109 protein-coding genes and 1 pseudogene (2 of these 110 running past the window's edge) are annotated in these 115343 nt (G+C 54.8%); 52 read left to right on the forward strand and 58 right to left on the reverse strand.

The genetic code is table 11. The annotated features are described in order from the left end of the window. Positions 1–560: the 5' portion of an NADP-dependent oxidoreductase gene (locus tag Q5705_02195; GenBank protein WLI77398.1), read on the reverse strand. The gene continues 478 nt to the left of window position 1, outside the view; the window shows 560 of its 1038 coding nt (coding positions 1–560); the start codon lies at positions 558–560; its stop codon lies off the left edge, out of view. Between the two features lie 68 nt (positions 561–628). Continuing rightward, positions 629–1204, reverse strand: a complete 576-nt coding sequence (locus Q5705_02200) for a helix-turn-helix transcriptional regulator (protein ID WLI77399.1) — start codon at positions 1202–1204, stop codon at positions 629–631. Between the two features lie 37 nt (positions 1205–1241). Here Q5705_02200 and Q5705_02205 point away from each other — a divergent pair, with 37 nt between their 5' ends. Together Q5705_02205 and Q5705_02210 are read left to right on the forward strand one after the other, a co-directional pair. Next, positions 1242–1760 carry an N-acetyltransferase family protein gene (locus tag Q5705_02205; GenBank protein ID WLI77400.1) on the forward strand — a complete coding sequence of 173 codons (519 nt, stop codon included), beginning with the start codon at positions 1242–1244 and terminating at the stop codon, positions 1758–1760. Next, positions 1757–2206, forward strand: coding sequence for a DMT family transporter (locus Q5705_02210; protein ID WLI77401.1), 450 nt, complete (start codon positions 1757–1759; stop codon positions 2204–2206). Before Q5705_02205 ends, Q5705_02210 begins: the two co-directional genes overlap by 4 nt. A gap of 34 nt (positions 2207–2240) precedes the next feature. Here Q5705_02210 and Q5705_02215 read toward each other — a convergent pair whose 3' ends face one another. Further along, complete coding sequence (locus Q5705_02215; protein WLI77402.1) at positions 2241–2474, reverse strand: YdcY family protein; 234 nt, start codon at positions 2472–2474, stop codon at positions 2241–2243. A gap of 10 nt (positions 2475–2484) precedes the next feature. Further along, complete coding sequence (locus tag Q5705_02220; GenBank protein WLI77403.1) at positions 2485–4083, reverse strand: ABC transporter substrate-binding protein; 1599 nt, start codon at positions 4081–4083, stop codon at positions 2485–2487. A 279-nt stretch (positions 4084–4362) separates the two neighbouring features. Between Q5705_02220 and Q5705_02225 the strand changes: the two genes are divergently transcribed. From Q5705_02225 to Q5705_02235, 3 genes are read left to right on the forward strand one after another with little or no spacing between them, the layout of a single operon-like run. Further along, positions 4363–5742: an SrfA family protein gene (locus Q5705_02225; protein ID WLI77404.1), complete on the forward strand. Its 1380-nt coding sequence runs from the start codon at positions 4363–4365 to the stop codon at positions 5740–5742. Positions 5743–5745: 3 nt separating this feature from the next. Further along, positions 5746–8727 carry a virulence factor SrfB gene (locus Q5705_02230; GenBank protein WLI77405.1) on the forward strand — a complete coding sequence of 994 codons (2982 nt, stop codon included), beginning with the start codon at positions 5746–5748 and terminating at the stop codon, positions 8725–8727. Next, a complete protein-coding gene (locus tag Q5705_02235; protein WLI77406.1) occupies positions 8724–10898 on the forward strand; it encodes a virulence factor SrfC family protein in 2175 nt (724 codons plus the stop codon). The genes Q5705_02230 and Q5705_02235 overlap by 4 nt, the downstream gene beginning before the upstream one ends. A gap of 269 nt (positions 10899–11167) precedes the next feature. Here the strand turns inward: Q5705_02235 and Q5705_02240 are convergent, their stop codons facing one another. The 3 genes from Q5705_02240 to Q5705_02250 all read right to left on the reverse strand — a co-directional run bounded on the left by Q5705_02240 (position 11168) and on the right by Q5705_02250 (position 12910). Further along, the gene (locus Q5705_02240) at positions 11168–11860 is read right to left on the reverse strand and encodes a hypothetical protein (protein WLI77407.1); all 693 of its coding nucleotides are present in this window, start codon (positions 11858–11860) and stop codon (positions 11168–11170) included. Between the two features lie 50 nt (positions 11861–11910). Beyond that, positions 11911–12672 carry an alpha/beta hydrolase gene (locus tag Q5705_02245; protein ID WLI77408.1) on the reverse strand — a complete coding sequence of 254 codons (762 nt, stop codon included), beginning with the start codon at positions 12670–12672 and terminating at the stop codon, positions 11911–11913. A gap of 64 nt (positions 12673–12736) precedes the next feature. Beyond that, positions 12737–12910 (reverse strand): GhoT/OrtT family toxin, encoded by a 174-nt coding sequence (locus Q5705_02250; GenBank protein WLI77409.1) that lies wholly within the window; start codon positions 12908–12910, stop codon positions 12737–12739. Positions 12911–13019: 109 nt separating this feature from the next. Here Q5705_02250 and Q5705_02255 point away from each other — a divergent pair. Next, a pseudogene (locus Q5705_02255) lies at positions 13020–13154 on the forward strand (aromatic alcohol reductase). Here the strand turns inward: Q5705_02255 and Q5705_02260 are convergent. Together Q5705_02260 and Q5705_02265 are read right to left on the reverse strand one after the other, a co-directional pair. Next, positions 13137–13310 carry a GhoT/OrtT family toxin gene (locus Q5705_02260; GenBank protein ID WLI77410.1) on the reverse strand — a complete coding sequence of 58 codons (174 nt, stop codon included), beginning with the start codon at positions 13308–13310 and terminating at the stop codon, positions 13137–13139. The pseudogene Q5705_02255 and the gene Q5705_02260 overlap by 18 nt on opposite strands. 228 nt (positions 13311–13538) lie before the next feature. After that, the gene (locus Q5705_02265; protein WLI78948.1) at positions 13539–13826 is read right to left on the reverse strand and encodes a hypothetical protein; all 288 of its coding nucleotides are present in this window, start codon (positions 13824–13826) and stop codon (positions 13539–13541) included. A 233-nt stretch (positions 13827–14059) separates the two neighbouring features. Here Q5705_02265 and Q5705_02270 point away from each other — a divergent pair, with 233 nt between their 5' ends. Next, positions 14060–14497, forward strand: coding sequence for a hypothetical protein (locus tag Q5705_02270; GenBank protein ID WLI77411.1), 438 nt, complete (start codon positions 14060–14062; stop codon positions 14495–14497). A gap of 32 nt (positions 14498–14529) precedes the next feature. On the opposite strand, the gene Q5705_02275 is transcribed toward Q5705_02270, so the two are convergent. The 7 genes from Q5705_02275 to Q5705_02305 all read right to left on the reverse strand — a co-directional run bounded on the left by Q5705_02275 (position 14530) and on the right by Q5705_02305 (position 21896). Beyond that, on the reverse strand, positions 14530–14751 hold the full coding sequence (locus tag Q5705_02275) for a hypothetical protein (GenBank protein WLI77412.1): 222 nt from the start codon (positions 14749–14751) through the stop codon (positions 14530–14532). A 264-nt stretch (positions 14752–15015) separates the two neighbouring features. After that, positions 15016–16440: an aminobutyraldehyde dehydrogenase gene (gene patD / locus Q5705_02280; protein ID WLI77413.1), complete on the reverse strand. Its 1425-nt coding sequence runs from the start codon at positions 16438–16440 to the stop codon at positions 15016–15018. Positions 16441–16463: 23 nt separating this feature from the next. Beyond that, positions 16464–17252: an ABC transporter permease gene (locus tag Q5705_02285; GenBank protein ID WLI77414.1), complete on the reverse strand. Its 789-nt coding sequence runs from the start codon at positions 17250–17252 to the stop codon at positions 16464–16466. Then, positions 17242–18141: an ABC transporter permease gene (locus Q5705_02290; protein WLI77415.1), complete on the reverse strand. Its 900-nt coding sequence runs from the start codon at positions 18139–18141 to the stop codon at positions 17242–17244. Before Q5705_02290 ends, Q5705_02285 begins: the two co-directional genes overlap by 11 nt. A 1-nt stretch (position 18142) precedes the next feature. After that, positions 18143–19156, reverse strand: a complete 1014-nt coding sequence (locus Q5705_02295) for an ABC transporter ATP-binding protein (GenBank protein WLI77416.1) — start codon at positions 19154–19156, stop codon at positions 18143–18145. Positions 19157–19173: 17 nt separating this feature from the next. Continuing rightward, a complete protein-coding gene (gene ydcS, locus Q5705_02300) occupies positions 19174–20316 on the reverse strand; it encodes a putative ABC transporter substrate-binding protein YdcS (protein WLI77417.1) in 1143 nt (380 codons plus the stop codon). 161 nt (positions 20317–20477) lie between these two features. After that, positions 20478–21896: a PLP-dependent aminotransferase family protein gene (locus tag Q5705_02305; GenBank protein ID WLI77418.1), complete on the reverse strand. Its 1419-nt coding sequence runs from the start codon at positions 21894–21896 to the stop codon at positions 20478–20480. Between the two features lie 248 nt (positions 21897–22144). On the opposite strand from Q5705_02305, the gene Q5705_02310 reads away from it, so the two are divergent. The 4 genes from Q5705_02310 to Q5705_02325 all read left to right on the forward strand — a co-directional run bounded on the left by Q5705_02310 (position 22145) and on the right by Q5705_02325 (position 25063). Then, the gene (locus Q5705_02310; protein ID WLI77419.1) at positions 22145–23548 is read left to right on the forward strand and encodes a cytochrome ubiquinol oxidase subunit I; all 1404 of its coding nucleotides are present in this window, start codon (positions 22145–22147) and stop codon (positions 23546–23548) included. After that, complete coding sequence (cydB, locus tag Q5705_02315) at positions 23548–24558, forward strand: cytochrome d ubiquinol oxidase subunit II (protein ID WLI77420.1); 1011 nt, start codon at positions 23548–23550, stop codon at positions 24556–24558. Before Q5705_02310 ends, cydB begins: the two co-directional genes overlap by 1 nt. After that, entirely contained in the window at positions 24558–24686 is a 129-nt protein-coding gene (locus tag Q5705_02320) for a DUF2474 domain-containing protein (protein WLI77421.1), read from the forward strand. Before cydB ends, Q5705_02320 begins: the two co-directional genes overlap by 1 nt. Positions 24687–24853: 167 nt before the next feature. Then, the gene (locus tag Q5705_02325; protein WLI77422.1) at positions 24854–25063 is read left to right on the forward strand and encodes a hypothetical protein; all 210 of its coding nucleotides are present in this window, start codon (positions 24854–24856) and stop codon (positions 25061–25063) included. 32 nt (positions 25064–25095) lie between these two features. On the opposite strand, the gene Q5705_02330 is transcribed toward Q5705_02325, so the two are convergent. Continuing rightward, entirely contained in the window at positions 25096–27054 is a 1959-nt protein-coding gene (locus Q5705_02330) for a U32 family peptidase (protein WLI78949.1), read from the reverse strand. 44 nt (positions 27055–27098) lie between these two features. Beyond that, on the reverse strand, positions 27099–27662 hold the full coding sequence (locus tag Q5705_02335; GenBank protein ID WLI77423.1) for an XRE family transcriptional regulator: 564 nt from the start codon (positions 27660–27662) through the stop codon (positions 27099–27101). 152 nt (positions 27663–27814) lie between these two features. Between Q5705_02335 and Q5705_02340 the strand changes: the two genes are divergently transcribed. Beyond that, entirely contained in the window at positions 27815–28990 is a 1176-nt protein-coding gene (locus tag Q5705_02340; protein WLI77424.1) for a benzoate/H(+) symporter BenE family transporter, read from the forward strand. A 157-nt stretch (positions 28991–29147) separates the two neighbouring features. Continuing rightward, a complete protein-coding gene (locus Q5705_02345) occupies positions 29148–30629 on the forward strand; it encodes a PhoPQ-activated protein PqaA family protein (GenBank protein ID WLI77425.1) in 1482 nt (493 codons plus the stop codon). A gap of 8 nt (positions 30630–30637) precedes the next feature. Here Q5705_02345 and Q5705_02350 read toward each other — a convergent pair whose 3' ends face one another. Further along, positions 30638–31513, reverse strand: a complete 876-nt coding sequence (locus Q5705_02350) for an AraC family transcriptional regulator (GenBank protein ID WLI77426.1) — start codon at positions 31511–31513, stop codon at positions 30638–30640. A 173-nt stretch (positions 31514–31686) separates the two neighbouring features. Here Q5705_02350 and Q5705_02355 point away from each other — a divergent pair, with 173 nt between their 5' ends. Further along, positions 31687–32601, forward strand: coding sequence for a DMT family transporter (locus tag Q5705_02355; GenBank protein WLI77427.1), 915 nt, complete (start codon positions 31687–31689; stop codon positions 32599–32601). A gap of 34 nt (positions 32602–32635) precedes the next feature. Here Q5705_02355 and Q5705_02360 read toward each other — a convergent pair whose 3' ends face one another. Further along, positions 32636–34231, reverse strand: a complete 1596-nt coding sequence (locus tag Q5705_02360) for an ABC transporter substrate-binding protein (GenBank protein ID WLI77428.1) — start codon at positions 34229–34231, stop codon at positions 32636–32638. 106 nt (positions 34232–34337) lie between these two features. On the opposite strand from Q5705_02360, the gene pepT reads away from it, so the two are divergent. Beyond that, a complete protein-coding gene (gene pepT / locus Q5705_02365) occupies positions 34338–35567 on the forward strand; it encodes a peptidase T (GenBank protein ID WLI77429.1) in 1230 nt (409 codons plus the stop codon). Positions 35568–35602: 35 nt separating this feature from the next. Here pepT and tehB read toward each other — a convergent pair whose 3' ends face one another. Next, positions 35603–36199, reverse strand: a complete 597-nt coding sequence (gene tehB / locus Q5705_02370; protein WLI77430.1) for a tellurite resistance methyltransferase TehB — start codon at positions 36197–36199, stop codon at positions 35603–35605. 111 nt (positions 36200–36310) lie between these two features. On the opposite strand from tehB, the gene ydcK reads away from it, so the two are divergent. From ydcK to Q5705_02400, 6 genes are all read left to right on the forward strand, one after another. Beyond that, positions 36311–37291: a YdcK family protein gene (gene ydcK / locus Q5705_02375; GenBank protein WLI77431.1), complete on the forward strand. Its 981-nt coding sequence runs from the start codon at positions 36311–36313 to the stop codon at positions 37289–37291. A gap of 91 nt (positions 37292–37382) precedes the next feature. After that, complete coding sequence (locus Q5705_02380; GenBank protein ID WLI77432.1) at positions 37383–38429, forward strand: catalase family peroxidase; 1047 nt, start codon at positions 37383–37385, stop codon at positions 38427–38429. Next, positions 38426–38965: a cytochrome b/b6 domain-containing protein gene (locus Q5705_02385; protein WLI77433.1), complete on the forward strand. Its 540-nt coding sequence runs from the start codon at positions 38426–38428 to the stop codon at positions 38963–38965. The genes Q5705_02380 and Q5705_02385 overlap by 4 nt, the downstream gene beginning before the upstream one ends. Then, complete coding sequence (locus Q5705_02390) at positions 38962–39462, forward strand: sigma-70 family RNA polymerase sigma factor (GenBank protein WLI77434.1); 501 nt, start codon at positions 38962–38964, stop codon at positions 39460–39462. Before Q5705_02385 ends, Q5705_02390 begins: the two co-directional genes overlap by 4 nt. Continuing rightward, entirely contained in the window at positions 39459–40205 is a 747-nt protein-coding gene (locus tag Q5705_02395; protein WLI77435.1) for an anti-sigma factor, read from the forward strand. The genes Q5705_02390 and Q5705_02395 overlap by 4 nt, the downstream gene beginning before the upstream one ends. A 129-nt stretch (positions 40206–40334) precedes the next feature. Then, positions 40335–40961 carry a LysR substrate-binding domain-containing protein gene (locus Q5705_02400; GenBank protein WLI77436.1) on the forward strand — a complete coding sequence of 209 codons (627 nt, stop codon included), beginning with the start codon at positions 40335–40337 and terminating at the stop codon, positions 40959–40961. Positions 40962–40965: 4 nt separating this feature from the next. On the opposite strand, the gene rimL is transcribed toward Q5705_02400, so the two are convergent. From rimL to Q5705_02420, 4 genes are all read right to left on the reverse strand, one after another. Further along, the gene (rimL, locus tag Q5705_02405; protein ID WLI77437.1) at positions 40966–41526 is read right to left on the reverse strand and encodes a 50S ribosomal protein L7/L12-serine acetyltransferase; all 561 of its coding nucleotides are present in this window, start codon (positions 41524–41526) and stop codon (positions 40966–40968) included. A 46-nt stretch (positions 41527–41572) separates the two neighbouring features. After that, entirely contained in the window at positions 41573–43228 is a 1656-nt protein-coding gene (locus Q5705_02410; protein WLI77438.1) for a glucan biosynthesis protein, read from the reverse strand. Positions 43229–43499: 271 nt separating this feature from the next. Next, positions 43500–44279, reverse strand: coding sequence for a transporter substrate-binding domain-containing protein (locus Q5705_02415; protein WLI77439.1), 780 nt, complete (start codon positions 44277–44279; stop codon positions 43500–43502). Positions 44280–44291: 12 nt separating this feature from the next. Next, positions 44292–45461 (reverse strand): pyridoxal phosphate-dependent aminotransferase, encoded by a 1170-nt coding sequence (locus Q5705_02420; protein ID WLI77440.1) that lies wholly within the window; start codon positions 45459–45461, stop codon positions 44292–44294. A 112-nt stretch (positions 45462–45573) separates the two neighbouring features. Between Q5705_02420 and Q5705_02425 the strand changes: the two genes are divergently transcribed. Then, positions 45574–46425, forward strand: coding sequence for a LysR substrate-binding domain-containing protein (locus Q5705_02425; protein WLI77441.1), 852 nt, complete (start codon positions 45574–45576; stop codon positions 46423–46425). 65 nt (positions 46426–46490) lie between these two features. Here Q5705_02425 and Q5705_02430 read toward each other — a convergent pair whose 3' ends face one another. Continuing rightward, the gene (locus Q5705_02430; protein WLI77442.1) at positions 46491–47834 is read right to left on the reverse strand and encodes a VOC family protein; all 1344 of its coding nucleotides are present in this window, start codon (positions 47832–47834) and stop codon (positions 46491–46493) included. A gap of 302 nt (positions 47835–48136) precedes the next feature. Here Q5705_02430 and Q5705_02435 point away from each other — a divergent pair, with 302 nt between their 5' ends. After that, on the forward strand, positions 48137–49060 hold the full coding sequence (locus tag Q5705_02435; protein ID WLI77443.1) for a LysR substrate-binding domain-containing protein: 924 nt from the start codon (positions 48137–48139) through the stop codon (positions 49058–49060). A 42-nt stretch (positions 49061–49102) separates the two neighbouring features. Here Q5705_02435 and Q5705_02440 read toward each other — a convergent pair whose 3' ends face one another. From Q5705_02440 to Q5705_02450, 3 genes are all read right to left on the reverse strand, one after another. Continuing rightward, a complete protein-coding gene (locus Q5705_02440; GenBank protein ID WLI77444.1) occupies positions 49103–50797 on the reverse strand; it encodes a methyl-accepting chemotaxis protein in 1695 nt (564 codons plus the stop codon). A 154-nt stretch (positions 50798–50951) separates the two neighbouring features. Next, the gene (locus Q5705_02445; GenBank protein WLI77445.1) at positions 50952–52070 is read right to left on the reverse strand and encodes an S-(hydroxymethyl)glutathione dehydrogenase/class III alcohol dehydrogenase; all 1119 of its coding nucleotides are present in this window, start codon (positions 52068–52070) and stop codon (positions 50952–50954) included. Positions 52071–52102: 32 nt separating this feature from the next. Beyond that, positions 52103–52378, reverse strand: a complete 276-nt coding sequence (locus Q5705_02450; protein WLI77446.1) for a metal/formaldehyde-sensitive transcriptional repressor — start codon at positions 52376–52378, stop codon at positions 52103–52105. Positions 52379–52764: 386 nt separating this feature from the next. Between Q5705_02450 and Q5705_02455 the strand changes: the two genes are divergently transcribed. Beyond that, complete coding sequence (locus Q5705_02455; GenBank protein WLI77447.1) at positions 52765–53109, forward strand: anti-adapter protein iraM; 345 nt, start codon at positions 52765–52767, stop codon at positions 53107–53109. Between the two features lie 85 nt (positions 53110–53194). On the opposite strand, the gene Q5705_02460 is transcribed toward Q5705_02455, so the two are convergent. After that, positions 53195–54520 carry an MFS transporter gene (locus Q5705_02460; protein WLI77448.1) on the reverse strand — a complete coding sequence of 442 codons (1326 nt, stop codon included), beginning with the start codon at positions 54518–54520 and terminating at the stop codon, positions 53195–53197. A gap of 170 nt (positions 54521–54690) precedes the next feature. Continuing rightward, positions 54691–55221 carry a cytochrome b561 gene (gene cybB, locus Q5705_02465; protein WLI77449.1) on the reverse strand — a complete coding sequence of 177 codons (531 nt, stop codon included), beginning with the start codon at positions 55219–55221 and terminating at the stop codon, positions 54691–54693. Positions 55222–55411: 190 nt separating this feature from the next. On the opposite strand from cybB, the gene gap reads away from it, so the two are divergent. Both gap and Q5705_02475 read left to right on the forward strand, forming a co-directional pair. After that, positions 55412–56413 carry a type I glyceraldehyde-3-phosphate dehydrogenase gene (gap, locus tag Q5705_02470; protein ID WLI77450.1) on the forward strand — a complete coding sequence of 334 codons (1002 nt, stop codon included), beginning with the start codon at positions 55412–55414 and terminating at the stop codon, positions 56411–56413. A gap of 48 nt (positions 56414–56461) precedes the next feature. Beyond that, positions 56462–57388, forward strand: a complete 927-nt coding sequence (locus Q5705_02475) for an alpha/beta hydrolase (protein ID WLI77451.1) — start codon at positions 56462–56464, stop codon at positions 57386–57388. Positions 57389–57421: 33 nt separating this feature from the next. Here Q5705_02475 and aldA read toward each other — a convergent pair whose 3' ends face one another. Both aldA and Q5705_02485 read right to left on the reverse strand, forming a co-directional pair. After that, on the reverse strand, positions 57422–58861 hold the full coding sequence (gene aldA, locus Q5705_02480) for an aldehyde dehydrogenase (protein WLI77452.1): 1440 nt from the start codon (positions 58859–58861) through the stop codon (positions 57422–57424). A gap of 201 nt (positions 58862–59062) precedes the next feature. Then, positions 59063–59863 (reverse strand): YdcF family protein, encoded by an 801-nt coding sequence (locus Q5705_02485; protein WLI77453.1) that lies wholly within the window; start codon positions 59861–59863, stop codon positions 59063–59065. Positions 59864–60779: 916 nt separating this feature from the next. Between Q5705_02485 and Q5705_02490 the strand changes: the two genes are divergently transcribed. From Q5705_02490 to Q5705_02505, 4 genes are read left to right on the forward strand one after another with little or no spacing between them, the layout of a single operon-like run. Next, a complete protein-coding gene (locus tag Q5705_02490) occupies positions 60780–62432 on the forward strand; it encodes an MFS transporter (GenBank protein WLI77454.1) in 1653 nt (550 codons plus the stop codon). A gap of 19 nt (positions 62433–62451) precedes the next feature. After that, positions 62452–63537 (forward strand): HlyD family secretion protein, encoded by a 1086-nt coding sequence (locus tag Q5705_02495; GenBank protein ID WLI77455.1) that lies wholly within the window; start codon positions 62452–62454, stop codon positions 63535–63537. Then, positions 63534–64910 (forward strand): efflux transporter outer membrane subunit, encoded by a 1377-nt coding sequence (locus Q5705_02500; GenBank protein ID WLI77456.1) that lies wholly within the window; start codon positions 63534–63536, stop codon positions 64908–64910. Before Q5705_02495 ends, Q5705_02500 begins: the two co-directional genes overlap by 4 nt. Positions 64911–64935: 25 nt before the next feature. Further along, a complete protein-coding gene (locus Q5705_02505) occupies positions 64936–65598 on the forward strand; it encodes an O-methyltransferase (GenBank protein ID WLI77457.1) in 663 nt (220 codons plus the stop codon). Between the two features lie 53 nt (positions 65599–65651). On the opposite strand, the gene hrpA is transcribed toward Q5705_02505, so the two are convergent. Beyond that, the gene (gene hrpA / locus Q5705_02510) at positions 65652–69554 is read right to left on the reverse strand and encodes an ATP-dependent RNA helicase HrpA (protein ID WLI77458.1); all 3903 of its coding nucleotides are present in this window, start codon (positions 69552–69554) and stop codon (positions 65652–65654) included. A gap of 202 nt (positions 69555–69756) precedes the next feature. On the opposite strand from hrpA, the gene azoR reads away from it, so the two are divergent. Further along, the gene (gene azoR, locus Q5705_02515) at positions 69757–70362 is read left to right on the forward strand and encodes an FMN-dependent NADH-azoreductase (protein WLI77459.1); all 606 of its coding nucleotides are present in this window, start codon (positions 69757–69759) and stop codon (positions 70360–70362) included. A gap of 32 nt (positions 70363–70394) precedes the next feature. On the opposite strand, the gene Q5705_02520 is transcribed toward azoR, so the two are convergent. The 3 genes from Q5705_02520 to Q5705_02530 are packed head-to-tail and all read right to left on the reverse strand — an operon-like array spanning position 70395 to position 73559. Beyond that, positions 70395–70724 carry a YdbL family protein gene (locus tag Q5705_02520; protein ID WLI77460.1) on the reverse strand — a complete coding sequence of 110 codons (330 nt, stop codon included), beginning with the start codon at positions 70722–70724 and terminating at the stop codon, positions 70395–70397. Between the two features lie 7 nt (positions 70725–70731). Next, positions 70732–70923: a YnbE family lipoprotein gene (locus Q5705_02525; protein WLI77461.1), complete on the reverse strand. Its 192-nt coding sequence runs from the start codon at positions 70921–70923 to the stop codon at positions 70732–70734. Continuing rightward, positions 70920–73559 (reverse strand): YdbH family protein, encoded by a 2640-nt coding sequence (locus Q5705_02530; GenBank protein ID WLI77462.1) that lies wholly within the window; start codon positions 73557–73559, stop codon positions 70920–70922. The genes Q5705_02525 and Q5705_02530 overlap by 4 nt, the downstream gene beginning before the upstream one ends. A 248-nt stretch (positions 73560–73807) precedes the next feature. Here Q5705_02530 and Q5705_02535 point away from each other — a divergent pair, with 248 nt between their 5' ends. Beyond that, a complete protein-coding gene (locus tag Q5705_02535; GenBank protein ID WLI77463.1) occupies positions 73808–74797 on the forward strand; it encodes a 2-hydroxyacid dehydrogenase in 990 nt (329 codons plus the stop codon). Positions 74798–74908: 111 nt separating this feature from the next. After that, positions 74909–75331: a heat shock protein HslJ gene (hslJ, locus tag Q5705_02540; GenBank protein ID WLI77464.1), complete on the forward strand. Its 423-nt coding sequence runs from the start codon at positions 74909–74911 to the stop codon at positions 75329–75331. On the opposite strand, the gene Q5705_02545 is transcribed toward hslJ, so the two are convergent. After that, positions 75325–75591 carry a DUF333 domain-containing protein gene (locus Q5705_02545; GenBank protein ID WLI77465.1) on the reverse strand — a complete coding sequence of 89 codons (267 nt, stop codon included), beginning with the start codon at positions 75589–75591 and terminating at the stop codon, positions 75325–75327. The genes hslJ and Q5705_02545 overlap by 7 nt on opposite strands. A 277-nt stretch (positions 75592–75868) precedes the next feature. Between Q5705_02545 and nifJ the strand changes: the two genes are divergently transcribed. The 3 genes from nifJ to ttcA all read left to right on the forward strand — a co-directional run bounded on the left by nifJ (position 75869) and on the right by ttcA (position 80784). Next, positions 75869–79393, forward strand: coding sequence for a pyruvate:ferredoxin (flavodoxin) oxidoreductase (gene nifJ / locus Q5705_02550; GenBank protein WLI77466.1), 3525 nt, complete (start codon positions 75869–75871; stop codon positions 79391–79393). 117 nt (positions 79394–79510) lie between these two features. After that, on the forward strand, positions 79511–79723 hold the full coding sequence (locus tag Q5705_02555) for a KTSC domain-containing protein (protein WLI77467.1): 213 nt from the start codon (positions 79511–79513) through the stop codon (positions 79721–79723). 125 nt (positions 79724–79848) lie between these two features. Next, positions 79849–80784 carry a tRNA 2-thiocytidine(32) synthetase TtcA gene (gene ttcA, locus Q5705_02560; GenBank protein WLI77468.1) on the forward strand — a complete coding sequence of 312 codons (936 nt, stop codon included), beginning with the start codon at positions 79849–79851 and terminating at the stop codon, positions 80782–80784. Between the two features lie 38 nt (positions 80785–80822). On the opposite strand, the gene dbpA is transcribed toward ttcA, so the two are convergent. The 6 genes from dbpA to Q5705_02590 form a co-directional block, all read right to left on the reverse strand. Further along, positions 80823–82196 (reverse strand): ATP-dependent RNA helicase DbpA, encoded by a 1374-nt coding sequence (gene dbpA, locus Q5705_02565; protein WLI77469.1) that lies wholly within the window; start codon positions 82194–82196, stop codon positions 80823–80825. A 62-nt stretch (positions 82197–82258) separates the two neighbouring features. Then, positions 82259–82414, reverse strand: coding sequence for a hypothetical protein (locus Q5705_02570; protein WLI77470.1), 156 nt, complete (start codon positions 82412–82414; stop codon positions 82259–82261). A gap of 277 nt (positions 82415–82691) precedes the next feature. Beyond that, on the reverse strand, positions 82692–83675 hold the full coding sequence (gene zntB / locus Q5705_02575; protein ID WLI77471.1) for a zinc transporter ZntB: 984 nt from the start codon (positions 83673–83675) through the stop codon (positions 82692–82694). A gap of 147 nt (positions 83676–83822) precedes the next feature. After that, positions 83823–84998, reverse strand: coding sequence for a methyl-accepting chemotaxis protein (locus Q5705_02580; GenBank protein WLI77472.1), 1176 nt, complete (start codon positions 84996–84998; stop codon positions 83823–83825). A 446-nt stretch (positions 84999–85444) separates the two neighbouring features. Further along, positions 85445–85633: a YdiH family protein gene (locus tag Q5705_02585; protein WLI77473.1), complete on the reverse strand. Its 189-nt coding sequence runs from the start codon at positions 85631–85633 to the stop codon at positions 85445–85447. Between the two features lie 214 nt (positions 85634–85847). Then, complete coding sequence (locus Q5705_02590) at positions 85848–87464, reverse strand: peptide ABC transporter substrate-binding protein (GenBank protein WLI77474.1); 1617 nt, start codon at positions 87462–87464, stop codon at positions 85848–85850. 156 nt (positions 87465–87620) lie between these two features. Here Q5705_02590 and mpaA point away from each other — a divergent pair, with 156 nt between their 5' ends. After that, a complete protein-coding gene (gene mpaA, locus Q5705_02595; GenBank protein ID WLI77475.1) occupies positions 87621–88334 on the forward strand; it encodes a murein tripeptide amidase MpaA in 714 nt (237 codons plus the stop codon). Here mpaA and ycjG read toward each other — a convergent pair. After that, complete coding sequence (ycjG, locus tag Q5705_02600; GenBank protein WLI77476.1) at positions 88325–89290, reverse strand: L-Ala-D/L-Glu epimerase; 966 nt, start codon at positions 89288–89290, stop codon at positions 88325–88327. The two genes, mpaA and ycjG, sit on opposite strands and share 10 nt — an antisense overlap. Before the next feature lie 115 nt (positions 89291–89405). Between ycjG and tpx the strand changes: the two genes are divergently transcribed. After that, positions 89406–89912 (forward strand): thiol peroxidase, encoded by a 507-nt coding sequence (gene tpx / locus Q5705_02605; GenBank protein ID WLI77477.1) that lies wholly within the window; start codon positions 89406–89408, stop codon positions 89910–89912. Positions 89913–89955: 43 nt separating this feature from the next. Here tpx and tyrR read toward each other — a convergent pair whose 3' ends face one another. The 7 genes from tyrR to pspA all read right to left on the reverse strand — a co-directional run bounded on the left by tyrR (position 89956) and on the right by pspA (position 95728). Next, positions 89956–91497 (reverse strand): transcriptional regulator TyrR, encoded by a 1542-nt coding sequence (gene tyrR / locus Q5705_02610; GenBank protein WLI77478.1) that lies wholly within the window; start codon positions 91495–91497, stop codon positions 89956–89958. A gap of 146 nt (positions 91498–91643) precedes the next feature. Next, positions 91644–92705 carry a YcjF family protein gene (locus Q5705_02615; GenBank protein WLI77479.1) on the reverse strand — a complete coding sequence of 354 codons (1062 nt, stop codon included), beginning with the start codon at positions 92703–92705 and terminating at the stop codon, positions 91644–91646. Next, positions 92702–94099, reverse strand: a complete 1398-nt coding sequence (locus tag Q5705_02620; GenBank protein WLI78950.1) for a YcjX family protein — start codon at positions 94097–94099, stop codon at positions 92702–92704. Before Q5705_02620 ends, Q5705_02615 begins: the two co-directional genes overlap by 4 nt. Positions 94100–94169: 70 nt before the next feature. Continuing rightward, positions 94170–94412: a phage shock protein PspD gene (gene pspD / locus Q5705_02625; GenBank protein WLI77480.1), complete on the reverse strand. Its 243-nt coding sequence runs from the start codon at positions 94410–94412 to the stop codon at positions 94170–94172. Between the two features lie 10 nt (positions 94413–94422). Continuing rightward, complete coding sequence (gene pspC / locus Q5705_02630; GenBank protein WLI77481.1) at positions 94423–94782, reverse strand: envelope stress response membrane protein PspC; 360 nt, start codon at positions 94780–94782, stop codon at positions 94423–94425. Beyond that, on the reverse strand, positions 94782–95006 hold the full coding sequence (gene pspB, locus Q5705_02635) for an envelope stress response membrane protein PspB (protein WLI77482.1): 225 nt from the start codon (positions 95004–95006) through the stop codon (positions 94782–94784). The genes pspC and pspB overlap by 1 nt, the downstream gene beginning before the upstream one ends. A gap of 53 nt (positions 95007–95059) precedes the next feature. Then, positions 95060–95728 (reverse strand): phage shock protein PspA, encoded by a 669-nt coding sequence (pspA, locus tag Q5705_02640; GenBank protein WLI77483.1) that lies wholly within the window; start codon positions 95726–95728, stop codon positions 95060–95062. Between the two features lie 167 nt (positions 95729–95895). Between pspA and pspF the strand changes: the two genes are divergently transcribed. The 13 genes from pspF (at position 95896) to osmB (ending at position 110483) form a co-directional block, all read left to right on the forward strand. Then, entirely contained in the window at positions 95896–96876 is a 981-nt protein-coding gene (gene pspF, locus Q5705_02645) for a phage shock protein operon transcriptional activator (GenBank protein ID WLI77484.1), read from the forward strand. A 98-nt stretch (positions 96877–96974) separates the two neighbouring features. Beyond that, positions 96975–98600 (forward strand): ABC transporter substrate-binding protein SapA, encoded by a 1626-nt coding sequence (gene sapA, locus Q5705_02650; protein ID WLI77485.1) that lies wholly within the window; start codon positions 96975–96977, stop codon positions 98598–98600. Further along, a complete protein-coding gene (gene sapB, locus Q5705_02655; protein WLI77486.1) occupies positions 98597–99562 on the forward strand; it encodes a putrescine export ABC transporter permease SapB in 966 nt (321 codons plus the stop codon). The genes sapA and sapB overlap by 4 nt, the downstream gene beginning before the upstream one ends. Next, the gene (gene sapC, locus Q5705_02660; protein WLI77487.1) at positions 99549–100439 is read left to right on the forward strand and encodes a putrescine export ABC transporter permease SapC; all 891 of its coding nucleotides are present in this window, start codon (positions 99549–99551) and stop codon (positions 100437–100439) included. Before sapB ends, sapC begins: the two co-directional genes overlap by 14 nt. Continuing rightward, positions 100439–101431 (forward strand): putrescine export ABC transporter ATP-binding protein SapD, encoded by a 993-nt coding sequence (gene sapD, locus Q5705_02665; GenBank protein ID WLI77488.1) that lies wholly within the window; start codon positions 100439–100441, stop codon positions 101429–101431. The genes sapC and sapD overlap by 1 nt, the downstream gene beginning before the upstream one ends. A gap of 1 nt (position 101432) precedes the next feature. After that, positions 101433–102239 (forward strand): peptide ABC transporter ATP-binding protein SapF, encoded by an 807-nt coding sequence (sapF, locus tag Q5705_02670; protein ID WLI77489.1) that lies wholly within the window; start codon positions 101433–101435, stop codon positions 102237–102239. Between the two features lie 122 nt (positions 102240–102361). Then, positions 102362–103150 carry an enoyl-ACP reductase FabI gene (gene fabI, locus Q5705_02675; GenBank protein WLI77490.1) on the forward strand — a complete coding sequence of 263 codons (789 nt, stop codon included), beginning with the start codon at positions 102362–102364 and terminating at the stop codon, positions 103148–103150. A 176-nt stretch (positions 103151–103326) separates the two neighbouring features. Further along, positions 103327–104487: a CMD domain-containing protein gene (locus Q5705_02680; GenBank protein ID WLI77491.1), complete on the forward strand. Its 1161-nt coding sequence runs from the start codon at positions 103327–103329 to the stop codon at positions 104485–104487. Positions 104488–104621: 134 nt separating this feature from the next. Next, a complete protein-coding gene (locus Q5705_02685) occupies positions 104622–106556 on the forward strand; it encodes an exoribonuclease II (protein ID WLI77492.1) in 1935 nt (644 codons plus the stop codon). A gap of 303 nt (positions 106557–106859) precedes the next feature. Further along, positions 106860–108851: a cyclic di-GMP phosphodiesterase gene (pdeR, locus tag Q5705_02690; GenBank protein ID WLI77493.1), complete on the forward strand. Its 1992-nt coding sequence runs from the start codon at positions 106860–106862 to the stop codon at positions 108849–108851. Between the two features lie 127 nt (positions 108852–108978). Beyond that, positions 108979–109161 (forward strand): hypothetical protein, encoded by a 183-nt coding sequence (locus tag Q5705_02695; protein WLI77494.1) that lies wholly within the window; start codon positions 108979–108981, stop codon positions 109159–109161. An 88-nt stretch (positions 109162–109249) separates the two neighbouring features. Beyond that, the gene (locus Q5705_02700; protein WLI77495.1) at positions 109250–110008 is read left to right on the forward strand and encodes a DNA-binding transcriptional regulator YciT; all 759 of its coding nucleotides are present in this window, start codon (positions 109250–109252) and stop codon (positions 110006–110008) included. A 256-nt stretch (positions 110009–110264) separates the two neighbouring features. Beyond that, entirely contained in the window at positions 110265–110483 is a 219-nt protein-coding gene (osmB, locus tag Q5705_02705; GenBank protein ID WLI78951.1) for an osmotically-inducible lipoprotein OsmB, read from the forward strand. 111 nt (positions 110484–110594) lie between these two features. Here the strand turns inward: osmB and yciH are convergent, their stop codons facing one another. From yciH to pgpB, 5 genes are all read right to left on the reverse strand, one after another. Beyond that, the gene (yciH, locus tag Q5705_02710) at positions 110595–110921 is read right to left on the reverse strand and encodes a stress response translation initiation inhibitor YciH (protein ID WLI77496.1); all 327 of its coding nucleotides are present in this window, start codon (positions 110919–110921) and stop codon (positions 110595–110597) included. Continuing rightward, complete coding sequence (gene pyrF / locus Q5705_02715; protein WLI77497.1) at positions 110921–111658, reverse strand: orotidine-5'-phosphate decarboxylase; 738 nt, start codon at positions 111656–111658, stop codon at positions 110921–110923. Before pyrF ends, yciH begins: the two co-directional genes overlap by 1 nt. Positions 111659–111847: 189 nt before the next feature. After that, positions 111848–113017, reverse strand: coding sequence for a lipopolysaccharide assembly protein LapB (lapB, locus tag Q5705_02720; protein WLI77498.1), 1170 nt, complete (start codon positions 113015–113017; stop codon positions 111848–111850). Between the two features lie 6 nt (positions 113018–113023). Next, entirely contained in the window at positions 113024–113332 is a 309-nt protein-coding gene (locus Q5705_02725; protein WLI77499.1) for a LapA family protein, read from the reverse strand. Positions 113333–113473: 141 nt separating this feature from the next. After that, positions 113474–114238 (reverse strand): phosphatidylglycerophosphatase B, encoded by a 765-nt coding sequence (gene pgpB, locus Q5705_02730; protein WLI77500.1) that lies wholly within the window; start codon positions 114236–114238, stop codon positions 113474–113476. Positions 114239–114434: 196 nt separating this feature from the next. Between pgpB and ribA the strand changes: the two genes are divergently transcribed. Continuing rightward, positions 114435–115022, forward strand: coding sequence for a GTP cyclohydrolase II (ribA, locus tag Q5705_02735; GenBank protein ID WLI77501.1), 588 nt, complete (start codon positions 114435–114437; stop codon positions 115020–115022). Positions 115023–115073: 51 nt separating this feature from the next. Here the strand turns inward: ribA and acnA are convergent, their stop codons facing one another. Further along, on the reverse strand, positions 115074–115343 hold the 3' end of the coding sequence (gene acnA, locus Q5705_02740) for an aconitate hydratase AcnA (GenBank protein ID WLI77502.1). It continues 2406 nt past the right edge of the window; the window shows 270 of its 2676 coding nt (coding positions 2407–2676); its start codon lies beyond the right edge, outside the window; the stop codon is at positions 115074–115076.

Consider the following 115343-nt stretch of genomic DNA (forward strand, 5'->3'; position numbering starts at 1 on the left):
CACTTCTCGCTGCCACCCGCAACGCCTATTACCCGGCAACCCTTGATTTTGCCAATCTGCCCGACCGTTGCACCGACCGGTCCGGTCGCAGCGGCCACGACCAATGTCTCGCCCTCTTTCGGCTGGCCGATATCCAGCAAACCCATATAGGCGGTAAAACCGGGCATACCGAGAACACCCAGCGCCCAGGAAGGATGCGGGATATTTTTATCGAGCTTCACCAGCCCATCGCCGCCGGAGATGTCGTAATCCTGCCAGCCGTTGCTGCTCAGCACCCAATCCCCTTCGGCAAAATCGGGATGCTGCGATTTCACCACCCGGCTTACCGTACCGCCGCACATCACTTCGCCAATTTTTACCGGCGGCGAATAAGATGGCGCATCGCTCATGCGCCCGCGCATATAGGGGTCAAGCGAAAGGTAAACCGTGCGCAGCAGCACTTGCCCTTCGCCGGGGGATGCGATCTCATCTTCTTCCAGACGGAAATTGTCAACAACCGGCGCGCCATGCGGCCGGGAAGCCAGCACCCAGCGGCGGTTACGGTGAGAATGTTGGTTCATTATGCTCTCCTGTGCATTGTTGGACTGACTATTGATAGTAGTCGCTGAACGCCAGGCGCGCGTTGAGATCAGGGCGTCGAATGATTGAGCCTCACCACCAGGTAGCGGCAAGGTTGGCGGCTTTCATTGATAAAGCGGCAATCGTTCGGCGGCCCCAGTTCAAGGCAATCCCCGGCGTGCATATTGTGGCGGGTATCCCCTTCGACAAAGACCAGTTCCCCTTCCTGAAGCCAGATTAACTGGCGCGCCAGCGCGTAAGAAGAAGCCGGCATGGGAATATCGCTGCCCGGCGGTAAGTCGATTTGCACCAGATCAATCGGCAAGTCGCTGCGCGGTGAAACGTGGCGGCGTAAATAGTGGCTTTGCGGATCGCGCCACACGGGCTGATCGGCGTAACGCAGCAATTTGCCTTCCTGCATTTCTGCCCGCGCGATAAGCGTCGACATACTGATGCCAAATGCGCCGGAAAGCCGCGCCAGCAGCGTTGCCGTCGGGCTGCTCTCTGCACGCTCGATTTTGTGGATCATCGCACGCGACACCCCGGCGCGCTCCGCCAGATCGCTGAGCGACCAGCCGCGGGATTCCCGTTCGACACGAATTCGTGCACTGATCCGTTGATTTATATTGTCTGAGATAGTATTCATTACGTAATACTATAGTGTACAAATTTGGGGTTCAACCATGAATATTCGTTACGCCGGGAAAGTGGACTGCGCGGCAATTGCCGCTATCTATAACCACGCGGTCGTGAATACGGCGGCTATCTGGAATGATCAAACGGTGGATGTTGATAACCGTATCGCGTGGTTTGAGGCGCGCGCCCTGCTCGGCTACCCGGTGATAGTGAGCGAAGAAAATGGTGTTGTCACCGGCTATGCCTCATTTGGTGACTGGCGCGCGTTTGACGGTTTTCGCCATACTGTCGAACATTCGGTTTATGTTCACCCGGAACATCAGGGTAAAGGTCTCGGCCTGGCGCTGATGGAACGCTTAATCGACGAAGCAAAGCGCATTGGTAAACATGTGATGGTGGCGGGGATTGAAGCGCAAAACCACGGCTCTATCCATCTGCACCATAAACTCGGTTTCACCATTACCGGGCAAATGCCGCAGGTCGGCACCAAATTTGGCCGCTGGCTGGATCTCACCTTTATGCAGTTGCAGCTTGATAACCGCACCGATCCGGACGCCATTGAATGAACCAGTCACTGACCCTCGCCTTTCTTATTGCCGCCGGTATTGGCCTGGTGGTGCAAAACACATTAATGGTGCGCATCACGCAATCTGCTTCGACGATACTGATTGCCATGCTGCTTAATTCGCTGGTCGGCATTGTGCTGTTTGTGACGATTTTGCTGATAAAGAACGGCACGGCAGGTTTTCATGAATTATTCAGCACGGTGAAATGGTGGACGCTGATCCCCGGTTTGCTGGGCTCTTTTTTCGTCTTCGCCAGCATTAGTGGTTATCAATATGTCGGCGCGGCAACCACGATTGCGGTGCTGGTGGCAAGCCAGCTTATTGGTGGGCTGGCAATGGATGTGGTGAGAAGTAACGGCGTCGCGCTGCGGGCGTTGATTGGCCCGGTGTGCGGCGCGGTGTTACTGGTGATTGGTGCCTGGCTGGTCGCCAGACGGCAGTTATGAGGCGTAAAAAAACGGGCCTTGCGGCCCGTCAGGTTCAGAGGATCGTGCCACCTTTGGTGAGTTGATCGCGTCGCGCTTCCATGTCTTCTTTATACTGCCGACCATGGTGCGCAATGGCGTTTCGCAGGCGCTGTTGCTGGGCATAACGCTCTTCGCGGCTAAGCTGCGCGTCGTCGCTGAGCGCAATCAGCAATTCGTTCATCCCGGCAATCACGCCCTGCCCGATTGTTTCATCGACGCGGGCGATAACCTCATCCAGATGTGACATATTCCCTCCGTTAATTCAGCTTCACTTTTGAAAAATCACTGCCCATCAGGCTAACGGTATAACCGCTGACGTTGCTGCGCGTCGCGTAGAAGGTTTTCCCGTTTGCCAGTGCAATCCACGGAGCCTGTTGGTAGAAGATCTCCTGCGCCTGGCCGTAAAGTTTGGCGCGCTCTGTCGGATCGCTAACCCGTTTTGCTTTTTGCACCAGCGCATCATAACCCTTATCGCACCAGCGGGCAGCGTTGGCGCCGCTTTTCACGCTATTACAGCCCAGCAGCGTATCGGCGAAGTTGTCCGGGTCGCCGTTATCGGACATCCAGCCAAACAGCGCGGTATCGTGTTCGCCTTTGCGCATCCCGGCGAGGTATTCACCCCACTCGTAAGAGACAATTTTCGCTTTGACGCCCACTTTCGCCCAGTCGCTCTGGATCATCTCGGCAATGCGCCTGGAGTTCGGGTTATACGGGCGCTGTACCGGCATTGACCACAGCGTCGCTTCAAAGCCCTTATCCAGCCCGGCCTGTTTCAGCAGCGCTTTGGCTTTTTGCGGATCGTAGCCGTAATCCTTCAGATCTTTATTAAAGCCGAGCATATTCGGCGGCAGCGGCGATTTTGCCACCGTGCCGGAGCCAAGGAATACGGCGTTGACGATAGCTTGTTTGTCGGTTGCATAGTTCAGCGCCTGGCGCACCAGCACGTTATCAAACGGTTTTTTCCCGGTATTAAACGCCAGATAGCCGACGTTCAGCGCATCTATCGTGTGCAGGGTTAACTCTTTGTTCTTTTTGATCTGATCAAACTGCACCGGCGCCGGAGCGGGAACAATCTGGCACTCGTTGGTTTGCAGTTTCGCCAGACGGGTCTGCACATCCGGGGTGATGGAGAAGATCAGGTGTTTGGTCGGCACCGGGCCATCCCAGTAATTGGGGTTGGCGAGATAGCGGATCTGCGCGTCGGTTTTGTACTGTTGCAAGGCATACGGGCCGGTACCGATTGGCCAGTTATCGACGTTTTCCGGGGTGCCTTTTTTCAGCATTGCATCGGCATATTCCGCCGACAGAATCGAGGCGAAATCCATCCCCCAGTCGGCAAGAAATGCGGCGTTCGGCTCATTCAGCACAAACTGAACGTGGTTATCATCGACTTTTTTCACCGCTTTTATCAGCTTATCGAGGCCGACATCGGTGAAATATTCGTAGTTTCCTTGCGAAACGTTATGGTACGGATGTTTCGCATCCATCTGCCGCATCACGGAGAAGATAACGTCATCGGCGTTAAAATCACGCGTCGGCTTGAAGTACTTATTGCTGTTAAATTTCACGCCCTGGCGCAGCGTAAAGGTCCAGGTTTTGCCATCGTCAGAGACTTTCCACTCTGTCGCCAGCGACGGAATGGGCGTGTTTTTCACCGGATCAAAGGTCACCAGGCGGTTATACAGCACCTGCGAGCTGGCGACAAAAGTCGGCCCGGAGCTGGCAATTTGCGGGTTAAAAGATTCCGGAGACGCTTCGGAGCAGTAGATAATTGTATCGTTGGATGCCGCCCAGGCAGCACTTGCCGGTAACAGTGTGCTCAGCGCGAGGGCGAGCAGCGTTTTCCCTGTAGACATTTGCAGGAGCCTTCTTTTTTATATGGAGCATTAATCTCAGCACAGCAGAAGCAAACTGGCAAATAACGATTGACTATCAAGTTATTCTAAAGCGGTTGTTTTTGCTGAAATATCCACCATGCTTAAAAAGAAAATTTTTCTTAGGTAAATTTTCTGCCGTCAAGCCAGTTCGACGCTATCAATGCGTCGAGAATTCAAAGGTTTTGCGCTTTCCTCCGCCTTTTGCTGGTGCCGGGAACGCGTATAGTAGACGCGTGAAGAAGTCTATGGGATGAAAACGTGGCAAAAACACTCTTGCGTAGCGGCGATCTGGATGATTTCCAGGCCGTTGGCGGCGGCGGTCAGGCCGTATTCGATTCGGCATTGCAAATTCGTGAAGCACTGCGTCTGCGTAAACAGCAGGCGTTAGTCGATTGCCTGGCAATACCGCAGGTCAATGATGAAGGCGATCGCGTCGACTGGTATTCGCCTATCGATGGCCGGTCCGTCTCCTGGAAAGCGGCAGATCCCGACGAGCGCGCCCGGGCGCTGCGTTACCTTGAAAGCACGCTGGACAGCGCGGCCGCGCTGAGCCGTAAATGCCTGCAATCGCCGAAAACAGCGCAGCAACTGTTTGGCTCCTTGCTGGAAAAAGCGCTGCAATTCCCCGGTGAAAACCATGTTTTCCTCGTTGATGGCAAACCGGTCATCACCTTCTGGGGCTTCGTGAATCTTAACGAAAGCGCCCGGGAAAATGTGCTCGAATGCCTGCACGAACCGGAACCTGAAATCCCGGAAATTATTATCGAGCCGGAACCGGAGCCTGAGCCAGAGCCCGAAGAAGAACCGGCGGCAGAGGTAACGTTCAGCCAGGCGGATGCGCCACTATTTACCCCACCGCCCCAGGCAAAACCGCAGCCGGTGAATGTTGCCCCGGTCTATCAGGCCGTACAGGATGCCGAGCCAGAACCCGCGCCAACCCCGGAACCGACCTTTGCACCCGTGCCGAAAAAACGCCGCCGCACCGTGCTGTGGCTGTTGCCGGTTGCGGCGGCGGTCGCCGCTGCGATTGCCGTGCCGCTGGCGCTCAAACAGCAACAACAAACCTCTGCTCCCGCGCCGGTCGCCGCGCCGCCAAAACCGGTCGCTATCGCCCCGCAACCGATTAAGGCAGAACCTATTCCGCAGCTTGCGGCCAACTTACCGCTGCATCAGGCGGCAGTCGTTCCGCCAGTTGTGGAAGTGCCGGAAGAGAAACCGGTAGAGAATGAGCCGGTTATTATCATCCCGATCCCCAAAGGGGCGATGGTGATGGATGCCGGACAGGTGAAAATGGGCTCCACCAAATTCCTCAATGGCAGCTGGCGTGTGGCGATGGAAGTGAAAGATCCGGTCACCGGTAAAGCGCCGAGCGTGCGTTATCAGATCCAGAACAATAAAGGCAGCGCACGGATTGTGATGGGCAAAAACGTCACCTGCCGCGTCGATCTCTTCTCCGGCCTGCATGATACCGGCGAGCTGCTGATTAAGAGCCGTGGCAACGCGCGTTGCAGCGACGGTTCACACTACCCAATGCCGGACATCGCCTGTAAAGCAGGCACCAATGACGTGGCGGAATGCAGCGCGCGTTTTGACGCTAAGACCACCGTTCCGGTGACGTTCAGAAAGACAGGTGATTGATTTATGTTGGTTAATCTTTGCGACTACAAACAAAGCGTCACGCTGATTGCCAATAGCGGCGTGCAGTTTCTTGATTTTGGCCTGACGCCGCAGGATTCGGCCAACAGCGGCCGTTTTGTGCGTAAAACCGCCAATGGCCCGCTCCTGCGGCTCGACTTTGACCTGGTGAACGAGCGCTACACCCTGCCCAACCGCGAAGGCGGACAGCCGGAAGTGGTGAAACCGGAAAGCACGCATTCGCTGCAATACTCCTTGTCGATTTTAGACGGCGTCTGGTTGCCTGTTCCCTTTCTGCGCTTTAACCCGCCGCGCACCTTTGTGGAAGGGCCGGATAACTGGGCGCGGGTGCAAATCCGCAAACTGCCCGAGCCGGACAGCGCCGGAAACACACACCGTGTTGCACTGGCGCTCGACAGCCAAATCAACGATAACTCCCCGGCAGCCCTTGCGCCGCTGGAGAACGATATTCTTAACGGCACCCGTTTTTCGCTGGCCTGGCGCGATGACGAAGTGGCGGATTTTCTCGATCAAACCTGGGTTGACGGCTGGCTGCGCGAAGCGTTTTTGCACTACATCACGCAACATGAAAGCCGCAGCGAGCGCGACATCAACCAGTCGCTGCGTGGGTTTGAGTATCAGGCGCACTGGCTGAACCTGATGTCGCTGCTTGGTATGCAGTTGCAGATACCGGAAGTGAAAATTGTCACTCATACGCTGAGCACTCCGGCGATCCCCGTTGATCTGATTCTGGATGTCGGTAATACGCACACCTGCGGCGTGATCATTGAAGATCACGGCGATGCGAACGATGGTCTGCGCCAGACCGCAGAGTTGCAGGTGCGCTCGCTCAGCGAACCGCAATTCCTCAATGAGCCGCTGTTTACCAGCCGCCTTGAGTTTTCAGAAGCGCGTTTCGGCAAGCAGCATTTTTCCGTCGAGAGCGGGCGTGAAGATGCGTTTGTCTGGCCGTCTATCGTGCGTGTGGGCGATGAAGCCCGCAAACTGGCGATGCAGCGCGTCGGCACCGAAGGCAACAGCGGGATTTCCAGCCCGCGCCGTTATTTGTGGGATGAAACGCCGGTATTGCAGGACTGGCGCTTTAGCCAGATGAACAACAAAACCCAGCGTGAACCGCTGGCGACCGCTTTCCCGCTGATGAACCTGATGAACGACGAAGGTCAGCCGCTCTACAGCCTGCCGCTCGACGAACGTTTGCCGGTTTTCTCACCGCAGTACAGCCGCAGCACACTGATGACGCATATGCTGTGCGAATTGTTATCGCAGGCGCTCGGGCAGATCAACAGCGTCGCCACGCGCCTGCGTTTAGGCTTCCCGGCGTCGCCGCGTCAGTTACGCACTATTATTTTGACCCTGCCATCGGCGATGCCGAAACAGGAGCGCGAGATTTTCCGCCGCCGCATGTTTGAAGCTATCGCGCTGGTGTGGAAAGCGATGGGCTGGCATCCGCAGGATGAAGATTTTGCCAACCGCAAACAGCAGGAAAAAAGCGTGGTGCCGGTTCCGCACATTCAGATGGAGTGGGACGAAGCAAGCTGCGGCCAGTTAGTGTGGCTGTATAACGAAGCGATCTCCCGCTTTGCCGGGCAGACCGAAACCTTCTTCGCCTCCCTCGCCCGCCCGGATCGCCCGGAAGCGCCCGATGCGGTGCCAGGCCGCTCCCTGCGCGTCGCGTCAATTGATATCGGCGGTGGCACGACCGATATGGCGATCACCCATTATCAGTTAGATGATGGTACTGGCAGCAATGTCAAAATAACGCCGCAACTGCTGTTCCGCGAAGGCTTTAAAGTGGCGGGTGACGACGTTCTGTTAGACGTGATTCAGCGCTGCGTGCTGCCGGCGCTGCAAACGCAGATGCAAAAAGCGGGCATTACCGATGCCGCGGCGATCATGGCAACGCTGTTTGGCGATTCCGGTCGCATTGATACCCAGGCGGTGCTGCGCCAGCAAACCACCCTGCAACTGTTTATGCCCGTCGGCCATGCGATTCTGGCGGCCTGGGAAGAGAGCGACATTAACGATCCGTTAGCCGGGCTGTATGCCACGTTCGGTGAGTTGCTCAAGCAGCAACCGACGCGCAATGTGATGAACTACCTGAAACAGGCGATCGATCATGCACTGCCCGCCGGTTCGGCGGAGTTCGATGTGCTGGCGGTGCCGCTGCAAATCAATTTTCGCGAATTACAGGACGCGATGCTGGCCGGGCAATTTACCCTCACCGCCCCGCTGCACGCGGTGTGCGAAGCCATCAGCCACTACTGCTGCGACGTGCTGTTAATTACCGGACGACCCGGTTGTTTGCCAGGCGTGCAGGCGTTAATTCGCCACCTGCAACCGGTGCCGGTTAACCGTATGGTCTGGCTGGATAAATACCGCGTTCATGAGTGGTATCCGTTTAGCCAGCAGGGCAAAATTGGCAACCCGAAATCGACCGCCGCCGTCGGCGCGATGCTGTGCAGCCTGGCGCTGGATCTGCGTCTGCCACGCTTTAATTTCAAAGCGGCAGATATTGGCGCTTACTCCACCGTGCGCTATCTCGGTGTGCTGGATAATGTGGTTAATACGCTGCGCGATGAGAACATCTGGTATCACGATATCGATCTTGATAATCCCGGCGCGAAGCTGGATGCGCGGTTACACTTCCCCCTGCGCGGGAATGTGACGCTCGGTTTTCGCCAACTGGCGAATGCCCGCTGGCCTGCGACGCCGCTCTATACGCTGAGCATCAACTCGCAGGAGCTGGCCAAAACCATCGCCGGGGACGGCGTGTTGAATGTGCGTCTGCAATTTAGCGGCGGCAATAAACATCTCGGGCCGGAGTCCTTCAGCCTGAGTGAAGCCTGGTTACAGGATGGCACGCCGGTCGCCGCCGATGCGTTAACCTTTAAACTGAATACGCTGGCCGACCGCCGTCATAGCGGGAGCCATTACTGGATCGACAGCGGGAGTGTGTACCTGAAATGAGTGCAAGCGTAAAAACCACCCAGGCACTGACGGCATGGATTAACGAAAACCGCCAACAATCGCCGCTGCTGGATGATGATGCCGACGCGCTGCTGGCGCGCCTGACGACTGCCGCTGCACAAGAACAGGCACTGGCTGACGCGTTTGACGCGCCCTGCACCGTTGGGTTGTATGGTCATTCGCAAGCGGCAAAAGCCCACTTGCTCGCCGCGCTGTGCGGCAGCGGTAACGGGCGGCTGCATGTGCGCCCGGGCGATAAAACGCTGGATTACTTTACCCATATCAACCCCGGCCACGCGCTGACCAGCATGGCGTTGCGTTTCAGCCAGCATGTTTCGCCGATGGACGACGGTTTCCCGCTCTGCCTGCGCATTATCAGCGAAGCGGAACTGGTGCAAATTTTCATCGCTCATGCGCATCAGCAGCCGGATTTGCGTGGCGTTGATAAAGCGGTGATTGAAGATCGCGTCGCCAAATGGCGCGCGCTGCGCCAGCCCAATGCGGTGCCGGGCATTACGGCGCAGGAGATTGGAGCTATCGCCCGCTTCTGGCGCTCTGTTGTGCCCTCGTCGCAACAACAGATGGATGATGCGTTGTGGTATCAGTTTGCCAGCCTGCTACCGTCGCTGGATCTCAGCGCCCGCGCCAGCGCGTGGTCGCTGTTGTGGGGTGAACAACAGGAGCTGACACAACAGTGGTTGGCGCTGGCGCATACGTTGCACCAGACCGGTAACGCCGCTGAACTTGCTGCGCCGCTCAGTATCCTGGTGGATACCTTTGCGCTGCCGACGGACGGTTTTTTAACCCCAGCGGCTGGCGAAGAGGAACTGATTCAGGATGAAGTGGTGGTGCATCCCTGGTCGAATGAGCAGTTGCAGAATGCGGTCAGCATTCCGCTCGCGACCCTTGCCCTGATCACCCGAGAACTGGTGCTGCCGCTGGAAAACAGCCTGTTATCGGCGGTCGATTTTCTCGATATCCCCGTACCTGGCTCACAGGATGGTCAGCCGCTGTGGCGCAGCAAATGCCACTGGCTGCTGGAAAACTATCGCCAGCGTTTACAACCTGATGTGCTGATGATTTGCAACGCCACGCTGACGCGTACGGAAACGGCGGCAACGGCGCGGGCGTTACTGAATTGGGTTAAAGAGACGCAATCCGGCCAGGAAACCGCGCTGCCGGGCCTGGTCTGGGCCATTACGCCGCAGGATGCGCGCTTTACGCTGGCGCAAAACCTGGATGAAACCGTGCAGCACCTGATCGGCAAACCGGGTCAACGCTGGGGTACGTTACAGGCGCTGGATGCCAGCAGTCTGCAACGTTTGCTGGAGTGGCTGGCACAAGCGACGACGCCGGGTCTGCGTCAGCAACGTTTGCAGGCGTTGAGCGAACGCCATCAACACGCCCTGCGCGATTTGCTGCAAGCCTGGGTTGTTACGGCGGAACAGGATGCCGCAGCGCAGCGCACCCGTGCGGAATCTGTGGTGCGTGAGTTGCAGGGGCACGCATCACGGCACGGCGAGCTGCTGGAAGGGTTAATGCCGGATATGCAGCAGTTCGACAATCTCTGGAAGGTGCAACAGCCGCGGGAAGAGAAAGTCAGCGGCCTGTTTAATGAAGCGATCGATCTGTTTGCTGAGTCAGCCGAAAGCGCGGAACCGCAGACGGTGGCGAAAGATGTCGGACAGCAGGCGCATGCGCTGTGGGTTAATCATGTTCGCCAGTGGAGCCGCAACGACGATAACGCCGCGCGTTTAGGCCTTAGCCCAACCGCCCTGCGCCAGATGGCGGAGATCGTGATTGTCAGCAGTTATCGTCTGAACCTGCCCGAGCAGTTGCAGACGATTATGCAGCGCGATACCGCCTGCGCTGCCCAGTTACATGCGGCGATCGGTAATTTTGTCGCCTGGCTTGGTTTTGCCGGCGTGCCACCAGAAAGCCGCCCGGCAAGCCGCGTGCAGAAAAACAGCACCATTTTTGCCACCGACGCAGTTGATACGGGCACAACCCGCCTCACCCGTTTGAACGAGCAGCCAGTGCATGCCGCAACCCGCTATGTCTACGACTGGCTGGTGGCGCTGTATCACCGGGCGATCGAAAACATTGGCTACCGCCACCCGCTGGATGTCAGCCCCGCCGCGCGTGAAAAACTGAAGGCGCTGTTGCCGTAAGAAATGCATCAATAAAGCCTGATTTTTAATCAGGCTTTATATTTGCGACAACACGCTGGCTTCGCTTCCACGTTGGCTCGCTTTCGAAAACTATCCCAGCCACGCTGAAATACCAATGATGACGAGCGTAAATATTGCCGTCGTGCCCCATGCATATGTTGGCCAGAACGTACCGGCCAGAGCGCCAAACCCCACGACCAACAGCACGCATACGATAACGCTGATGAAATAGTGAAGCTGCCAGCGTACCCACCTCTTTAAAAAATCTTTCATCGAATTATTCGCATGATAGCTTCTGTAATTTCGGCATCCGACGAAGGTAACCGATTGAGCGTTGAATTTCTGCTGATGATTGGCTCGATAAGAAAATAGAGCATTTCCAGTGTCTCAGCGTAAAGCGTGTAATAGTAAATGCCATTTTGTTGTTTGAGTCGGCCAGCCGCATCAGCTGCATCCTGTATATAGCTGTACAAACCTGTCATTATAACGGCCCTCGTGCTATATCGTAACAACGCACGCTCTATAGATACGCTCAGGCTAAAGGAGTAACAGACTGCCGCAACGATCGCGCCTCCTAAGGTCTGGTTTGTCACTGACCCGGAAGCAAAAGTAGCCCCATGTTTGAATAATTCTCTATTGATCCGCTGGATACGTTCAGGAGTAAGATTCTTTAACAATAGATCTACGTAAATCCGCACCATCTGCTCAATGACATTCGACTTACCGATCAGTTTGACTATAGCTCTCATAAATCGAACATCTTCGGCCTTCTGTTTTTCGCATACATCTTGATAGTTTGTCGTAAAACAACTTACGTAAAACGCAAGCCTCGCGGCACCAGCTTGAATATTTTTCGCCTGTTCCAGCATTTCATCTCTGACCCCGGTTAACGCATTGTCTAACGTAAGTGCGAGAAACCGATCAGCATGCATTTTGTCCAGGATAATAATGTTCGAATACATTTGGCCTTCCTTTGCCAGTCATAAACTACAAGACTTAATCGATGAAGTAATTATTCATGCTGTGCAATAAACGCCCCAATCGCCTGCGCCAGTGCCGCAGGCTGTTCCAGCGACATTGAGTGCCCGGCTTGCGCAATCACGTTTAGAACGATGCCCTGCTGCGCGACAGATTCGGCGTCCATATCCGGTAGTGACAGTTCGCCAAAAATGAGTGATTTAGGTCGCGGGAGATTGACAAACAGCGTCATCCAGGTGGGATCTATTCCGTCAACAAGGCTTTTCGCTCCCCGCCATACTGCCCAGGGCGCATTGCTTTGTAAGCTTCCGGCCCATGCGGTTTCTTCCTGCGCCAGCATCGCGGCGTAACCACAGGTCACAAAGTCCGCTTCATCCATACTGGTAACCTGGCGGCTGTACTGGCCGCCGCCCGGGAAAAAATTCGGTTCAGAAACGATTAACCCCTTGATGCGCGGCACAATAAGCGAAGCGACTTCTATGGCGATACTGCCGCCCATGCTGTGGCCGTACAGCCAGAATGCATCCAGCCCCAGATGATCGAGAAGCTCAACCACCACCTTTGCCTGATCGGACGTGCGATAGGAGAAACTCGCGGGTCGTTCGCTAAAACCGCTGCCGGGCAAGTCAATCAAAATAGCGCGTCTGCCGCCAAAAGCCGGATCGGTGACTACGCGTGGGTATTCAAACGATGAGGCGCAGCCCAGGCCATGAATAAAAACAACCGGGTCGCCTTTACCCGGTAAAGAATGCCAGCGAACGTGGCCCTGCGCGTGATGTGAATACAAACTGTCCATCTGACCTCCCTTTACGAAATGCTGTTATTATATACAGTATTTTGGGGAGGGTTTGCGAGCAAGGTCAAAACAGTGAAAACAATAACGCCACCGGAAAGCTGATGGGCCATGTTGCGCCGACCAGAACGGCGCTAAGCAGGCGAATTTTGCGGTTGTCTTTGGCGAGAAAATACGTAACGACAGCGGAGATCAGCGCCATTACAGCATAGAAAATGAGGAGTTTGGTGTAGAGATCCATGGTATGCCCCTGTCCTTAGGTAAACATTCATTCACTATGCTGCCTCATTTTTCAACGCGTTATCGTTTGCGCCGTCACGCTTTGGGTAATAACGAAAACCGTTTATGGCCTCGGCGCGAAATATCGCCTCGCCTTTGCCCGCCCTGACGGTGTGGCATGGAATAAAGCAGACACGTTTAATGCCCGACAGGGAATCGAAACCACCACCGCCAGGCAATGGCTTACGTCAAAAAATAGAAAATAGCAGCGCGACGGGAAAGCTCATCGGCCAGGTTGAGCCGACTAAAAAGGCGCTCAGCAGGCGGATGCGTTTGCGATCGTGTGACAAGAACCAGGTGATAAACGCGCAGATAAGCGCCATGACAACGTAGAAAACCAACATTTTTTGGTATAACGACATAACAAGCATTAACCCAGAAGCAACAAAACGTGCGCAATATGCTCTTATTGTTGACATTTATCAAGTTTATTTAATTTCTGAAGGGATCTTGCGAAGCTGGAATTTGATTTAACACGCTGATAGTGGGTAAAAAACGCCGGGTGGCGGCTTTGCCTTACCCGGCCTACAAGGGTTGAGGATCCCGTAGGCCTGATAAGCAAAGCGCCATCAGGCGTTTGGCGGTCTATGTTAGTGCTGACGTTCACGCCACGCTTTAATCATCTCTTTGCTGACCTCATCGGCATAACAGATGGGTGAATACCCTCCCGCTCGGCTCCAGGCGCTGCGCTTACCGCATGAACTGCCATTTCGAGCCTGGTTAAACGGACATGCGCATGTGCCAGGGTACTGAGCAATAGATTCGGAAATAATCTCCTGTTTCACTTGTGCATCAGACAGCGCCTTTGTTTTTGCCATCCCTTCTGTCGCCATCAACATGCTGGCAGCGGCAATAACTCCCCACAACATTCCGTACATTTTCATTTTGTTATCCTGCGTAGGTATGAGTTTCCACATTATTATTGATGCAGTGAATGAGTGTTGATTAAAAGCAAATCAGCACACCAATATCATTTTTATCGTGAGATTTAACTTAAGCCTGCTTATTAATATCGAAACCGCTTAACTCTACCCCGCTATATTTGGCGACGCGGGCGCTTCTCTGTTATTGTTTTTCGCCAGATAGACATAAGATAAAACAAGGTAAGGTTATGCAGAAATATGACGATCTGTGGCAGGCCATTGAAATGCGGGTGCGTGAAAACAACGACATAACGCATATCGATATGACCACAGATACCGCGCGGGGCCAGGCTGCCAGGCAGCGCATCGCGCAGATCTTTATTCTGGAAGTACTGCTTGCACGCCATCGGGAAAAATATGCCAGCAGCTTTGTGCCTCTCGCCGGGGAAGAAGCACTCTATCATTTGATATTTAAACGTACCGGCTGGAAGCCCTTTGAGGTTAAGCAACTCTCTTTTATCGATACCCTGTTTGTACTGGCGGAATTATTCCGTGATGAGAACTTACCGGCGGAAGTGCGTGCCGTGCTGCGCTCGCAAGGGGTAAAAGATGAGTTCCTGCCAACTTATGATTTTTCAGAGAAAGACTGGGCGCCACGTGAAAACGAGATCTTTTTGAAGCGGTGAATTAAATAAGGGCCCTTGCGAGCCCTTATTTTTTACTGCGCCAGCGGAGCGCTAAGCTCGCCAGCCAGGTTATTCTCCATGCGGGCAAAAAAGAACTCTTCGCCTTCGCACCAGTAAGACTCAATCGGCATGCTCCTGCTCGCCGCCCCGCCTTCAACCCCTGCCAGCGCCCATGTTACCGACGTTTCGCCGTCATCCACCGTCAAAAATGCTGACGCGCGCCCGGGTATTAGCACGACCACGATTTTACTCATTAGCCTTTTTTCCCCTGCCTGATTTTTTAAAAAGCCAGATATTATCGGCGGCCGCCATGAATGCTCTATGACAGCATTCAGTGGAAAGAGGCCAACCGGTAAAACTCTGTTTGCGGTATTTTTAAAATATTATTTTCGCCATGCCGCTAATGGCTGTTGATGATTAAATCAGTTTTAGGTCAGGAACAATAGTCCCCTTATTCACGATAAGATTTACCGCATGCTTTATGGGGTTTTGTCCGCCATCCGTGGCGCGTATTTGCCTTAATGTTTGATCATCACATGGCGTACCACGGTGTAATCTTCCAGCCCGTATAACGACATATCTTTGCCGTAGCCAGAAAGTTTCTGCCCGCCGTGGGGCATTTCGCTGACCAGCATGAAATGGGTATTCACCCAGGTGCAGCCATACTGCAAACGCGCGCTCATGCGGTGCGCCCGCCCGACATCCTGCGTCCAGACCGATGAGGCCAGGCCATATTGCGAATCATTGGCCCAGCCGAGCACCTGCTGCTCATCGTCAAATACCGTGACGCTCACCACCGGGCCAAAGACTTCGCGCTGCACAATCGCGTCTTCCTGCTTTGCACCAGCCAGCAATGTGGGCTGATAGTAATAACCTGCGCCGTTATGTTTCACACCGCCGGTCACCACCTTGATATGACCGAGGGCTTTCGCCTCATCCACCGCTTTTGCCACCCGCGCCAGATGCGCGGCGGAACTGAGCGGGCCAAGCTCGGTTGACTCAACATCCGGCGCACCCATCTTCAGGCTTGCCACGGCGGCACCGAGTTTTTCGACCAATGCGTCATAAATCCCCTTTTGCGCGTAAATGCGACACGCCGCGGTACAATCCTGCCCGGCATTATAAAAACCGAATGTGCGTACCCCTTCCACCACCGCATCGAGATCGGCATCGTCAAAAACAATTACTGGCGCTTTACCGCCCAGTTCCATATGGGTGCGTTTAATTGACGATGCGGTATGGCCGATGATGTGCTCTCCGGTGGCAATCGATCCGGTGAGCGACACCATGCGCACCTTTTCATGCCCGGTTAACGGGTCGCCGACGGTCTGCCCGCGGCCAAACAGCACATTCAGCACGCCTGCCGGGAAAATACCTTTCGCCAGCTCCGCCAGTTTTAATGCGGTGAGCGGCGTGATTTCTGAGGGTTTGATCACCACACAGTTGCCCGCCGCCAGCGCCGGGGCGAGTTTCCACGCTGCCATCATCAGCGGGTAGTTCCACGGCGCAATGGAGGCAACCACGCCGAGCGGATCGCGGCGGATCATTGAAGTATGTCCTTCGAGATACTCGCCAGCCGCCAGCCCGTTCAGGCAGCGCGCGGCGCCGGCGAAGAAGCGAAACACATCCACCACCGCCGGGATTTCATCATTCAGTACGCAGTGCAGCGGTTTGCCACAGTTGAGCGACTCCAGCCGCGCAAAGGTGTCGGCGTTATCCTCAATCACCTGCGCCAGTTGCAGCAGGCATTCGGCGCGTGCTTTCGGTGTGGTTTGCCCCCACGCGTGAAAGGCGCGATCGGCGGCGTTGACGGCAGCATCCACCTGCGCGGCAGAGGCTTCGGCTATCTCCAGCAACACATCACCGGTGGCCGGGTTATAAACGGCCTGTTTCTCGCCCTCGCCGTTAACCAGTTCTCCATTGATAAACAGTTGATGTTGCATAGTTCTGTCCTTTTCCAGGTTAATTATCTGTCGGTATCACGGGTCAGCCACCAGGCACCCAGAATCGGCATGGTCGTTACCAGCATCACCAGCAGCGCGACCACGTTGGTCACCGGCACATCGCGCGGGCGACCAAGCTGGTTTAATAACCACAGCGGCAACGTGCGCTCATGACCTGCGGTAAAGGTGGTGACAATAATTTCATCAAACGAAAGCGCAAACGCCAGCATGCCGCCCGCCAGTAGCGCCGAACCGAGATTCGGCAGCACCACATAACGGAAGGTTTGCCAGCCATCGGCGCCCAAATCCATCGACGCTTCCACCAGGCTCCATGAGGTGCGGCGAAACCGGGCAATCACATTGTTGAACACCACCACCACGCAGAACGTGGCATGTCCAACGACAATGGTGAAAAAACCGGGTTCCAGGTTGACGGTTTTGAACGCGGTCAACAGCGCAAGGCCGGTAATAATGCCCGGAAGCGCAATCGGCAATAACAGCAACAGCGAAATAGCGTTCTTGCCGAAAAACTCACTGCGCCATAACGCCATTGCAGCAAGCGTGCCAAGGATCAGGGCGATAACCGTTGCCAGAGCGGCAATTTGCAGTGACAGTGTCACGGCATCAAGGATGTCGCCTCGCGCCGCCGCCACGCTAAACCAGCGCAGCGTAAAGCCCTGCGGCGGGAAACTGAACGCGGCGTCTTCGGTGTTGAAGGCATAAATAGCGATGATCAAAAGCGGAAAGTGCAGAAAGATAACCCCGCCCCAGGCGGCGATTTTGAGTAATAACGGTGCGCGCTCAGAGTGCATCGAACGCTCCCAGGCGTTTCACAAACGCCAGATAAAGGGCAATCAACACCATCGGCACAAGGGTAAACGCGGCGGCCATCGGTATATTGCCAATCGCCCCCTGCTGCGAATAGACCATGTTGCCAATAAAATAGCCCGGCGGGCCAACCAGTTGCGGGACGATAAAGTCCCCCAGCGTCAGCGAGAAGGTGAAAATCGACCCCGCCGCCACACCCGGTATCGCCAGCGGCAACACCACATAACGGAATGTCTGGCGTGGATACGCGCCTAAATCCGCCGAAGCCTGTAACAGCGATGGCGGCAAACGCTCCAGTGCGGCCTGAACCGGCAGGATCATAAACGGCAGCCAGATATAGACGAACACCAGAAAACGCCCCAGCCCGGAAGTGGACAAGGTACTTCCGCCGACCACAGGTAAGGTCAGAAAAGCGGACAACAGCGGCTCCAGCCCCAGATGCGTTAAAAACCACTGGGCGACGCCATCGCGCGCCAGCAACAGGGTCCAGGCATAGGCTTTGACGATATAGCTCGCCCACATTGGCAGCATCACCGCGATATAAAAGAAAGCCTTCCATTTACCCACCGCATAGCGCGCCATATACCACGCCATCGGAAAAGCCAGAATGGCACTCGCCACCGTCACCGCAATCGCCATTGTCAGGGTGCGAAGAATGATGTCGTAATTCGCCGGGTTGAACAGTGCATACAGGTTTGCCAGCGTCAGATCGGGCGTCACCGACATGGTGAAATCATCGAAGGTGTAGAAACCCTGCCACAACAGCGTCAGCAGCGAACCCAGGTAGACAATGCCGAACCACATCAGCGGGCCGAGTAACAAAAGCAGCAGCCCGAACAGTGGCTTACGCCAGAAGAAACCGCTCAGGCTCATTTCACCCTGCTCCTTGTAACGGCACCATCGCGTCCCGCGACCAGGACACCCGCACCGGCTGGCCTGGCGCGAGGGTTTCTGGCAATAGCGCATCGGAGAGATTCGCCTGGCTGACGAGTAATTTCTCCCCCTGTTCCAGCGCCAGTTCGAAACGCGTCGCCGCGCCCTGGTATTGCACCGCCTGCACCACGGCATTCACTTCAATTTCCCCCGGTGCGTTAAGGCGAATATGTTCCGGGCGCAACGAGTAGATGCCGTTCATGCCGCAGAGTTTGCTCGCCAGTTCGGCGTCAAACACATTGGACGTGCCGACAAAGCCCGCGACAAACGGCGTTCGCGGGCGCAGATAGAGTTCGCGCGGGGTATCTATCTGCTCAATTTTGCCGTTGTTGAACACCGCCACGCGATCGGACATCGACAGCGCTTCGCCCTGATCGTGGGTAACAAAAATAAAGGTGATGCCGAGATCCTGTTGCAGCTTTTTCAGCTCCAGTTGCATCTGCTCGCGCAGTTTCAAATCCAGCGCGCCGAGCGGTTCGTCAAGCAATAACACCCGTGGCGCATTAACCAGCGCGCGGGCAATCGCCACCCGCTGGCGCTGGCCGCCGGAAAGTTGCGAAGGTTTGCGGGTATGGACAAAACCGAGCGCTACTTTCTCCAGCGCTTCGCGAGCGCGGGCGTGGCGCTGTTTTTTATCGACGCCTTTCACCATCAACCCGTAGGCGACGTTATCGAGGATCGACATATGCGGGAACAGCGCATAATCCTGAAAGACGGTATTCACGTCGCGCTGCCAGGGCGGCAGTTCGCTCGCCTCGCGGCCAAAAATGCGGATCGCCCCGCCGCTCAGTTGCTCAAACCCGGCGATAAGGCGCAGGCAGGTGGTTTTGCCGGAGCCGGACGGCCCCAGCATGGAGAAAAATTCCCCGTCGTTAACGGCGATGGTTACACCGTCAACCGCGCGGATGTCACCATAATTTCTTGAAACATCCAGAAACTCAACGGCATAGGTCATGCTTCGCTCCCGGCAGATTAACGGCCGCCCATAATGGCGATGTAATCCTGCGTCCAGCGGCTGTAAGGTACATATTTGCCCCCTTCAGCAACCGGCGTTTTCCAGAAAGCTATCTTGTCAAAGAAGCTGTAGCCGTTGGTTTCACAGCCTTTGTCACCCAAAAGCGGGCTGGCTTTACACCCTTGCGGCACCACCGGTAATGAACCAAACCAGGCGGCGACATCGCCCTGCACTTTCGGCGTCAGCGACCAGTTCATCCACTTGTAGGCGCAGTTCGGGTGTTTGGCCTGCGCGTGCAGCATGGTGGTATCGGCCCAGCCAGTGACCCCTTCTTTCGGGAACACGGTAGCGATCGGCTGGTTTTCGCCTTTCAACGCATTCGCCTGGTACGGCCAGGCGCTGGACGCGACCACGCCTTCGTTTTTGAAGTCGCTCATCTGCACCGTGGTGTCATGCCAGTAACGGTGAATCAACTGATGCTGATCGCGCAGGGTTTTCAGCACGGCCTGATACTGCGCTTCGGTAAGCTGATAAGGATCGTTAATGCCGAGCTGCGGCTGCGTGGCTTTTAAATACAACGCCGCATCGGCGATATAGATGGGCCCGTCATACGCCTGGACGCGGCCTTTATTGCTTTTGCCATCCGGCAGGTTTTGTTGCACAAACACCACGGCCCAGCTATCCGGCGGGGTCGGAAACGTCTTGGTATTGTACATCAGCAGGTTCGGCCCCCACTGGTACGGCGTGCCGTAGACTTTGCCGTCGACGTTAAACCATGCGCCTTTCACCAGTTTTTCATCGAGGGTGTTCCAGTTCGGGATAAGCGCGGTGTTAATCGGCTGCACGCGCTTGCCCATAATCAGGCGCAGGGAGGCATCACCGGAGGCGGTCACCAGGTCGTAGCCGCCTTTTGCCATCAGGCTCACCATCTCATCAGAGGTGGCGGCGGTTTTCACGTTCACCGCGCAGCCAGTCTCTTTTTCAAACGGGGTGACCCAGTCGTACTGTTTATCGGTCTGGCCGCGTTCGATATACCCCGGCCAGGCGATAATATCCAGCCGCCCTTCTCCTTTTCCCACGTCGGTTGGCTCGGCGGCGTGCGCGGTCATTATTGTCAGACTCAGCGCGCACAGGCTGCTGCGGGCAAATTGCTTGCTCATTATTTTTACTCCTTTCGGAATGAAGAATGTGCGGCAGCCATGCCGTAGAAATGTCTCCTATTTTTAAAATAGACGTAGCGGAAAGGCAAAGGGTTAGCTCAGCGCGTTATCTGTGTTGTTATTCACATTTCATATGAATAACAACAAACGAAGCGCGGAAATTAATGACCGGAGGATTGCATCATCTGGCGAATTAGCTCGCCGAGGCGGATCACGGCACGCTCCTCTTTTTCACCCCACGCCCACGCGCAGTTAAAGCGGAAAAAGGACCGCCAGTTATCGGAGGTGGAAAACATTTTGCCCGGCGCGATGCTGATATGGTGCGCCAGCGCAAGCTGGCTCAGCTCGCCGGCATCCAGCCCATTGGGTAATTCCAGCCATAAAAAATAGCCGCTTTCGTTACGGTAAATTTTCACCTCCGGTGGCAGATGGCGTAACAGCGCCTGCCAGGCCAGGTGTTTACGCTCGGCAAGCTGGCGGCGCAGGCGGCGCAAATGGGCGTCGTAATGGTGGGTGGAGAGATAATCGACCAGCGCCAGTTGCAAGGGTGAACTGGTCGATAAGGTGCTCATCAGTTGTAACTGCTGAATGCGCCGCGCATGGCGACCGGCGGCAACCCAGCCGACGCGAAACCCGGCGACCAGGCATTTGGAAAATGACGAACAGTGCAGCGTCATATCCTGTTTATCCCAGGCTTTGGCCGGCAGCGGCTGTTCGCGCCCGTAATACAACTCGCTGTAAACATCATCTTCAATCAGCGTGACATTATGCGCCGCCAGCAGTTCAACCAGCCGGGCTTTCTTTTCTGGGCTTAAGGTGAAGCCGAGCGGGTTCTGGCTGTTGGTCATCAGCCAGCAGGCTTTCACCGGATAGTCCGCCAGTACCTGCGCCAGCGCATCGAGATCGACACCCTCTTTCACATCCGTTGGCACCGACAGCGCTTTCAGTTTTAACCGTTCGAGTGCCTGTAACGCGCCGTAGAAACAGGGGCTTTCAATAATCACCCAGTCGCCCGGTTCAGTCACCGCCTGCAAACTCAGATTCAACGCTTCCAGTGCGCCTGCGGTAATGACGATTTCATCGGGTGAAATATTCATGCCCTGGCGGGCGTAGCGCCGGGCAATGGTGTGGCGTAACTGGTTGTTGCCCGGCGGCAGGTTTTCAATCACGCTCATCGCCGCCGCGCTTTTGCTTACTTTCGCCAGCGACCGGTTAAGCTGCGGCATCGGAAACAGCTTCGGGTCAGGAAAGGCCGAACCAAACGGCAGCACCGAGGCGTCACAACTTGCCTGCAATACATCGAAAATATAGGTATTGATATCGACGGCTTCATCGCGCATGACCTGCGCCGCCGGAGCGCGGGGTAAACCGGGCGTGGGCGTAACAAAATAGCCCGATTGCGGCCGGGCAATCACTCGCCCCTGGCTTTCCAGCAACTGATAAGCGTGGCCGACAGTCATAAAACTCAGCCCGCTGCTGGCAACCTGTTCGCGCAGCGAGGGCAGCTTTTCACCCGGCCGCCAGACGCCAAGCTCAATTTGTTCACTGATTTGCTGCGCCAGGCGCTGGTATTTTTTCATGGTTTTCACGTCACAGAAACACCGCGCTATCATGGCACGCCACACCGCCAGTGGCTATATCAGTTTGTGTTATCCCGGCGGTAACGCCGCACTGTTATAGAAAATTTTTCCCGCTTCGTCTGGACTATCTCAGAACCTGCCATAACCTTGTAAAGAACTGTTATGCGTAGATTGCCGTTAATTGTCTCTGCAAATTAGCGCGTGCGCTCATTAACATTAACGCCACAACATTGATTCTGAGGATGTGCATGTTTGGTCTAGATGCGTTTTACCTGGCGAGGATCCAGTTCGCCTTCACGGTCTCTTTTCACATAATCTTCCCCGCGATCACCATCGGGCTCGCCAGCTATCTTGCGGTCCTGGAAGGTCTGTGGCTGAAAACCCGCAACCCGGACTGGCGCACACTGTATCACTTCTGGTCGAAGATCTTTGCCGTTAACTTCGGCATGGGCGTGGTCTCCGGTCTGGTGATGGCGTACCAGTTTGGCACCAACTGGAGCGGCTTTTCCCAGTTCGCGGGCAGCATTACCGGGCCACTGCTCACCTATGAGGTACTGACGGCCTTCTTCCTGGAAGCGGGTTTTCTCGGCGTGATGCTGTTTGGCTGGAATAAAGTTGGCCCTGGGCTGCACTTTCTCTCAACCTGCATGGTGGCGCTGGGCACGATTATGTCCACCTTCTGGATCCTGGCGTCAAACAGCTGGATGCATACGCCGCAGGGCTTCGCTATCGAAAATGGTCAAGTGGTGCCGGTGGACTGGTTCGCGGTGATTTTCAACCCGTCATTCCCCTACCGCCTGATGCATATGTCGATTGCGGCCTTCCTCAGTAGCGCCCTGTTTGTCGGCGCGTCTGCGGCCTGGCATCTGCTGCGCGGCAACGACACACCGGCTATCCGCAAAATGTTCTCCATGGCGATGTGGATGGCGCTGGTTGTGGCGCCGATTCAGGCGATGGTCGGCGATATGCACGGGTTGAATACGCTCGAGCATCAGCCAGCAAAAATTGCCGCTATTGAAGGCCACTGGGAGAACCCGCCGGGTGAAGCGACGCCGCTGCTGCTGTTTGGCCTGCCGGATATGGAAGAAGAACGCACGCGTTACGCCGTGGAAATCCCGGCGCTGGGTAGCCTTATTCTGACGCACAGTCTGGATAAACAGGTTCCGGCATTAAAAGATTTTCCGAAAGAGGATCGTCCTTACTCGCCGATTGTGTTCTGGTCGTTTCGCATTATGGTCGGGCTTGGCGTGTTGATGATTGGTCTTGGCGTCGCCGCGCTGTGGCTGCGTTTCAGAAACCGGCTTTATCAATCGCGACCCTTTTTGCATTTTGCGCTCTGGATGGGGCCTGCGGGGTTAATCGCCATCCTTGCCGGTTGGGTGACCACGGAAGTGGGCCGCCAGCCCTGGGTAGTGTACGGGTTGTTGCGCACGGTTGATGCGGTTTCCGCCCACGGCGATCTGCAAATGAGCCTCAGTTTGCTGGCCTTCTTCGTGGTCTACTGTTCGGTCTTCGGCGTGGGTTACAGCTATATGGTGCGCTTGATCACCAAAGGTCCACAGGTGAGCGACGAACATGCGACCCAGGGCACCCCGGCACGTCCGCTTTCTGCGGCAGGTGAACGTCTCCCGGCTGATGAGGATGATAAATAATGGGCATCGATCTTCCGTTAATTTGGTTTGTCATTATCGTTTTCGCCACGCTGATGTATATCGTGATGGACGGTTTTGACCTTGGCATCGGCATTCTGTTTCCGGTGACCCGTGATGGTCACGATCGCGATGTGATGGTCAACACCGTTGCACCGGTATGGGATGGCAACGAAACCTGGCTGGTGCTGGGCGGCGCGGGTCTGTTTGGCGCGTTTCCGCTGGCGTATGCGGTGATTATTGATGCGCTGACGATCCCGCTGACGTTGATGCTGATTGGCCTGATTTTTCGCGGCGTGGCGTTTGAGTTCCGCTTTAAAGCGACCGAGGCGCACCGTCCGTTCTGGGATAAAGCGTTTTTGTCGGGTTCCCTGCTGGCGACCTTTACTCAGGGTGTGGTGGTTGGCGCGTTTATCAACGGTTTCCAGGTCACCGGGCGTACTTTTAGCGGCGGCGCGCTCGACTGGCTCACCCCGTTTAACCTGTTCTGCGGCGTCGGTCTGGTGATCGCCTATGCCCTGCTTGGCGCAAGCTGGCTGGTGATGAAAAGCGGTGAACCGTTGCAGGGCAAAATGCGTGGTGCGGCGAAGAAGTTGCTGCTGGCGATGCTGGTTGTGATCGGCATTATCAGCCTGTGGACACCGCTGACTCACGGCGCGATTGCTGAACGCTGGTTCAGTATGCCGAACCTGTTGTTCTTCTCCCCGGTGCCGCTGCTGGTCATTGCGCTCAGCATCTGGCTGTGGCGCTGTCTGGGCAATGAAGACTCACACCGACGTCCGTTCGTCCTGACTCTGGGGCTGATTTTCCTCGGTTTTAGCGGGCTAGGCATCAGTATCTGGCCGCATATTATTCCGCCGGATATCACTTTCTGGCAGGCCGCTGCGCCGCCGCAAAGCCAGGGCTTTATGCTGGTTGGCGCGCTGCTGATTATCCCGATCATCCTGGTCTACACCTTCTGGAGCTATTACGTGTTCCGCGGCAAGGTGCAGCACGGCGAGGGGTATCATTGATGAAACAACCCCTCTGGAAACGGCTGATGTGGCTGGTGGTTATCTGGGGCGGCAGCGTACTGGCGCTGGCCGCCGTCAGTATGGTATTCCGGTTGTTGATGTCAGCCGCCGGGTTTAAATCTCATTAACGTTGCAAGTCCGGTGCGCGTAACGCCACCGGGCCTGACAGTTTATTTGTGCATCACAACACTGCCGCAGACCTCCAGGAATAATCCCGAAGGCGCGATGCTCCATACTGTCTCCATTTTTTTAGCGTCAAATCGACCTCACGCAACAACGCGAGGAACGATGTGATATGAAAAAGATTGCACTGATGTCTGCCATTCTGGCAGTGAGCTTCTCTTCCATGGTATTTGCTGATGATCATCCGCCAGTGCCGCCAGAAAAATACGCAACCCAGCACCACCACAAAGATAAAAAGCCGCCGCGCGACGTCCCGCCGCCGAAGCACAAACACCATAAGCACGACGATAAAAAACCGCCGCTGCCGGAAGAACACCGTTAACGAAAAGGGGTGGTATTTAGCCACCCCTTTTACTATTTGTTTTTCGGCAGAGTTTTCAGCAGATCATCGGGGCTGATGGAGGCAACTACGCTGCCCGGCAGCGGCATTTTCAGTATATGATTCTTAATCTTACCCACCACATGCATTTCGCACGGGCGGCAATCAAAACGCAGCGTCAACACTTCATCGCCGTGTACCAGTTGCATCGGCGTGGCGCGCCAGCTTTTAATATTGCCTTTCGCCTGTTTCGGGCAGAGGTTAAACGCAAATCGCAGGCAGTGTTTGGTGATCATCACTGGCACATCGCCCTTCTCTTCGTGCGCTTCAAAGGCTGCGTCAATCAACTGCACGCCGTAGCGGTGATAAAATTCACGCGCTTTATGGTTATAAACATTGGCGAGGAATGACAAATGCGTTTCCGGGTAAACCGGTGCGGGCGTCGCTACCGGTTTACGGCTGCCGCGCTGATAATTTGCCAGCCGCGCCTCTTCCAGCATCTCGACGGCTTCACGACGCAGTTGGTTCAGCAGGCTGTTTGGCACAAATAACGCGCCCGGCAGAGTGATGTCAACGTTTTGCGCGTAATAGCGCGTCTGCCCCAGCTTCGCCAGACCCTCTTTCAGGTTTTCCAGCGCTTTTTCGGCGTTGTTGGCGTTGTCAAATTGCCCTTCCAGCGTATGGGTGACGCTGACGCTATCTTCGCTGGTCAGCGTCAGGATCAGTTGTTCCTGCCAGCCGCCCAGCTCAATATCAACGCCAATGCGCCGCTCGCTGGAGGTTTTCAGCAGCGCCTGCTGCCAGTTGTGGTCAAGGTTGCGGTTCAGCGCATGGTGCGGGCGCAGGGTTTTCAGGGCATCGGGCATTTCATTCGGAAAGACGCGATAACGGTTTTCGCCGGTTTTTTCCGCCACGTTAACGCGAAAACCGACCACCTCGCGCTTCACCAGCACGTTCAGGCCATCGCCGTTCGCCAGCGGTTCGGTCGCTTCGACATCCAGGTGGTCTTTGCCCACTTTCAGCACTTCACCCACCGGCAGACCGATAAATTTCGGTGAATCGAACGCACCGATATCGATTTTACGCGCATTAACAAAGTAGTCGGTGCTGCCGCGATGGAAGGTTTTATCCGTCGACGGGATAAAGAAGTGTTCGGTACGCCCCGCTGAGGCGCGTGTCAGTTCCGGGCGATCTTCAATGATGGCGTCCAGCATCTGGCGATAATGGGCGGTGATGTTCTTCACATAGCTCATATCTTTGTAGCGCCCTTCGATTTTGAAGGAGCGCACACCGGCGTCGATCAGCGCTGCCAGGTTGGCGGTCTGATCATTGTCTTTCATCGACAGCAGGTGTTTTTCATATGCCACTACGCGGCCCTGATCGTCTTTTAAGGTGTACGGCAAACGGCACGCCTGCGAGCAGTCACCGCGGTTGGCGCTGCGCCCGGTTTGCGCATGAGAGATATTGCACTGCCCGGAATAAGCCACGCACAGCGCGCCATGAATAAAGAACTCAATGGTGGCGTCGGTGGCGCTATGAATGGCGCGGATCTGGTCGAGATTCAGCTCGCGCGCCAGCACAATCTGGCTGAAACCGACCTCGGAAAGGAATTTGGCTTTTTCCACCGTGCGGATATCGCACTGGGTACTGGCGTGTAGTTCAATCGGCGGAATATCCAGCTCCAGCACGCCCATATCCTGCACAATCAGCGCATCGACGCCGGCCTGGTATAAATCGCCAATCAGTTTTTGCGCGGGTTCCAGCTCATCATCATGAAGAATCGTGTTGAGGGTGATAAACACTTTCGCGCCATAGCGATGGGCAAACGGCACCAGCTCGGCGATATCGCGCAGGCTGTTGCCCGCGTTGTGACGAGCGCCAAAACCAGGCCCGCCGATATAGATTGCATCGGCGCCGTGAAGGATAGCCTCACGGGCAATGGCGGCATCGCGGGCCGGGCTTAACAGTTCAAGATGATGGGGGTACAGGCGCATACAATCGTCGTTATCCATGATGTGCAAAATGGCGGCTATTGTAGTCACAAGCGGGACGTTTCACCACCTGCGGCTTTCTCTTTTGGGTAATGGATAAGCGAGTGAAAATGCGCCGTCTGCGCAGAGCTGTTGCGATAAGCGTGGGCTTCATCACCGGCAAATCGCACACCGTTTCCCGCCGTTAGCTGCTTCCATTGCCCGCCGATGCACATATCCAGCACGCCGTTTATCACAATTACATGCTCAATCACCCCTTTTTCATGGGGCGTGGACTCGCTCAGTGCGCCGGGTGCGAGGGTAATCGAGAAGAGATCGAAGTGCAGTTTTTCATCCCACGGGAAAATCGGCGTGATCACCATCGCCTGCCGATCGGGATCGTAGGGATGCGGAGTTTCGCTCTCCGGCGGGGCAATAAAGGTAGAGAACGGAACGTTCAGTCCGGTGGCGATTTTCCACAGTGTCGCTACCGTCGGGCTGGATTCATTGCGCTCTATCTGCCCGAGCATCGCTTTTGATACGCTCGTTTCCTCCGCCAGCCGCGACAGGCTCCAGCCCCGCTCCTGACGCAGGAGTTTTAATGTTTTTGCCAGATAATCTGCGATGTTCATACCGCCTCCGGGAAATAAAAACGGATGGAGTATACCGCAGCGTTTCTATTCTGGAGAGTAAAACTCGTGAGATTATCCTTAAGGAATCAGGCTTGTACGTTATAGCGCTCAGTGGTAACTTTTTCGGATGTTATAACGCACAAGGATAACCCATGCGCCCTGTTTTTCCCGCCCTGCCTGTGACCAGCGTGCTGGCCGGGTTTGTCGCCGTGCTGGTTGGTTACGCCAGTTCTGCCGCCATTATCTGGCAAGCCGCGTCTGCGGCGGGTGCCAGCGCCGCGCAAATTGGCGGCTGGATGACGGCGCTCGGTTTCGCTATGGGCGTCAGTACGCTGGCACTCAGTTTGTGGTATCGCATGCCGGTGCTTACGGCCTGGTCCACGCCAGGCGCTGCGCTGCTGGCGACCAGTTTGCAGGGCATATCGCTTAATGAAGCGGTCGGTATTTTTATCTTCGCCAATGGATTGATTGTGCTTTGCGGCGTGACGGGTTTATTTGCCAGACTGATGAAAATCATTCCCCATACGCTGGCGGCGGCGATGTTGGCCGGGGTTTTATTGCGCTTCGGCTTGCAGGCTTTTAGCCATCTCGAAAGTGATTTTGCACTGTGCGGCAGCATGGTGCTGGCCTGGCTACTCGCAAAAGTGTTTGCGCCACGCTATGCGATTATTGCCACGCTGATTGTCGGCGCGGTGGTGGCTTATCTCAACGGCGAGGTTGTGACGAGGGAGATGAGTTTTGCGCTGGCTGCACCGGTCTATACTGCCCCTGTTTTTCACTGGCCCTCGCTTATCAGCATCGGTATTCCCTTTTTTCTGGTCACCATGGCGTCGCAGAACGCGCCCGGTTTCGCCACTATGCAGGCAGCCGGTTACCACGTTGCCGTTTCGCCCCTGATGATTTTTACCGGTGCGCTGGCTCTGCTGCTGTCGCCATTTGGCGTGTACTCCATCTGTATTGCCGCGATCACGGCAGCGATTTGCCAGAGCCCGGATGCCCATCCTGACGCCAGTAAACGCTGGTTAGCCACAGCTGCCGCCGGGTTTTTTTATCTGCTGGCGGGCGTGTTTGGCGGCTCAATCACCGCGCTACTGGCTGCCCTGCCGCTGAGCTGGATCCAGACACTGGCCGGGCTGGCGCTACTCGGTACTATCAGCGGCAGCTTGCACCAGGCGTTGGTGAAAGAGACGGATCGCGACGCGGCAATTGTCACTTTTCTGGTGACCGCCAGCGGCATAACGCTGCTTGGCATCGGCTCGGCCTTCTGGGGGCTGGTGATGGGCGGTATCTGCTATGGTGCGTTAAGTGTTATGCATCGCGCGCAATGATTAACAAAATAAATGAGTGACTTCCCTTTCTCATCTGCTCATAATTCGCACAGAAAAATTTAGCTTTGTGAAGTAACGCTCCCGATAACATGTCTTTTCCAGAAACAGACTTGTAATGAATTCGTTTTTATTAATGTGATTCAAAAGGAGTTTACCTGTGAAAATTAAAGCTTATTCCCTTGCCATGCTCTCTATCCCGTCGGCCTGTATGGCGTTGTCGCCGGAAGAAAAGAGCCATCGTCCTGATCTGTCGCATGTGATTTCTGATTACCGAAAGTCCCTTGCTTCGATGCCTCTCGATTACTCTTTGCTGGAGAAAAAACAGCTTCCCGGCGTGATGTTACAGCGATACACCCTCAATTCGCAGACGTGGTCGCCGCAGGGTGTTGTCACGCCGGAACGCTGGCAGAATCAGGTGGATATCTATATTCCTGATTCAGCGCGGCAAAAATATGCCCTTGTCGCCATTAATAACGGCAGCAATGACAATGGTTCCGGCAGCCCTCTGGCACCCACCAGTTTCAAAGAAGAAGCATTAACACGGATAGCGACAGCCACCCGAACGGTGGTGATTTCTGTCAGTAATGTGCCTAATCAGGTTCTTCATTATCAGGGCGTCACCACCCCGCTGGCCGAAGATGACAGTGTGGCGTATACCTGGAAACTGTTTATCGGTGACATTAAACGTTACCAGGATGCGCCTCTTCAGGTGCCCATGTCCGCGTCGGTATCGCAGGCGTTCCGGCTGGCGAAGAGAGAACTGGCGCAACAGAAGATTTCGAAATTTATTGTCACCGGCGCGTCGAAGCGCGGCTGGACCGCGTGGCTGACAGCCATCGCCGACCCGGATGTGGAAGCCATTGTTCCCTTCGTGATGGATCTGCTCAATACCCGAAAAGCGCTTGAACACATGTACCGGACTTATGGTCAAAACTGGCCGATCGCTTTTTTCCCCTACTATAAACAGAACATAGATCAGCAGATTGCCACGGATAAAGTCGCCAGCCTGATGAGATTGCTGGACCCGCTGGCGTACTTGCATAGCGATCTGAGCAATCGTTTGCGGATGGAGAAATACATTATTAACGCCAGCGGAGATGATTTTTATGTCCCTGATAACAGCCGTTTTTACTATGGCCGGTTACCGGGCGAGAAGTCCCTGCGGGTGGTGGCAAACTCAACGCATAACAGCGTATTGTCCGTGTCGGAGCAGTCGCTGATCACCTTCGTTAACCGTTTCCAGATGCGAAAAAAACTTCCCGAAATTACCGAAAATGTTGAGGGGAGAAACGGTGGCAAAAAAATGCTGTCAGTGCGTTTTTCCGAAAAGCCGACAACGCTTTTACAGTGGACAGCCACCAACCCTGTCGCCAGGGATTTTCGCTTTGCCTGTAACGTGAAATATACCTCAGCCCCTGTCCGCCCTGCCTCTGGCAATAAAGCGCTCAACATTCCGCTGTCGACACCGGAAAGTGGATGGCAGGCAACCTACGTTGAGGCGACATTTAGCGATGGGTACGTGGCGACAACGCAGGTCTATATCACACCGGACGAAAAGTACCCTGAAACAGCGCCACCCGCATTAGGTGACGCTTGCCAGACGCTGCCCGGACGAGGGCTGAACTCAGTGGCGCAGTGACCGGCATGCTAAACGTGGCGCGTCGCGCGTAATTGCGATGGCGCCACCCCTTTCGCGGCTTTAAAACGGTTGCTGAAATGGCTGGCAGAGTTGAAACCGCAGGCCAGCGCAATGGTGGTCAGCGGTTCATCGCTGTTGAGTAGCAGATCTTTGGCGCGCGCCATGCGGCGCTGCATCACAAATTGATGGGGAGCCACGCCCATCGACTGGCGAAACATACGCGCAAAATGGTATTCGCTGAGCGATACCTGCGCGGCCAGATCCACAAGCAGCAGCGCCTCGCCGAGGTGGGCATCGATATACTCCAGCACATTGCGCAGTGCGACGGGCGCTAACCCGCCGGTGACGGTCGGCAGTTGCCACTGCACATTGCTGTAGTGCTGAACCAGGTGCGTCAGTAACAGCGTTGAGGCGGTACTCAGCGTCAGTTGGTTGGCATTTTGCTGCCAGTCGCAGCCGAGCAAAAACTGGCGGTAGAGCGCGGTGATGCTCGCATCCTGTGAAAAGGTTTTTTCATCGAGCGTGAACATTGCCGGGCTGCGATCCCACACTTTTTCGCCAACATCGCGCAGGTGTTCATCGGTGCAGTAAAGGTGCACAAACGACAGCGTATCGCGGATGTCCCACATCGATTCGCTCTCTTTTGGCATCAGGCAGAAGCGATCCGGCCCGCCGCCGTTTTTCCAGCCATATGCTGTTTTGTGGTAGCTCTCATAGCCGTCGGCAATATAAAGACTGAGGGTATGGTGGTTGCAATATTGCGTGATGTTATCGCGTTTGTTTGACCACGCGGCCAACTGGATGCCGGAATTGAGCGCCACCGAATTGTGCAAGACGGCGTTATGTTTGCGCAGGTTTTCAAAGGCGTCGTAGGTGTCAGGCATTCGCAGTAATTATCATTTATCAATCAGAACCCCAGTCTATGAATAGCTGACATGGGATACCAGCGTTGTGTAAAGAAAAGCGCAAGAATATGCAACTCCCGCGCAACCCGGTGCAAGCCAGACGCATCGCGCGTGGCGACAATAGCCGTTCGTTAAAGAGATCGGGAATCAATATGAACGCGTTATTGTATGGTCTGGTGGTGGTTATCTGGGGCACCACCTGGATTGCGATTTATTTACAGCAAGGCCCGGTACCGGCTCCGGTATCTATTTTCTGGCGTTTCGCCCTCGCCACCGCCGCCATGATGCTGATGCTGCTGGCACGGCGCAAATTGCGCAATTTGCCGCTCCGCGATCATCTGTTTTGCCTGCTACAGGGCGCGTGCGTTTTCGGCTTCAACTTCTGGTGCTTTTACACCGCCGCGGCGTGGATAAATACCGGGCTGGAGTCGGTAATTTTTTCAATGGCCGTGCTGTTTAATGCCGTTAATAGTTTCCTGTTTTTTGGACAAAAGCCCCCTGCGCGCTTTTTTGTCGCCGCACTGCTGGGGTTATCGGGCATTGTGACGCTGTTCTGGCAAGACCTGGTGAACAGCGGCTGGAGCAACACACTGTTACTCGGCATTGGCCTGTCGGCGCTGGGTACGCTGGGCTTCTCGTTTGGCAATATGATTAGCCTGCGTCACCAGCGTAAAGGCCTGGAAACCATTACTACCAATAGCTGGGCGATGCTCTACGGGACGTTGATTATGGGCGCGATTGGGCTAATGCGCGGTGATGATTTTACGCCGCAGTGGACGGCAAGTTACCTCGGCGCACTGGGTTATCTGGCATTTTTTGGCTCGGTGATTGGCTTTGGCGCGTACTTTACGTTGGTTGGTCGCATTGGCCCGAGCAAAGCGGCTTACAGCACCCTGCTGTTTCCGCTGGTTGCGCTGAGTATCTCGACCTTTTATGAAGGGTACGTCTGGCATCTGAACGGGATTGCCGGGTTGTTGCTGATCCTGACCGGCAATCTGGTGATGTTTACCCGCCCGGAAAACTGGCTGGGCGGGCGTCTGGCGCGGCGGAACATGGGTGCCTGTTGAAATATCGCCGCCTGGGTTGCCAGGCGGAATAGTTTTATTTTTTCAGATCGACTTGCCAGAAAATATGCTTACCAAACGGATCGACTTCATAGCCCTGCACGTCTTTGCGTACCGGCTCGAAAATTGTCGAGTGGGCAATCATCACCGCGGGCATTTGATCATGCATCATCTGCTGCGCCTCTTTGTATAACGCGACGCGTTTGTCATGATCGGTGATGGCTTTCGCCTCGGCAATCAGCTTATCGAACGGCTGATAACACCATTTCGCCGAGTTAGAACCACCATTGGCAGAGGTGCAGGTAAACAGCGGGCCGAAGAAGTTATCCGGGTCGCCGGTGGCGGTGGTCCAGCCCATCAGCGCTGCCTGGTGCTCGCCGCTTTTCACCCTTTTCAGGTATTCGCCCCATTCATAGGTCACGATTTTGGCCTGCACGCCCACTTTCGCCCAGTCCGCCTGGATCATCTCCGCCATCCGTTTGGCGTTCGGGTTATACGGACGCTGAACCGGCATCGCCCACAGATCAATCGTGGTGCCTGCGGGTAATCCGGCTTCTTTCAGCAGCGCTTTGGCTTTTTGCGGATCGTAGTCGTAATCTTTCAGCTCGCTGTCAGCACTCCACACGCCCGGCGGCAGCAGGTTTTTCGCCGCCGTGCCGGTGCCCTGGAAAACCGCTTTGATAATTGCCGGTTTGTTGATCGCCATCGCCAGCGCCTGGCGCACTTTGACATTATCCAGCGGCGCTTTTTGCGTATTAAACGCAAGGAAGCCCGTGTTCAACCCGGCTTTACTCATCAGGGTAATGTCTTTGTTCTCTTTCAGGCGCGGCAGATCCGCCGGGTTGGGGAATGGCATCACCTGGCACTCATTTTTCTCCAGCTTCGCCAGACGCACCGAGGCATCCGGGGTGATGCTGAACACCAGCCGGTCGATTTTCGCTTTGCCCTGCCAGTACTGATCAAAGGCGGTGAACAGAATGCGCGAATCTTTTTGGTATTGCGCCAGGCGGAACGGCCCGGTGCCAATCGGATCGCTATCGACGCGCTGCGGCGTCCCGGCTTTCAGCATCGCATCGGCATATTCCGCCGACAGAATCGAGGCGAAATACCAGCCCAAATCGGCAACGAACGGCGCTTCCGGGTGCGCCAGCGTAAAGCGCACCGTGTTGTCATCAATTTTATCAATGGCGGTGATCAGCGTGCCGAATTCGAGGCTTTCAAAGTTGGAGTACGTACCGTTGGAGACATTGTGGTACGGGTTTTTGGCATCTTTTTGCCGCATAAAGGAGAAGATCACGTCATCGGCGTTGAAATTCCGCGTCGGCGTGAAGTATTTGTTGCTCTGGAACTTCACGTTTTTACGTAAATGGAAGGTGTAGACTTTGCCGTCTTCGCTCACGTCCCAACTTTCGGCAAGACTCGGTTGCAGATCGGTGGTGCCAACTTTGAAATCCACCAGTCGGTTATAAACCGGTACGGCGCTGGCATCCACGCTGGTACCGGAGGTGTAAAGTTGCGGGTTGAAGTTTTCCGGCGAGCCTTCTGAGCAATAGACCAGCGTTTTCGCCGCCACAGAAGAACTGACTATCATCGTGGTCAACGCCAAAGCAAGTGTTGTCGGTTTGCTAATCATAGATTTTCCTGTTGTTTTATTTTTAATGCTTGTCGTTTGCCCTCTCATAAATAACATTAAAGTGATTTTGCAAACACCTGATAATTCAAATAAAGAAGGAATGACTATGTCGTCGTCGCTCGCCAGTCAATTAACGCATCGGTTTTTTCGCTACCTTGCTATCACCAGCCAAAGTGATGCCAGCGCCACTACGTTGCCCACCACCGTCGGGCAGTTTGATATGGCGCGGGAACTGGCCAACGAACTGAAATCCCTCGGCCTTGATGAAATTGTGATTGATGATCACGCCACCGTGACAGCGGTAAAAAAAGGGACTGTTGCCGGTGCGCCGCGCATCGGTTTTATCACCCATATCGACACCGTTGATGTCGGTTTATCGCCGCATATTCATCCGCAGATTTTGCGTTTTGAGGGTGAAGATCTCTGCCTGAACGCGAAAGAAGATATCTGGCTGCGCGTTCAGGAGCACCCGGAAATTCTCGCCTACCCGAACGAAGAGATTATTTTTAGCGACGGCACCAGCGTGCTCGGCGCGGATAACAAAGCCGCCGTTACGGTGGTGATGACGCTGCTGGAAAACCTGACGGCGCAACATCGTCATGGCGATATCGTGGTGGCGTTTGTGCCGGATGAAGAAGTCGGCTTGCGTGGCGCGAAAGCGCTGGATTTAACCCGCTTTGACGTTGATTTTGCCTGGACCATTGACTGCTGCGAACTGGGGGAAATTGTTTATGAGAACTTCAACGCCGCCAGCGCGCAGATCCGCTTTACCGGCGTGACTGCGCACCCAATGTCGGCGAAAGGCGTGCTGGTGAATCCGCTGTTAATGGCGATGGATTACATCAGCCATTTTGACCGCCAGCAGACACCGGAACACACGGAAGGCCGCGAAGGGTATGTCTGGTTTAACGGCATTGAGGCGGTTCAGGGCCATGCCAACCTGAGCGTCAGCATTCGCGATTTTGATAATGAAAGCTTTGCCCGCCGTAAATTGCAGATTGGCGAGGTGGCGGCGAAAATTGCCGCGCAATACCCAACCGCGAAAGTGGAGTACAGCGTCAACGATATTTACAGCAATATCAGTAATGCGATTGGTGAAGACCGGCGGGCGATCGATTTGATGTTTGAGGCAATGGAGACACTCGGCATTACGCCAAGACCGACGCCAATGCGCGGCGGAACTGATGGTGCGGCACTCTCGGCAAAGGGGCTGTTAACGCCGAATTTCTTTACTGGCGCACATAACTTCCACTCTCGCTTTGAGTTTTTACCCCTGCGGGCGTTTGAAGCCTCTTATAACGTGGCGCTGCAACTCTGTTTGCTGGCCGCACGCTAAAACAACAGCCCGGCGACGGGCTGTCCTTCTCTGCATCAGGCGATTTTCCGCGCAAGCATGGTAGCAAAACGCAGTTTGATGCGGTTGCCGTTGGCGTCGGTGCGGTGTAACTCACCTACTTCCTCGTTGTATTTCAGCAGTTCCCAGCCTGCGTAGTAGTTGCGTAACTCCCCTTCCTTAAAGGCAAACGGGAAACCAACCGTACACGGGAAATCGGCGGTGTCCATCGCGGCAATAATCAGGTTATAACCGCCCGGTTTGGTGCAGCGCTGCATATTGGCAATCAACCCTGGAATGGTTTTCGCCTCAAGGAACATCATCACGACGGTGGAAAGAATAAAGTCATAGTCGCCATCAAAGCTGAGGGTGTTCAAATCCACCGCATCGATATGCAGATTTTCCAGCCCTTCTGCGGCGCGAATGTTTTGCAGGTTGCTGAGACTGTTAGGGTTTTTATCCCACGCGGTGACATCAAAACCTTTATTCGCCAGATATAAACTGTTGCGGCCATTACCGCAGCCCAGATCCAGTACTTTCCCCGGCTGGAGGTAATTCATTGCGTTCAGCACTTCCGAGTGCGTCGGCGTCATGCCATATTTTTCCGTAAAGTAGTTTTCATCACGTGTAGTCATTGTTTACAGCCTTTAATTTGCATTTTGAATGCATTTTAAGAATTTCGTCAGCAGATAGCCAGCGCTGTAAAATTTGCTACGGTTAACTCAGGCAAACGGGAGAAATAGAGCATGGCTAAGTACCGGCTCAGTGATGAGCAACGCGTGTTCAGTTATCAACTGGACGGTGAGAAAAAAAGCGTCGCGCTGCGCCAGATTATTGCGCTGCGTGATTTCCATGATGTCACCGCTGGCAGCGCAGGCGGCTGGGTCGATGACGAAAACGTGCTGAGCCAGCAAGGAAGCTGCTGGATTTATGATGAAAACAGCATGGTATTTCAGGGAAGCCGGGTGCGGGACAATGCGCGGATCACCCAGCAGTGTGTGATTTGCCACGCGGTTGAAATCCGCGATAACGCCTGGGTTGACGGCTGCGAATTGAGTCATGGCGCGATTTTAAGTGACAACGTCACCGTGCAATCTTCCACCGTGCGCGGTGTTTGTCATTTACGCGGCGATGCGCGCATTCTCAGCGGTTGCGACATTATTGCCGCGCGCGGGTTAACGCAGGAAGACGAACAGATTTTACAGATTTACGACCGCGCCACCGTTAGCCACTCGCGCGTGGTGCATCAGGCGCAACTCTATGGCGATGCCATCGTCAATTACGCCTTTATTGAACATCGCGCCGAAGTGTTTGATTTCGCCCTGCTCGAAGGCAATGAACTGAATGATGTCTGGGTCTGCGACTGCGCCAAAGTTTACGGCCACGCCCGCATTGTGGCCGGGACGCAGGAAGATGAAATCCCGACTATTCGCTACAGTTCGCAAGTGGCAGAAAATGCGCTGGTCGAAGGCAACTGCATTCTTAAACACCATGTGCTGGTTGGTGGCAATGCACACTTACGCGGCGGGCCGCTACAACTCGATGAGAAAGTGGTGATTCAGGGCAATGCCCGCATTCACGGCAATGTGCTGATCGAGCATCAGATTGAAATCACCGATGATGCCGTGGTCGACGCACAGGATGGCGACAGTATTTTGTTGCGCGGGCCAAAAGTGGTGAACGAGGCACAGTGGATCACCCGCACGCCGCTGATCGGTTCCCTCTGACCACCCACATTTAAAATTTTTTTCACATCGCCGGGAATAAACCCCCGGCCTCTTCGTCTTATCTGTTCATTGTGAGCAGGATGAGCGAAATATGAAAAACACGCCCTTTACAACCGGCCAACTTGTTGCGCGTCTTGCGCTGATTGGTGCTGTGCCTCTTCTTTTTATTATGCTGTTTCTGTGGGGAGGCGGCTGGCTGGCGCCGCAGCGGTTGACCGCCGATAAACTGATTACCGTATTGCAGCAGTCCGGCGGCGAGCACCCCGGTTATCGCCGTAACCATGCTAAAGGTCTTTGCGTAACGGGGGATTTTATCTCCAGTGGCAAGGCCCATGAGATTTCCCGCGCCGCCCTCTTCGCGCCAGGTAAAACGCCGGTCATCGGGCGTTTTGCCATTGCGGGCGGGAACCCGTCGGCACCGGATTATGCCGTTCCCGTGCGTAGCCTGGCGCTCTCTTTTCAACTGGCGGATGGCGAACAGTGGCGCACCGGGATGAATGCTATGCCCTTTTTCCCCGTCGATAGTGTAGAAGGCTTTTATGAATTACAGGTCGCGACACTCCCGGATCCGGCTACCGGCAAACCGAACCCGGACAAATTCAAAGCCTTTATCCTGAAGCACCCGGAAGCCACCGCGTTTCTCGCCTGGGCCAAAGCGTATGTGCCGTCTAATAGCTGGGCCAGCGACCGCTTCAATAGCCTGAATGCGTTCCGCTTTATTGATAAATCGGGCAAGGAACAACTGGTGCGCTGGAGCATGGTGCCGCAGACCGATTATCAACCCATCGGCGCGCAGCAAAAGAACGATAAAGACTTCCTGCAAAACGACCTGCAACAGCGCCTGTCGCAGGGGCCGCTGAAGTGGGATCTGGTGATAACCGTTGCCCGTGCGCAGGATGACAGGCGCGATGCGTCCAAAGCCTGGCCCGCCGACCGACAAACGATTAACGCCGGGACGCTGGTGCTCAATCGCGCCATCGAACAGGAACAAGGGCCATGCAATGACATCAATTACGACCCGCTGATCCTGCCAGACGGCATTGCCGCTTCGGACGATCCGTTGCTGAATGCCCGCTCAGCGGCCTACGCAAAATCCTACAACCTTCGCACCCGTGAACAGGCAGGAGCTCATTTATGAAACAGGTTGCTTATTTCCACCCGCTGCTGCGCGCTGTTCACTGGCTGATGGCCGCCGCGATTATCGCCATGCTGTTTATTGGCGTGGTGATGGTTTCCACGGTGTCGTCGCTGCATAACCTGCTGGTGACGGTACATAAACCGCTGGGGATGATGATCCTCGTGCTGGTTCTGGTGCGTCTGTGGTTACGCTTTTATACCGCCACCCCGCCGCTGCCCGCCTCGTTACCGGCCTGGCAACGCGCCATGGCGCATCTTTCGCACTGGGCGCTGTACGCCATGATGCTGGCTCAGCCGCTGATTGGCTGGGCGATGCTGTCGGCGGCGGGTTATCCGGTTATTCTCGGCAGCTCATTTGTGCTGCCACCCATTGCTCCAGTGAATAATGACTGGTATGCCATACTGCGTCCGTTGCATTCTGTGGTGGCGCTGGCGCTGTTCATCACCGTGATGGCGCATCTGGCCGCCGCGCTACTGCATGCGTTAGTGCTGCGCGATGGGGTCTTTGAAAGCATGTCGGGAAGCCGCAGACGATGACTGATGGTGAAATTCGCCAGGTGATGCCACACCTGCAACGCTTTGCCCTGTGGCTGACGCGCAATCCGCATTCGGCGGAGGATCTGGTGCAAAGTTGTTTAACAAAAGCCTTAACCCGCCGACGGCAAAATGAAGGGGAACAGAGTCTGCGAGCCTGGCTGTTCACCATCCTTTATCGCCAGTTTGTTGATGGTGAACGGCGGCGCAAACGCTACCTGAAAGTGCTCTCTTTTTTTACCGGCGAGGAAGCCGCCGGGTTTGCCACCGAATCGCTGGCGATAGCCGATGATACGCTGGCGCTGTTTGCCACGCTGCCCACGGATTACCGCGCCGTATTGTTGCTGGTGAGCGTGGAGGGGCTGAGTTATAAAGAGGTCGCCGATACGCTGGCTATTCCGCCCGGCACGGTGATGTCGCGCCTTTCCAGAGCGCGCAAAATGTTGCATGAAAAATTAGAAGGACAGGTAACGCCGTTACCGCTGAGGAGACTGAAATGACTTTGCCACCTGATGAACACGAACTGCATGCCTGGATGGATGGCGAAACCGATGACGCGACCTCAAAACGTATTGAACACTATCTGGCGGAAAACCCGGACGTCGCCGCACAGATTGCAGGCTGGCGGCAGGACGCGCAGCTTTTGCGCCAGGCGATGAACCAACAAAGCGTGACGCTGGAGATGCCGGAACCCCATTATTTGCGCCGCCAGGTGCGCCAACAGCGGCAGTGGAAACTGGCGACGGCTTTCGCGCTGGTGCTGGCTTTAGGCGTCGGCGGTTTTACCGGCTGGCAACTGAAAGAGTCAGAAATGTTGATGACTCACGCGCCGATGGAAGACGCGGTGCAGGCCTACAAACTGTTTGATAATGCCGCCTTAACGCCAATGGATGTGGTGGCGACGCCGCAAACGGAATTAACCCATTGGGTGGCGCGTTATTTTATTAATGGCAACCAGCCGCCAAACCTTGATCAATACGGATTTACCCTGCTTGGCGCACGGCTGATTGCTACCGCGCAAGGCCCGGCGGCGCTGATTATGTATCAGGATCCGCGCGGTACGCGGGTGGGCTGGTATATCCGCCCGTTAAGCCCGGTAAAATTACCGCACGGTGAACGCAAGGCAGAAGATGTGATGGCGCAGTACTGGAGCGACGATCACTATAACTACGCGCTGGTCACACCGCTTAATTCCGCGGCGGTCAACGGGTTGCGTAAAGCGGTGTTCCAGGCGACCAGTTAACCTTTCGCAGGCCGCGCGCTAACCACTGGCGCGGCGCAATTCGCCTTCTCATCATCCATTCTTTGGGCTGACATTCCCTGCGTGTCTACATGCAGTCGTCAGCCTGTCTGAATAATCCAGAGGTGAAACATGACTTACACAAACAATACGGTGCGTATTCATGCTTTTCGTCTGGCGGCGCGGCTGTTTCTTGATAACGCCATTCCGGCTTTTCTTGCCGCGTTTCCCGATGTGCAGATTGAACTCACTACCCACGATGAAACGGTTGATCTGGTCAGCGAGGGCTATGACCTGTCGCTGCGTCCGGGCGATATGCTGGATCCGGGGTTAGATGCGCTTCCTCTGGGTGACCGGCTGCATCACATTGTGGTCGCCGCCCCCGCTTACCTTGCCCGGCATGGCACACCGCAACATCCTGATGATCTATGCCATCATAACTGCATTGGCTGGCGCCGACCGGGAACCGTTGCGCCCGTGCCGTGGCTATTTCAGGAGGGTGAGCAAACAATGACTGTTCCGGTAGCGGGCAATCTGGTGGTGGACGATCGTGAGCGGCAGTATCAGGCGGCGATGGCGGGAACCGGCATTGCGCAGCTCACCGCCGAAAGCGTTATCGAGCCGCTGTTTTCCGGCGAGCTGGTAGCGGTTTTGACGCCATGGGAGAGGAAATCAGAGGGTTATTATCTCTGCTGGACGGCGGATAAAGCGATGTCCCCGGCCATGCGCGCATTGATTGACGCACTCTGCGAGGACTAAGGCATTAGTGGTTATCAACAATCTTTCCCCAGATATTCTGGTCATCGTAGTTGCCGTTAAGAAATTCCGCCTGTTTCAGACAGCCTTCCAGCGTGAATCCGTTACGCGCCGCAACCTGATTGCTCGCCAGGTTGGCAACGCGGCATTTGATAACAAAGCGGCGGATATCGCCCCGGCGGGCGTAAAAATCCACCATCGCCTGCACGCTTTGCGACAAAATCCCCTGCCCCTGAGCTTCTTCATCAAGCCAGTAGCCGATATAGGCGGTCTTATTGGTCGGTTCGATAGCGTTAAATGACAGCACACCGACCAGCACGTCATTGCGCGTAATCATAAACATCTTCGCGTAGCCGCGCTGGTGCAGCAGCCGGTTGCTCTGTGCGGTTTTGCGGGTGTCTTCAACGGTGCTGACATGCTGCGGCCAGTCGAGCGATTGCTGCAACCAGTCGCGGTTTTTGACGATCAGTTGATGGAGATCGTGTACAAAATGCTCATCAACCATATGCAGCGCAATGTGTTCATTAACGTTGATAAGCGCATCCGGGATGTAGGGTTCCGGTGACATTCGCCCTCCTGAAAAAGCATCGCCCCCAATGGGGGCGAAATTGACATTAGCGCATTACGCGGTCATCGACATAATTCCGTTTACCCGGCGCTGGCGGGAAGTACTGATAGAGCCAGGTTTCGCTGATGGCGTCGCCCTGGCAGCGCAGGAACATGCGCATTTCAACCGGATCGGTGGAATCGTTGGTCGGATACCAGTCGAACAAAATGCGATAGCCGTCGAAAGGTTCAACGTAGAGGATCTCCACCTGTTTAGCTTCACCGTTCGACAGGGTGATAACCGGCTCGATCCCTTTCGGCGCGGCGTCTTTCAAATCACCGCCGACAAAATCAATGGCGAAACGACGCGCCCATTTTTCGGGGTAGTGTTCGCCCGGCGCCCAGCCTTCCGGGAAGCCGCCCATACCGGTGCGAGTGGCGGCAACGCGGGCCAGCGGTGAACGCACCGGCGGCTGTGCACTCCAGTACAAACGGTACTCGAAAGCAAATTCATCCCCGGCTTTGACCGGTTTTTCCGGTTGCCAGAAGCAGACGACGTTATCCAGCGTTTCGCCGGTGGTCGGGATCTCCATCAGGCTGACTGCGCCTTTGCCCCACTTGTTACGCGGCTCCACCCACAGGCTCGGACGTTTGTTGTACCAGCCCATCACATCCTGATAGTGGCTAAAATCGCGATCCAGTTGCAGCAGGCCGAAGCCTTTCGGGTTCTCATCCTGGAAGGCATTGAATTGCAGCTTTTGCGGGTTATTCAACGGGCGGCAGATCCACTCGCCGTTCCCACGCCACATTGCCAGGCGATCGGAGTCGTGAATCTGCGGGTGAATGGTGTCGCAGACGCGGCGCTCGTTATTGCCGCAGCTAAACATACTGGTCATCGGCGCGATGCCGAGTTGCTTAATGTCTTTACGCGCAAAGAGGCGGTTATCCACCTCCATAATCACCTGATTCTCTTCGCAGTGGATCACGAACTTGTAGGCTCCGGTGAGGCTGGCGCTGTCGAGTAGCGCGTAAACGGTGAAGGTGGTATCGGACGGTTTTGCGGTTTCAAACCAGAAGGCGGTAAAGTCCGGGAACTCTTCCGGCGTATCGGTGAAGGTATCAATCGCCACGCCGCGTGCGGAAAGGCCGTACTGGAAGGTGTCGTCGACCGCACGGAAGTAACTTGCCCCCAGAAACGAGACGACATCGCGACGCGCCAGTTCCGGAGCTTTGAACGCGCGGAAACCGGCGAAACCGAGATCCGTTTGCCCTTCCAGTTGTCTGGTATCAACGCCCGCGTCATGGTAGTTAAACAGTTCCGGGCGGAAGTGGATTTCACGTGCCTGATGCGTATCCTGGTCCAGCGAAAACATGCGCACGCGACGGCGAAAGCCCATGCCCACATGGAAGAACTGCACATCAAGTTGGCGGCCTTCGATGTTATTCCACAGCGAGTGCTGCGCGTCGTACTGGATACTGTTATAAGCCTGCGGCGTGAGAGTGGCCAGCGTGTTGGGCAGCGCTTTCGGCGCACCGCTCCATGGCTGTTCCGACAGATCGTGCGCCATGGATTGCAGCACAGAGAAGTCAAAACGGCGGCTCTGGCCATCCGCAATATCGGTCTGCGCCGCAGAGGCCGCTCGCGAAAAGAGTGAGGCAACACCGGTGGTGCCGTAAGTTGCCGCAAGGGCCATGGATGCTTGAATAAATCGTCTGCGGTTCATGCCTGGTAACACGTCCTTCTGGTCGTAAAATGGCATTTCGCGATGTCGCGAAACAGCGGTAAGAGCATTCACAAATAAAGGCATCACTCTAGACAAAAATCATTGAGAATCCAATTGTTGGACGGTGATTATCTGCGCAAAGCACGAAATTTTTCCTGTCTTTCAGAGCAGCCTGAAAGCTGAGTAAAGATCTGTATACGGCGGGGATTAGCGATCAAGGAAGGAAAAGCGCCCCTGCCCGACATCAGCAACAGGGGCGATAAAAACAGCGTTACTGTTTGCTGACGCTAACATCAATGCCGGGGAAATATTTTTCCGCCAGTTTTTTGATGGTGCCCTCAGCGCGTACTTTATCTATTGCGGCGTCGAGCTGTTTTTTGGTGGCCTCATCACCTTTGCGCAGCCCAAAGCCAATCCCACTGCCGAGGATGGTATCGTCCGATACCGGTTTGCCGATAAAGCCAAACCCTTTACCCTGCGGTTTACTCAGGAAACCTGCCTGCCCCGCCGCCGACATTACCAGTGAGGCGTCAATGCGGCCGTTGAGCAAATCTCCCCATGCCATGTTCTGATCTTTATACGACACCACCGTGACACCGTGCTTTTCCCAGTGCTCTTTGGCGTAGGTTTCCTGGATCGACCCCTGCAACACGCCAATGGTTTTGCCCTTCAGCCCTTCGGCGGTGGCTTCCATTCCGTCGCCGCTCTTGCCGACTAACTGCGACGGAATACGGTAAATCGGCTGAGTAAAATCGATGCTTTTACGCCGTTGGTCGGTAATGTTCATCGCCGAGTTGATGGCATCGAACTTTTTCGCCGTCAGCCCAGGGATCAGCGCATCGAACGACGTTTCCACCCAGCTACACTTCAGTTGAGCGGCTTTGCAAATGGCATTACCCAGTTCGATATCAAACCCTTCCAGTTCACCCGAAGCGTTACGGCTTTCAAACGGCGGGTATTCCGCTTCGACGCCATAGCGCAGTTCGCTTGCGGCGAAGGTGGAGAGTGAGCAGAGCAAACCCATGCCCAGACAGAGTGCTTTTAATTTCATTATCAACGCTCCTTAGCGTGGCTTAATACGACACAGGGCCTGCGCGCCTGCCCTTAACGTCGCCTCATCTTTTGCAAACGAGAGGCGAATCAATTTGTTATCAGTACCATCGGTGTAAAACGCCGACAATGGGATGGTCGCAACGCCGCAATCAACAATCAGCCGTTTGACCATCTCACTGTCGCTTTCATCACTAAAGTGGCTGTAATCCGCCAGCAGGAAAAACGAACCGGCGCTCGGCAGTAAACGAAATGGCGACGCCGCCAGCAACGTTTGCAGCAGGTCGCGTTTACGCTGATAAAAGGCCGCCAGCGACAGCCAGCCTTGCGGGTCGCGCATATGATCGGCGAAGGCATACTGCATGGGTGTATCGGCAGAGAACATCAAAAACTGATGTACTTTACAGATTTCATCCATCAGTTCCGCTGGCGCAACGCAGTAACCCACGCGCCAGCCGGTAACGTGATAGGTCTTACCAAACGACGAAATAATCACGCTACGCTCGGCAAGCTGCGGGTGCGTCGCCATGCCATGATGTGGTTCGCCGTCGAACACCACATGCTCATACACTTCATCGGACAAAATCACGATATCGGTGTTGCGGGTAAGCGCCGCCAGTTGCTCCAGATCGGCGCGGGAGAACACCTGCCCGCTCGGGTTGTGCGGCGTGTTAATGATGATCATCCGTGTGCGGGGCGTAATGGCAGCGCGCACTTCATCCCAGTTCACCGCGAAATCCGGCACCGTCAGCTTAATCGCCACCGGTTTCGCCCCCTGCAACCGCACGATGGGCGCGTAGCTGTCGAATGAGGGTTCAAAATAGATAACTTCGTCGCCCGGATGCACCAGCCCGCTGATGGCTGAATATAACCCCTGGCTGGCGCTGGCGGTGATCAGGATTTCACTATCCACGTCGTAATCTGTGTGATAGAGGTCGGAAATCTTCTGCGCAATGCGCTCTTTTAACGGGCGCAGGCCAGTCATCGCGGCATATTGGTTGTGGTTGTCCTGCATTGCGCGGGTCACACCGTTTATCAATTGCGGATCGCAAGGGAAATTCGGCGCGCCCTGAGAAAGGTTAATCGCTTTATGCTGCGCGGAAAGCTGGCCAATCACGGTAAAAATGGTAGTGCCGACATCAGGTAATTTGGAGCGGGTAGTCACCGGCGTTCGCAACGTCATGTTTAATCCTTTCTCATTAAAAGTGCATAACCATTCAAACCAAAAGCCTGTTGAGCCGACAATCGAATTGTTGTCATAATAGCCATGAATAATTCGCATAGCTGGAGCCACCATGTCGCACCGTTCCCTGCCGCTAAATGCCATTGATGCCTTTCTGGTGACCGCCCGCCATCTCAATCTGACCCATGCCGCAAAAGAACTGTGCCTGACGCAGGGCGCGGTTAGCCGCAAAATCGCCACGCTGGAAAGCTGGTTTGGTTTTCCGCTTTTTGAACGCCATGCGCGGGGGTTGCATTTATCGCCTCAAGGCAGCGTGTTATTGCCGGAGTTGCGCAGCGCTTTTGAATATTTATTGACGGTTGCCGACCAGGCGCGGGCGCAGCAAACGGTGGTCCGGCTGAAAGCGCCGACCTGCGCCATGCGCTGGTTAGTGCCAAGGCTATTGGATCTTGAACAGCGCTACCCGGAGTTACAGGTGGCGCTGACCACCACGACCGATCACACCATTAATTTCAAAACCGAACCTTATGACGCCGCCATTGTGTTTGGTACCCAACTCAGCGCGGGCGATCTGCTGTTTGAGGAAGCATTGACACCCGTGATGAACGCCGCGCTGCCACAACGCAATGCGCTGGAAAAAGCCACATTATTGCACCCGACGCGGGATAAAACCGACTGGTCACTGTGGCTGGCGAAGCAAGCGGAGTTCCAGCCGGGCATGCGGAAAAATCAACATTTCGACACCATGGATCTGGCGATCACCGCCGCTATTCAAGGCTTAGGGATTGCTATCGCCGATGAGACCGTCGTGCAGGAAGATATCCGCGCCGGACGCTTGCTGCGCCCTTTTGCGCTGAGCGTTAAAACCGGCGCCAGTTACCGGCTGGTACTGCGTGAATCACAGCATAAAGCCGCCGGGCTGGCGGCCTTTCGTGAAGGATTATTGGGCGAGGATGCGGCGTGATGGCGTGGCGTATGCGCCTGCATTTTTATGCAAATAAAAGCGTGAATTCTGTCTGGTCCCCCCTTTTAAAGCAAACCGCAACGTCGTTTGCTGCGCTCCTCGGCCTGCCGGTATAGCTCAAATTCGTCGAGTACCGGGCAGCCGAGCGCGGCTTCGAACTGAGCTTTACTGGCGTTACCATGGCTGCGCGTCTGGGTTTCATTGCCGAGATTGGACTGAAAAATCCCGGCCGCGCTGACGGGCAGAAAATCTTCGTAAGTAATAGGTTGGGCCACCAGCCACCCGCGCTCGATCAGCGGCTGCGGATCGTCCCCGGCGCGAATAACCTGCCGATGGGCTTCCCCGGAGGGCGTCAGGCGATAGCGGAACCACGCCAGCTCTTGCTTACGCAACAGCATTTCGCTATCGGGAAAGGCTTTAAACACCTCTTGCAAGTGCAACTGGTGTGTCAGGTTATCTTTGCCCGTCCCGGCGCTGGCCAGCAGTTGATCATAAAGCGCTCGCCCCTTTGCCGTCAGCGCGACGCCGCGCTGTTCTATCTCGCCAAAACGTGCGGTATGCGTGCCCTGATGCTCCCCGCTAAACAAAACAGGTTCATCTAATGCTTTAAAACTGGTCTGGCGCAGCAAAATCGGCACGTCGCGACGCGGCGGCCCTTCTATCAAGATTTTCGGTTCAATGCCGTATTCCGACATCAACGCCTGCACGCGGTCGATATCCAGCGTGCGCGGCGTTAAATGGTTGATATGGCAGCCGGGAAAACAGACCACATCCGCAATCAGACGGTGTTCGTTGTGCAACGCCTGGTAAGTGGGTTCATCGACGGTGGAATGACGATGCCAGCGAAACGTCTCCAGCGCCTCTTGCACAAAGAGCTGCGCCTGCTGTGACGTGAAGCCGCCATTTAACTCATGGACTTCAATCAACTGACGGCAAGCGGGCGTAAAAATATCGCGCTTTGCGAGGATCGCCGCTGCTTTTTCACGCAGACTTTCATTTTCGATCAGTTCCAGGCGCAACAACGACGTGAAAATGCGAAACGGATTACGCGATAACGCCGCATCGTCAATCGGGCGAAACGCAGTGGAGTGCACCGGAACACCTGCCTGCGACAAATCGTAATAGCTGACCGGAAACATCCCCATAATGGCAAACATCCGCCTCAGCGTAGCTAACTCTTCCGCCGTTCCCACGCGGATCGCACCGTGGCGCTCAACGTTGAGCCGGGCCAGTTCATCGGCGTTAGCCAGTTGTTCATGCAGACGCGGATTGTGCTCCAGTACAGCCAGATTCACATCGGCGACCAGTTCCAGCAACGTGCCGTATTGTGGAACTTCCTGCTGATACATTGCCGACATAGCCTGTGAAAATTGTTCCCTGATCTCGTCAGCCGTGATGCTGTACCCCATAGTGTCATCTCTCCAGTCAGTTATCTCTGGAGTGTAGAGAAGGCTTCCCGCGTGCGTGGGGAGAAATTTACAAAGTGTGATCGTGGCAAAAAACGAGCACTTTTTGCTCGCAATCGAGCATAACGAAAGATTATGGAATTGGCGGCGATAAAAACCCTGGCAACATGCAGGTTACGTCACATTGCGCGCAGAATGTGTTTGTAACTTAAGAAGATTAAATGTTAATTATATTTTGCTATCAAGTTATCAAAATTAAACAACTTTACTTGTCACCGGCTCCGCTCAGTTTTTAACATCATCTTATGGAAAAAAAAGGTCTGTTCTCACAGCGCATTCGCCTGCGCCATTTGCATACATTCGTCGCCGTCGCGCAACAAGGAACATTGGGGCGCGCGGCAGAAACCCTTAACCTTAGTCAGCCTGCCCTGTCGAAAACCTTAAATGAGCTTGAGCAGCTCACCGGCTCGCGTCTGTTTGAGCGGGGACGTCTTGGGGCGCAGTTGACACTGATGGGCGAGCAGTTTCTGACCCATGCCGTGCGCGTCCTGGATGCGGTCAACATTGCGGGTCAGTCTCTGACCAACAAAGAAGAGAAAAATAGCGGGCTGATCCGTATCGGCGCATTGCCCACTGCCGCGCTGGGGATTTTGCCAGCGGTGATTGGCCAGCTACACAAGCAGCAGCCGGATATCACGATTCAGGTCGCCACGGTAAACAACCCGATGCTGCTCGCCGGGCTGAAAACGGGTGAACTGGACGTCGGCATCGGGCGGATGTCTGATCCTGACCTGATGTGCGGTTTAAACTATGAGCTACTGTTTCTTGAATCACTGAAACTGGTGGTACGCCCACGTCACCCGCTACTGCAAAACACCGTTACGCTAAGCCGTGTGCTGGAGTGGCCAGTGGTGGTGCTGCCGCAAGGCACGGTGCCACGACAAAATGCCGAAGATTTACTTGCCAGCCAGAACTGCACGCTGCCCTCCGGCTGTATCGAAACACTGTCGGCATCGTTATCGCGCCAGCTTACTGTCGAATACGATTATGTGTGGTTTGTGCCCTCGGGCGCGGTGAAAGATGATTTGCGCCTCGGCTCACTGGTAGCGCTGCCTGTTCATCCGCCCGGTATCGGCGATCCGATTGGCATTATCACCCGCGTTGATGCTCCCTTGTCACCCGCGGCGCATACCTTAATCAGCTTTATTCGTAAAACGCTGCCAGATTGATGCTGAGGATAAAGAGAGAGGCCCTTACGGGCCTCTTTTTTATCAGAACGTTTCCCAGTTATCGCCATTTGTCAGCACAGGACGCTGCGGCGTAAACGGTTTTGCTGTCGGCGATGATGAGCTGCTCTGCGGCAGTGGTTCGCTGCCCGTCAGGCGGAACGCGCGCACCGCTTCGGTCAGGCGCGCGGCCTGTTCTTCCAAAGAGGTAGCGGCAGCGGAGGCTTCTTCAACCAGCGAGGCGTTCTGCTGTGTCACGTTGTCCATCTCTGTAATGGCCTGGCTTACTTGCGTAATGCCTTTGCTCTGTTCATCCGACGCGGCGGCGATTTCCAGCATGATATCGGTGACGCGTTTCACGGCAGTCACGATCTCATCCATCGTATCCCCGGCGGAGACCACTTCCCCGGAGCCTTGTTCAATCAGGCTAACGGATTCGCTGATCAGCGCTTCGATCTCTTTCGCGGCCTGCGCACTGCGGCTTGCCAGGGTGCGAACTTCGCTGGCGACCACCGCAAAGCCACGGCCCTGCTCACCGGCACGGGCAGCCTCAACGGCGGCGTTCAATGCGAGGATGTTGGTCTGGAACGCGATGCTGTTAATCACGGCGGTGATTTCAGAAATTTTGCGCGAACTGGTGCTGATATTGCCCATGGTTTGCACCACGCCGGAAACAATCTGCCCGCCTTTGGTTGCTTTGCCGGACGCATCGCGCGCCAGGCCGCTGGCATGATGCGCATTGTCGGCGTTCTGTTTCACCGTAGCCGTAAGTTGTTCCATGCTGGCGGCGGTCTCTTCAATCGCCGCCGCCTGCTGCTCGGTTCGGGAAGAGAGATCGGTATTACCGGCAGAGATTTCGCTGGTGCCGCGATAGATCTCTTCCGCACCCTGACGCACGGTGGCAACGGTGGTGACCAGTGAGTGCTGCATGGCTTGCAGATCGCTGCTTAAACGGCCGATTTCACTGCGCCCTGTTGGTTCATCGGCGACCGTTAAATCGCCGGAGGCAATGCGTGAAATGCGCTGGGCTGCACGTTGCAGCGGGTTGATCACCACACGGCGCAGCACGGTAAAGGTGATGATGGTTAAGACCAGTGCAAAGGCAAACGCGGCCGCCATAAACATCAGCCCAAGCTGAGTGCGGCTGTGCGCCATTTCACCCAGATGCTCTGCACGCGCAGTACGGATCTCAATCGCCTTCAGTAGAACGACGTTATAAGCGTCATCCAGTTGGCGCGCTTGTTCACTTTCGTGGTTGATAATCGCTTCGAACATGCCGTTTTTGGCGTATTTCAGCATCGGCTGCATACCCGCCATGTAAGCGTTAAAACGGGTGGTAAGGTCCGCGTCGAGCGCCATGTCGGCATCGGTTTTCACCGCGCGACTCATATATTGCTTAAAGCCATCCTGCGATTGCCCGATGCGTTTTTCCGCTTCAGCCACGTTTTTTTTCATATCGTCCATTTCGGCAATACGGCTTGCCGCGCCAGCATGGATCAATTTAAGACGTGCTATGCGTAAGTTGTTAGAACTATTAGATAATCCCATACGAACCTGGATTTCCTGGGTCACGTCTTGCTGGTCGCGATCCGCTTGCATCAGGAAATAGCCTGCCAGACCAGAACTTAAAGCAAATAGCACCAGAATGCCGCTAAGGATGGAGGAAAACAGGGGAACCAATCGAATATTGTGCATAAAACCAATGCCTTGTGTTTTTTGCATCGCTGCTTTGTTATCCATGGCTATCGACTCTCATATTTGTCTGATACGTACAACAGGAATGATATATAGGCATCGGCAATAATTGGATTTTTCTTATGGCGAAAATCGATAGGGCGGTCACAGATTTGGAGTTTGGTAGCGCCAGCGGTGACACCGCTGGCGTGAGGCAGGATTAGTTTTCGCCGAAATGAATGACGGTACGGATGGATTTGCCTTCATGCATCAGATCAAACGCCTCGTTGATCTTATCCAGTGGTAAGCGGTGAGTGATAAACGGATCGAGGCGAATTTTGCCAGCCATGGCGTCTTCAACCATGCCCGGCAACTGGCTACGGCCTTTCACACCGCCAAAAGCGGAACCGCGCCATACGCGGCCGGTGACCAACTGGAACGGACGGGTGCTGATCTCCTGGCCTGCGCCCGCCACGCCGATAATGACGCTTTCACCCCACCCTTTGTGGCAGCACTCCAGCGCAGCACGCATGACATTCACATTACCGATGCATTCAAAGCTGAAGTCGACGCCGCCGTCGGTCATTTCCACAATCACGTCCTGGATCGGGCGATCGTGATCTTTTGGATTGATAAAGTCAGTCGCGCCCATCTCTTTTGCCAGCGCAAACTTATCCGGGTTGGTGTCGATCGCCAGAATACGCCCGGCTTTCGCCTGCACTGCGCCCTGAATCGCGGCCAGACCAATACCACCGAGGCCGAAAATCGCCACGGTATCGCCCTCTTTCACTTTTGCGGTGTTGTGTACCGCCCCGATGCCGGTCGTGACGCCGCAACCGAGCAGGCAAACTTTGTCCAGCGGCGCTTGCTCGTTAACTTTCGCCAGCGAGATTTCAGCACAAACGGTGTATTCACTGAAAGTACTGGTGCCCATGTAGTGGTAGAGAGGTTCGCCATTATAGGAAAAACGGGTGGTGCCGTCCGGCATCAGTCCTTTGCCCTGGGTGGCGCGAACGGCCTGGCACAGGTTGGTTTTGCCGGATTTACAGAATTTACACTCGCCACATTCGGCGGTGTACAGCGGAATAACATGGTCGCCCGGCTTGACACTGGTGACGCCCTCGCCCACTTCGACAACGATACCGCCGCCTTCGTGGCCCAGCACCGCCGGGAATACGCCTTCCGGATCGTCACCCGATAAGGTAAACGCATCGGTATGGCAAACGCCGGTGTGGGTAATGCGCACCAGTACTTCACCTTTTTTCGGCGGCGCAACGTCGATCTCAACGATTTTGAGCGGTTGGCCTGGCCCGAAGGCCACAGCTGCACGTGATTTCATCTGTCTTTTCCTTTTTATGAGTACGGTGTTGCTTATTTTAGATAAGAGCGCAAAAGATGGCCGACTTCTGCCATGCGAACCGCGCGCTGATCGGCGGTGGTATCCCCCGCGACCAGCTCGTCTTTAAGGTGAATTTCAACCATTTCGCCCATCAGACCATTGGCTGCGCCGCGTACTGCGGCGATTTGTTGCAAAATCGCGATACACGGTTCGCCGCTTTCCAGCGCACGCTCCAGCGCATCAACCTGACCACGAATGCGCCGCACCCGTGTCAGAACTCGTTTTTTGTCTTCAGGTGAATGGGGCATGAAACCTCCTGGATACTGTAGGGGGGTATGGTACAGGAGGCAGTCTTTTACTGTAAACGTTAGATTTTATGGGGGTATCAATGAATATATTTTTGCTTGCGAATCACGGGCTATATGCATGATCACCAGGTATCGCTGAATTTAATTGATACAGTTATTTTATCAGTGAGAATTATAATTTATCCCCACAGTAACTATGGTCACATCAAATAATTGTATATATCACCGCCAGTTATGGCTCCCTTCGCATTCCTTCGTAAAATTAATTAAATATTACTCTTACTTGCTAAAATGAACTTAAATTAAATTTTTTCACTTAGGTTCTTTCGATAATGTTTGCTAAGATTCTTCTTAGTGAATTAGCGAATATTAAGTAAGGAAGATGTATGCGCTGGAATATTACGGATATGTTAGTTTCCCCGACCACCGGAACGGCATTTGCTGTTGCCCGAACGCTGAACAACAAAGCGCTGATTATCTGGTACAGAGGTGACTATTTCCTACGCCCCGGAGATTTATTACTTACTGATTTGAAAGGAATTATAATCGAAGGCAGAATGCGGGACTTCAAAGTTATTCATACCATGCCCTATTTCCCAACTATCTGGAATACATTAAAAAAGAGTTGCCGATGTCCTGGTAATGATAATATTTCTTTGCGTGAATGTAATAATCAAGAAGGCTGCTTATTTGAACTGTGTCCGTATGGCATTAAAAAGTTTCTGAACTGACAAGCGGGAAAATATATTATATTGCCAAAACAGCGCTATATTGCGCGAATAATAGCCCGATGAAGAATTTTCATCGGGCCAGTAATTAACGTTTTAGCGGTTTACCTGCCGTTTCATTGGCGCGAAGTACGGTAAGGAAAGTAATGAGTGCCGCGCCCATAACATAAAACGCAGGCGAAAATTTATCGCCGGTGCTGGTAATGAGATACGCGGAGAACCAGGGGGTGATACCGCCGAAAAAAGCGACAGCAAAGTTATAAGCAATGGAAAGACCGCCGTAGCGCACACTGGTCGGAAAGAGCTCCGCCATCGCTGCCGTACAGGCGCCGTCAAAGGCAGCGATAAATGCACCGAGCATGACCATTGCCAGCACCGCCGAAAGCACATCGCCGTTAGCCATCACCATCATCGCCGGATAACTGAGCAGAATAAATCCGGCACAGCCCGCCAGCATCAACGGCTTGCGCCCGAATTTATCGGACAGATAGCCCATAAACGGCACCAGCACGGCAACGGAAAACAGGCCTATCGTCGTGATGGCGTAAGCATGCAGTTTGCTGAAATGCAGCTCAGTAGCGAGATAGCTCGGCATAAACGTTTGCAGCGTCCAGTGCCCGACCGCTTTGATCACCACAAAACCCACGCAGAATAACAACGCGCCCCAGGCGGTGGTTACCGCTTTACGCAGCGGCGCGGCTTCTGTTTGGCCGTTCTTCATGGCATCGATAAATTCCGGCGAATCTTCCAGATGTTTTCGCAGATACAACCCTACCCAACCGAGCGGCCCGGCGATCAAAAAGGGAATGCGCCAGCCCCAGTCGCTCATCGCGCTTTCACCCAGCGTGGCGGTAAGCAGAAAAACCAATCCGGAGCCGACGACAAACGCCATAAAACCAAAGTTATCGATCCAGCAGGTAAAGTAGCCGCGCCGCGCCGTCGGTGCATATTCCGCCAGGTACGTTGTTGCGCCAGAGCTTTCACCGCCCGCCGCAAACCCCTGCACGAGGCGCGTTATCACCAGCAGCACCGTTGCGGTAATACCCACCTGATGATATGTCGGGAGCAGGCCCATCACGAAGGTCGCGCCCGAGGTCAGCAAAATCACCGTCGCCAGCACCTTTTGCCGCCCTTTACGATCCCCCAGCGAACCGAAGAACAACCCGCCAAGCGGGCGCATCACAAAGCCTGCGCCGAATACCGCGAAGGAGGAAAGCAGCGCTACGCTGGCATTTTCCGCCTGGAAAAATTGCAGGCCAATAATGGCCGCCAGCGTGCCGTACAGCCCAAAGTCAAACCATTCAACAAAGTGACCGATGCCGGTAGCGAGCAGCACTTTGCGTAATTTACGCGCGCCGCCGGCTTGTTCCTGCACCGCCGCGCGATCGAGTGATTCCTGAACTGGCTGTGTCATTTTCCCCTCCCACCCTCGATGGTGTTTCTATTATAGATATACTATCTATACGGGTTGTACGAATTCAGCACAGCACAGATGGCGGAAAATGTGATTTCCACCCGGCTTTTATCCATGAAAAAACCGACAGGATCACATTTTGTCCGCATAGGAGGATAAGAAAACCGATGTCAGCCCCGCTTTCGCGGCATCATGCGCAGCAACGTATTGTCTTTGAAAATGTAATGGTGCAACAACGCAGCGGCGGTATGCAGGCCAATCACGAAGTAACCGAGCGTCGCCAGCAGTTCATGATATTCCTTTAATGTATCAACCAAATCAAAGTTAGCCTCGGCGGCATGCGGCATCACAATGCCAAAAGCAATCCATGGACCGCCACGGTTGTACATCATCAGCAAGCCGAGGATCGGCAAGGCGATAAACAGCAGATAAATCACCAGATGACCGAGATGCGCGAGGCCGGTCATCATCGCAGAAGGTTTTGGTTCAATCGGCGGAGCCGGATTTTTCAGTCTGACCAGCAGGCGCGCCACCATCAGCACCAGAATCGAGATACCGCAGGAGACGTGAACGATGTTGAAGTATGGGCGGTAGCTGCGCGGCGCGAACCCACGAAACTCCATGGCGCAGTAAGCTCCAATCACCAACAGCGCCACCAGCCAGTGAATGGCAATTTGTAAGCGGGAATAGTTGCTACGCATAAAAACACCTCAAACGAACGGATCGGCCTTCAACATAGCGAGCTTTGCTTAAAAATTCATTAAGTTTTCTTTATCGTTTTTCAGCAACTTAGCCTTTGATGAATGCTATTTATTTGCCCAATACCGTGAGCCAGGTTATCACTGATCTAATGCAAAACAATGAGTGGCGACATCCAGACAGGAGTAAATCATGAGTAAAATTGGCATCAACGGGTTTGGTCGTATTGGCCGCCTGGTATTACGACGTTTGCTGGAAACCAACAGCGGCGCGGAAGTGGTGGCGATCAATGACCTGACTTCCCCCAAAGTCCTGGCCTATTTGTTGAAGCATGATTCGAACTATGGCCCTTTCCCCTGGAGCGTGGATTTTACCGAAGATGCCCTGATCGTCGACGGCAAAACCATCACCGTGTATGCCGAAAAAGAGGCGAAACATATTCCGTGGCGCAGCGCCGGAGCGGAGATCATTATCGAATCGACGGGTTTCTATACCTCACGCGAGAAAGCGCAGGCGCACATTGAGGCCGGCGCGACAAAAGTGCTGATCTCGGCGCCTGCCGGCGAGATGAAAACCGTGGTGTATAACGTCAATGACGACACTATCGATGCGCAGGACACGATTATTTCCGTGGCGTCCTGCACCACAAACTGCCTGGCGCCAATGGCGAAAGCCCTGCATGACAGCTTTGGTATTAAAGCAGGCACCATGACCACCATTCACGCTTATACCGGCACGCAAGCGTTGGTCGATGGCCCGCGAGGCAAAGACCTGCGGGCGTCGCGCGCGGCGGCGGAAAATATCATTCCTCACACCACCGGCGCGGCGAAAGCCATTGGCCTGGTGATCCCGGCGCTGAGCGGTAAGTTAAAAGGCCATGCCCAGCGCGTGCCGGTGAAAACCGGTTCCGTTACCGAACTGGTGTCGATTTTAGAGAAAAAAGTAACCGTGGATGAGATCCACCAGGCGCTGAAAAACGCCACGGATAACAACGAATCGTTCGGTTACACCGATGACGATATTGTCTCTTCCGATGTGATTGGCAGTCAGTTTGGTTCGGTGTTTGATGCCACGCAGACCGAAATCACCGAAGTGGGCGATATTCAGTTGGTCAAAACCGTTGCCTGGTATGACAACGAATACGGTTTTGTCACCCAACTGGTGCGGGTGCTGGAGAAATTTCGCGCGCTTTAACGTTCTGCCGGTTGGCGTTATGCAATTTTGGGATTTTGGAGATACGGTGTGCAAAACCTCACCCCGGAAAAGTTATTGAAATTAATGGACGAGGCGGTGCAGCGCGCCACCACCTTTCCCGTCTGGCCGCAGGGAGAAGCACCAGGCGCCCGCGTCAGTCCGGTCCGTTTTCAGCTTGAAGAAAAACACACGGGTCCCTCGCCTTTTGACCGCTCCGTCACCGGCGTTCGCGCGCCGGAAATTACCGTCTACGCACCGCGAAACCCAAATGGCGTCGGCATCCTGGTGACGCCTGGCGGCTCCTATCGTCGCGTCGTGTTAGATAAAGAAGGCAGCGCACTGGCACCCGTTTTCACGGCGCGAGGCTACACCTTATTCGTGATGACCTACCGTTTTCCGGCTGACGGACACGAAGAAGGCGCAGATGCGCCGCTGGCCGATGTGCAGCGCGCCATGCGGGTTATCCGCGCGCGGGCTGAAGAGTGGCGCATCGATCCTGCACGTCTCGGCATTATGGGGTTTTCCGCAGGCGGCCACGTGGCGGCAAGCCTCGGGACGCGCTATCACGAACAGGTTTACCCTCCACTTGATGCGATGGATGAACAGAGCGCCCGCCCGGCGTTTATGGCGCTGGTTTACCCGGTTATCACTATGCACGCCGAGATTGATCACCCAATGTCACGCCAGCAACTGATTGGCGATACGCCTTCTGAGGAACAGATCCGCCGCTATTCTGCCGAGCAAAGGGCGACGCGCGAGACGCCACCGACGTTTTTGCTCCATGCGGTGGACGATCCGGCGGTCAACGTGGAAAACAGCGTGGTAATGTTCAGCGCCCTGCGCCGCCTTGGCGTGCCGGTGGAAATGCATCTGTTTGAGCGGGGAGAACACGGTTTCGGCATTCGCGATGCGCTGGGATTACCGGTGGCGATTTGGCCAGAGTTGATGATGGCGTGGATAGCGACAAAAGTGTGAAACGCGCCCCCGACTGATGCGGGGGCACAGTTTTCAGGATTGCAGATAAACCATCTGCGTTTGCAGATACTCATTCAGGCCGTGGCGTCCATCCGCCCCGCCGATACCCGATTTACGCCAGCCAGCATGGAAGCCTTGCATCGCTTCGAAGTTCTCGCGGTTGATATAGGTTTCGCCAAATTTCAATCCGCGCACCGCTTTCATGGCGCTATTCAGATCGCGGGTGTAGACCGATGACGTCAGCCCGTAATCGCTGTCATTGGCCATCGCCAGCGCCTCATCAAGGGTATCGAACGCGACCACCGGCAGCACCGGGCCGAAGGTCTCTTCATGCATGATCGCCATCTCCTGTTTGACATCCAACAGCAGCGTTGGCGGGTAGAAATAACCTTTGCCTTCAACCGCCCTGCCGCCCAGCGCCACGCGCGCGCCTTCTGATACTGCACGCGCCACTTTCTGCTCGACGCGCTCGAGCGCAGCGGCATTGATCAGCGGCCCCATCGCAATATCGCTACGCTGTGCCGGGTCGCCAAACTGCACCGCTTTCATCGCCTCGCCAAGACGGTTTACAAACCGATCGTAAATGCCTTTTTGCACATAGACGCGCTCGGCGCAGTTACACACCTGCCCGGTGTTGATCACGCGGGAATCGACAATCGCTTTTATCGCCAGTTCCAGATCGGCATCGTCCAGCACAATCGCTGGCGCTTTTCCGCCCAGTTCAAGGCACACTTTGGTGATGTTTTTCGCCGCTGCGGCCATGATTTTTTCGCCCGCGACGACGCTTCCGGTCATGCTGACCATCGCCACTTTCGGGTTGCCCGCCAGCTCCTGGCCCACGGTTTCCCCGCGCCCGAGCACCAGGTTAAAGACACCTTTCGGTAGGCCGACCTGCTCGACGATTTTGGCAAAGGCCACGGCGTTATTCGGCGTAAATTCACTCGGCTTGATAACAATCGTATTGCCCGTAATTAATGCTGGCGCCATTTTGCGGGCAATCAGGAAGAACGGAAAGTTCCACGGCAGAATGCCGGTAGTGACGCCCAGCGGACGTTTAAAGACAAAGATATTTTCGTTGGGGCGATCGCTTTGCAGGATCTCACCTTCATAGCGGCGCGCCCACTCGGCCATATAGTCGATGTAATCGGCGGTAAAGGAGACTTCCACGTCCGCCAGTTGCTGGATTTTGCCGCCTTCGGCAACGATTAAGGCGCTTATCTCGCGGGCATTTTCGCGGATCCCGGCTGCGATTTTGCGCAGCCAACCAGCGCGCTCAATGGCCGGTAGCGCTTCCCACGCGGGCTGAGCGCGTTCAGCGGCGTCGATGGCGTTACGGGCATCTTCCGCGCTGCCGTCGGGAATGCGCGACAGGATCTCCTCCGTCGCGGGGTTAACGACATCGAGCCATTTATCGCCCTGCCAGCTAACGAATTGCCCATCGATAAACATCGGGTGTTGTACGGGTGCCGTCATAACCTGCTCCTGTAATAGCATTGTTTTTAACAAGTGAATTCGCTGTTAAAAATTTATCTTTATGCGGCAGATTGCCCAGGTTCAGAGGCGGCTTTTGTGAGAGAACGCATAAAAGCGCAGTGAAAAGAGAACAAAAAAATAACAAGACGCGCGGACGAAATGCCCGTTTGCGCTGCGGCTGGCGCAAACGGGCATTGCGGGTTACAGCGAGCGGAAGGACATCGCTTCGGCGAGGGTCTGATCATTGCGTAAGCGTTGCCAGGCGTCTTCGATATGCTCCGGAAAATCAACGTGAACCAGGTAATCGCGACCATTGGGTCCGTAGCCGTTGGCGTCATCACGCAGGCGAGGAATTTCCCCCAGCAGCAAAGAGAGATAGCGCTCAACCGGCCACAAACCGCGCTGGTGCGGATGAAACGCCAGCCCCTTCGGCGTGTTAATTAATCGCGGCGTAAAACCTGGCCAGCTTAGCCAGTGCGGCGCGTCCGTACACTGCTGGCTCAGGCGGGCAAACGTCGCCATAGTGCGCCGCTGCATCGTCGGGTCTTGCACCACCACCACGGTTTTCGGTTTTATCGCCTGCGAGATCAACATATCAATGCTGAAACGGGCATTTTCCCCGCAGTTAGTCGAGCGATCTTCTATCAGGATCTGTTTGTCGTTCAGATGCCAGAACTGGCGGGCAATATCGGCGAGGATCGCCGCTTCACGCCGCCCGGTGGTACGAATCACGTTATAACGCGGATGGCGGGCAATCGCCGAATAGAGAAAGGTCGTCGAGTGGCCCACGCCGCCGCTGATCAGCAAGGGTGTTTTCTGCGCGGCTGCCAGCCCGCAGGCAGCTTCAATGGTCGGAATGACGGCGTTACCCGCCAGGATCACCATATCCGCACGCACCGGTGCCGGTTTACCGGTGAAATCATTCTGCGCCAGCCATGCACCAAGCGCGTTCGCCGCGGCCAGCGTTGGCTCGGGCAAGGCGGGAAATGTTGTTTGCAGCATCAAAACCTCCTTCGCTTACTCTGTACAGACTACCCGGCTCACACGCCCTGAACAGGGGATCACTCTGAATCCTGTTCATGTAAGTTTCTGTAACTCCATTGATATACTGCTTTCACGCGTTGCCAACTTGGCATAAAGGGCGGAATTTTCTGTGACGTTGTCACTAACATAATATTAAAGGCGCTGCCGTGTTTAGCGGCAGCGCCTTAGTTACGTTTTCAATCGTTACAGGAACGAAAGAATCAGCTGTAACACAGCAATGATGATTTCGAGAGCGCGCTTAACGTATTCGCGATTAAACATCATCCGTTTTCCCTAACGGGAAGGAGCCGCACGGACAGGTTCTAACATTCCCCCGAATCTGCACGACATATTTTGTCGAAATATGGTGAGCGCCCCTTCCAAGCCTGAACCCTGCCAGCACTACCTGTTACAGCGAGGGAAATCCTTTTGCCCTGGCTTGAATAACGCTAACCACTTCAACGCGTGGCATTGTATCTCAATAAAACCGCATCAAAAATAGTGGATTACCTAATAAAAAAACTAAGCTATAGCTTAATAAAATACTTAACCATCGCTGACTCTTGCGTTATCTTAACCCCCGTCGAAATATGGTGATCGCCTAAATTTTTACGCGATTCATGAATACGGTTTAACAGATTCCTCACTAGCTTCTGTGAGACCGAAGAAAACCCCAGCCCTTGTAGCTGGGGTTTTTTTATGGCTGCGGCATAGGCAGCACGCGACGAGAGGATAACTTGATCTATATTTTCTTATGCACTTGCAATGCATTTATCGGCACACGTAGAATCGTTAGCCCCCTAACTATTTAGTCAGATAATCTTTAGGACTTCATGAATAACCGCAACTTTTGCTTTTATCCTCTGCGCTCGTCTCCCTGTGAGGCCAAAAAGTAATGCGTTTGCCGAAAAGCGATCCCTACGCGCCGCGCGACTGGGCTGCCCACGAAAAACCGATGTTGTTGGGTTCCCCTTCCACGCCGTGGCACAGCACACCGCGACGCATTGCCTACGGCATTGTTGGTCTGCTTGTCAGCCTGACCGGCGCGCTCGGCAATGCGATGGTGACGGCGAACTTGCAAAACCTGCAAGGCACTTTTGCTGCCTGGTCGACGGAGATCGCCTGGCTACCGGCGGTGTACGTAATGACCAACGTGTCTATCAACCTGTTGCTGGTGAAATTTCGCCAGCAGTATGGTTTACGTGCCTTTACCGAAGGTTTCCTGGTGCTCTATGTGCTGGTGACCTTCCTGCACCTGTTTATTAACGATCTCAGTTCCGCCCTGTTTGTGCGTGGCGCGCACGGCATGGTAGCGGCGGCACTCAGCTCGCTTGGGATCTATTACCAGATTCAGGCCTGGCCGGCGAAACACCGCTTAAAAGCGTTAACCATTGGCATTACTGGCTCGACGCTGGCGATCCCCATTGCCCGCCTGTTCTCCACGGAACTCCTGGAACTGAATGAGTGGCGCGGCCTGTATCTGTTTGAACTCGGGCTGGCGATGATTTCACTCGGCTGCGTGATTGCCCTGAAGCTGCCGCCGGGCGATCGCAAAAAAGTCTTTGAAAAGAAAGATTTCATTACCTTCTTCCTGCTCGCGCCCGGCATGGCTCTGCTCTGCGCGGTGTTGTCGCTCGGGCGTCTCGACTGGTGGTTTGAAGCGCCGTGGATTGGCTGGTCGCTGGCGGGTTCGCTGGTGTTAATTGTCTCGGCCATTGTCTTTGAGCACAACCGCAAAAACCCACTGCTCAATACCCGCTGGCTCTCCAGCGGCAGTATTGTGCGCCTCGGGCTGATTATGCTGCTTATTCGTATCGTGCTTGCCGAGCAGAACACTGGCATTTTTGGCTGGCTGCAATATGTCGGCCTGCAAAACGAGCAGATGACGCGGCTGGCGTGGTCGATTCTGGCAGGGATTATTTGCGGGATTGTCGCCAGTTGCCTGACGATCAAACCCCAGCGGCTGGCGTGGCCGATTGTCACTTCGCTGGCGCTGATGATTATCGCCTCGCTGATGGACAGCCACTCAACCAGCCTGACGCGCCCGGACCAGTTAATGTTCAGCCAGTTTCTGTTCGGCTTTGCCAGCGCGTTTTTTATCGCCCCGGCGATGCTGGCAGGTATCGGCGGCGTCATCGCCGAGCCGCGTAACCTGGTCAGTTTTTCGGTGCTGTTTGGCATGAGCCAGAATATCGGTGGCCTGTTAGGTTCCGCCATTCTTGGCACCTTCCAGATCTGGCGCGAAAAATACCACTCTAATTTGCTGGCGGATCAGCTCACCACCCTTAACCCGGTAGTGAATGAACGCCTGCAACTCTATAGCCAGATGTACCAAAGCATGATCGGCGACAGTTCATTATTGAGCACGCAAGCGGTGACCCAGTTGCAAACTGTTTCCACGCTGGAGGCGAATATTCTGGCTTATAACGATACTTACTTGCTGACGGCAAGCGTTGCTGCCGCCACGCTGTTATGGATTTTGTGGCGCTTGTTGCGTCTGCGTATTACCGCCCGTCTTGCACTGAAACGCGCGACAGGAAATAAATGATGATGTTAGTGGAGTCTCTATGAGTCAGCAGGATGCAGCAGCTAAAGAACAGGCCAATACCCGCAGTAATGTCCGCGTGGTTTCCCTTTTTACCGCCGCCGCCATTGTCATCGTCGGCGTACTGGCGATTTTGTACGCCTGGCAGTTGCCGCCGTTTACCCGCCATATGCAATCCACGGATAACGCCTATGTGCGCGGGCAAACCACCTTTATCAGCCCGCAGGTCAATGGCTATATCACCGAGGTGCCGGTACAGGACTTTGTGATGGTGAAAAAAGGCGATCTGATTATGCAGATAGACGATCGCATTTATCGCCAGCGCGTGGATCAGGCGAAAGCGACGCTGGCGATGAAACGTGCGGCGCTGGAAAATAATCTGCAACAGCGCAAAAGCGCCCAGGCGGTGATTGCCCGTAACGAGGCCGCGCTCGCCAGCGCCAAAGCGCAAAACCTGCAAGCGCAGGCTGATTTAAAACGCGTTAACGCGCTGACGGCAGACGGTTCACTCTCCATTCGCGAGCGGGATGCCGCCCTTGCCACCGCCGCACAGAACACGGCCAATATCGCTCAGGCGCAGGCAACCCTTGAAATGTCGCGCCAGGACCTGCAAACCACTATCGTTAACCGCGCTTCATTACAGGCGGATGTAGAAAATGCCACCGCCGCGCTGGAACTGGCAGAAATAGATCTGCAAAACACGCGCATTGTCGCCCCGCGCGACGGTCAACTGGGGCAAATCAGCGTGCGCCTGGGCGCCTATGTCACCGCCGGGACGCACCTGACGTCGCTGGTGCCGTCTCAGCGCTGGGTGATTGCGAATCTGAAAGAGACGCAACTGGCCAATGTGATTGTCGGTCAGCCGGTACGTTTCACCGTCGATGCTCTTGATGGCCGCACCTTTAACGGCCGCGTTGAGAGTATCTCGCCAGCCACCGGCGTCGAGTTCAGCGCCGTCAGTCCGGATAACGCCACCGGCAACTTTGTCAAAATCGCCCAGCGTATTCCGGTGCGTATTCAGGTGGAAGGTCAAGCCGACGACATTGCGCGTTTACGCCCGGGCATGTCAGTACAGGTGCATATTGATACGCAGGAGGCGCAAAAATGAGGCTGCGCCCCGCCGTTATCGCGTTGAGTCTTGCCCTTGCGGGTTGCCAGTCTGCCGATGTTGAAAAAGCGCAGCCGTCATTACACATCCCGGCCGCCTGGCGCAGCGAAGTGGGGCCAGCCAGCAAAACGGACAGCGTCTGGTGGCGAAATTTTCACGACAGCCAGCTAAACCGCTATGTCGATCAGGCCCTGCGTTACAACAGCGATGTGCTGATTGCCCGCGAGCGGGTTAATGAGTACCAGGCGCGGGTTTATGCCGCAGACAGCGCCCTGTTTCCTGAACTTGATGTCGGGTTGTCCGGGACGCGCGCGCGATCCCAGTCTGCCGCCACCGGCCTGCCCACGCACGGCACTGTCTACAAAGGTAATTTGACCGCCAGTTATGATGTCGATATCTGGGGGGCGAGCCGCAGCGCATCGCGGGCGGCAGAAGCGTCACTGGCGGCGCAGCAAGCCGCGGCGGCAGCGGCTGATCTGACGGTGGCGACCAATGTTGCCTCGGGTTATCTCACGTTGCTTTCGCTGGATGAGCAGTTGCAGGTGACCCGTTCAACGTTAAAAGCGCGGGAAGATGCCTTTCAGCTCGCCCGCCGTCAGTTTGAAACCGGCTATACTTCCCGGCTGGAGCTGGTGCAATCCGACTCGGAATTGCGGGCAACGCGCGCGCAGATCCCGGTGTTGCAACATCAGATTAGCCAGCAGGAAAATGCCCTGAGTCTATTGCTCGGCAATAATCCTGGTGCTGTCAATCGAGGCGCATTCGCGGCGCTGACGCCGCTGAAACTGCCATCGCAATTACCGTCAACGTTACTCAACCGGCGGCCGGATATTGTGCAGGTACAGCGCCAGTTAGTCGCCGCTGATGCAACACTTGCCTCTTCGCAGGCAAATTTATTGCCGTCCATCAATCTGACCGCCACCGGCAGTATGCAGGACGATACCCTGCCCGGCCTGCTCGATAACCCGCTGCGGCTGTGGAGTATTGGCGGCAGCATTCTCGCGCCGTTGTTGAACCGCCAGGCGCTAAATGCGCAGGTGGATGTGTCGATGTCGCAGCGCAACCAGGCGCTCTACACCTATGAGAAGACTGTGCGCAACGCGTTCAAAGAGGTGAACGACAGCCTGGACGCCATTACCCGTCTTGGCGAGCAGTTAGCCGAACTTGAAGGCCAGCAGGATGTCGCACAAGAGACGTTACGCATTGCGCAAAACCGCTACCGTAACGGCTACTCCTCATATCTGGACGTGCTGGATGCCCAACGCACGCTCTTTTCCGCGCAGCTAAGCGCCGTGCAGGTGAAAAACAATCTGCTGCTGGCGCAGGTTGATCTTTATCGCGCGCTGGGAGGTGGCTGGTCCGGTCTGAATTAAGTTTTTAATAACCAGGAGAAATGCTATGCAGCAGAAGTGGTCCGCGGTTGATGAATACTTAGAGCAACACCTTCTCCCGGAAGATGAAATCCTGACGCAAATACTGGCGAATAACCGGCGTGCCGGGCTTCCGGGCATTGATGTTTCCCCGATGCAGGGGCAGTTACTGGCGCTGTTTGTTCGCATGGTGCGGGCAAAACGCATTCTGGAAATCGGTACGCTGGGCGGTTACAGCACGCTGTGGATGGCGCGCGAACTGCCTTCTGACGGGGAGTTACTGACGCTGGAAGCCGACCCGTTACATGCGGCGATTGCCCGCGAAAATTTGCAACTCGCCGGTTTTTCCCGGCAGGTGAAAGTCGTTGAAGGCCCGGCGGTGGAAACCCTGGAAAACCTCGGCACGCACCCGCCTTTCGATCTGATTTTTATTGATGCTGACAAACCCAATAACCCCACGTATCTGAAGTGGGCGCTGCACTACTCGCGCCCCGGCACGCTGATTATTGGCGATAATGTAGTGCGCGGCGGCGAAGTGACCAACCCGGTGACCACCGATACCAGCGTGCAAGGGGTACGCAAGTTTATTGAGATGATCGGTGCCGACCCGCGATTGACCGCGACGGCGATGCAAACCGTCGGAGGCAAAGGGTGGGATGGGTTTACGTTGGCGTGGGTGAATGCGTGTTGAGATAATTTTGTTGGCCCGGTAAGCGCGTAGCACCATCGGGCCAACACAGATCATCACACGCTAATCTGTTCCATTGCCTGCAAAATGCGTTTATCCGAAATCGGGTACGGCGTGCCGAGCTGCTGCGCGAAGTAGCTGACGCGCAACTCTTCGATCATCCAGCGGATCTCTTTCACGTCTTCGTCTTCACGCCGCGCGGGCGGCAGCTTGTTTAGCCACTGCTGCCACGCCTGTTGTACCTGCTCCACTTTCAGCATTTGCGCCCGGTCGCGGTGCGGATCGACCGCCAGTTTCTCCAGCCGTTTTTCAATAGCCTGCAAATAACGCAGCGTATCGCCAAGACGTCGGAAACCATTACCGGTGACAAAACCGCGATACACCAGCCCGCTCATTTGCGCTTTAATGTCCGACAGCCCCAGCGCCATGGTCATATCGACGCGCCCTTTCAGACGTTTGTTGATAGTGAACACCGCCGTCAGGATCTGTTCGACCTGCTTCGCAATATCCACCACCGTGTCGTTGAGTTCGGCGCGCACTTTCTCGTGCAGCGCGGCAAAACCCTCTTGTGTCCAGACCGGGCCGCCCGCTTCGGCAATCAACTTATCCACGCCGCAGGCGATGCAATCATCAATCAGATCCAGCACTTTGCCGTACGGGTTGAAGTAAAGACCGAGTTTGGCTTTGTTCGGCAGTTTTTCGTGCAGATATTTTATCGGCGACGGAATATTTAGCAGCAGCAAACGGCGGATGCCACGCCACATCGCCTGCTGTTGCTCCTGCGGATTATCGAACAGCTTGATCGCGACACTGTCACGTTCATCAACCAGCGCTGGCCAGGCTTTCACCTTGTAATTGCCGCGTTTCTGCTCGTAGCTTTCTGCCAGCGTGCCAAAACTCCAGATATGCAGCCCGCTCTGCTCGATGCCGTCGTCGGCAACCGCCGATAACGTCTCCTGCACTTTGCCTTTAAGCTGCTCTTTTAAGTCGCTGAGCGAGCGCCCTTCGAGCAGCTTTTTGTTTTTGTCGTCCACCACACGAAACGAGATTTTCAGGTGATCCGGCACCTGGTCCCAGTGCCAGTCATCGCGATCCACAGTCACACCGGTCATTCGGCGCAGTTCGCGCTCCAGCGCATCCAGCAGCGGCATTTCCAGCGGCGTCACGCGGCCAAGAAAGGCTTCAGCATAATTGGGCGCGGGCACAAAGTTGCGGCGCGTCGGTTTCGGCAGCGATTTAATCAGCGCAATCACCAGTTCGCGGCGCAGACCGGGGATCTGCCACTCAAAACCGCTCTCTTCCACCTGGTTAAGCAGCGGCAGCGGAATATGTACCGTTACCCCGTCGGCGTCCGCGCCGGGCTCGAACTGGTAACTCAGGCGCAGCTTCAGGTTGCCCTGATGCCAGAAGTTTGGGTAATCCAGCTTGCTGACATTCTTCGCCCCCTCTTTGATCAACATGCTCTTTTCGAAGTTGAGCAAGTCGGGCGTTTCGCGGCCGGCCTTTTTCCACCAGCTATCAAAATGGCGGGCGGAAATCACCTCGTGGCTGATGCGCTGATCGTAAAACTCAAACAGTGTTTCGTCGTCCACCAGAATGTCGCGGCGACGGGATTTGTGTTCCAGTTCCTCCACTTCGGCGCGCAATTTCAGGTTTTCGCGGAAAAACGCATGGCGGGTTTGCCAGTCGCCCTCCACCAGCGCATGGCGAATAAACAGCTCGCGGCTCAATGCCGGATCGATCTGGCTGTAGTTCACTTTACGCGCGGCAACAATCGGCAGACCGTAAACGGTGACTTTTTCTGTCGCCATCACCGCGCCTTGCGCCCGCTCCCAGTGCGGCTCGCTGTAAGAACGCTTAATCAGATGCTGCGCAACAGGTTCAACCCATTCAGGATCGATACGCGCGGCGATGCGCCCCCACAGGCGGCTGGTTTCCACCAGTTCGGCCACCATCACCCATTTTGGCGGCTTCTTAAATAAACCTGATCCCGGGAAGATAGAGAATCGGGCGTTACGCGCCCCGGTAAATTCCTGTTTCTCTGCATCTTTCATACCGATATGCGACAGCAAACCGGTTAATAAAGCGATATGAATTTCACGGTATTGCGCCGGCTCGCTGTTCACCGGGATGCCTAACTCTTTCACCACCTGGCGCAACTGGGTGTAAATATCCTGCCATTCGCGCACGCGCAAATAGTTCAGGTAATCGACCCGGCACTGGCGGCGGAACTGGTTCGACGAGAGCGCTTTTTGCTGCTCGCCGAGGTAGTTCCACAGGTTCACAAAAGCGAGGAAGTCGGACTCTTTATCGTGGAAGCGTTGATGTTTTTCATCGGAAGCCTGCTTTTTATCCAGCGGCCGCTCGCGGGGATCCTGAATCGACAGTGCCGAAGTGATGATCATCGCTTCACGCACACAGCCATGTTTTTGCGCTTCCAGCACCATGCGCGCCAGGCGCGGATCGACCGGCAACTGGGATAACTGGCGGCCGAGCGGCGTCAGTTTATAAGCGACTTGTTGTTCATCCGTCGTGATCGCGCCGAGTTCTTCCAGCAGGCGCACGCCATCCTGGATATTGCGTTTATCCGGCGCTTCAACAAACGGGAATGCGGCGATATCGCCCAGCCCCAGCGCGGTCATTTGCAGAATGACCGACGCCAGGTTAGTGCGCAGAATCTCCGGGTCGGTAAATTCCGGGCGCGAGAGGAAATCATCTTCCGAATAGAGACGAATACAGATCCCTTCCGAGACGCGCCCGCAACGCCCTTTACGCTGGTTCGCCGAAGCCTGCGAGACCGGCTCAATCGGCAGGCGCTGTACTTTGGTGCGATAGCTGTAACGGCTGATACGCGCCGTGCCAGGGTCAATCACATATTTAATGCCCGGCACGGTGAGCGAGGTTTCGGCAACGTTAGTCGCCAGCACAATGCGCCGCCCGCTGTGAGCCTGGAAGACCCGGTTTTGCTCGCTGTTCGACAAGCGCGCGTAGAGCGGCAGGATCTCCGTATGGCGCAGATCGCGTTTATTCAGCGCATCTGCCGTATCGCGGATTTCCCGCTCGCCGCTCATAAAGATCAGAATATCGCCTGCGCTTTCGCGACCCAGTTCATCGACGGCGTCAAAAATCGCCTGTAACTGGTCACGTTCGGTATCGTCGGCCTCTTCCACAATCGGGCGATAGCGCACTTCCACCGGATAAGTCCGGCCAGAGACTTCAATAATCGGCGCATTGTTGAAATGGCGGGAAAAACGCTCAGGGTCGATGGTCGCCGAGGTGATGATAATTTTCAGATCCGGGCGGCGCGGCAGCAGTTCGCGCAGGTAACCGAGCAGGAAGTCGATGTTCAGGCTGCGTTCGTGGGCTTCATCGATAATGATGGTGTCGTACTGCATCAGCAGCCGATCCTGCTGGATTTCCGCCAGCAGAATACCGTCCGTCATCAGCTTAACCATCGTGTTGTCGCTGACATGGTCGCTGAAACGCACCTTATAGCCGATGCAGCCGCCCGGCTCGGTCTTGAGTTCTTCGGCAATACGATTGGCAACGGTTCGCGCGGCCAGACGGCGCGGCTGGGTATGACCAATCAGCCCCTTAATGCCGCGCCCCAGCTCCATACAAATCTTTGGCAACTGGGTGGTTTTACCGGAGCCGGTTTCACCGGCGACAATCACCACTTGGTTATCGCGTACGGCTTCAAGAATGGCCTGTTTCTTCTGGCTGACCGGCAAATTATCCGGGTAGTCAATCGTCGGACGAGAGGCTTCGCGCTGCGCCACTTTTTCAGCGGCTTGTGCGGCATCCTGCGCAATCTGTTGAAACAGCGCCTGCTGAGATTCAGGATTTTTAACTTTCTTGCTGCCCTGTAGCCGCCGGGCAAAGCGCTGTTTGTCACGCAACATCAGATTGTCGAGTTGCGCATAGAGTTCGGTAATCGTCAATTTTTGTTGTTCAGTCATAGATTTATCAGGCAGGACACTGCCGGGAAACTTTGTCAGTTCGCAATGTGCGTAGAATAGCACATCGCAATAATCCTTTTCTTGTTCAAGAAATTCGAACATAGGCTTCGATATATTGCGCTATTCATGTCACGCGTTTGTGAATAGAGTGTCACGAAATCACGGGGCAACCCAGCGTAAATACAACAAAGGAAACAACCCAATGGGTAAAGTATTAGTTCTTAAATCCAGCATTCTGGCAGGGTATTCGCAATCTTCGCAGTTGGCCGATTATTTTGTTGATCAGTGGCGTGAAAAGCACGCCGACGATCAGATTACCGTTCGCGACCTGGCGGCAAACCCGATTCCGGTGCTGGACGGTGAATTAGTGGGCGCGCTGCGCCCAAGCGATGCGCCGCTGACCCCGCGTCAGCAGGAAGCGCTGGCGCTTTCCGACGAATTGATTGCTGAACTGCAAGCGCATGACGTTATCGTGATTAACGCCCCGATGTACAACTTCAACATTCCGACACAGCTGAAAAACTACTTCGACCTGGTAGCGCGTGCGGGTGTGACCTTCCGTTACACCGAAAACGGCCCGGAAGGCCTGGTGAAAGGTAAACGTGCGGTTATCCTCTCCAGCCGTGGCGGTATTCACAAAGACACCCCGTCTGACCTGGTGGCTCCGTACCTGAAGCTGTTCCTGGGTTTCATCGGTATTACTGACGTGAACTTCGTGTTTGCAGAAGGGATTGCCTACGGCCCGGAAGTGGCAACCAAAGCGCAGATCGACGCCAAAGCGGCTATCGACAGCCTGGTGGCTGCGTAAGATTTCCCCCCTCTCACCGCCCGGTGGGAGGGTTATTTCTCCTTCCTGAACCACTTGCCATTGATGCCCTGCACATAATCACCCGGCTTTGCGCGCTCAACCAGTTTCTGCCCTGCCATATTGGCAACATCATCTACCGGAATATTATTGCGATCCGCCAGTTGCTGATAGCTTTCGGTGCGCGCTTTGTTGATGCGCTCGACTAACGCCAGGGTCTCTTTATCGTGACGGATGGGCGCGATATAGCCGTTTAAAGTTTCCCCTACGCGACCCTGCGTGCGGGCTTCATCCAACGTCAGCGCCTGTGCGAGGGGGCTTGCCAGGCTCAGTGCCAGCAGCGCGGTTACGACTCGTTTTTTCATCATCGCCTCAGAACAGATCGCTACGGGATTTCAGCAGGGTTTCCACATCTTTATCGACTTTGATATGGATTTCATGCTCGATTTTCACATTCATATTGATGGTTATCGGCTCTTTCGGCGCCGCCACTTCAATGCGCGGCGTACAGGCGACAAGCAGGGTCGCCATGAACAGGCCTGGCACGGCTTTCAGGGTTCTCATTGTTTATCCTCACACGACTTGCCCTTTGCACAGCGGGCTTCGGGAAGCGCCGCATGTTGCTCAAGCCATGACTGCAAATTGTCGCCAAAACGTAAACTGCGCCACAAAGTGAACACGTTCTCCTGATGGGTATAGTTCAGATTAACGGTACTGCTTTTACCGTCCACAAAACTGGTGCCGGTAATAGTGGCCTTCATCTTTAACAGGCCAAGGTTATCCAAATCAATCTTCGTCCACGAGCGGGAAATTTCCATATAACGTAGCCAGTTAATCGCCGCGCCTGCGGCCATATGATCTTTCACCACCGCATCCGCCGTATCTTTATCAATCCGCAGCGTCATCGCGCCGGGGTTATGGAGCCAGCCATCTTTGATGATCCACTGCGGGTTATCCAGCCACAGCGGCAGCGCGCCGTCAAACGGCCCGGAGAGGGCAAACTGCTTCGGGTTCACCGCGCTTATCACTTCACTGGCTTCAATATGCTTGAGACGCAGTAACGCCGGGGCGTGCTGCGGCAGGCGCAACTGCTGCATGGTGACCTGACCGCCCAGCACATCAATACTGACATCACTTAAGGTAAGCGGGTTCTCTTCACTCCACGGCCAGGCGCCTTGCAAATCTGCCGTGATGTTTTTCGCCGTCACCTGGTTAACCACCTCGCTGATGCGCAGCGATACCGGGCGTCGGGTTCCCAGTTGCCAGGTGGCGTCGCGGTAGCGAAATGGCAGCACGAAATCCACGCCGCGGATCTGGTTGTCCGGCGTCCAGACGCTGCCGCTTTTCAGTACGCCATGCCCGCCCGCTTCAAAGCCCTGATCCGCCGCCGCCGAGAAGGCAATCTGTGCATACAGCGAACCGTCAAGCAGATTCATTTTCCACTCCGGCGGGATCAGCGGCTGGAACACCGTTAACGACTGTTGCGGCCACCACGCCTGGCCACGCAGGCGCTCGCCATCCCAGCGGCCATTCACCCGTACCGGGCCAATCGTATCGGCGCTAAGGGCGCCTTTAAACTGAAACATCGTTGGTTCTGTGCCGTCGACGCTAAAATTCAATGTCGAGGCGGGCAAGACGCTGCCGCCGCTAAAAGTGGTTTGCCCGGCATCGAGCGTCAACGCACCGGTAAATTGTGGATTGTTCTCATCGCGAACCCAGCGCACCGGCTTATCGAGCACCAGACGAGGCTGGCTCATTTGCATGGCACCGTACTGCAACTGATCAAAACCGGTCGACAGATCGGCCAGGGTGATCGTGTTATCGCGCCACTCGCCACGCCCGGCGACATCCCAGCGCGCATGCATCGGTGTGAAATGACCATCGCCCCAGTAACGCCAGCGCCACAGGCCATCATCGGGCAGAAAATCTTGCGCCTGGCCATCAAGATGCAGAACAAAATCGCCCATCGCGTTTTCATGGGCACGCAAAATAGCCTGCAAACGCCCGTCGATTCCGCGTTGCGTCAATTTAACGCCCGCCAGTGGCCAGCGCACTTCATCAATATTCAGCGAGTCGATCACTCTTCCGCGCGAGCGCAACAGTGCTCCGGGGGTAAAGACCAGGTGCGGATCGTCGACGCTGCCGCTCAGTTGCGCCGGTAACACGGCATACAACACCAGATCGCCCCGCTTTGCTTCGCCGGTAAGCTGGAGTGGCATGGCGCTATTGGTCGTGCTGATGCGCCCCGGCCCAATGTTAAGTACCGCGTTGCCTTTGCCCGCATCGCCCTGCGTCAACACATTTAAACGCCCGCTGATCAGCGCGTTTTCCAGCCCGTCCTGCCAGTTTTCTACTTTCAAACCCACACGGCCGCTTAACGGGAAGCCCTGATAAGGCCAGTTCCAGCGCCCGTCGCTGATGGTTAACTGCTGCGCGGTTGCCTGCCAGGGGAGATCCAGCAGCGGATCGCCCCCGTCGCGCGACATCACAATTAACTGCCCTTCGTTGTCGCGCCAGTCGAGATCGACATCCACAACGCCTGGCTGCTGCGCCACGGTTAACGTGCTCTGCATATGTCCGTTAACCGGCACGTCGCCCGGCACGTTGGGCAAAGTAAATTCACCGCCGAGCGTGAGGGGTGGTTGGTCATCAAACAGCCGCAGCGCCATGCGATTCACACTCAGTGCCTGGCCGCGCAACCGCGCGTTCAGCTCGACCCGTTCACCGCTGTAATTCAGCTCCTGAATTTCTGGCGTCAACGCCAGCGACAGCTTGCCTTCCCATGTTTTCCACGGCGAAACCGTTAAGCGATCGACGGTTACCCAGCTATAGGGTAGCAGCGCCTGCCATTGCGCGAGGGTGCGCGGTGCGGTGGAGGATGCGTCTTTTTGCGAAAGGGTGTTGAAACAGGCGGTGTTAATATCCAGCGAATCAATATGAAGCTGCCAGCGGCTGGGGTGCGTCAGGGTGGCATTGTTAAGCTGCGCCAGTGGACAGTCGCCAACGAGGTAGCGCAGATCGGGAATATGCAGCGCATGGCGCGTGAAACGCGGGCTGTCGCTCATCGCGATGCGCGTGCCCGCCGGTAACCAGATGCCAACCAGCGTTGGCACCCAGTGCGCAAGGGTCAGCAGCAGCGTAAGCGGCAGCAGAATGAGCAATAACAGCAGTGCGATGGCGGCTTTGTATTTACCCCTCATGGGTAGCTAATATCCTGATTTTGCATGTGATTAAGCCGGAGCTGGCGGTTATTGTTGCATGTTTAGACGCCGCATTGAAGGCGTAGCCGTTTTAATCATAGCCTGACGGGTGCGTTTGCTGTAAGGCGAGTTCACATATACTGAAGGTGGAAGCATTCACCATGCTCATATTTATCAATAAGATTTGAACGTTTACATAATAATTTTAAAACGTGATAATGTGAGCAGAGATTATTGGAGAAAGTCTTATGAAACTCGCGATATACAGCACAAAGCAATACGATAAAAAGTATTTGCAGCAGGTAAACGAGCATTACGGCTATGATCTTGAATTTTTCGACTTTCTGTTAACCGAGAGAACCGCGAAGACCGCCAACGGCTGTGAAGGTGTTTGTATCTTCGTAAACGACGACGGTAGCCGCCCGGTGCTGGAAGAACTGAAGAAGCTCGGTGTGAAGTTTATCGCTCTGCGCTGCGCCGGTTTTAATAACGTGGATCTGGATGCGGCAAAAGAGCTGGGGCTGCGCGTAGTGCGTGTTCCGGCCTATTCTCCTGAAGCGGTGGCGGAACATGCCATCGGCATGATGATGACGCTGAACCGTCGTATTCATCGCGCTTACCAGCGCACCCGCGATGCCAACTTCTCCCTTGAAGGGCTGACCGGCTTCACGATGTTCGGCAAAACCGCCGGTGTGATTGGCACCGGTAAAATCGGCATTGCCGCCCTGCGTATTTTGAAAGGGTTTGGTATGCGTCTGCTGGCGTTCGATCCCTATCCGAGCGCGGCGGCACTGGAGCTGGGCGTCGAGTATGTCGATCTGGATACGCTCTTTTCACAGGCCGATGTTATTTCCCTGCACTGCCCGCTGACGCCGGAAAACTTCCACCTCCTCAATCGCAGCGCGTTTGAAAAGATGAAAGATGGCGTGATGATAATCAACACCAGCCGGGGTGGCTTGATTGATTCCCAGGCCGCTATTGAAGCGCTGAAAACGCAGAAAATCGGCGCACTGGGGATGGATGTGTATGAAAACGAACGCGATCTGTTCTTTGAAGATAAATCTAACGATGTGATTCAGGATGATGTGTTCCGCCGTCTGTCGGCCTGCCATAACGTGCTGTTTACCGGCCATCAGGCATTCCTGACCGCCGAGGCGTTAACCAGCATTTCCGAAACCACGCTGGAAAACTTGCGTCAGCTGCGCGACGGCGAAACCTGCCCGAATGCGCTGGCCTGATACCCTGTTCCCCTGTGCGCAGGGGAACGCTTTAAGATAAACCCCGATGACACGGCGATTTCACCGGGTACAATTCCCACCGTTTTAATGGAAAAGTCCTTAGAGGAAGAGATGAAGAAGATTATCACTTTGGTTGCATTGAGCGTGGTTCTTGCCGGCTGCGTCAGTTCCCGCACCGTATTGCTCAAACCGGAACAACTGGAGAACCAGCGTTTTGTGTTGACCACGGTAAACGGCCAGGCCATCACGCCAGGCGAACAGGCACCCGAAATCCGCTTTGATAAAGATATGCGCGTCTCGGGCAAAATGTGTAACGGCTTTACCGGCCAGGGCAAGCTGTCTGACGGTGCATTAACCGTAAAACACCTGGCGATGACCATGATGATGTGTCCCGACCCGAAGCGTAACGAACTGGATCACACCATTAATGCGATGCTCAGTGAAGGGGCGCAGGTTGACCTGACCGACAATCAACTGACGCTGGCGACAGCATCGCAAACACTGATTTATACCCGCGCAGCGAACGCTCAGTAACTGCCGCAGCTTCCAGTGGCAAGCGACTGCTCACTGCACCGCTTGCCATTGGGTAAGGCGCACATCCCCACTATCGAACCATCAAGCTGACGCGCGACCGACGCCGAACCACCAATCATGGCGCAATTTGCCTGCCCACCATTCGACATCGCGGCTTTTAACCCCGGCGCAACGTGCGCGGCGGTCGCCTGCTGAACGGGTTCATTACTGCATGCCGACAGCAATAACGCGGCACACCCTACCCAAAACGCTGAACGCATCTCTCTTCCCCTCAAAAAAAGCGAAACCCAAGCATCATAGGCAGCACAGCGCAATACGTCGAGAGCCGAAAGTCATGTTTATGCGCCGGTGAAACATTTTTTTGCGATTTTTCTGGTGACGGGTAAACAAAATAAATCGCAATTCATTGATTAGCGTTATATCTCAGGACACAAAAGCGAAAATTGTCACGCAGGTCGTTTGCTAAGATTTAGGGATAACTACTGGACTCGTCGTTATTTTACGTGTCCCTTCTTTTGAGCAATGTAAGGGTGTCCTATGATCACGACTGACGGTAATGGCGCGGTCGCCTCGGTTGCGTACCGCACCAGTGAAGTTATCGCCATTTATCCGATTACCCCCAGTTCAACAATGGCGGAACAGGCGGATGCCTGGGCCGGAAATGGCCTGAAAAACGTCTGGGGCGATATTCCCCGCGTGGTGGAAATGCAGTCTGAAGCAGGCGCGATTGCCGCAGTGCACGGGGCGTTGCAGACCGGGGCGCTCTCTACATCCTTCACCTCATCGCAGGGTTTACTGCTGATGATCCCGACGCTGTATAAACTGGCCGGTCAGTTGATGCCGTTTGTGCTGCATGTCGCCGCCCGTACCGTTGCCACACATGCATTATCGATTTTTGGCGACCACTCCGATGTGATGGCCGTGCGCCAGACCGGGTGCGCCATGCTCTGCGCCGCAAGTGTGCAGGAAGCGCAGGACTTTGCACTGATTTCGCACATTGCCACCCTCAAAAGCCATGTGCCATTTATTCATTTCTTTGATGGTTTTCGCACCTCTCACGAAATTAACAAGATCGTTCCGCTATCGGATGACACCCTTCGCGCCCTGCTCCCACAGCAGGAAATTGATGACCATCGCGCCCGGGCGTTAAACCCGGAACACCCTGTTATTCGCGGCACATCAGCCAACCCGGATACTTATTTCCAGTCCCGGGAAGCCACCAACCCGTGGTACAACGCCGTTTACGACCATGTCGAAAAAGCGATGGATGATTTTGCCGCCGCCACTGGTCGACAATACAAGCCGTTTGAATACTACGGCCACCCCCAGGCAGATCGCGTCATTGTATTGATGGGTTCAGCCATCGGTACCTGCGAAGAAGTGGTCGATGAATTATTGACGCGCGGAGAAAAAGTCGGCGTGCTGAAAGTGCGTCTTTACCGCCCGTTTAGCGCCGCGCATCTGTTATCTGTGCTGCCGGAGAGTGCGCGTACTGTTGCGGTGCTCGATCGCACCAAAGAACCAGGCGCGCAGGCAGAACCGCTCTATCTCGATGTGATGACCGCCCTGGCGGAGGCCTTTAATAATGGTGAGCGCGAAACCCTACCGCGCGTGATTGGTGGCCGTTATGGTTTATCGTCTAAAGAGTTTGGTCCTGAATGTGTACTGGCCGTCTTCAACGAATTAAGCACTGCGAAGCCGAAACCGCGCTTCACTGTCGGCATTTATGATGACGTCACTCATCTGTCGCTGCCATTGCCGGAAAACACCCTGCCATCCCATGCCAGGCTTGAAGCGCTGTTTTACGGCCTGGGCAGCGACGGCAGCGTTTCTGCGACGAAAAACAATATCAAGATTATCGGTAACTCCACGCCGTGGTACGCGCAGGGCTACTTTGTCTATGACTCGAAAAAGGCCGGTGGCCTGACGGTCTCGCATTTACGCGTTAGCGAAAGGCCGATCAACTCCGCTTACCTGGTATCAAAAGCAGATTTTGTCGGCTGCCACCAATTGCAGTTTATCGATAAGTACCCGATGGCCGAACGCCTGAAACCGGGCGGGATTTTCCTGCTTAATACGCCCTACAGCCCCGATGAGGTCTGGGCGCGTTTGCCGCAGGAAGTACAGGCGGTGCTCAATCAGAAAAAAGCGCGCTTTTATGTGGTTAACGCAGCAAAAATTGCCCGGGAATGCGGCCTCGCGGCACGTATCAACACCGTTATGCAGATGGCGTTTTTCCATCTGACCGACATTTTGCCGGGCGACAGCGCGCTGATGGAATTACAAGGCGCGATTGCCAAAAGCTACAGCAGCAAAGGTCAGGAGCTGGTTGAGCGCAACTGGCAGGCATTAGCCATGGCGCGGGAATCATTATTTGAAGTGCCGTTAGAAGCCGTTAACGCTAATAGCGCCCATCGCCCGCCGGTGGTTTCCGACACCGCGCCAGATTTTGTTAAAACAGTCACCGCAGCCATGCTCGCCGGGCTTGGCGATGCGCTGCCAGTCTCTGCCCTGCCGCCGGACGGCACCTGGCCGGTGGGTACCACACGCTGGGAAAAACGCAATATTGCCGAAGCGATCCCCATCTGGAAGGAAGAGCTTTGTACCCAGTGTAACCACTGCGTTGCCGCCTGCCCGCACTCGGCGATCCGCGCGAAAGTGGTCTCGCCAGACGCCATGGAAAACGCGCCAGCCAGCCTGCATTCGCTGGATGTGAAATCCCGTGATATGCGCGGGCAAAAATATGTGCTTCAGGTCGCGCCGGAAGATTGCACCGGCTGTAACTTGTGCGTTGAAGTGTGCCCGGCAAAAGATCGGCAGAACCCGGATATCAAGGCCATCAACATGATGTCGCGCCTTGAGCATGTCGAAGAAGAGAAAGTGAATTATGACTTCTTCCTTAATCTCCCGGAGATCGACCGCAGCAAACTGGAACGTATCGACATCCGTACGTCGCAGCTGATCTCGCCCTTGTTTGAATATTCTGGTGCCTGTTCCGGCTGTGGTGAAACGCCGTATATCAAACTGCTGACGCAGTTGTATGGCGACCGGATGATGATTGCCAACGCTACCGGCTGTTCGTCAATTTATGGCGGTAACCTGCCCTCCACGCCTTACACCACCGATGCCAACGGTCGCGGCCCGGCGTGGGCGAACTCGCTGTTTGAAGATAACGCCGAGTTTGGTCTTGGCTTTCGCCTGAGCGTCGATCAACACCGCCTGCGCGTGATGCGCCTGGTGGATCAATTTGCCGATCGTATTCCGGCAGAACTGAATGCCGCGCTGCGTACTGATGCCACACCGGAAGCCCGCCGCGGACAGGTTGCTGAGTTGCGCAAACACCTGTCAAATGTCGACGGTGCGCAGCAGTTGCTGACCGATGCCGATGCGCTGGTCGAGAAATCAATCTGGCTGATTGGCGGCGATGGTTGGGCCTACGACATTGGTTTTGGCGGGCTGGATCATGTGATGAGCCTGACCGAGAACGTCAATATTCTGGTGCTCGATACCCAGTGCTATTCCAACACTGGCGGCCAGGCGTCGAAAGCCACTCCGCTTGGTGCAGTGACCAAGTTTGGTGAACATGGCAAACGCAAAGCGCGTAAAGACCTCGGCGTCAGCATGATGATGTACGGCCATGTTTATGTGGCGCAGATTTCACTCGGTGCGCAGTTAAACCAGACGGTCAAAGCGATCCAGGAAGCGGAGGCTTATCCTGGCCCGTCGCTGATTATTGCCTACAGCCCTTGCGAGGAGCACGGTTACGATCTGGCGCTGAGCCACGACCAGATGCGCCAGCTCACCGCCACCGGTTTCTGGCCGCTCTATCGCTACGATCCGCGTCGTGAAGCGGAAGGTAAAATCCCGCTGGCGCTGGATTCCCGCCCGCCCTCTGATGCACTGGCCGAAACATTGCTCAATGAGCAGCGCTTCCGTCGCCTGAATGCGCAGCAGCCGGACGTGGCTGAGCAGTTATGGAAGGATGCCGCTGCGGATCTGCAAAAACGCTATGACTTCCTGGCGCAACTGGCAGGCAAAGCCGAAAAAAGTGCAACAGAGTGAATAAACGCCACCGGTTTCTACGCCGGTGGCGTTTTTAAGGCACGGATTTCGCATGACAACCTCCGCTGAGCTGACTAATAATCAAATGTCACATCGGGCGGCAAGGAGCGAAATAGCATGCATCATCATTCCGTAAACTCTTCACGAATCGCATCCGTGGGTTATGACAACCGCAGTCGTACGCTCGAAATCTGTTTTCGCGACAAAAGCATCTACCAGTATCACGGCGTTCCTGAACGTGTCTTCTCGGTATTTCTGACTGTCGTTTCGAAGGGCCGCTTTTATGATGGCGTGGTGAAAGGTAAATACCCGGAAAAGCGCGTAGTGTGATTGGCGGGTATTGAGATAAATACCTGCCTCCGGTGTAAATCATTGCTACAATCCAGCGCTAATAGCGTATGTCTGTCAGCGGAGTGCGTGCCGTTGGCGCTAAAAACCCGAGTTGAGCCTTTTTCATGTCGCAAAATCAAGAAATTAGCAAAAAAGAACAGTACAACCTGAACAAATTACAAAAGCGTCTTCGCCGTAATGTGGGCGAAGCCATTGCCGACTTCAATATGATTGAAGAAGGCGATCGCATTATGGTGTGTCTGTCTGGTGGCAAAGATAGCTACACGATGCTGGAAATTCTGCGCAATTTGCAGCAGAGCGCACCGGTTAACTTTTCGCTGGTAGCGGTGAATCTCGATCAGAAACAACCTGGTTTCCCGGAGCATATTCTGCCGCAGTACCTGGAAAACCTTGGCGTCGAGTACAAAATCGTTGAAGAGAATACTTACGGCATCGTCAAAGAGAAGATCCCGGAAGGTAAAACCACCTGCTCTCTTTGCTCTCGCCTGCGTCGCGGCATTCTGTATCGCACCGCAACGGAACTCGGTGCCACCAAAATCGCCCTTGGTCACCATCGCGATGACATCCTGCAAACGCTGTTTCTGAATATGTTCTACGGCGGGAAAATGAAAGGTATGCCGCCGAAACTGATGAGTGATGACGGCAAACATATTGTCATTCGCCCGCTGGCTTACTGCCGCGAGAAAGATATCGAGCGTTTCTCTGAGGCGAAAGGTTTCCCGATTATTCCGTGTAACCTGTGCGGTTCGCAGCCGAATCTACAGCGTCAGGTGATTGCCGATATGCTGCGCGACTGGGATAAACGCTACCCTGGGCGTATCGAAACGATGTTCAGCGCGATGCAAAACGTAGTGCCTTCGCACCTGAGCGATATCAATTTGTTCGACTTTAAAGGCATCACCCACGGTTCTGAAGTGGTGGACGGCGGCGATCTGGCGTTTGATCGCGAAGCGATCCCATTGCAGCCTGCGGGCTGGCAGCCGGAAGACGATGACGCGCAGCTCGATGAACTGCGCCTGAATGTTATTGAAGTGAAATGATAGTAAGCCTCTCTGGCGACCCGTCAGAGAGGCCTGTTTTATTTCAACAACCGCACACGACAAGCTTTGCCTTTAATCTTCCCGTTTTGCAGTTGTTTCCACGCCTGGCGCGCCACGCTCTGGCGCACCGCAACATAGACATGCGCCGGGTGAACGGTGATTTTACCGATATCCGCGCCATCAAGCCCCATATCCCCGGTTAACGCGCCAAGCACATCGCCCGGACGCATTTTGGCTTTTTTGCCGCCATCGATGCAGAGCGTGACCATTTCCGCTTCCAGCGGCACGATTTTGACGTTAGCCGGCGCGTTAAGCCAGTTGAGCTTCAGTTGCAGCATTTCCGATAAAATGTTGGCCCGCTGCGCCTCTTCCGGTGCGCAAAGGCTGATCGCCAGACCGCTATTACCGGCACGCGCGGTGCGCCCGATGCGATGGACATGCACTTCCGGATCCCACGCCAGCTCGTAGTTCACCACCAGTTCCAGTGATTTAATATCCAGGCCGCGCGCCGCCACGTCGGTTGCAACCAGCACGCGGGCGCTGCCGTTGGCAAAACGCACCAGGGTTTGATCGCGATCGCGCTGCTCAAGGTCGCCATGTAATGCCAGCGCCTCCTGTCCTGCGGCATTCAGCGCGTCGCACACTTCCTGGCAATCTTTTTTGGTATTGCAAAACACCACACAGGATGCCGGACGGTGTTCGCTCAACAACTTTTGCAAGAGTGCGGTTTTGCCGTGACGAGAAACTTCAAAGAACTGCTGTTCTACGGCGGGCAGATCGTCAACGGTGTCGATTTCGATGGTTTCTGGGTTACGTTGCACGCGCCCGCTGATAGCGGCAATCGCTTCCGGCCAGGTCGCGGAAAAAAGCAGGGTCTGGCGTGAGGCGGGTGCGAAGCGAATCACTTCATCAATCGCATCGCTGAACCCCATATCGAGCATGCGGTCGGCTTCATCCATCACCAGCGTTTGCAACGAATCCAGCGTGACGGTGCCTTTTTGCAGGTGATCAAGCAGACGCCCCGGTGTGGCGACAATAATGTGTGGCGCATGTTGTAAGGAGTCGCGCTGCGCGCCGAACGGTTGCCCACCGCACAGGGTCAGCACTTTGATATTCGGCATAAAACGCGCCAGCCGACGCAGCTCACTGGCAACCTGATCCGCCAGTTCGCGGGTCGGGCACAGAATCAACGACTGGGTTTCAAAACGGCTGGCATCAATGTGTTGTAGCAACCCCAGTCCAAACGCCGCTGTTTTGCCGCTGCCGGTTTTGGCCTGCACGCGAACATCTTTCCCGGCAAGGATCGCGGGAAGTGCGGCGGCCTGCACGGGCGTCATGGTGAGATAGCCCAGTTCGTTAAGGTTGTCGATCTGGGCGGCGGGCAGCGTGTTCAATGTCGAAAAAGCGGTCACAATAGAGTCTCGCGATAAAGGGCTTAGGTTCAGCAGGCGCGTATCCTCTCAGATCTGCCCTTTCAACGCGACAATTTAATCGGTTCTTCGTCCGGCGGCGGGTCCGGTAGCGGCTGCGGTTTAGGATTAGGATGCGGGTCGGGAATGGGCATCGGATCATCCGGTAGCGGATCGGGCGGCAGAGAATAAGCCGGGCTAAGCAAGGTAAGATAAGCCATGGTGAACTCCACATTGAGCTGGGGGTTACTTTAAAGGTAGAAGTTCATGGCGCAGAGGCAAAAAAAAAAGCCGACTCATTAAGTCGGCGTCGTACGAATCAATTGTGCTATGCAGTAATTCAAAAAAGGAAGTAAGACAATATGGAGCGCAACGCCCATCGCTTGACGTTGCATTCACCTGCGAGATGAATATTGCCCTGATTGGGTATCCTTTTTATTGACCTCGCTCAAGTTATCTGGTGTTTTTATGTTCAATTTTTGTTAAAAAAGTGAAATTTTACAGCCATTTACTGCGATGCAACCACCAGGTAACACCGCCGATCAACACCGCCAACATCACACAGAACAATGCAAAACCTAAATGCCAGCCGCCGCCGGGGATCCCGCCCAGGTTGACGCCAAATAATCCGGTCAAAAAGGTGCTGGGCAGAAAAACCATCGCCATCAACGACATAGTGTAAGTGCGTCGTGCCAGCGACTCCTGCATCACCTGGGTGATTTCATCGGTCATTACCCCAGTACGTGCAATACAGGAATCAATTTCATCCAGCCCGCGACCAAGACGATCGGCGATGTCCTGCATCCGACGGCGCTGGTCGTCATTCATCCACGGCAAACGCTCACTGGCCAGCCGGGCAAACACATCACGTTGCGGAGCCATATAACGCCGCATCACAATTAATTGCTTACGCAGCAAGGCCAGAATGCCGCGCGCTGGGATCTGCTGATCCAACAAATCATCTTCAAGATCGATAATCCGGTCATGCAGCGATTCGATAAATTCATTAGCGTGATCGGTCAGCGAATCGCAAACATCCACCAGCCAACTGCCGCAATCTGCCGGACCGGAGTCATTTTCCAGCTCGCTGACCACATCATCCAGCGCCAGGACTTTTCGCTGCCGCGTCGAGACAATCATGCGCTCGTCCATATAGACGCGCACGGCAACCAGCTGATCCGGGCGTTCATCGGTGCTGCCATTAATACAGCGCAGCGTAATTAATGTCCCCTCGCCCAGGCGATTCACTCTGGGTCGCGTACTTTCCCCGGCGAGCGCATTGCGCACGCTATTGGGTAAAACAGGCGTGGTTTCCAGCCACTGGGCGCTCTCCTGATTGGTGTAATTCAGATGTACCCAGCAGGGTGTGCGCGCCGTGATCTCATCGCTCTCTTCCAGCGGTTTCACTCCGCCTTTACCGTCGAGCAGCCACGCGAAAACCGCGTCCGGCACTTTCACATCGACTCCTTTAATTGCTTCCACTGCGCCTCCGCAATCAGCATGGTGTTGCTGTCAGTCTAGCCCTATCAATGCGTTAAGCAATCATCACGCTGAATTCGCTAACAAATTTAAGCACAATGCAAAAAAATAAGGCCCGGTTTCCCGGGCCTTGTCTGTTTTGCTGCGCAATCAGAATGAGTGCCTGAAATTTTCCTGTTTGCCCGTGAACGGCGCAGCCAGTGGCGTGAGGCGTGTGCCGGGCTGCGTAGCGGCTAAGGGACTTACACTCTTCGCCAGATGGAATTTGCTGGTACGCCGTTGCAGCTCCTCTACCTGGTTTTTCAGAATGTCGGAGGAGCCAGCCAGCTCATCAACCATGCTGACGTTACTTTGTGTCACCTGTTCCAGCTCTGCCAGCGCAAGGGTGATCTGCGCGATGCCCTTCTCTTGCTGTAATGTGGTGACCGCGATTTCATCCATCAACTTGCTGACCACGCTCGCGCCTGAGACGATCTCCTGCATGTTTTGTTCCGCTTCACTTACTACGGTCGCCCCCTGGGTGACGTTGTCTGTCGTTACGGTGATAAGCGATTTGATATTTTTCGCCGCTTCAGCGCTGCGATGCGCAAGGCTCCGCACTTCCCCGGCAACCACGGAGAAACCTTTCCCGTGATCGCCCGCGCGCGCCGCTTCCACCGCCGCGTTAAGCGCCAGGATATTCGTCTGGAAAGCAATGCCATCAATGATGGATATAATCTCTCCCATTTGTTCGGCGCAGTCGGTAATGGATTGCATATTTTTCGCGACCTGGCCCATTAACACCCCGCCCCGCGATGCGAATTGGGTCGCATCTTTGGCGCGCGTGCTGGCCAGACGCGTGTTGTCGGCGTTGTTTTTAGTGCTGGAGGCCATCTCTTCCATGCTGGACGCGGTTTGCACCAGCGCGGCGGATTGCTCTTCTGTTTTGACAGAAAGATCGGCGCTACGTGAGGCTAACTGGCCGGAAAGCTCCAGCGCAGTATCGGAAGAGGAGCGGATCTCGTTTACCAGCGTGGCGATGCTGGCGGATAAAGCATTAATGCCAGGAATTAACCGACCGGCACAGTTATTGCCAAATTCAGGAATAACAATAGAAAGATTGCCTGCCGTAACCTGCTCAATACTTTTTTTAACCGTATTAATTGGCGTCACCAGATACCGCGTCATATATATCCACATAAGTGTCAGAGAAATAACAGAAACGACACTGGTTGCAGCAAATAAAATTATGTTTTTTGAAACAACGATCACTATCAAATCCAGGACAACGAATGAGGCAAGCAAATATAAAATAATAAAGGTTCGTACACTGATATTTTTTAACATGATGAGACTCGCCAGAACAGCGGGAAACGATAGCTTTGTTATAGCATTGAAAATTCGCTTTTTCACGGCTAAATTGATGCAGCACTATGTTTGCCTTTAAAATCCTGAAGTTTCATTTAAGTTGGTATTATGCAGAACTATCCAGGCGGAATAGCGCAGTTAAATGGTGTAATAAACTAAGAACTGACATTTAAGCATGGGAATATATCATATAAGGATGCTATTTATTAATCAGATTCGCAGCTAATCTACATTAACGATTCAGTCTGGCTTAATCATTATTATTTTACTAAAGTTCTGTTATTTACTGCCGATAAGTAAATGCTTAAACACAGCGCGATTATTATTTACTTGTTCGCGAGCGAGCAGCAATAAAATAACAGGCGCTGCTCACTTTTTATAAAGCCAGCATAACGCCTGATGTTATCGCCAGAATGTCGCGACGTTTAGTGGATGCCCAACCGCCAGGCAAAATCAATTTCTTCTTTCAATTCGCTGTGCGACAGCGTAAGCAAATCTTCAAACTCGAGGCTGAGTTGTTTGAGTTTTTTTAAGTATTCGGCCGGAGTAAGCGCACTTTTGTCCCGTCGCAGATATTCAATTGCCAGTTGGGTCGGGTTTAGTTCAGTCTCCATAACATCCTCTTGTGTGGTTAAATCCTGACCACTATAGCACAAAAAGCTGTGTGTTTTTTGTGCTCATCGCAAAGAGGTGCGGCTTCGTCTCCTTTTTTCCTCCATTGTCCCTGCACATTCCTTAAGTAAAATTCACGTACTCCTGCTCAGACAGGAACCATTCCGTAATCAATGAGTTTCCCCTTACTTCCCGTGATGTAAGGGGATTTTTTTGTCAGTGTTTCAGGATATAGAGCGTGCGGCTGTAAGCGACATCTTCCGGGTTGTTGATCGGATAGCCTTTCAGCCACGGCTTAATCAAGCGGCCATTGGTGTACTGATAGATCGGCGCAATCGGCGCTTTCTCGGCAATAATGTGTTCCGCTTCGTTATAGTCCGCGTTGCGTGCTTTCGCCGTCGATTCCAGCGCCGCCTGGTTCATTACCTTGTCATACGCCGCATTGCTAAAACGCGGGATGTTGCTGCTGCTGGAAGACGTTAACACCGATAAAAACGTTGACGGTTCATTGTAATCCCCCACCCACGAGGCGCGGATCACGTCAAAATTGCCGCTGTTGCGGCTGTCGATATATGTTTTCCACTCCTGGTTTTGCAACTTCACCTCTGCACCCAGGTTCTTTTTCCACATCGACGCCACGGCAATCGCGATTTTCTGGTGGTTTTCGGAAGAGTTATACAACAGCGTCAGTTTCAACGGGCGCTGCGGGCCGTAACCCGCCGCCTGCAACAAGGTTTTTGCCTGCGCGTTCAGCTCCGCCTGGCTCATCTGTTCAATTTGTGAAGGCTGCGGCGTAAACCCGGCGGTCACATCCGGTGTAAAGCGCCAGACCGGTTTCTCACCGGTGCCTAACACTTTTTCGGCAATAACCCGCCGGTCAATGGTCATACTCAGCGCCAGACGTACGCGGGCATCAGCCGTCGGTCCTTTTTGCGTATTAAAGGCGTAGTAATAGGTGCCAAGCTGCGGCGGCGTATAGACCTGGCCGGGAATATCTTTCTTCAATTTTTGATAAAGATTTTTCGGGAAAGATTCGGTGATATCCACACCATTTGCCAGATAGCGTTTGGTAGCGGCAGATTCCTGGTTGATCGGTACAAACGTCACCTTCTGAATCACCGTTTTGCCGTCGTCCCAGTACTGTTTATTGCGATCGAGCACCAGTTTTTCATTCACCACCCGGTCCGTCAGCACATACGCGCCGTTACCCACCAGATTGCCCGGACGCGTCCATTCTGCGCCACTTTCCGCATTCTTTTTTTGTACCGGATAGAAGGCAAAACTGGCGGCCAGGCTGGGGAACCACGGCAACGGCCTGTCGAGTTGCACGCGCAAGGTTCGCGCATCCACCGCGCTGATGCCCAGTTTATCTGGCGGCATTTTCCCTTCGGTGATGTTCTTCGCATTGCTGACACCCGCCAGCGCGGCAAAACCCGAGAAAGGCGACGTGGTTTTCGGATCGACCAACCGCTGCCAGCTATAGACAAAATCCTGCGCCGTGACCGGTGTGCCATCGGACCATTTTGCATTGTTGCGCAGGGTAAATGTCCAGACGCGGTTGTCGCTGCTTTGCCATTTTTCTGCCACGCCGGGGACAATTTCGCCCTTCTCATTTTGGTTAACCAGCCCTTCGAAGAGATCGCGGATCACCTGAATTTCTGGCAGCCCGACGGCTTTGGCCGGATCCAGCGTCGCCGGTTCGTCTTTAATGTGCCGCACAACTTCCTGTTTGTCCGCCAGTTGAGTACCCGGTGGCACATCCGCCGCAAAGGCGGCTGTTGATAAACCGCACAACCAGAGCGCGCAGCTCAACTTTGAAATTCGATGCTTCATGGGATCCCCTTATGATGTGCCACGTCCCGGTAAAAGATGAGGTAATTATTTGTTTTAACACTAAGGAATGCAAATTCATGCACGTGGAAAATGATTTGCGTCGCACCGTTTTATACTCAACACTTGCTGTAAGCACACCAGAACCGGAAAAAAACCATGACTGTCACACGTCCACGCGCGCTACGGGGCGTTTTTGCCCACGGGAGTGAAGAGTTTGGCCGCTCACTGTTAGGCGCGCCGCTGATTTGGTTCCCGGCCCCGCTCGCCACGCACCAAAGCGGGTTGATCATCGCTGGTACGCATGGGGATGAAAATGCGGCGGTTGTCACGCTCTCCTGCGCCTTGCGCACGCTCGCCCCGGATCTGCGCCATCATCATGTGGTGTTAGCGGTCAACCCGGATGGCTGCCAGCTTGGTTTACGCGCGAATGCGAACGGCGTCGATCTCAATCGCAACTTTCCGGCGGCGAACTGGAAGTCCGGCGACACGGTTTATCGCTGGAACAGTGCTGCGGAAGAACGCGATGTGGTATTGCAAACCGGCGATGCGCCAGGTTCGGAGCCGGAAACTCAGGCGTTGTGTCAGCTGATTCACCGTATTCATCCGGCATGGGTAGTGACGTTTCATGATCCGCTGGCCTGTGTGGAAGACCCGCGTGAAAGCGCCCTCGGAAAGTGGTTATCAGACGGCTTTTCCCTGCCGCTGGTGACCAGCGTTGGTTACGAGACACCGGGTTCGTTCGGTAGCTGGTGTGCAGATATCAACCTGCACTGTATTACCGTTGAGTTCCCGCCGGTCTCGTCTGATGCAGCCAGTGAAAAATACCTGGCCGCAATGACTTCCCTGCTGCACTGGGATCCTCAAAGATGAAGTGTGCCGGTGGAATAGCGTAACGCGGGCTCGACATCCACCGCCAGCCAGGTCGGGCCATCCAGATCGGCAAAACGCACGCCATTAACCAGAGGCAACGCCGCCGCGATGGCTCTGGATGTACAGATCATGCAGCCGAGCATTAATGAAAACCCCTGCGCTGATGCCTCCTGAGCCAGCGCCAGCGCCTCGGTCAGGCCGCCGGTTTTATCCAGCTTGATATTGACCATCTCGTAGCGCCCATGCAGAGATTTCAGGCTTTCCCGCGTGTGGCAACTCTCATCGGCACAAATCGGCAAGGGGTGAATAAAGTTCGCCAGCATCGCATCGTCGTTGGCAGGCAGCGGCTGTTCCAGCATCGCCACGCCCAAATCCGCCAGCAACTGACAGCGCGCGGCCAGCCCTTCGCTGCGCCACGCTTCGTTAGCATCCACAATCAGTGTCGCCCCGGGAGCCGCCGCGCGGATCGCGACCAGCCGTTCGCTTATCAGATGATCGTCGAGCTTAATCTTCAGCAGTTTCGCGCCCTTTTCACTTAACGCTGCCGCGCTGGCCGCCATCTGTTCCGGGGTGCCGATAACCACGGTCTGTGCGGTGGTCACGCTTGTTGGGAGTTCAACGCCGGTGTATTGCGCCAGAGTGCGTTGCGCTTTTCGCGCCGCCAGATCCCATAATGCACAATCCACCGCGTTACGCGCCGCGCCAGGCGGTAACAGGGTTTGCAACTCTTCCCGGTTGAGGCCGTTTTGCAGTTGCGGCACTATCGTCATGATTTGCGCCATTACGGAGGCTTCACTTTCACCATAGCGCGGATACGGCGTGCATTCGCCAGACGCTTTAATCCCGTCTTCTTCCAGCTCGACCACGACCACTCTTGCTTCACTGCGGGCACCGCGCGATATCACAAACGGTGTATGCAGCGGCCATGTTTCCTCATAAACGTTGACGTTTCTCATGCTCGCTCCTCTGACGGAATGTAAACCAGTATAGATACGAAAATAGGTTTGCCGTGATCTCCGCCGGTGTCATACACTAGCGCCGACGTTAACTATATGTAAACAGGAAGATAATATGTCACAACTCGTTCATTTTCAGGGCAACCCGGTTCCGGTTGCAGGCGCTATTTTGCAGGTGGGTACAAAAGCGAAGCCGTTTACGCTGGTGGCGAAAGATCTCTCTGATGTGGCGCTGAGCCAGTTCGCCGGGAAACGCAAAGTACTGAACATTTTCCCGAGCATTGATACCGGTGTTTGCGCAGCATCCGTGCGTAAATTCAACCAACTGGCGACCGAAATGAACAACACCGTGGTGCTGTGTATTTCCGCCGATCTGCCGTTTGCGCAATCCCGTTTTTGTGGCGCGGAAGGTCTGAGCAACGTCATCACCCTTTCTACGCTGCGTAACGCGGATTTCCTTGATAACTACGGTGTAGGGATTTCTGACGGCGCGCTGAAAGGCCTGGCGGCTCGCGCTGTGGTGGTGATTGATGAAAACGACAATGTTGTCTTCAGCCAGTTGGTGAACGAGATCACCAACGAGCCGGATTACACGGCAGCGCTGGAAGCATTGAAAGGTTGATAAAATGTAGGCCGGAAGGCGCCAGCCGCCCTCCGGCAACACGTTACTCTTCGCTCTTCTTCTGGCTTAAACCATATTCCCGCAGCTTGTTGGCAATCGCGGTGTGCGACACGCCCAGGCGCTTCGCAAGTTTACGCGTGCTGGGGTAATTTCGATAAAGCTGCGTCAAAACCGAACGCTCAAAACGGCTGGTGATGTCGTCCAGCGAACCTTCCATGGCATCGTCACCCACCGACACGGTCGCGGCATCGTAATCCGGCAACTGAATATCCTGCGCCCGCAATTCATAACCTTCCAGCTGCGTTAACGCGCGATAAATGGCGTTCTTCAACTGCCGCACATTTCCCGGCCAGCTATAACGCGTCAGCAAATGATGGAGATCCTGCGACAGTTTCGGGCGCGGTACGCCCTGCTCATCGGCAAAACGGGCAACAAACAGTTCCGTCAGCGGCATGATGTCCTGCGGACGGTCACGCAGCGGCGGCAGATTTAACGTCAACACATTCAGGCGATAATAGAGATCTTCGCGGAACAGACCTTTTTGAACCAGTTCGACCAGGTTTCGCTGCGTGGCGCAAATCACCCGTACATCAACATGTACTTCATGATCTTCACCCACGCGGCGGAATGTACCGTCGTTAAGGAAACGCAATAATTTCACCTGCATGCGCGGCGACATTTCGCCGATCTCATCCAGCAACACCGAGCCGCCATTCGCCTGCTCGAAAAAGCCTTTTTTACCTTCCGGCGCATGGCCGAAAAGTTCGCTTTCCACCGACTCTTCCGGGATAGAGGCGCAGTTCAGCGCCAGATACGGTTTTGCCGCGCGCGGGCTGGCAAGATGGCAGGCATGGGCCAGCAAATCTTTGCCGGTTCCGGTATCGCCGGTGATTAATAACGGCGCAGTCAGCGTCGCCAGTTTGCGCGCTTGCTCAACCAGCTGGCGCATTTTCGGGCTGATGGCGACAATCTGACTGAACGCACTGACATCCTGCTGGCTGATATTTTGCAACTGGCGGCCCATCCGTGCGGTCGAGCGCAGCATCACCACCGCGCCGGTCAACACCGGTTCACCGCTTTCCCCCTCCAGGTGCACCGGCGTGATTTCCATCAGGAAATTTTGCCCGCCGATAACCAGGTGTTCGTTATGGGAGTGTCGCGGGTTGCCATCCAGCCAGCGCTGGAAGTTGAAACCGGTAATCAATTGAATGGCGTTGTGGTTACGCAGCTTGTCGAGATGCAGGCCGAAAAGCTGACAGCTCGCCGGGTTCGCCAGCTCAATTTTGCTTTTCATATCCAGAGAGAGCACCGGCTCCGGCAACGCTTCCAGCAGCGCACTCATGGCGCGATGCTCACGTTCGGAGGGCATCCACAGCACCGTGCGGACATCGGTAACGCCCGGAATGCGGCGGATTTCGGCCATCAGGCTGCTGAAGGTGTTAAATTCCAGCGCGGCGAAATTGAGGTAGATACGTCCGACAGGGTCAATCTCTATTCCACGTAAATCGATACCGCGCAGTACCAGCAAATCCAGTAATTCACGTGTCAGGCCAAGCCTGTCTTCACAAAAAACTTCGAGGCGCATGGGAATCTTCACCCTTTATTCATTCACGTTATGAAAGAATAATATGCCACTTCCCGGCTGGCAGGAAGGTATCTGTCAACAAATATTGACAGTGTGGCGAAAAAAGCGGCGCAGCGCTGTAAAGGTAAGCACGCAACGCCGCTTTTTCAGCCACCGGCTTGAGAAGATTTCCCTTTCTGTAGCGTCTCTTTCACTTGAGCGATTAATTGACGACGGAAATCCCCCAGCCGGGGTTTGTCATCCTCCAGCCAGGGCAGTGGTCGGCACAGCTCCATGGCTTTAATCCCCAAACGGGCGGTCAATAACCCGGCGCCAATGCCCTGCGCCGCACGGGCTGAAAGTCGCGCCGCCAGATCTTGCGACATCCAGTCCATACCGATTTCGCGCACCAGTTCACTGGCCCCGGCAAACGCGATATTCAGCAGCACCAGCCGGAACAGGCGTAAGCGGCTGTAATACCCCAGTTCAATGCCGTACAGCGTGGCGATGCGGTTAATCAGACGCAGATTGCGCCAGGCGATAAATGCCATATCAACCATTGCCAGCGGGCTGACGGCTATCATCAGCGTTGATTCCGCCGCCGATCGGCTGATCTCGCGCCGCGCCTGCGCATCCAGTACCGGCTGTACCAGGTGGGCATATAAGCTCACGATTTCGCGATCGCTCTGGGTTTCGTGAATGGCAGCGTACCAGCGTTGCAGCGCCGGATGGGATTTATCGATCCCCGCCTGCTGCGCCAGTTTTTCGCAAAATGCCCGTCCTTTGCCCGTACCGTGGCTGTGCAAAAGGTCGCGCGCTTCATCGCGTTCCTGCGCACGCTGGCGTAAGCGCCACAGCCGCCGCCACTCGCTGGCAACAGATCCAACACCCGCGCCGATAATGAGCGCGCCAGCAGCACATCCATCGAGGGCGACCCAATCCTGCGTCTGCCAGGCATTTATCGTCCACTGTACGCCCTGGCCCACCACGCTAAGGCCAAACAGCGCCAGCCCGGCGGTCACCATGTTGCGCCACAGGCTGCGTTTTGGGCGCAGCGCGGCGTCCACTACCGCTTCGGCCGGGCCGTCATCCGGCAAGGCATCTACGCTAACCGGAGCGAATTGATCGGCCTGCAATTCATCAAAGGTTTGTGCCTGTTTGTACTGCTCGGGGTGTTGCACATCCAGCGGCCCGGCGAAATCGATGCGCGGTTTTAACGGCTCGGTCATCGCAATTTATCTCCTATTAAAAACTCCAGCGCGGCGTCCAGACGAATGTGCGGCAGCGGTGAATCGACATCCATCACCTGCGGGCGAAAGGCCTCAAAGCTGAACCCTTGTTTGTCCCAGAACGCCTGGCCCGGCAGGCGCGCCGGTACTTCGCCAGGATAAAAGGTTAACGGCGAACCGTCACTTAATCGGTGACCGCGTAACGCCGGAATTTTTTCGCCATTCACCTCTATCAGCCCACTTTGTGTCGCCTGAATGGATGCCAACCCAAGGCAATCCATGCTGATACCTTCAAACGCGGCATTTTGCCAGGCGTCCTGAATCAGCTGTTGCAGCAGCGAGACCATATTGGCGTGTTGATCGACGGTAATGTGATCCGCTTTGGTCGCGGCAAACAGCAGCTTGTCGATAACCGGCGAGAACAGGCGGCGAAACAGCGTTCGTTGCCCGTAGTGAAAACTCTGCATCAATTGCGTCAGCGCCAGGCGCATATCATTGAAAGCTTGCGGGCCGTTATTCAGCGGTTGCAGGCAGTCGACCAGCACAATCTGACGATCAAACTTTAAGAAGTGATTTTTATAAAAGCCTTTAACGACGTGGTCGCAATAGTAATGGTAGCGCTCGCGCAGCATCCCGGCGTTGGTGTGTTTACCTGCCTGGGCCAGCTTTGCTTCGCCGGTGCCGTCGACATCCGGCCACGGGAAAAATTGCAGCGCTGGCGCGCCCGCCAGATCGCCCGGCAAAACAAAACGCCCCGGCTGAATAAAATGCAGCCCTTCGTGTTTGCATTGGTGCAGGTAGTCCGTCCAGGCAGCGGCAATGTCCGCCAGACGGTTTTCATCGGCGGGCGCCAGCGGATCAAGCCCGGCGCACAGCGCGCGCCATTTTTCCGACCAGGCTTTACGCGGCCCTTGCAACAGCCCCGTCATCTGCCGTGACCAGCTCAGGTAATCCTGCGCCAGCATGGGCAAATCCAGCAGCCATTCACCGGGGTAATCGACAATTTCTAGATAGAGCGTGGAGGTCTCTTTGAAGTGGCGCAGCAGCGAGTCTTTGGCGCGAAAGCGCAGCGCCAGGCGGATTTCGCTGACGCCGCGCGTCGGCGTCGGCCACACCGGTGGCGTACCGTAGAGCTGTGCCAGCCCTTCATCATAAGTAAAACGGGGAATGCCGAAATCACGCTGCGGGACGCGTTTAACGCCCAGCAAGCGCTCTTCGCGCACTGCGCTGAGCAGCGGCAGGCGCGATCCGGTATGAATATTGAGGAGTTGATTGACCAGTACGGTAATAAATGCGGTTTTCCCGCTGCGGCTGAGGCCGGTCACCGCAAGACGTAAATGCCTGTCCATGCCGCGGTTGACCAGCGCGTTCAGTTCGTTTCGAAATCGATCCATCGCCATGCGTATGCGCCCTGAAGTCCGGAAGTGTCAAACAGTGTACGAGATGTGGGCGGCTACGTAATTATCAACGCCTGATATTGTCAGGCTTTTTGTTGAAGCGGCGGGAGACTTTATTCGCCGCCCGTTTCAGTAACGGTTCCAGCGCAAAGGCCAGCAGCAGTTTGACCGGTCGACGGGCAACGGATTTCACCGCCCAGCCCGCCACACCCGCCGGGCCGTAGCGCAGCGCGGTCAGCAACACCAGTTTTCCGGCAATCTTCAGGCCGGGTTTAACGTTGCGGTTTACCTGTTGCCAGTGTCGATTCATGGTTTACCTCTTAAAGCTGACGAAAACGGCTACGCAGCGAGAACGTATCGGATGTGACATAACGCTCCATCTGCCGCAGGCGTGATTCTCCGGCGGCAAGTTGGGCGTCTACGGCATCCAGTAGCTCGCTGCTGCTGGGTGGCACTTCACCTTCAGTGTAGTTTTCCGGCAGCGGATCGAGCACAAAAAACAGCACGATATAGGCGGCAACCACAAAGAAAAACAGGCCGAAACACATCGCCAGTATGGCGAGGAGGCGTACCATTTTTACCTTGATATCAAGGTATTGTGCGATACCGGCACAGACGCCGCCCACTTTACCGCGCTGTGGGATACGCCATAATTTTTTATTCAGATTGAGGGTAGCCATCAGCGATCTCTCCAGTTCGGATGCTCTGCATCAAGAATATCTTCCAGCGCCTGAATGCGTTCACGCATCCTTGTTGCTTCGTCAGACAGTTGCAGCAACCGTTGCTGCTCGTTCTGGTTAAGCTCGCCGCGCGATGTGCGGTTGTTGTAGTGCAGCCATAACCAGACCGGCAAAACAAACAGGATGAAAAGTGTCAGGGGTATAGCCAGAAAAAGCGTGCTCATGTGTACTCCTTACAGGGATGACGTGCGGCATCTTCTGATGCCGCCGCTATTTATTATTGGTTGTCCTGTTTCATTCTGGCTTTCAGTTGCGCCAGTTGCTCGCTGATTTCATCATCCGCTTGCAGGTCGGCAAACTGCTGATCCAGCGATTTCTGTTTGCCAAAGCCATGGCTCTCGGCTTCCGCTTCCATCTGGTCGATACGACGCTCGAAAGATTCGAAACGTGCCATCGCTTCATCCATTTTGCCGCTGTCAAGCTGACGGCGAACATCGCGAGAAGAACTGGCCGCCTGGTGACGCAGCGTCAGCGCTTGCTGGCGAGCGCGGGTTTCACTGAGTTTATTCTCCAGCTCACCAATCTCTTTTTTCATGCGCGCCAGGCTTTCATCAACCAGCGTCACTTCCTGCTCCAGCGTGTCGATAAGCGCCGTCACTTTTTGTTTCTCAAGCAGCGCTGCCCGCGCCAGATCGTCTTTCTCTTTACGCAGCGCCAGTTCGGCTTTTTCCTGCCATTCGGCCTGCTGCGCGCTCGCCTGCTCAATACGGCGAGTCAGCTGTTTTTTCTCCGCCAGCGCGCGGGCTGAAGTCGAACGGACTTCGACCAGCGTGTCTTCCATCTCCTGGATCATCAGACGCACCAGTTTTTGTGGATCTTCTGCTTTTTCCAGCAGCGAGTTGATGTTGGCGTTCACGATGTCGGCAAAACGAGAAAAAATACCCATAATTCGTTCCTCTTGATTTCTGTAATCGGGCCAGGCCCTGCTGTCTGGTTATTACAAACTTCGTGCCAACTTTTTATATTATTGATTATAAAAGAGATGAATAATTTTACCGCAACGATAACTTAAGCTAGAGTGGTTAATATCACTAACAAGTGGCGAATTTAATCATGTCAGAACATAAAGAGAACTTGCTCGGCGAGGCCAACAGCTTTATAGAAGTGCTGGAACAGGTCTCGCGCCTGGCGCCGATTGATAAACCGGTATTGATTATTGGCGAGCGCGGGACCGGTAAAGAGCTGATTGCTAACCGTTTGCACTATCTCTCTTCCCGGTGGCAGGGGCCGTTTATATCCCTTAATTGCGCGGCGCTGAATGAAAATCTGCTCGACACGGAACTGTTCGGTCATGAAGCCGGGGCGTTTACCGGCGCGCAAAAACGCCACCCTGGCCGCTTTGAACGGGCCGATGGCGGGACGCTATTTCTCGATGAACTGGCGACGGCGCCGATGCTGGTGCAGGAAAAGCTGTTGCGCGTCATTGAATATGGCGAGCTGGAGCGCGTCGGCGGCAGCCAGCCTTTGCAGGTGAATGTGCGGCTGGTGTGCGCTACCAATGCCGATTTACCGCAGATGGTGCTGGATGGCACGTTCCGCGCCGACCTACTTGACCGGCTGGCCTTTGATGTCGTGCTGTTACCCCCGCTGCGCCAGCGCCAGACTGACATTATGCTAATGGCCGATCACTTCGCTATTCAGATGTGCCGCGAATTACACCTGCCGCTGTTTCCCGGTTTTACGGAACAGGCTCGCGATGTGCTGATGAACTATTCCTGGCCGGGCAATATCCGCGAATTAAAAAATGTGGTTGAGCGCTCGGTGTATCGCCACGGTAGCAGTGAAACGCCGCTTGAGAACATTATTCTCGATCCGTTTCAGCGCGATGCGCCTGCCAAAGCGCAGCGCGAACCGGCAAATGCGACGACTCCATCACTGCCGCTTAATCTGCGCCAGTTCCAGTTTGATCAGGAAAAAGTGCTGCTGCAAAGCAGCCTGCAACAGGCAAAATTCAACCAGAAACGGGCGGCGGAACTGTTGGGTTTAACCTATCACCAGTTGCGGGCGCTGCTTAAAAAGCACCAAATCAGTTGAAATCGCCGACAATAGCAGCAGTCGTTAGCAGACTTTTGTACGAAGCCCAGGTAAGTGCGATACACTTTGCACATCAATTTAAACTCGTTGAAAAACTCATGCGTCTGGTTTTCTCTTCCCTGCTACTCGCTGCAAGCCTTGCCCAGGCTGCTCCTCTGCCCGCACCGACGGATATCCGTGAAAGCGGTTTTGTTTATTGCGTTAACGGCCAGGTGAGCACCTTTAACCCACAAAAAGCCAGCAGCGGGCTGATTGTCGATACCCTGGCGGCGCAGCTTTATGACCGCCTGCTGGATGTCGATCCCTACACCTACCGGCTGGTGCCGGAGCTGGCGGAAAGCTGGGAGGTGCTGGATAACGGCGCAACGTACCGCTTTCGCCTGCGCGATGGCGTTAATTTTCAGCGCACCGCGTGGTTTACGCCCCACCGCACACTGAATGCCGATGATGTGGTGTTTACCTTCCAGCGCATTTTCGACCGTAACCACCCGTGGCATAACGTTAATGGCAGCAACTTCCCCTATTTTGACAGCCTGCAATTTGCCGATTCCGTCGACAGCGTGCGTAAGCTGGATAACCGCACCATTGAGTTTCGCCTGAAGAAACCGGATGCGTCGTTTTTATGGCATCTCGCCACTCACTATGCCTCGGTGATGTCGGCGGAATATGCCGCAGAGCTGGCGAAAGTCGATAAACAGGAACTGCTCGATCGCCAGCCGGTTGGCACCGGGCCTTATCAACTGGATGAATACAGCGCCGGACAGTACATTCGGTTACAGCGTCACGAAAAATTCTGGCGCGGTAGGCCCTTGATGCAGCAAGTGGTTGTTGATTTGGGTTCAGGTGGCACAGGCCGTTTATCAAAATTGTTAACCGGAGAATGCGATGTGCTGGCCTGGCCCGCCGCCAGCCAGCTGACGATCCTGCGTGATGACCCACGTTTGCGCCTGACGCTGCGCCCGGGGATGAACATCGCCTATCTGGCGTTTAATACCAACAAACCACCGCTGAATAACCCTGAAGTTCGCCACGCGCTGGCGCTGTCGATCAATAACCAGCGGCTGATGCAATCAATTTATTACGGCACCGCAGAAACGGCGGCCTCTATTCTGCCGCGCGCGTCATGGGCCTATGACAACGAAGCGAAAATTACCGAATACAATCCCGAAAAAGCACGCGACCGCCTGAAAGCGCTGGGGCTGGAAAACCTGACGCTGCAATTATGGGTGCCGACCAGTTCTCAGCCGTGGAACCCCAGCCCGCTGAAAACCGCCGAGCTTATCCAGGCGGATATGGCGCAGGTCGGGGTTAAAGTGATGATCGTGCCGGTGGAAGGCCGTTTCCAGGAAGCGCGGTTGATGGACATGAATCACGATTTAACCCTGACTGGCTGGGCGACGGACAGTAACGACCCGGACAGTTTCTTTCGCCCAATGCTCAGTTGCGCCGCCATTAATTCACAGACCAATTTTGCCCATTGGTGCCATCGTGAGTTCGACGATGTGCTGCGAAAAGCGCTGGCCTCACAACAGCTTGCCTCGCGCATTGATGATTATGACGACGCGCAGCAGATCCTCGCCCGTGAATTGCCAGTATTACCGCTGGCCTCTTCTCTGCGCTTGCAGGCGTACCGTTACGATATTAAAGGTCTGGTGCTTAGCCCGTTTGGCAGCGCCTCTTTTGCCGGTGTCTCGCGAGAGAAACAAGAGGTATCACCGCCATGATTATCTTTACCTTGCGCCGTTTGCTGCTGCTTCTGGTGACGCTCTTTTTGCTGACGTTTGTCGGCTTTAGCCTGAGCTATTTTACGCCCCATGCGCCGTTACAGGGCGCGACGCTGTGGAATGCCTGGGTGTTCTGGTTTAACGGCGTGCTGCACTGGGATTTTGGTGTTTCCAGCATTAACGGGCAGTTAATTTCCGAGCAGCTTAAACAGGTGTTCCCGGCGACCATGGAGCTGTGCATCCTGGCGTTTGGCTCTGCGCTGCTGGTCGGCATTCCGGTGGGGATGCTGGCAGGTGTGATGCGCGGCAAATGGCAGGACAAATTGATCAGCGCCGTCGCGCTACTCGGTTTTTCAATTCCGGTTTTCTGGCTGGCGCTGTTGCTGACACTGTTTTTTTCGCTGGATCTCGGCTGGTTGCCGGTTTCCGGGCGTTTTGACCTGCTGTATGAAGTGAAAACCGTCACCGGTTTTTCGTTGATTGACGCCTGGCTTTCGGATTCGCCGTGGCGCGAAGAGATGATAATAAGCGCCCTGCGCCATGTCGTGCTGCCGGTGCTGACGCTGGCGGTTGCGCCGACCACCGAAGTTATCCGCCTGATGCGTATCAGCACGATTGATGTTTTCGACAAAAATTATATTAAAGCGGCGGCAACCCGCGGGCTTTCGCGCTTCACTATCTTGCGTCGCCATGTATTACATAACGCGCTGCCGCCGGTGATCCCACGCCTGGGGTTGCAATTCTCCACCATGCTGACGCTGGCAATGATCACCGAAATGGTCTTTAGCTGGCCAGGGCTTGGGCGCTGGTTGATTAACGCCATCCGCCAGCAGGATTACGCGGCGATTTCTGCCGGTGTGATGGTCATCGGTTCGTTGGTCATTATTATCAACGTGCTGTCCGATATCCTGGGTGCGCTGGCGAACCCATTGAAACATAAGGAATGGTATGCCTTACGATAGCGTCTATAGCGAAAAACGCTCGCCCGGCGCGCTGCGAAACGCGTGGCGTAAGTTCTATGGCGATACCACCGCGATGATCGGCCTGTATGGCTGCGGGGCGTTGCTGCTCCTGTGCGTGTTTGGCCACTGGATTGCCCCCTACGGCATTGACCAACAGTTCCTCGGCTATCAGCTTTTACCGCCGTCCTGGTCGCGCTACGGCGATGTGTCGTTTTTCCTCGGCACGGACGATCTCGGGCGCGATGTGCTAAGCCGCCTGCTGAGCGGCGCGGCCCCCACCGTGGGCGGTGCGTTTGTCGTCACGCTGGCGGCAACGCTGTGCGGCCTGGCGCTTGGAGTGTTTGCGGGAGCCACGCATGGCCTGCGCTCGGCGGTGCTGAATCATATTCTCGATACGTTATTGTCGTTACCGACGCTGTTGCTGGCGATTATTGTCGTGGCCTTTGCCGGGCCACATCTGTCGCACGCCATGTTTGCGGTCTGGCTGGCGCTGCTGCCGCGCATGGTGCGCTCGGTTTACAGCCTGGTGCATGATGAGCTGGAAAAAGAGTATGTGGTGGCCGCCCGCCTTGATGGTGCATCAACCCTGAATATTCTGTGGTTCGCCATTCTGCCGAACATTACCGCTGGCATGGTGACAGAAATTACCCGCGCGTTATCGATGGCGATTCTGGATATCGCCGCGCTGGGTTTTCTCGACCTTGGCGCGCAGCTTCCCTCCCCGGAATGGGGCGCAATGCTGGGCGACGCGCTGGAGCTGATTTATGTCGCGCCGTGGACGGTGATGTTACCGGGCGCGGCGATTATGATAAGTGTTTTACTGGTTAACGTGCTGGGCGATGGGATCCGCCGCGCAATTACGGCGGGGGTGGAATAATGCCGCTTCTTGATATTCGTAATCTGACGATTGAAGTAAAAACCGGTGAAAACTGGGTGAAAGCGGTCGATCGTGTCAGCCTGACGCTGGCAGAGGGCGAAATTCGCGGGTTAGTTGGCGAATCAGGCTCAGGCAAGAGTTTGATTGCGAAAGCAATCTGTGGCGTCACCAAGGATAACTGGCGCGTCACGGCGGACAGGATGCGTTTCAATGATATCGACCTGCTGCGCCTGTCCGCCCGCGAGCGGCGCAAACTGCTCGGCCATAACGTGTCGATGATTTTCCAGGAGCCACAATCCTGTCTCGATCCTTCCGAGCGGGTCGGCAAACAACTGATGCAGAACATCCCCGGCTGGACCTGGAAAGGAAACTGGTGGCAGCGCTTCGGCTGGCGGAAACGCCGCGCCATCGAATTGCTGCATAGGGTGGGTATCAAAGATCATAAAGACGCGATGCGCAGTTTTCCCTATGAACTGACGGAAGGTGAATGCCAGAAAGTGATGATTGCCATCGCGCTGGCAAACCAGCCGCGTCTGTTGATTGCCGATGAGCCGACCAACGCTATGGAGCCGACTACCCAGGCGCAGATTTTCCGCCTGCTCGACCGGCTTAATCAGAACAACAACACCACCATTATTTTGATCAGCCATGACTTACAAATGCTGAGCAAATGGGCGGATCGCATCAACGTGATGTACTGCGGTCAGACGGTGGAAACCGCGCCGAGCGAAGATTTGATCAGTACGCCGCATCATCCGTATACACAGGCGCTCATTCGCGCTATTCCGGATTTTGGCAGCGCGATGCCCCATAAAAGCCGGCTTAATACCCTGCCCGGCGCGATTCCTTTGCTGGAGCAATTGCCGATTGGTTGCCGTCTGGGGCCGCGCTGCCCTTACGCGCAGCGTAAATGCATTGAAACGCCACGGCTTGCAGGGCCGCGAAATCACCTGTTTGCCTGCCATTTCCCGCTGAATATGGAGAGTGAGTGAGATGGTCGAAACCTTGCTTGAAGTGCGCAATCTGAGCAAAACCTTCCGTTATCGCACCGGCTGGTTTCGCCGCCAGACGGTGGAAGCCGTAAAACCGCTCAGTTTTACCCTGCGCGAGCGGCAGACGCTGGCGATTATTGGTGAAAACGGTTCGGGGAAATCGACGCTGGCGAAAATGCTGGCGGGCATGGTCGAACCGACCGCCGGTGAGCTGGTGATTGACGATAAACCGCTGCACTACGGCGATTACACGTTTCGTAGCCAGCATATTCGCATGATTTTTCAGGATCCGACGACCTCGCTTAACCCGCGGCAGCGGCTATCGCAGATCCTCGATTTTCCGCTGCGTCTGAATACTGAACTGGAGCCGGAAGCCAGGCGCAAGCGCATTCTGGAGACGCTGCGCATGGTCGGGTTGCTGCCGGATCATGTCAGTTATTATCCACATATGCTGGCACCGGGGCAGAAGCAGCGTCTGGGGCTGGCGCGCGCGCTGATCCTGCGCCCGAAAGTAATTATTGCCGACGAAGCGCTGGCCTCGCTGGATATGTCGATGCGTTCGCAGTTAATTAATCTGATGCTGGAATTACAGGAAAAACAGGGTATCTCTTATATTTATGTCACCCAGCACATCGGCATGATGAAACATATCAGCGATCAGGTTCTGGTCATGCATCAGGGTGAAGTGGTGGAGCGCGGCAGTACCGCCGATGTGCTCGCCTCTCCGCTGCATGATTTAACAAAACGTTTAATTGCCGGGCACTTTGGCGAGGCGTTAACCGCCGATGCCTGGCGAAAAGACCGCTGATTCAATAGTTTCAGTGGTCGGATTAACTGATCCGGTGACTCATGATAGAATCGCCGCGTTTTAACGACGACCGCCCAACAATGATGGCTGTCGCCACAACAATGAATATAAGGATTAAAGCTATGGGTTTTCTTTCCGGTAAGCGCATTCTGGTCACTGGCGTCGCCAGCAAACTCTCCATCGCATACGGCATTGCACAGGCTATGCACCGCGAAGGCGCTGAGCTGGCATTCACCTACCAGAACGACAAGCTGAAAGGCCGCGTTGAAGAGTTTGCCGCCCAGCTGGGTTCCAGCATTGTGCTGGAGTGTGATGTTGCTAAAGACGAGAGCATCGACGCCCTGTTTACCGATCTTGCGAAAGTCTGGCCGAAATTTGACGGTTTCGTGCACTCCATCGGTTTTGCTCCAGGCGATCAGCTGGACGGCGACTACGTTAACGCGGTAACCCGTGAAGGTTTTAAAATCGCGCACGACATCAGCTCTTACAGCTTCGTGGCACTGGCAAAAGCCTGCCGTGAAATGCTGAACCCGGGCTCTGCGCTGCTGACCCTCTCCTACCTGGGCGCTGAACGCGCTATCCCGAACTACAACGTGATGGGTCTGGCGAAAGCCTCCCTGGAAGCGAACGTGCGCTATATGGCGAACGCGATGGGTCCGGAAGGCGTGCGTGTTAACGGTATCTCGGCAGGCCCGATCCGTACGCTGGCCGCGTCGGGTATTAAAGACTTCCGTAAAATGCTGGCACACTGCGAAGCGGTTACTCCGATTCGTCGCACTGTGACCATCGAAGACGTCGGCAACTCTGCGGCGTTCCTGTGCTCCGATCTTTCTGCTGGTATCTCCGGTGAAGTGGTTCACGTGGACGGCGGTTTCAATATCGCGGCCATGAACGAGCTGGAAATTAAATAATGCCTGGCGCCCCTTCTCCCGAAGGGGCGTTTTTCGATATGCCATTCTGATATTTATTATCACCTAACAATCTTTCATCCCTTCCCGCCCTTACGCCAGGATTAAGCAGCTAAAAAGATCCGGCGCAAACCACCTGTTGTCGTATCCGGATCCCACTTTCAGACCAAGGAACGACCATGGAACAACGCCGGATTGAAGGCAAAAGCCACTGGTATCATGAGACCCAGTCGAGTGCGCATCGGACACAAGCGTTACCGCTGGTCCCCGACGCGGCCATCGTAAACGACCCTTTTCTGCTCGATCTCGCGCTGCCAGATGCACTGTTTACCGACCTCGACACCATCGTCGCGCCCGCCCGCAAACTTTACGCCCTGCTGTTTCCCCAGCGCGTACATACTAGCCGCCTGCGCACTTTCAGCGCCTACGATCGCCTCAGCACTGCGCTTACTGTCGCCCAGGTGTTTGGCATCCAGCGGCTGTGCAACCATTATGCTGCGCGTCTCGCACCGCTCCCCGGGCCGGATTCGTCGCGGGAAAGTAATTATCGGCTGGCGCAAATAACGCAGTATGCGCGCCAGCTTGCGGCGTCACCTTCGGTGATTGATGCCCGTGCCCGTCAGCAACTGGAAGACGTTGGCCTGACGCTGTTTGACCTGGTGGTCATTAACCAAATCATTGGCTTTATTGCTTTTCAGGCGCGGGTGCTGGCGGTGTTGCAGGCGCTGCTGGGCCAGCCGGTGCGTTTTATTCCCGGCATGGAGACGCAGCAAGAAGCCGACACCAGCCATTTTTCCGCGTCATCGAATGAATGGCATTCCGGCATTGAAACGGTGGATTTACGCCTTGCCAACGCCGCACAGATGGAATCGCTTGCTCACTGGCAGCCTTTGCCGGAACTGCGTCTGCTCGCCCCGCTGCTGGCACATGAGCATCTGTTGCTTAACGAACTGGGGGAGATTTGCGCGCGCGTCACGGCCATCAGCCCCAATGAACAATTCAGCTGGCTGGTGGCCGCGTATACCGCGCGGATCAACGGTAGCGGGAATTGTTTTGTAGAGCGCCTGCAATGCGGCAATCAGGATGCTGCGCTGGTGCAAGCGTTGCGTGACGGCGGACGTGAACTAAGCCGTTTTCTTGCAGATAAGGGCCAGGAGAGTGCGCTCGTACAAGCGGTGCAACTGTTAACCTGCGCACCTGACAGATTCAGCCCGGTGCAGTTTTCGCTGTTGCTGGAGCAAGGATTTAGCCGCCAGGCTGCGTTCAATCTCTTGATGCGCTGCGCGCTCTGTGGCTGGGTTAATCGCCTGAAAATCGCCCTTGGGCAAAGTTCTGAATAACAGGCCGCCAGAGCGCGGCGGCAGCGGGTTTTTCCGTGGTCGCCCGCGCAGGTTTTACTGAAACAGCGCTTGCTGCAACCAGAAGAATCGCGTAAAACTGTCAGCCGCTCTTTTAGCCACGAAAATACATAACTATGCTCCAGGATAACCCGCTGCTCGCGCAGCTTAAACAGCAGCTTCATTCCCAGACACCGCGTGCAGAAGGTGTTGTAAAAGGCACTGAAAAAGGCTTCGGATTTCTGGAAGTCGATGCACAAAAAAGTTACTTCATCCCGCCGCCGCAAATGAAAAAAGTGATGCATGGCGACCGGATTATTGCCGTTATTCATAGTGAGAAAGAGCGTGAAAGCGCAGAGCCTGAAGAGCTGGTCGAACCGTTTCTGACCCGTTTTGTCGGCAAAGTGCAGAAGAAAGATGACCGCCTTTCCATCGTTCCCGATCATCCGTTGTTAAAAGACGCGATCCCCTGCCGCGCGGCGCGTGGTGTGGAACATGATTTCAAAGAAGGTGACTGGGCCGTAGCTGAAATGCGTCGCCATCCGCTGAAAGGCGATCGTGGTTTCTATGCAGAACTGACGCAATTTATCACCTTCGCTGATGACCATTTTGTGCCGTGGTGGGTAACGCTTGCACGCCATAACCTCGAAAAAGAAGCGCCGAACGGCGTGGTAACCGACATGCTTGATGACGGCTTGCAGCGCGTTGATTTGACTGCGCTGGATTTCGTCACCATCGACAGCGCCAGCACCGAAGATATGGATGATGCGCTGTATGTTGAAGAATCCGCTGACGGCAAGCTGGTGTTGACGGTTGCCATCGCCGATCCGACGGCGTGGATTGCCGAAGGCAGTAAGCTCGACAACGCGGCTAAAATCCGTGCATTCACCAACTATCTGCCGGGTTTCAATATTCCGATGCTGCCGCGCGAGCTGTCTGATGATTTGTGCTCCCTGCGCGCCAATGAAGTGCGCCCGGCGCTGGTCTGCCGCATGACGCTGGACAGCGAAGGCACCATTGAAGAGAACAGCGAATTCTTCGCCGCCACCATTGAATCTAAAGCCAAGCTGGCCTATGACGATGTGTCTGACTGGCTGGAAAATACCGGCACATGGCAACCGGCAAACGAAGCCATCGCCACGCAGATCCGTCAACTGCAACGTGTCAGTGAATTGCGCGGTCAGTGGCGTAAAACCCACGCGCTGGTGTTCAAAGACCGCCCGGATTACCGCTTTGTGCTGGGTGAAAAAGGCGAAGTGCTGGATATCGTGGCCGAGCCGCGCCGCATTGCAAACCGCATTGTTGAAGAATCAATGATTGCTGCCAACATCTGCGCTGCGCGCACTCTGCGTGACAAGCTCGGCTTTGGTATTTACAACGTGCATCTGGGCTTCGACCCGGCCAACAGCGAACAGCTTGCCGCGATGCTGAAAACGCACGGTATGCATGTTGACGCCGAAGAAGTGCTGACGCTCGAAGGCTTCTGCAAACTGCGCCGCGAACTGGACGCGCAGCCGTCGGGTTTCCTCGACAGCCGTATTCGTCGCTTCCAGTCTTTCGCAGAAATCAGTATTGCGCCTGGCCCGCACTTTGGCCTTGGCCTGGAGGCTTACGCCACCTGGACCTCACCGATCCGTAAGTACGGCGATATGGTTAACCATCGCCTGCTGAAAGCGATCATTAAAGGTGAAACACCTGCCCGTCCGCAGGATGACACGACCGTACAGATGGCAGAACGCCGTCGCCTCAACCGCATGGCAGAACGCGATGTCGGCGACTGGCTGTATGCCCGTTTCCTGCAAAATAAAGCCGGTACTGACACCCGTTTCGCGGCAGAGATAATCGATGTCAGCCGCGGCGGGATGCGTGTTCGTCTGGTGGATAATGGCGCGGTTGCGTTTATTCCAGCGCCGTTTATTCATGCTGTGCGTGATGAGCTGGTGTGCAGCCAGGAGAACGGCACCGTGCAGATTAAAGGCGATGTAGCCTTTAAAGTGACGGATGTTATTGATGTCACCATCGCGGAAGTCCGTATGGAAACCCGCAGTGTGATTGCCCGCCCGGCGCTGTAAAAGCCTTTCCCTTCGCTCCTTCCCACCCGGGAGGGAGCGGCTTCATCGTTGCAATTCCGCATGCATTTTTTTGTTTATTTCTCCCATATTCCTGCAAAACCGACCACAATACTGATTCAGGCAACTGTTTGTTTACTGCGCACTTATGTTAATAATTACACGCCAGTTGTATTCACGCCGGGATCCGTTTCGTCAACCATTCCAGGAAATACAATACGTTCACGCCTGATTACCTCATTTAACAAGACGGATTTCCGCCGTTAACAGGTACCCGCTGCGCTTTGGGGTTGGTAGGGAGAGAGCATGAAAGAGATGCAGGAAGAGAATGTGCTGTTCCGTTACCTGGGTTCACACAGTCCTTACTGGCGGCTGACGGCTGACAGTAACACCCTGTCCTTTGCTCTTGATGAAAATGCTGAGACCAGCCAGCTGGTTACACTGAGCGACGAACAAGCGGCGCAGGTCCGTGCCATGACGGTAATTACCTCCAGTCTGACGCTGCAAATTCCCCTGAACGGTGAAGAGTTTTCCATCCATCTGGTTGGGCGGAAAATATCCCGGCATGCCTGGGGCGGGAGCGCATCTGCCTGGCATGACACCAAGTCGGTCGCCCGTGATTTGGTTCAGGGCCTCTCTTTTGCCGAACAGGTGGTCTCGGAAGCCAATTCCGTGATCGTTATTCTCGACAAGCAGGGCAATATTCAGCGTTTTAATCGCCTCAGCGAAGAATATAGCGGCATGAAAGAGCATGAGGTGATTGGGCAAAACGTCTTTACATTATTTATGAGTCGCAGTGAAGCGGCGGCCTCGAAACGCAATATTAGCCAGTTCTTCCGTGAGGGTTCGCCCTATGAAGTGGAGCGCTGGATCAAAACGCGCAAAGGTCAGCGGCTGTTTATCTTCCGTAATAGATTTGTCCACAGCGGCAGCGGTAAAAATGAAATTTATCTGATTTGTTCCGGAACCGACATTACCGAGGAGCGCCGTGCACAGGAGCGTTTACGGGTGCTGGCCAATACCGATACTGTCACCGGGTTGCCGAATCGCAATGCTATTCATGATTTGATCAGCGATGCCATTGCCGGGCGTGGCGAGACGCAAGTCGGCGTGGTGTATCTCGATCTCGATAACTTCAAAAAAGTGAATGATGCCTACGGGCATATGTTTGGCGATCAGATGTTACAGGCAGTGTCGCTGGCGATATTAAGCTGTCTTGATGAAGGCCAGGTGCTGGCGCGGCTCGGTGGAGATGATTTTATTGTGCTGGCGACCAACACCTCGCAAATTGCGCTGGAAGCGATGGCGTCGCGCATTCTGACCCGTCTACGCCAGCCCTTTCGCATCGGCCTGATTGAAATCTACACCGGTTGTTCCCTCGGTATCGCCCTCGCCCCGGAGCACGGAAACGATCGGGAGAGCGTGATTCGCAATGCCGATACTGCCATGTATACCGCCAAAGAGAATGGGCGCGGCAAATTCTGCGTCTTCTCGCCGGAGATGAACCTGCGCGTGTTTGAGTATTTGTGGCTGGATACCAACTTGCGTAAAGCGCTGGATAAAGATCAACTGGTTATTTACTACCAGCCCAAAGTGACCTGGCGCGGCGAAGTACGCAGCCTGGAAGCGCTGGTGCGCTGGCAGTCACCCGAGCGCGGGCTGATCCCACCGCTGGATTTTATCTCCTATGCCGAAGAGTCAGGGTTGATTGTGCCGCTGGGACGCTGGGTCATGCTGGACGTGGTGCACCAGGTGGCGAAATGGCGGGACAAAGGCATTAATCTGCGGGTGGCGGTAAATGTATCGGCGCGACAACTGGCCGATCAGACGATCTTTAGCGACCTGAAACAGGCGCTGAGAGATTTGCATTTCGAGTATTGCCCGATTGATGTCGAATTGACCGAAAGTTGCATTATCGAAAATGAAACGCTGGCGCTGTCGGTCATTCAGCAATTTAGTGCGCTGGGTGCGCAGATCCATCTTGATGATTTCGGTACCGGCTACTCTTCCTTGTCGCAGCTAGCGCGTTTCCCCCTCGACGCGATTAAACTCGACCAGACATTTGTGCGCGATATTCACAAGCAGCCGATCGCGCAATCTCTGGTGCGAGCGATTGTTGCTGTTGCCCAGGCGCTTAATTTGCAGGTGATTGCAGAAGGCGTGGAGAGCGCAAAAGAGGATGCGTTTCTGACCAAGAACGGCGTGAATGAGCGGCAAGGGTATCTGTTCGCAAAACCCATGCCCGCCGCCGCATTTGAGCGCTGGTTTAAACGCTACCAGGCCCGCAAAAGGCATTAACAGCGAGAAACCGCGTGAATAGATAATCGGTACTTATAAGATTTTGTGATTTTGCTTTTTCCCTTCTCTTTTTACACTGTTTTCTGCATCATTGAATTCATTCATTTTTCGACATAAAGGTGAAAGTATGGCAGATATCGATGTGAAGCAGCTTACCGGTCGAATTGACACCGTTCTTGATATTCTGGTCGCCGGGGATTATCAATCCGCTATCCGCAATCTGGAAATTCTCAAGACGGAACTCCTGGATCTCGATAACAACGATCCGTCTTCATCCTCCGGTGCGCCGAAAACGCCCTGGGAGATTTGATTAACTCATTTCGCCATGACGCGGCGGCCGGGAATGCGACCCCGTTTTGGCGATTTTCCTTTGTGCGAACTAACAGAAATGTGTGGCTATGAATTCCCGACAACAACTTATTTTGCAGACGGTCATCGATAAAGGCCAGATGAGCGTTTCCGAACTCGCCCGTATGACTGGCGTGTCTGAAGTGACGATTCGACAGGATCTTAATACGCTGGAAAAACAGAGCTATTTGCGCCGCACGCACGGTTTTGCTGTGCCGCTGGATAGCGAAGACGTCGAAACGCGTATGCTGAACAACTACGCAGTGAAACGCGATCTGGCCGATTTTGCCGCCTCGCTGGTGAGCGCCGGTGAAACAGTGTTTATCGAAAACGGCAGTAGTAATGCCCTCCTCGCCCGCAAGCTCGGCGAGCAGCGTGATATCACCATCATCACCGTTAGCAGCTATATCGCCCATTTGCTTAAGGCGTCCCACTGTGAAGTGATCCTGCTGGGCGGTATCTACCAGAAAAAAAGTGAAAGTATGGTGGGGCCGCTGACGCGGCAGTACATTTCACAGGTGCACTTTAGCAAAGCGTTTATTGGCATTGATGGATGGCAGCCCGAAACAGGCTTTACAGGCCGCGATATGATGCGTACGGATGTGGTGAACGCGGTGCTGGAAAAAGGCAGCGAAGCGATTGTGCTGACGGACAGCTCAAAGTTTGGCGTTGTGCATCCTTATACGCTTGGACCTGTTGACTGCTTTCAGCGCGTAATCACCGATGAAAATATCAATCCTGAAGCGCAGCGCCAGCTACAAGAAGCTGGGCTGACGGTGGACATTGTCAAAACCGGAACCGCTCGCTAACCCTCACGCCCGCGAAAGCGGGCTATATTACTCATATCTGAGACGATTCTGACTATTTTATTAAGACTTTTTACCTGGCTTGTTGCCATCGGCGGCGTAAAATTATTATTAGCGATATAACAGGAAGTAATTATCACTGACGTGATTGTATTACCCCTGCGCAGCAAGGTTTCACGGAAGATCTTTAAGACTGTTTCCACGCACTATACTTAAAGAGATCAATTTTCCGTGAATCGATTATTCAGGAGAAAGTATGATGATGTTAAAAAGTAAAAAAATGGCCGCGGCAGTACTGGCAGTTACCCTGGCAATGTCTCTGAGCGCTTGTGGTCACTGGGATAAACGCTCTCGTAATACCGCGATCGGCGCGGGCGCGGGTGCGTTAGGCGGTGCTGTATTAACGGATGGTAGCACGCTGGGTACGTTAGGCGGCGCGGCTGTCGGTGGTATTATCGGCCACCAGGTTGGTAAATAATTGGTCAGTACTACGGCAAATAAATCTATATAAATATACTTTCTTTCAGGTCTGATTTAAAAACTATGTAAATATAAGGCCGCATCATCTACGCGGCCTTTCTTTTTTATTTTATCCACCGGCCAGTTTTACTTTCATTCCTTTGGCTTCCAGCAGTGATTTAAGTAAATCGCGCTTATCGCCCTGAATTTCAATAACGCCCTCTTTTACGGAGCCACCGCAGCCGCATTTTTTCTTTAGCTCAGCGGCCAGCTTTGCGAGTGCGTCATCATCTTGATCAATACCGGTTATCAGGCAAACGCCTTTACCTTTGCGCCCGCTGGTCTGGCGCTGAATACGCACAATCCCATCACCTTTCGGGCGCTCAACGGGCGCTTTTTCTTCGTCGATACGCCCGATTTCCGTTGAGTACACCAGACGGTTGTTGTTATCGCTCATTACGCCCCCTTAACCAATGACGCATTGATGGCTTTCAGCGTTTGTGCCGGGTTAGCAGATTGCGTTACCGGGCGCCCTATTACCATATAGTCGACACCCGCCGCCAGCGCCTGTTCCGGCGTCATGATGCGCCGTTGATCACCAGCGTCACTGCCTTGTGGGCGAATACCCGGCGTTACCAGTTTAAACGCGGTTCCCAATTCTTTTTTAAAGCGCACCGCTTCCTGAGCGGAACAGACGACGCCATCAAGACCACATTGTTGCGTCAGACGCGCCAGCCGCTCTGCATGCTCTGCCGGTGTGGCGGTAATTCCCAGATCCTGCAAATCGCTGGCTTCCATACTGGTCAATACTGTTACCGCAATCAGCAACGGCGCATCAGCGCCAAACGTCATCAACGCTTCTTTTGCCGCCGTCATCATGCGCGCGCCGCCGGAAGCGTGGACATTCACCATCCACACGCCCAGATCTGCCGCTGCTTTTACCGCATGGGCTGTGGTGTTAGGAATATCGTGGAATTTCAGATCGAGGAAAACATCAAAACCGCGCTGTTGCAGATCGCGCACGAATTGCGGCCCGAACAGCGTGAACATCTCTTTGCCCACTTTCAGGCGGCAATCGCGCGGATCGATACGGTCGACAAACGCCAGAGCGTTGTCGCGGTTATCGTAATCAAGGGCCACAACAACGGGGGAATCAGTAACAGCGCGGGAAGTCGATAAAGCAGTGGACGTCATGATCAGACCTTCTGAAATGAGGGCACCCGCTCAGGCGCGAAATGAATAAACGGCGTGCATTCTACCTGTGCGTGCAGGGAAATAACAGGCTCCCTTTCACCTGTCAGGCAATGTAGTGGCACAGGTGCTGCATTGGGTTATTAAAACCTTAATAGTATGTTGTAACTAATGCAGAAGTTTTTTAAAAAATCATTGCCCGTCGAGGCCGCGAATCGGTTTTACCGTGGACCAGGCGCGGCAGGACGGGCAATGCCAGTACATGGTAAACGCGGTAAAACCGCATTTATGACAGCGATAACGCGGCTTACTGCGTACTTGCTCACCCACCATTTCACGCAGCACCATTAAACTCTCTTTGGCGCGGCCCTCTTCGGCCTCGTTCAGGTGGTAGTCCATCAATTTATGGAACACGCGCATCGTCGGGTGACGCTGCAACTGACGCGTGACATAACTCTGTGCGGCGTCCGGCCCATCGCGTCGTTCGATAATTTCCGCCAGCATCAGTTCAGCGGTTGCACCGGTGTTTTCTTCCACGCAGCGCTGCAAAAATGCCGCCCACTCGTCGCTCTTGCCCAAATGCAGATAGCATGTCTGGAGCATTTCCAGCGTTTCGCTGACCAGTTCTTTATCTTGATCAATTACGCGCAGCAGGCTCTCCACTGCTTTGGCGTAATCTCCGCTGGCCATAAAAACGCGGCCCATCATGATAGAGACGCGAGGGCTGTCGCGATCAACCGCTGCGCCTTTTTTCAACAGCGCCATCGCGCGATCCATATCTTCATTGCCCATCTGCTGTAGCGCTAATTCACAGTAGAAGTGGGCAATTTCACCGCGCTGTTGCTCTTTACCGAGTTTGACCAGCCGCTCGGCGACATCAATCGCTTTCTGCCACTCGCTGGTGGCCTGATAAATTTGCAGCAGTTGTTGCAAGGCGCTAACGCGAAAATCCGTCTCATCCACCAGTTGGTTAAACATATCTTCAGCGCGATCGTACATCCCTGCGGCCATGTAATCGCGCCCAAGCTGTTGCACGGCTAACAAGCGTTGATCGTAGGAGAGCGAGGCACTTTCCATCAGCGTTTGATGGATGCGGATAGCGCGGTCGACTTCGCCGCGCGAACGGAACAGATTACCGAGGGTGAGATGCGCTTCGACGGTCCCGGTATCCTCTTTGAGCATATCAAGGAATAGGTCTACCGCTTTGTCTTGTTGATTGCTCAGTAAAAGGTTAACACCAGCGACGTATTCACGTGACAGCCGGTTAGCCTCATCCTGTTTTGTTTGTTGAGCATTTCTGCGCCCCATATACCAGCCGTAGGCCGCTGCGACAGGTAACAACAGAAACAACAACTCCAGCATAGAATATTATTCCTTCACCGCCGGTGCGCCGGGCATAGCCGGAACATCTGTGGCGGGAGCGAGCTGGTGTTCGAGACGTTTAATTTTACGTTCAGCGCGCGCCAGCGAAACACGAACACGCAGCCAGAAAAGACCGCATATCAGCCAGCCGATGGCGAAACCTGCGGCAAACAACACAGCCAGCAGCGTCGAGATGCGATATTCACCCTGCGCGAGCAAGTAATTAAATGTAACTTGTTGATCGTTTTGCGCACCAAGCGTAATCGACACGACAAAAATCGCTAACACCAGTAAGAAAATGAGTAAATATTTCACATTACATCCCGTTATGTGGTTCCGAGCGATGAATTTATGCGCAGCCGTCTGTATCAAGCCTTATAAACTACCATTTTAGCGCCCGGCGTGAAATGGAAATGCACGATGTTAATTTCTGATTTGCGGGCAAAATGGCGGAAATCAAGTCTCGCTATCTCGCTCAATGATTTCCGGCACTTCTTCTGCCGGCGGCGTCAGTGGGCCACAAATACGCTGTGCCAGCCAGCACGCCAGCGTAACCAGTAACCAGGAGATCGCTGTCGCGACCACCAGGTCGCGCGGCCAGTGCATGCCGAGTAATAATCGACTCCCCATCACACTTGTCGCCCAGACAAGCAAAATAGCGATAGTCCACTTACGCCTGCGTGGCCATAAAAGCCCGACACCCAATAACGCCCAACTGGCAGCAAACATAGTATGCCCGGACGGAAAGGCAAAACCGGTCTCTTTCTGCCAGTGTTTACGCAAAAAGCCCGGAATATCATGCTGGCTGGAGAGCTGCTCTTTCACCAGTTCTCCGCGCGCCTTACGCTTTAAAGTGTAGAACTCACTGGCCTGAATATCGTGCGTTTTTTCCAGCCACAACACGAAGGGACGCGGCTCCTGGACGCGCGCTTTCACGAAGGATTTCACCCCCTGCCCGGCCAGAATTGCGCAACCGAGAATAGCGAACAGCATCAGCGCAGCTTTCAGGCGAAAACGTAAACACCACAAAAAACAGGCGCACAGCACGACATGCGTGATAATTCCCCAGGGCTGGGTCACTGTTTCTGTCATCCAGAACAAAAATCGAAGCCACCAGTGCGTATGTCCGGGCTCCCAACTCCAGCCAGAAATCCAGACAGCTAAAGGCATTATCAGCAGAATTGCCGCGCCCGCCGTTGTTCGCTTTGCAATTGACAGCATCGTTTCTCCTTGTGCGTAAGAGACACAATAATAACCGAAAAATAACACTCCCGCCGAAACCGGCGCATTTGTGCGTTTAAGCAGCAATGCGCGGGTCACCTGTAGGCGATATCTGCTGCATTGTGGCAAAATAGCGGGATTCAGAAAGCCAACAGGCTCAAGGTGCGTATTGCGCCGACATAATTCGGAGATTCACATGCAACTGAAACGTGTGGCAGAAGCCAAACTGCCAACCCCATGGGGCGACTTCCTGATGGTGGGCTTTGAAGAACTGGCAACCGGGCAGGATCACGTTGCCCTGATTTTTGGCGATATTTCCGGGCAACTGCCCGTGCTCGCGCGTGTTCACTCAGAATGTTTAACCGGCGATGCCTTATTCAGCCTGCGTTGCGATTGCGGTTTTCAGCTCGAAGCGGCACTTAACCACATTGCGGAAGAAGGCCGCGGCATCCTGCTTTACCACCGTCAGGAAGGCCGCAATATTGGTTTGCTGAATAAAATCCGTGCCTATGCGCTCCAGGATCAGGGTTATGACACTGTGGAAGCCAACCATCAGCTTGGTTTTGCCGCCGACGAACGTGACTTCACCCTGTGCGCCGATATGTTCAAGTTACTGGCGGTTGATGAAGTGCGCCTGCTGACCAACAATCCGAAGAAAGTGGAGATCCTCACCGAAGCCGGAATCAATATTGTCGAGCGTGTGCCGCTGATTGTGGGGCGTAACCCGAAGAACGCGCATTACCTTGATACCAAAGCGGAAAAGATGGGACATCTGCTGAAGTGATAAAGAAAAGGCCTGCAAACGCAGGCCTTGTTGTTTCAGGTGAGCATAGTTTCAGGTGAGCATATTACGAATCACGTAATGCAAAATGCCATCGTTACGGTAATAGGTCAGTTCCGTCGACGTATCAATGCGACAGCGACACTGCAACACCTCTTGCGATCCGTCCGCGCGGGTTAAGATAACCGGCAACTCACCACCCGGTTTGATATTTTCCAGGTCAGCAACATCCAGCCGCTCTTCGCCGGTAAGTGCCAGGGTTTTGCGTGTCACTCCCTGCGGAAACTCCAGCGGCAGGATGCCCATGCCAATCAGGTTCGAGCG

Source organism: Kosakonia sp. H02 (assembly GCA_030704225.1).
GTDB lineage: Bacteria > Pseudomonadota > Gammaproteobacteria > Enterobacterales > Enterobacteriaceae > Kosakonia.

What these genes read in the sequence shown, in the direction of transcription:
- Q5705_02360 (WLI77428.1), bottom strand. Translation starts at nt 34,231, where the DNA reads ATGATTAGCAAACCGACAACACTTGCTTTGGCGTTGACCACGATGATA.
- pspF (WLI77484.1), top strand. Translation starts at nt 95,896, where the DNA reads ATGTCAGAACATAAAGAGAACTTGCTCGGCGAGGCCAACAGCTTTATA.
- Q5705_02240 (WLI77407.1), bottom strand. Translation starts at nt 11,860, where the DNA reads ATGTATTCGAACATTATTATCCTGGACAAAATGCATGCTGATCGGTTT.
- sapD (WLI77488.1), top strand. Translation starts at nt 100,439, where the DNA reads ATGCCGCTTCTTGATATTCGTAATCTGACGATTGAAGTAAAAACCGGT.
- Q5705_02200 (WLI77399.1), bottom strand. Translation starts at nt 1,204, where the DNA reads ATGAATACTATCTCAGACAATATAAATCAACGGATCAGTGCACGAATT.
- ydcS (WLI77417.1), bottom strand. Translation starts at nt 20,316, where the DNA reads ATGAGCAAGCAATTTGCCCGCAGCAGCCTGTGCGCGCTGAGTCTGACA.
- Q5705_02485 (WLI77453.1), bottom strand. Translation starts at nt 59,863, where the DNA reads ATGCTGCAAACAACATTTCCCGCCTTGCCCGAGCCAACGCTGGCCGCG.
- patD (WLI77413.1), bottom strand. Translation starts at nt 16,440, where the DNA reads ATGCAACATCAACTGTTTATCAATGGAGAACTGGTTAACGGCGAGGGC.
- Q5705_02585 (WLI77473.1), bottom strand. Translation starts at nt 85,633, where the DNA reads ATGGAGACTGAACTAAACCCGACCCAACTGGCAATTGAATATCTGCGA.
- tehB (WLI77430.1), bottom strand. Translation starts at nt 36,199, where the DNA reads ATGACTACACGTGATGAAAACTACTTTACGGAAAAATATGGCATGACG.
- lapB (WLI77498.1), bottom strand. Translation starts at nt 113,017, where the DNA reads ATGCTGGAGTTGTTGTTTCTGTTGTTACCTGTCGCAGCGGCCTACGGC.
- Q5705_02380 (WLI77432.1), top strand. Translation starts at nt 37,383, where the DNA reads ATGAAAAACACGCCCTTTACAACCGGCCAACTTGTTGCGCGTCTTGCG.
- Q5705_02285 (WLI77414.1), bottom strand. Translation starts at nt 17,252, where the DNA reads ATGCACTCTGAGCGCGCACCGTTATTACTCAAAATCGCCGCCTGGGGC.
- Q5705_02455 (WLI77447.1), top strand. Translation starts at nt 52,765, where the DNA reads ATGCGCTGGAATATTACGGATATGTTAGTTTCCCCGACCACCGGAACG.
- Q5705_02330 (WLI78949.1), bottom strand. Translation starts at nt 27,054, where the DNA reads ATGCGCCTGTACCCCCATCATCTTGAACTGTTAAGCCCGGCCCGCGAT.
- sapB (WLI77486.1), top strand. Translation starts at nt 98,597, where the DNA reads ATGATTATCTTTACCTTGCGCCGTTTGCTGCTGCTTCTGGTGACGCTC.
- Q5705_02700 (WLI77495.1), top strand. Translation starts at nt 109,250, where the DNA reads ATGAATTCCCGACAACAACTTATTTTGCAGACGGTCATCGATAAAGGC.
- Q5705_02390 (WLI77434.1), top strand. Translation starts at nt 38,962, where the DNA reads ATGACTGATGGTGAAATTCGCCAGGTGATGCCACACCTGCAACGCTTT.
- Q5705_02490 (WLI77454.1), top strand. Translation starts at nt 60,780, where the DNA reads ATGCGTTTGCCGAAAAGCGATCCCTACGCGCCGCGCGACTGGGCTGCC.
- ycjG (WLI77476.1), bottom strand. Translation starts at nt 89,290, where the DNA reads ATGAGAAACGTCAACGTTTATGAGGAAACATGGCCGCTGCATACACCG.
- Q5705_02580 (WLI77472.1), bottom strand. Translation starts at nt 84,998, where the DNA reads ATGTTAAAAAATATCAGTGTACGAACCTTTATTATTTTATATTTGCTT.
- azoR (WLI77459.1), top strand. Translation starts at nt 69,757, where the DNA reads ATGGGTAAAGTATTAGTTCTTAAATCCAGCATTCTGGCAGGGTATTCG.
- sapC (WLI77487.1), top strand. Translation starts at nt 99,549, where the DNA reads ATGCCTTACGATAGCGTCTATAGCGAAAAACGCTCGCCCGGCGCGCTG.
- pspC (WLI77481.1), bottom strand. Translation starts at nt 94,782, where the DNA reads ATGGCTACCCTCAATCTGAATAAAAAATTATGGCGTATCCCACAGCGC.
- Q5705_02695 (WLI77494.1), top strand. Translation starts at nt 108,979, where the DNA reads ATGGCAGATATCGATGTGAAGCAGCTTACCGGTCGAATTGACACCGTT.
- Q5705_02235 (WLI77406.1), top strand. Translation starts at nt 8,724, where the DNA reads ATGAGTGCAAGCGTAAAAACCACCCAGGCACTGACGGCATGGATTAAC.
- hrpA (WLI77458.1), bottom strand. Translation starts at nt 69,554, where the DNA reads ATGACTGAACAACAAAAATTGACGATTACCGAACTCTATGCGCAACTC.
- pepT (WLI77429.1), top strand. Translation starts at nt 34,338, where the DNA reads ATGTCGTCGTCGCTCGCCAGTCAATTAACGCATCGGTTTTTTCGCTAC.
- Q5705_02440 (WLI77444.1), bottom strand. Translation starts at nt 50,797, where the DNA reads ATGGATAACAAAGCAGCGATGCAAAAAACACAAGGCATTGGTTTTATG.
- nifJ (WLI77466.1), top strand. Translation starts at nt 75,869, where the DNA reads ATGATCACGACTGACGGTAATGGCGCGGTCGCCTCGGTTGCGTACCGC.
- pspA (WLI77483.1), bottom strand. Translation starts at nt 95,728, where the DNA reads ATGGGTATTTTTTCTCGTTTTGCCGACATCGTGAACGCCAACATCAAC.
- hslJ (WLI77464.1), top strand. Translation starts at nt 74,909, where the DNA reads ATGAAGAAGATTATCACTTTGGTTGCATTGAGCGTGGTTCTTGCCGGC.
- cybB (WLI77449.1), bottom strand. Translation starts at nt 55,221, where the DNA reads ATGCGTAGCAACTATTCCCGCTTACAAATTGCCATTCACTGGCTGGTG.
- Q5705_02210 (WLI77401.1), top strand. Translation starts at nt 1,757, where the DNA reads ATGAACCAGTCACTGACCCTCGCCTTTCTTATTGCCGCCGGTATTGGC.
- Q5705_02420 (WLI77440.1), bottom strand. Translation starts at nt 45,461, where the DNA reads ATGACGTTGCGAACGCCGGTGACTACCCGCTCCAAATTACCTGATGTC.
- Q5705_02425 (WLI77441.1), top strand. Translation starts at nt 45,574, where the DNA reads ATGTCGCACCGTTCCCTGCCGCTAAATGCCATTGATGCCTTTCTGGTG.
- Q5705_02340 (WLI77424.1), top strand. Translation starts at nt 27,815, where the DNA reads ATGCGCCCTGTTTTTCCCGCCCTGCCTGTGACCAGCGTGCTGGCCGGG.
- Q5705_02205 (WLI77400.1), top strand. Translation starts at nt 1,242, where the DNA reads ATGAATATTCGTTACGCCGGGAAAGTGGACTGCGCGGCAATTGCCGCT.
- Q5705_02495 (WLI77455.1), top strand. Translation starts at nt 62,452, where the DNA reads ATGAGTCAGCAGGATGCAGCAGCTAAAGAACAGGCCAATACCCGCAGT.
- Q5705_02250 (WLI77409.1), bottom strand. Translation starts at nt 12,910, where the DNA reads ATGGATCTCTACACCAAACTCCTCATTTTCTATGCTGTAATGGCGCTG.
- pyrF (WLI77497.1), bottom strand. Translation starts at nt 111,658, where the DNA reads ATGACGTCCACTGCTTTATCGACTTCCCGCGCTGTTACTGATTCCCCC.
- aldA (WLI77452.1), bottom strand. Translation starts at nt 58,861, where the DNA reads ATGACGGCACCCGTACAACACCCGATGTTTATCGATGGGCAATTCGTT.
- Q5705_02410 (WLI77438.1), bottom strand. Translation starts at nt 43,228, where the DNA reads ATGAACCGCAGACGATTTATTCAAGCATCCATGGCCCTTGCGGCAACT.
- Q5705_02320 (WLI77421.1), top strand. Translation starts at nt 24,558, where the DNA reads ATGAAACAACCCCTCTGGAAACGGCTGATGTGGCTGGTGGTTATCTGG.
- Q5705_02430 (WLI77442.1), bottom strand. Translation starts at nt 47,834, where the DNA reads ATGGGGTACAGCATCACGGCTGACGAGATCAGGGAACAATTTTCACAG.
- Q5705_02270 (WLI77411.1), top strand. Translation starts at nt 14,060, where the DNA reads ATGCAGAAATATGACGATCTGTGGCAGGCCATTGAAATGCGGGTGCGT.
- Q5705_02265 (WLI78948.1), bottom strand. Translation starts at nt 13,826, where the DNA reads ATGTACGGAATGTTGTGGGGAGTTATTGCCGCTGCCAGCATGTTGATG.
- osmB (WLI78951.1), top strand. Translation starts at nt 110,265, where the DNA reads ATGATGTTAAAAAGTAAAAAAATGGCCGCGGCAGTACTGGCAGTTACC.
- tyrR (WLI77478.1), bottom strand. Translation starts at nt 91,497, where the DNA reads ATGCGCCTCGAAGTTTTTTGTGAAGACAGGCTTGGCCTGACACGTGAA.
- ttcA (WLI77468.1), top strand. Translation starts at nt 79,849, where the DNA reads ATGTCGCAAAATCAAGAAATTAGCAAAAAAGAACAGTACAACCTGAAC.
- Q5705_02395 (WLI77435.1), top strand. Translation starts at nt 39,459, where the DNA reads ATGACTTTGCCACCTGATGAACACGAACTGCATGCCTGGATGGATGGC.
- pdeR (WLI77493.1), top strand. Translation starts at nt 106,860, where the DNA reads ATGAAAGAGATGCAGGAAGAGAATGTGCTGTTCCGTTACCTGGGTTCA.
- Q5705_02335 (WLI77423.1), bottom strand. Translation starts at nt 27,662, where the DNA reads ATGAACATCGCAGATTATCTGGCAAAAACATTAAAACTCCTGCGTCAG.
- Q5705_02620 (WLI78950.1), bottom strand. Translation starts at nt 94,099, where the DNA reads ATGGATCGATTTCGAAACGAACTGAACGCGCTGGTCAACCGCGGCATG.
- Q5705_02385 (WLI77433.1), top strand. Translation starts at nt 38,426, where the DNA reads ATGAAACAGGTTGCTTATTTCCACCCGCTGCTGCGCGCTGTTCACTGG.
- mpaA (WLI77475.1), top strand. Translation starts at nt 87,621, where the DNA reads ATGACTGTCACACGTCCACGCGCGCTACGGGGCGTTTTTGCCCACGGG.
- Q5705_02570 (WLI77470.1), bottom strand. Translation starts at nt 82,414, where the DNA reads ATGGCTTATCTTACCTTGCTTAGCCCGGCTTATTCTCTGCCGCCCGAT.
- Q5705_02245 (WLI77408.1), bottom strand. Translation starts at nt 12,672, where the DNA reads ATGGACAGTTTGTATTCACATCACGCGCAGGGCCACGTTCGCTGGCAT.
- Q5705_02290 (WLI77415.1), bottom strand. Translation starts at nt 18,141, where the DNA reads ATGAGCCTGAGCGGTTTCTTCTGGCGTAAGCCACTGTTCGGGCTGCTG.
- ribA (WLI77501.1), top strand. Translation starts at nt 114,435, where the DNA reads ATGCAACTGAAACGTGTGGCAGAAGCCAAACTGCCAACCCCATGGGGC.
- pspB (WLI77482.1), bottom strand. Translation starts at nt 95,006, where the DNA reads ATGAGCACGCTTTTTCTGGCTATACCCCTGACACTTTTCATCCTGTTT.
- Q5705_02295 (WLI77416.1), bottom strand. Translation starts at nt 19,156, where the DNA reads ATGACCTATGCCGTTGAGTTTCTGGATGTTTCAAGAAATTATGGTGAC.
- Q5705_02555 (WLI77467.1), top strand. Translation starts at nt 79,511, where the DNA reads ATGCATCATCATTCCGTAAACTCTTCACGAATCGCATCCGTGGGTTAT.
- rimL (WLI77437.1), bottom strand. Translation starts at nt 41,526, where the DNA reads ATGTCACCGGAACCCTACATCCCGGATGCGCTTATCAACGTTAATGAA.
- Q5705_02525 (WLI77461.1), bottom strand. Translation starts at nt 70,923, where the DNA reads ATGAGAACCCTGAAAGCCGTGCCAGGCCTGTTCATGGCGACCCTGCTT.
- Q5705_02445 (WLI77445.1), bottom strand. Translation starts at nt 52,070, where the DNA reads ATGAAATCACGTGCAGCTGTGGCCTTCGGGCCAGGCCAACCGCTCAAA.
- yciH (WLI77496.1), bottom strand. Translation starts at nt 110,921, where the DNA reads ATGAGCGATAACAACAACCGTCTGGTGTACTCAACGGAAATCGGGCGT.
- Q5705_02260 (WLI77410.1), bottom strand. Translation starts at nt 13,310, where the DNA reads ATGTCGTTATACCAAAAAATGTTGGTTTTCTACGTTGTCATGGCGCTT.
- cydB (WLI77420.1), top strand. Translation starts at nt 23,548, where the DNA reads ATGGGCATCGATCTTCCGTTAATTTGGTTTGTCATTATCGTTTTCGCC.
- Q5705_02615 (WLI77479.1), bottom strand. Translation starts at nt 92,705, where the DNA reads ATGACCGAGCCGTTAAAACCGCGCATCGATTTCGCCGGGCCGCTGGAT.
- Q5705_02325 (WLI77422.1), top strand. Translation starts at nt 24,854, where the DNA reads ATGAAAAAGATTGCACTGATGTCTGCCATTCTGGCAGTGAGCTTCTCT.
- Q5705_02450 (WLI77446.1), bottom strand. Translation starts at nt 52,378, where the DNA reads ATGCCCCATTCACCTGAAGACAAAAAACGAGTTCTGACACGGGTGCGG.
- Q5705_02535 (WLI77463.1), top strand. Translation starts at nt 73,808, where the DNA reads ATGAAACTCGCGATATACAGCACAAAGCAATACGATAAAAAGTATTTG.
- Q5705_02685 (WLI77492.1), top strand. Translation starts at nt 104,622, where the DNA reads ATGCTCCAGGATAACCCGCTGCTCGCGCAGCTTAAACAGCAGCTTCAT.
- Q5705_02460 (WLI77448.1), bottom strand. Translation starts at nt 54,520, where the DNA reads ATGACACAGCCAGTTCAGGAATCACTCGATCGCGCGGCGGTGCAGGAA.
- Q5705_02220 (WLI77403.1), bottom strand. Translation starts at nt 4,083, where the DNA reads ATGTCTACAGGGAAAACGCTGCTCGCCCTCGCGCTGAGCACACTGTTA.
- fabI (WLI77490.1), top strand. Translation starts at nt 102,362, where the DNA reads ATGGGTTTTCTTTCCGGTAAGCGCATTCTGGTCACTGGCGTCGCCAGC.
- sapA (WLI77485.1), top strand. Translation starts at nt 96,975, where the DNA reads ATGCGTCTGGTTTTCTCTTCCCTGCTACTCGCTGCAAGCCTTGCCCAG.
- Q5705_02355 (WLI77427.1), top strand. Translation starts at nt 31,687, where the DNA reads ATGAACGCGTTATTGTATGGTCTGGTGGTGGTTATCTGGGGCACCACC.
- Q5705_02590 (WLI77474.1), bottom strand. Translation starts at nt 87,464, where the DNA reads ATGAAGCATCGAATTTCAAAGTTGAGCTGCGCGCTCTGGTTGTGCGGT.
- pspD (WLI77480.1), bottom strand. Translation starts at nt 94,412, where the DNA reads ATGAATCGACACTGGCAACAGGTAAACCGCAACGTTAAACCCGGCCTG.
- gap (WLI77450.1), top strand. Translation starts at nt 55,412, where the DNA reads ATGAGTAAAATTGGCATCAACGGGTTTGGTCGTATTGGCCGCCTGGTA.
- Q5705_02400 (WLI77436.1), top strand. Translation starts at nt 40,335, where the DNA reads ATGACTTACACAAACAATACGGTGCGTATTCATGCTTTTCGTCTGGCG.
- Q5705_02545 (WLI77465.1), bottom strand. Translation starts at nt 75,591, where the DNA reads ATGCGTTCAGCGTTTTGGGTAGGGTGTGCCGCGTTATTGCTGTCGGCA.
- Q5705_02530 (WLI77462.1), bottom strand. Translation starts at nt 73,559, where the DNA reads ATGAGGGGTAAATACAAAGCCGCCATCGCACTGCTGTTATTGCTCATT.
- Q5705_02500 (WLI77456.1), top strand. Translation starts at nt 63,534, where the DNA reads ATGAGGCTGCGCCCCGCCGTTATCGCGTTGAGTCTTGCCCTTGCGGGT.
- Q5705_02680 (WLI77491.1), top strand. Translation starts at nt 103,327, where the DNA reads ATGGAACAACGCCGGATTGAAGGCAAAAGCCACTGGTATCATGAGACC.
- Q5705_02215 (WLI77402.1), bottom strand. Translation starts at nt 2,474, where the DNA reads ATGTCACATCTGGATGAGGTTATCGCCCGCGTCGATGAAACAATCGGG.
- sapF (WLI77489.1), top strand. Translation starts at nt 101,433, where the DNA reads ATGGTCGAAACCTTGCTTGAAGTGCGCAATCTGAGCAAAACCTTCCGT.
- Q5705_02310 (WLI77419.1), top strand. Translation starts at nt 22,145, where the DNA reads ATGTTTGGTCTAGATGCGTTTTACCTGGCGAGGATCCAGTTCGCCTTC.
- Q5705_02230 (WLI77405.1), top strand. Translation starts at nt 5,746, where the DNA reads ATGTTGGTTAATCTTTGCGACTACAAACAAAGCGTCACGCTGATTGCC.
- pgpB (WLI77500.1), bottom strand. Translation starts at nt 114,238, where the DNA reads ATGCTGTCAATTGCAAAGCGAACAACGGCGGGCGCGGCAATTCTGCTG.
- Q5705_02305 (WLI77418.1), bottom strand. Translation starts at nt 21,896, where the DNA reads ATGAAAAAATACCAGCGCCTGGCGCAGCAAATCAGTGAACAAATTGAG.
- Q5705_02505 (WLI77457.1), top strand. Translation starts at nt 64,936, where the DNA reads ATGCAGCAGAAGTGGTCCGCGGTTGATGAATACTTAGAGCAACACCTT.
- tpx (WLI77477.1), top strand. Translation starts at nt 89,406, where the DNA reads ATGTCACAACTCGTTCATTTTCAGGGCAACCCGGTTCCGGTTGCAGGC.
- Q5705_02415 (WLI77439.1), bottom strand. Translation starts at nt 44,279, where the DNA reads ATGAAATTAAAAGCACTCTGTCTGGGCATGGGTTTGCTCTGCTCACTC.
- Q5705_02520 (WLI77460.1), bottom strand. Translation starts at nt 70,724, where the DNA reads ATGAAAAAACGAGTCGTAACCGCGCTGCTGGCACTGAGCCTGGCAAGC.
- Q5705_02275 (WLI77412.1), bottom strand. Translation starts at nt 14,751, where the DNA reads ATGAGTAAAATCGTGGTCGTGCTAATACCCGGGCGCGCGTCAGCATTT.
- ydcK (WLI77431.1), top strand. Translation starts at nt 36,311, where the DNA reads ATGGCTAAGTACCGGCTCAGTGATGAGCAACGCGTGTTCAGTTATCAA.
- Q5705_02350 (WLI77426.1), bottom strand. Translation starts at nt 31,513, where the DNA reads ATGCCTGACACCTACGACGCCTTTGAAAACCTGCGCAAACATAACGCC.
- Q5705_02435 (WLI77443.1), top strand. Translation starts at nt 48,137, where the DNA reads ATGGAAAAAAAAGGTCTGTTCTCACAGCGCATTCGCCTGCGCCATTTG.